Here is a 100,505-nt window from a genome sequence, read left to right as displayed (position 1 = left end):
AGCGGGCGTCCAGGTGGAAGCTGCAGGAAGTGAGCGGGCGTTCCGGGCTACTTTTCGACGAGGGTGAGGACGTCGTAGGTGGCCACGATGTCGTCATTCTGGTTGGTCAGGACGGCGTCCCAGGCCACCTCGCCATATTCGTCCGTTTCGCGCGGGGTGATCTTCTTGGCTGTCAGCGTCACCCGGATTGAATCACCGGCGGCAACGGGGGTGATGAAGCGCAGGTTCTCCAGGCCGTAGTTGGCCAGCACGGGGCCCGGGGCGGGTTCCACGAACAGTCCTGCGGCCCAGCTCAGCAGCAGGTAGCCGTGTGCCACGATGCCCGGGAAGAACGGGTTGGCTTCCGCCGCTTGCTGGTTGGTGTGCGCGTAGAACGTGTCGCCCGTGGACTCCGCAAAAGCGGTAATGTCCGCCAGCGTGACCTGCCGCAGGTCAGAGCGGACGGCATCGCCGATCCGTAGCGTGGCGAGGGATTTCCGGAACGGGTGCGCGCCTTCGGTTTCCACGGTGAAGTTGCGGTCCGCACCGGTATGCCAGACGCCGGTGACGGCGGTGAGCATGTTGGGTGAGCCCTGGATGGCGGTGCGCTGCATGTGGTGCAGCACGGACCGGATGCCACCGAGTTCCTCGCCGCCGCCGGCGCGCCCCGGGCCACCGTGGACGAGGTGCGGCACCGGTGATCCGTGGCCGGTGGACGAGCGGGCGTCCTCCCGGTTCAGCATCAGGACGCGGCCGTGGTGCGCAGCGATTCCGGTGACCAGTTCCCGGGCCACCTCGGGGTCGTTGGTGCAGACCGAGGCCACCAGGGAGCCGCCGCCGCGGGCGGCGAGGCGGACGGCGTCGGCCAGGTCGCGGTAGCCGATCACGGACGATACCGGTCCGAATGCTTCGAGCGAGTGGATTGCGTCCGCTTCGGGGTTGTCCCAGTTCAGGACGACCGGGGCCATGAACGCCCCGCCGTCCACCACGCCGGTGGTTCCGTCGGCCGAGGTGACCGACGGCGAATCGAGGGTTCCGTACGCAAGCTCACCGCCGGCGGCGAGCATGGACTGGACGGCCGCCCGGACGTCCCTTAACTGTTCCACGGACGCCAGTGCGCCCATGGTGACGCCCGCGCCGCGGGGGTCGCCCAGGACGATGCGTTCCGAGATGCGCTTGCCGATCGCGGCGGTGACGGCGGAAACCAGTTCCTGCGGCACGATGGCGCGGCGGACGGCGGTGCACTTCTGCCCGGCCTTGACGGTCATTTCGGTGACTACGGACTTGACGAACGCATCGAATTCCGGTGTGCCCTCCATCGCGTCAGGGCCAAGGATGGCAGCGTTCAGGGAGTCCGTCTCGGACGTGAACCGCACTCCGCCCTCCACCACGTTCGGGTGCGCCTTGAGCGATTTGGCGGTGGACGCCGAGCCGGTGAAGGCGACGAGGTCGCGGTAGTCCAGGACGTCCAGCAGCCCGCGGACGGAACCTGAAATAAGCTGCAGCGACCCTGCCGGCAGGATGTTGGATTCAACGATGGCCTTGACCACGGCCGCAGCAACGTAACCGGTGGTGGTGGCCGGTTTGACGATGGTGGGGACGCCGGCCAGGAAGGCAGGGGCGAACTTCTCCAGCATCCCCCAGACCGGGAAGTTGAAGGCGTTGATCTGGACGGCAACACCGGGAATGCGGGTGTAGATGTGCTCGCCGGCGAAGGAGCCGTCCTTGGACAGCACCTCCATGGGCCCGTCCACCACTACCTGGGAGTTGGGCAGTTCGCGCCGGCCTTTGGAACCGAAGGTGAACAGCACGCCGATGCCGCCGTCGATGTCCACCATGGAGTCGATCTTGGTGGCACCGGTCTGGAACGAGAAGTTGTAGAAGTGCTCGCGGCGGGCGTTCAGGTACTGCGCCAGTTCCTTGAGCTTGAGGGCGCGCTGGTGGAAGGTCAGCTTGCCCAGTTCCGCCTGGCCGGTGGTGCGGCCGTATTCGACGACGGCGGCCAGGTCCAGGCCCTCCGTGCTGACCTTGGCCAGGATTTCCCCTGTGCTCGCATCCCGGACGGGCACCGCGGAAGCCGACGAGCCGGCGTCGGGCGTCCACCAGGCATCCTTGACGAAGCTGGGCACTGTCTCCACGGTGTCGACCGTGGCCTGGGGAGCTGTGGCTGTGGTGGTCATCGTTGACGGGTCCTTCCAACGCTGGGGCAGGCAAACAACAGTCATTACTGACCGTCCGTTCGGTAATATATTCACCATACATGAAGTGCCGTGCCGCACACTAGAAGGCCGGGACTGAAATGGATACCGAAGGAGAACGAATGAGAGCCCCACACGAGGATTCCGGCGACAACCAGCCGTCGCAGCATGAACTCTGGAAAATCACGCTGGGCGAGCTGGACGAAAAGATGGGCGTGAAGATCCTGGAGGAGTCCGTGGAGCGGGTGGTGGCCACCATGCCGGTGGAGGGAAACCGGCAGTCCTTCGGCCTGCTGCACGGCGGCGCTTCCCTGGCCGTCGGCGAGGCCGTGGGCTCCTGGGCCGCCGTGATCCACGCGAGCACCATGGGCAAGACCGCTGTGGGGGTGGACGTATCCGCCACCCACCACCGGTCCGCACGGGAGGGCCAGGTCACCATCACGGCCACGCCTATCCACCTGGGCGGCACACTGACCACGCACGAGGTGCTGATCACCAACGAGGCGGGCCAGCGGCTCTGCACCCTGCGCATTACAAACCTGCTGATGCGGCGCCACAAGTAACGGTGGTTGAGCCCGTCCCCGGTGGTTGAGCCTGTCGGAACCTAGTCCGATCCCCGCTTCCGGCGCCTGACCAGCACCATAAGCACGATCCCGACGGCGACCGCGGCAGCGGCAGCGACGGCTGCGGGCACCAGCGCCGTCGCGCCGGTGTAGGCCAGGCCGCCCGCATCCGCGGAACCGTTGCCGCCTGTGATCGCCAGGCCGGCAGGCGGAGTGCTTGGTGCCGGGGTACTGGGTGCCGGGGTACTGGCCGGGGGTGTAACGACGGCGGCCGGGCTGGCCTGGGTGGGCGACGGGGCCGGGCTGGCCTGGGTGGGTGACGGGGATGCGGTAGCGATGCTGGCGGGAGGACTCGTGGGAGCCGGCGGGGCAGGGCTCGACGGCGGGGCAGGGCTCGTGGGAGCCGGCGGGGTGGCCGCGAACTCGAAGGTGGTGGTGCCCGACCGGCTGTACCCGTTGACGGTCTCGGCCGTGAAGTGGAGCGGATCCCTGCCTTGCGGTGCGGTGAAGCTCCAGTTGCCGGCGGCGTCCACGGGGACCTCGAACGGGCCTTGGCCCTGGAGGGTGATCCGGACCTTGGACCCGGCGGCGATGGCTGACGCCGGAGCCGCGGCAACGGTGCCAGCGATGGTTTGGCCGGAATCATAGGTGCCGCCGGCCGCGGGCGCGGTAACGGAAGGCTTGTTGAGGAACAGTTCCAGCTGGTAGCCGGGAAGTACGGCCAAACTGTTCCGCAAGGTGGCGCCGACGGCGAAGTTTTGGATCACGTTGCCGTTTTGGTCCGGGGTGTCCCCTGCCGAGTGGGTGCCCACGGCGTAGTTGCCGCTGACGTAGGGTCCCCCGGAGTCTCCCCCGCTGGACTGCACCCCGTAAGAAAGGAACCCGTTGAACGCGCGGATGTCTTTCTTGTCCGAGGCGTAGCCCGGGCCCGGCACGATAAAGATGCCGACGGCGTCAACCGTTCCGCAGGACCAGGCGGAGGTCCGTCCCGAGCGGCAAATGGGCATTCCCACAACGGGTTCTTCGGATCCGATGATCTTGACGTCGGGCGCGGGCTGGGACGGGTTCCCCCACGTGCTGGCCGCGGGAAGGGGATCGATGTCCTGCCGCAGCGACTGGATCACCGAGATGTCCGTCCCCACATTGCCAGGGTTGGTTACCGCCGCCTGGTCCGGACCGATGGGAGTGGTGGGGTCGAGCACGCGGGTGTTCCCCGGGCCGCCGAACTGGCTGAAGCCGAACTTCCCCAGCAGGCCCGCCGGCACGCCTTGGAACTCCAGGGTGGCTGTCTTGGCGGCACCATCCGAAGCGCAGTGCCCCGCGGTCAGGACAGTGGGCAGGCCTGTGGGGTCGAAGGCGGAGAAACCGGTGGAACACACATAGCCGATATCGCTCTGGTACCCGATGCCGCCTGCGACGTCCGCCTCGGATTTGAGCGGCGTACCGCCGTCGAGCTCGACGTTGGCATAGCGGGACACGAACTGGGCCGGAGTGATCTTTCCGGCCCCCGGCGAGGCCGACTCCGACGGCGAGGGCGACGGGGCTGCCGACGGCGAGGACGCCGTCGCTGGTTCTGGCGACAACGCCTCCGGCGCATTGATCCCGCCCGTCCTGATCACGAACTTTCCGCCGGCGTACATCACCGCCTGCAGGTCCTGCGGCCCAACGTCGCGGAGATAGGCCTGGAAGAGCTGCTCCGTGCTGACCGCCAGTTCGGACCTGGCGCCAACCGCGGGCGCCTCGAGGGACAAACCGGAGATAGTGCCCGCGAGGGCGGCAACGGCGGTCTTAAGCTCACGTCCTGAACCGCTGACCGTAATGGATCCATGCTCGATCCGGATTCCCACGTAGCCCGGGACCTGGCGCAGCTGGACGGCCGCCTGCGCTGCCTGGGCACCGAGTTGTCCGGCAGCCTCGAACTGCTGGGGGGTGAGCTTGAGGTCCCGCTGCACGGCGTCGTCGAGGGCGGCCTGCGACAGCGCCGGGGACGCCGGGGCTGTGCTTCCCGAAGCCGGGCTGGGGGACGCTGTACCCTGACTCGGCGAGGCCGGCGTGGGAGACGATTCACCGGCGGCAAAAGCGGGAACGGCTGCGTACGCGGAGGATGCCAGCACGCCGGCAGCGGCGCCCAAGGCGAGCACCCGCCGCAGCGTGACAGCACTAAACCCCAGGTCATGCGCCATTGGAGTCTTTTTCCTTGGTGCTGCTGCTGAGCTCATGTCCGTCTCTCTGCCGGTCAACGTGACCGAGGAAACAACAGTATCTCAGGTCACATGCGTCACACTGGTCCCATTGTATCTACGCTGTCCTGGCAACAGGCCAGGACAGCCTCGAGTTCTACTGCGGTGAGGCCGTTGGCCAGAAGGTAGTGGCGGGTATCCAGGTCTCGGACAAACCTGGCCACGGTGAGCCCCCGTTGTTCCAGCAAGGGCTCGAGTTCACCGGCGGCCAGGTAGCGTTCGCGGCTGTGCGGCGGCCCGTGCGTGCGGTACCTCTCGTTGATGCCGCGTGCCGCCCGCCGGTAACCCTCTGCGATCGCTTCGTCGGAATCGCCTGCGAGGTCCTGGACCATGGCGGCCACCATTCCACTGCGGTCCCGGCCGGCGGCGCAGTGCAGCAGGACATCCCCCTTGGGTGCGGCGTGGGCGATGGCCCGGAAGACGCCCACCAGCTTTTCCGGGAAGAGGCGGGCGTTCACGGCGTAATGCCCGGGGTCGTTCAAATACGGCCCGGTGATGGCGGTGAAGCGCGGATCACCGGCCTCTTCCGTGGGCGCCTGGACCACGTCGATGTCCGGCATGGACGTGTCCGGGACCACCGGGTCGGTGTCCCGGCGCCGGCCTTCCGCTGCGTTGCGGAGATCGACGACGGTGCGGACGCCGTCGTCGAACATCTGCCGCCACCCGGACGCCGTCAGCCACTCACGCCGCCCCATGCGGTAGATGCCGCCCGAAATGTGCCAGGCGTTGACAGCTCCATCCCAGTTCATGGGCCTGCCCCGTTTGCTCATCCGCCCAGCTAATCACACGGTGCTGGGAGCCGCATGCCGCACGGGAAGACTTCTGGCGTCATCAGCGGGCAGCCGGGCCGCGGCGGTCCAGCCGGTACTCGAGCCCGGCGCGGACGGCGGGCCATTCGTGGTCCAGGATGGAGAACACCACGGTGTCGCGCAGGTTCCCGTCGCTGGTCCGGGAGTGGCTGCGCAGTACGCCGTCCTGCTTGGCACCGAGCCGGGCGATGGCCTCCCGCGACTGGTGGTTCAGCCAGTGGGTGCGGAACTCCACCGCCGGGCAGCCCACGGCCTCGAAGGCGTGCCCGAGCAGCAGGAGCTTGGAGTCCGGGTTCGTTCCGGTCCCCTGCACGGAGGCCGCGTTCCACGTGGAGCCGATCTCCACGCGGGGCGTGGCGGCGTCGATGTTCATGTAGGTGGTCATGCCGATGATGCGGCCCGGGCCGCCGGTTTCCGCATCGATCAGGCGGGTGGTGAACGGCAGCATTGACCCTTGGTCCTGCAGTGCCAGCCGCCGCCTGATTTCGGCGGCCATCCCATCAGGGGCCGGCACCGAGGTGTACCAGAGCTTCCAGAGCTCACCATCCCTGGCGGCCTCCACCAGGCCGTCGTGATGCTCCTCCGCGAGCGGCTCCAGGATTACGTGCCGGCCGGTCAGGGTAAGGGGTTCAAGGAAAGTCACTGCACCAGCCTAGGCCCACCGGTTCGGTGCCGGTTACGCTTGGGCAAGCACGTGGACGGCGAGCGAGGGAGTCATTGTGTCAGGTACCAATCCGGATCCGGAAGACGACAAGATCACCGGTCTGGAGCCCGGCGGCGGCGTTCCGCCCGGCGAAACCCCGCCGGGCGAAGCATCCACGGTCGGGCCCCATGGCACGGAGGAGCGCGGGCCGGGCAAGGGCACGCAGTTCCTCTGGATTGCCATCATCGGGGTGGTCGTCCTGCTCTGCCTGCTGTATTTCATCGGCTACATCGTGGGCTTCTTCGACTAACGCGGGCGGCCGCTAGCTGGGCCAGTCGAAGAAGCCTTTGCCGGTCTTGCGGCCCAGTTCCCCGCGGGCCACCTTGTCGCGCAGGATCTGCGGGGGTGCGAACCGGTCACCCAGGGTGGACTGCAGGTATTCGGCGATACCCAGGCGGACGTCCAGGCCCACGATGTCCGTGGTCCGGAGCGGCCCGGTGGGGTGTTTGTAGCCCAGCACCATGGCGTTGTCGATGTCCTCGGCCGAGGCTACGCCTTCCTCGACCATGCGCATGGCCTCCAACGCGATGGCAACGCCCAGCCGGGAGGACGCGAACCCCGGCGCGTCATTGACGACGACGGCGGTCTTGCCGAGTGCCTCCACCCACCTCTTCGCCTCCACAGCGAGTCCGGGCGAGGTGTGCTCGCCCAGCACCACCTCGATGAGCGTGGAAGCGGGCACCGGGTTGAAGAAATGCAGCCCCAGGAAATTGCCCGGCCGCCTCAGCTCCTTCGCGAGCCCGTTCACGGACAGCGAGGACGTATTGGATGCCAGGCAGGCGTCTTCCGCCAGCCGCTCCTCGATGCCCCGCAACGCCGTAACTTTCAGGTCCCAGTCTTCCGGGACGGCTTCCACCACCAGTTGGCGGTCCTTGAAGGCGTCATAGTCCACGCCGACGGCCAGGCGGGAGACCATTTCGTCCAGGTTTGCGTCCGTTGCCCCGCGCTCGATGCTCTTTGCCGCCGCGGATTCCACCCGTTCCCGTGCCGCCTCCGCAGCCTGCTCGTCGCGTTCCACCACCAGCACGTCGGCGCCCTTGACCAGGAATGCATGGGCGATCCCGGCGCCCATCCGGCCACCGCCCAGGACACCCACCCGGGCCGGGAGGGCTGAAGTCAGTTGCGATTCGCTCATGGTCTACTTTCTGTCTGCGGGGTTGGCGGGGTTGGCCTTCTTCCGGGCGCTGCGGTCGAGGAACGCCTGCATGCGGTCGAACTTGGCCTGGGATTCGAAGAGGATGCCCTGGGCCAGCTGGTCGATCAGCGGGTGGGCTTCCGCGGGGGCGTGGAACACGGATTTGGTGATGCGGACGGCCAGGGGGTCCTGGCGCCCGATCCTGTCGGCAAGGCTGTGGGCCGCGGCCAGCAGGTCCGCGGGGTCGTGGATCTCGGTAATGAGGTTGGCCGCCCGTGCCTCGTCGGCGCCGAGGACCAGGCCGGCCAGGAGGATCTGCTTTGCCAGCGGTTCACCCACGAGTTCCCTGAGCCGCCAGCTGGCGCCTGCCGCGGCCAGGATGCCCAGGCCCGTTTCGGGATTGCCGATGCGCACGGTGGGGGTGCCGATCCGGAAGTCCGCCGCGTAGGCCAGTTCCGCGCCGCCACCCAGGCAGTAGCCGTCCAGCGCGGCGATGACCGGCATGGGCAGCTTCGCAATCCGGACGAAGATGGTGGAGTTGATCCCCTGCAGGGCGTCATCCCGCCGCCGTTCGCGCAGCTGGGCGATGTCTGCCCCGGAGGCGAACACCCCGTCCACCCCAGCAATGATCAGGATCCTGGGATTCTGTTCCAGCGCTGCGCACACGGTGTGGAGTTCGTCCACCATCTGCTGGTCGATGGCGTTCTTTACCTCGGGCCGGTTGAGCAGCACCACCACACGGTCGTCCCGTTCCTCCACTTTGAGGGCGGAGAACACTTCGGCGGCAAGGTCCACTGCGGCGGCCATCAGATTTTCTCCAGCAGCATGGCGGTGCCTTGGCCGACGCCGACGCACATGGTGGCGAGGCCGATTTTGGCGTCCTCGCGTTCCATCCGCCCCAGCAGGGTGATGGCGATCCGGGACCCGCTCGAGCCGAGCGGGTGACCCAGCGCGATGGCGCCGCCGTCGCGGTTCACGATGTCCGGATCCAGGCCCAGGCGCCGGATGGAGGCCAGTGACTGGGTGGCAAAAGCTTCATTGAGTTCGACGGCGGACAGGTCACCAACGCTTAGGCCGCTGCGCTTGAGCACTTTCTGCGTGGCGGGGACAGGACCGATGCCCATGATCTCGGGTTCGCAGCCGGCGGAAGCGCCGTCGATGATGCGTGCCCGCGGGGTCAGGCCCAGCCGTTCGATGGCTGCCTCCGAGGCCACAATGATGGCCGAGGCGCCGTCGTTGAGCGAGGACGAGTTTCCGGCGGTGACCACGGAGCCGCCCGGTGCTACCGGCCGGAGGGCAGCGAGAACGTCGAGGCTCGTGCCGGGGCGGGGCCCTTCGTCCGTGTCCACCACCGTTTCGGACTTGCGCGTCTTCACCGTGACGGGGACGATCTCGTCCTTGAAGCGCCCGGCGGCGATGGCCTCGAGGGCACGCTGGTGCGAGCGGACGGCAAATGCGTCCGCATCCTCGCGGGAGATGCCATCCGCTCGGGCCACTTCTTCCGCCGTTTCCGGCATCGAGTAGGTCATCTTCCCGTCGCGGGAGAGGCCGCCCTGCTGGAACTGCGGGTTGGTAAAGCGCCAGCCGATGGAGGTGTCGAAGATCTGGCCTGGCTTGGCAAAGGCGGCGGTGGGCTTTTCCTGCACCCAGGGTGCCCGGCTCATGGATTCCACGCCGCCGGCGATGACGATGTCCGCGGCTCCGGCCTTGATCATGTGGCTCGCCTGGATGATGGCGCTCAGTCCGGAGGCGCACAGCCGGTTGACCGTAATGCCCGGGATGTGGAGCGGAAGGCCTGCCAGCAGGGTGGCCATGCGGGCAACGTTCCGGTTCTCCTCCCCTGCGCCGTTGGCGTTGCCCAGGATCACCTCGTCGATGCTTTCCGGGTCCAGGCCGGCGCGTTCCACGGCTTCGCGGACCACCAGGGCGGCGAGGTCGTCCGGCCGCACGGCGGACAAGGCACCCCCGTACCGGCCCACCGGCGTTCGGACCCCGCCAACAAGGAAAGCCTGCGGACCTGCGGTTGCAGCCATGGATACACCCTTCACGCGATAAACAGCACTGTCATCGGCGGCCGGCACAGCGGATGCACCACTTACCGACCGTTCGTTCTGTAAATGGTACACGGCAAGGTTCCGCTCCGCACCCGGCTAAAGGACTGTGACGCCCAGGTGCGCGGCGATCAGCGGCGCCAGGAGGCCCAGCTGGTACTCGTCAACAACCAGGCCGGAGAGGCTGCCCAGCCCGCTGATCTTGCGGAATCCGGTCCCGCGGATGTCGAAATCCTTCAGCTTGGCGCCGGCCAAGTCCAGGGATCCAATGGTGCAGTCCTCGAGCCTTACCCGGACGGCCCCGGCGGCGCCAAGGTCCAGTTCATTGATGATGCACCCGCTGATCAGCACATCCGTGAGCTTGGCACCACGCAGGTTCAGGAAGTCCACCTTGCCGCCGTCGATCCGTACGGACTGCCAGCCGGTTTCGTACAGTTCCGCTGAACCCAGCCGGGGGTTGCGGAGCTCCACGTCCTGCCAGGTGCTGCGGGCACCGCGGAAAACGGGGGCGTACAGCTCGGCCAGGATGCAGTCACGGAAGGATGCTCCCCGGAGCTGCGCGTCGTTGAAGGACACGGCATCGAACCGGCACTCGGAAAAGACAGACCCGCCCAGGTCGAATCCCTCTGCGTCCGCGCGGCTAAACCGGACCCCTTCGTGCCGCTCGCCGCGCCGGAAGGCGGCGTCCGCCTGGTCTTCGAGGTCAGTGAGCTCCACCGGTGAAACCCGGGGTGCCTGCACCCCGGCCGGCCCACGTCCGCGCTTTTTCTCCATCCCCCGAGCCTAGCCCGCCCGCCCCATCCCTTGAATTAGTAAGCAAGCTTCGTTTACGGTGAAAATGTAAACGATCGACGGAAACGGAAGGAGGCCGGCACCATGGGCCTCGGAGACAAGATCAGCAACGAAGCCGAAGAACTTGGCGGCAAAGCAAAGGAAGCTGCCGGCAACGTCACCCACAATGACCGCCTCAAGGCTGAAGGCCAGGCGGACCAGGTCAAGGCGGATGCCAAGAAGGTGGGCGAAAGCGTCAAGGACGAGTTCAAGCGCGACTGACAGCCACGCTGCTGCTGCCGCAGCGAACGGCGTGCTGCATCAGCCCGACGGCGGCGGATCGGACAGATCCGCCGCCGTTCCGCTGTCCACACCCATCGGGCAAAATCACCAGCCGCTGCGGGTGGGAGTGTGGCCCTGGCGGGAATCCTCCGGCATGGTCATTTCCGCCCGCAGCCCGAGCAGCCGGACAGGACGGCCGGGCTCGATCTTCGCGGCAAGCTCCAGGGCGTGTGCGAGCACTTCCGCAGGGACGGACGTTGCGGGGATCTTCCGGCCGTACGTTGTGGTGGTGAACGGCGCGTAGCGCACCTTCAGGGTGAGGCCGACCACCGGCCGCTCTTCCGCGGCGACATCGTCCATGACGTGCGCTGCCAATTCCCTGAGGGCGCCGTCAATGTCCGCTGCCTCCGTCAGGTCGCGCTGAAAGGTGGTTTCCCGGCTGTGTCCCCGGGCCACCCACGGTGTGTCATCAACCACCCGCGACCCTTCGCCCCGTCCCAGCTGGGCGTACCACGGGCCCATCTTGGGACCGAACTCGGGCACCAGGTCCGCAGGGTTGGCCGCCGCGAGCTCGGCAACAGTTTTGATGCCAAGGGTGGCAAGCCGCCGCGACACCGCTTTTCCCACGCCCCACAGATCGATTGTGGGCCTGTCCCCCATCACGTGGAGCCAGTTCCCTTCCGTCAGCCGGAAGATGCCTGCGGGCTTGCCGAACCCCGTGGCCACCTTGGCCCGGACCAGGGTGTCCCCGATGCCGATGCTGCAGTGCAGCCTGGTTTCCGCCAGGACGGCGAGCTGCAGCTGCCTGGCGATATCTTCGGGGACGCCGCCCTCGATCCCCACGAAGGCTTCGTCCCATCCCAGCACCTGGACCGTGGCGCCGGGCTGCGAGCGCAGGACCGCCATCACTTTCTCGGACGCGTCAAGGTATGCCTCATGATCCACGGGCAGGATGACCGCGTCCGGCACCTTCCGCGCGGCGATGCGCAGCGGCATGCCGGAGCCCACGCCGTAGGCCCTGGCTTCGTAGGACGCTGTGGACACCACGGCACGTTCGGTGGGATCGCCGCGGCCTCCCACGATCACGGGCTTGCCCGCGAGCTCCGGCCTGCGGAGCACTTCGACGGCAGCGATGAACTGGTCCAGGTCCACGTGCAGCACCCATGGTTCGTTCACAGCCCCAGTCTGCCCGGGCCAAGCGCCGCGCACCAGCGTCCCGGGGTCCGCGGTTGGATCCGCACAGTAAATGCATACTGCCCGGTTAGCCTTAGCCATGACCTACGTTGACCTCAGCGCCGAAAGCGCCACCGCCGGCGGCTCGCCTTCCTTGGGCGGCTATCTGGCCACGCCGGAGGGCCAAGGCCCTTTCCCCGGCGTCGTAATGATCCACGAGGCCTTTGGCCTGACCGACCAGACCCGCAGGCACGCCGACAGGATGGCCCGGGCCGGCTACCTGACCTTGGCAGTGGATCTGTTCAGCGAGGGCGGGGCGCGCCGCTGCCTGGTCAGCACCATGCGCAGCATGACTGCCGGCACCGGCCGGGCATTCACGGACATCGCCACGGCGCGGAAGTGGCTTGCCGCCTCCCCGCAATCGACCGGAAAAACCGGCGTGATCGGTTTTTGCATGGGCGGCGGCTTCGCGCTGCTGGTGGCCAAGGACGGTTTCGACGCAGCCGCGGTCAATTACGGTCGCCTGCCCGGCAACCTGGACGACGCCCTCCGCGGCGCCTGCCCCATCGTGGCCAACTACGGCGGCGCGGACAGGCCCCTGAAGGGGGCCGCTGCCCGGCTCGAATCAGCCCTGGACAGGCTGGGAATCGAACACAGCGTCAAGGAGTTCCCCGGCGCCGGCCACGCCTTCCTGAACGACACCGACGAAGGACCCGTGGTCCTTCGTCCGCTCATGCGCGTGATGGGCATCGGGCCGGACCCGGACTCCGCCCCGGAGGCCTGGCAGCGGATCGAGGACTACTTTGCCCGCCACCTGAAGGACTCCGCTGCCTGACGCACCGGGCCCGCCCGGACATCAAGGAGGAAACGCCGACGGCGGACCGCCCCACCCAAGGGACGGCCCGCCGTCGAACGTTGCTCAGGAAGATCCGGCGTCAGCTGTAGAGCTCGCTCTTGGGCTGGTTGCCCTTGACCTTCTGCCAGCCAAGCCACAGGACCACCGCGAAGAACGGGATGGTGGCCAGCGTCCAGAGGCCCAGGTAGAACACCTCGCCGTCCTTGCTGGTCATGGTGTCGAAGCCAATGAGCACGGTGATGGCCAGCAGGCCCAGCAGGCCGGCCCAACTGGTCCACGGCGAACCCGGCATCGGCAGGGTGGACGTGATGCCCTTGCGGCGGCGCAACACTATTTGGCTCGCGAAGATGGAGCCCCAGCAGAAGATCACGCCGATCGAGGCGGTGTTCAAGGCGAGGTCGAACGCGTGCGAGCCGCCCAGCCAGATGTTCAGCAGGATGCCCACCAGGTAGAACGCGGCGATCGCAAGGATGGCGGCATACGGGACGTGCCGCTTGGACATGCGGGTGAGCCACTGCGGGGCGTGGCCGTTGTTGGCCATGGTGCGGAAGACGCGGCCGATCGAGTAGAGGCCGGAGTTGCAGGAGGAGAGGGCGGCGGTGATCACGATCATGTTCATCACGTCACCCACCCAGCCCAGGCCCATCTGGCCGAAGACGGTAACGAACGGGGAGGTCCCGGCCTTGTACTGGTCCGAGGGCAGCAGCATCGCCAGCAGCAGGACGGAGCCCACGTAGAACACCACGATGCGCAGTACGACGGCGCGGATCGCCTTGGGCACCTCGCGTTCCGGCTTTTGCATCTCGCCGGCAGTGACGCCGACCAGCTCGATGCCGTTGTAGGCAAAGATGACGGCATTCAGGACCAGGACCATCACCAGCGCACCCTTGGGGAACATGCCGCCCTCGGCCGCGAAGAGGTTGTTGACGGAGGCGTGCCCGTCACCCACTTGGGCGTTGGTGACCACCATGAACGTGCCCACCACCAGGAAGGTCAGGATGGCGCCCACCTTGAGGCAGGATGCCCAGAATTCGAACTCGCCGAACGCCTTGACGCTCAGGAGGTTCACGGCCACGAGGAGCGCCAGCGCGGCGATGGCCGAGGCTTCCACAGGGACATTGGGGAAGAAGAACTGGAAGTACAGGCCGATCGCGATGAGCTCGGCGATGCCGGTCATGCCCCAGTTGATGAAGTACATCCAGCCGGACATGTACGCGCCCTTTTTGCCGAACATCTCGCCGGCGTAGCTCACCAGGGAGCCTGAGGTCTGCCGGTACATGATGAGTTCGCCCAGGGCCCGCATGAGCAGGTAGGCGATGACGCCGGCGATGGCGTAGGAGAAGATCAGGGCCGGGCCGGTGGAGGCGAGCCGGCCGCCGGCTCCCATGAAGAGGCCCACGCCGATGGCGCCGCCCATGGCGATCATGGTGACGTGGCGTCGGCCCAGGGTCTTGCTGTAGCCCTCGGCGCTGAGGGAGGAGTCGACGGCGGCGGTTGCCGCGGCGGTGTTCTTGAGGTCTGTGGGGGTACTTTGAGGCACAACTGTTCCTTGTGGGTTGGGGGTTGGCCGCATCCGGAATCCGTATGATACGGCTCACAAAATTCGGCCTTAATGCCAAGAAACCAGCGATTGTGAGCGTAAATCATCGAGTAGCCGAAGCTTCACGCGGCCTGTCCATCCTACAAGACCGGGCGCCGGGTACGTGACGCGCGCTACACGGCACCCCCGGCGATAGGCTGAAGCATGGCCACAGCCCATCGCATACCACCCGCTCCACAGCCACAGCTGTACCGTTTTTCCCGACTGGACCTGGCGGCGCTCTGCCTCTACGTGGCCATCGCGGGATTCTTCGCTGCGGCCGGCGACCTGGTGGCCCCTTTCCTGCGGCAGATTGCGCCGTCCCCGGCCGCCGCCTCGTATGCGGTGAACCTGCTGTTCTATTCCTCGGTGGGTATCGTGGCGCTGTTGGCCGCCCGGAAAGTAGTGGCGCGCGACCTCAAAGTCCTGGCGACCCGGCCGTGGTTCACCCTGCTAATGGTTCCGTCCGCGGTCATCGCGATGCTGGTCCTGACCGCGGTCCTGGTGGCGCTGAACGGGCAGGTGGAAACGTCCGCCAACCAGGCAGGCCTGCAGGCCCTGATACAGCAGGTGCCGCCCTGGCTCATGGTGCCGCTGTTGGTGGTGGTGGGACCATTCGTGGAGGAATACATCTTCCGCCACCTGCTGATCGGCAAGCTGGGCAGGCGGGTGAACATCTGGATCTGCTGCGTCCTGTCGGCAGTGCTGTTCGCGGCGATGCACATCGTGGGGCAGGAGGCCATCACCCTCACGGCACTGCTTCCCTACCTGGCCATGGGGGCCACGCTGGTGTTCGTCTACGTATGGACCGGGAAGAACGTCATGTTTTCCTATTTCGTCCACGCCGCCAAGAATTTGCTGGCCGTGGTCCTGGTCTACTCCATCCCGCCGGAACTGTTCGAGCAGATGCAGCACGTCCAGGCGTAAGCCGGCGCTCGGTCCCGGCGCTCAGTCCGCCAGGGTGTACCCGCGCACCGTGAAGCGGTGCGTGCCGCTGGTCCGCCCCGTGATGTAGACCTTGGTGCCGCCGGCCGTGTTCGTGCCGCCCAGGTAGCGGTAGCTTTCACCCGGGTTGTAGGTGGCAGGAGTATCCGGATCTGCGGGCAGCCCGGGTCCAAACTCAATCACGTCCGCGCCCACCCGGTACGTGCCGGTACCGCCCACCAGCTGGAAGGTTCCGTGCGCACCTGCCGGCTCCACGCCGTCGAGCACCCCGCCGGGCTGGAAGGTCAGCTCGAGCGCGAAAGCCGTGTGCGTTCCTTCGAACCCAATGTCCAGGCCAACCTCCCCGCTTGCTGCCTTGATCCTGATCTCCGTGGCAAGCCGGTGGACGTCGGCGGCGCGCGAACTGAACTCCATGCCCGCGCTGAAACGGCCTTCATGCTCCAGGGCGTATATGCCATCAGGGTGCTGCCTGGCCGGCGGCAGGGGCTGGTAGAAGTTGGCTTCCAGCTGCTCGGCGAGCACCAGCACGCCGCCCTGCCGCACCGTGTCCTGGCTGCGGAAAGGGCCCAGGTCGAAGAAACTCCTGGACAGCCGCAGATCGGACAGCACGGCCGCGCCGTGCCCGAAGCGGAGGAAGGTGGGGTTGGTGGCAAGCCCGGAGCCGACGCCCGGAACCAGGGGGTCGCAGCCGCCGAACACGGTGGCCACGGACCCTGCTCCGCGGAACCGGTAGGCGCCGCAACTCTCGAGCGCCGCCGCGGCCGGAGCGAGGGGTGCCGGCAGCGCGGCGGCGTGCGACGGCGGATCGGCCGGCAGGGCCGCTGACAGCCAGGGGTCCAGCCGGGTGAGGGCAAGCAGTTTCGCGGGCTCGTGCAGGGGCAGCCGGGCCAGCCAGGTGGCTGCCGCGGCGAAATCGGCCCGGCCGTCCTGGGCCGCCAGCCGGCGGTACAGGTGAAGGAACGGGGCGGCGCCGAATTGCATCCACTGGTCCTGCCGGCGGGAGAAGACGGATTCCACGGTGCCGTCAGCGTTGAGCCAGGGCAGGAAGGCGGCGAGGTTCCGCCGGACGTGGTCCAGGAGGTCCGTCCGGCCCGTGGCGTCCGCGATGCTCAGCAGCGAGGGATTGGTCACGGCAGTGGCGTACAAGGGGCTGCGCTCGGAGTACATGCCGTCGGGGAGCTGGTCGATGCCCTCGGCCAGCCATTGTTCGATCCGGGCGCCGATGTCCTGCCGCGGGTGCAGCGTGTTGATCTGCGCCAGGGCGGCGGAGAGCTCCCAGCGGTGGTTTGGGGTGTGGACGCCGCCTGCCACCATGGCGTCAACGGACGTGGCGATGATGGCCTCGAGCCGCTCGTCCACCTCCGCCAGTAGGTGGTCCGGGGTTTCCGTTGCGCGGACCAGCCGCACCGCCAGGCAGGCGTCGTTCAGGGTGAACGCGGAGTCCGGCGGCGAGGACAGGTTGGTGCCGTCGAACAGGCCGGTGGGCCCTTGGAGGGTCTCCAACCGGTCCAGGCACCGCCGCATCGCCGTGGCAAGGGTTTCCTGCGCGAAGTAGCCGGAGCCGGGCTCGGTGAACACGGCGGCCAGGGCCAGCAGCCTGGCCATGGCCGGCCGGTGCGCCAAGGCCCGCACGTCGTCGTCGTGGGCTGCCAGGAACGCCGCGACCTCCCGGTCCGCTTCTGCCGCCACCCGCGCCAGGAAGGCTGTGTCCGTTGTTGCTGTCTGCACTGTTGCTGCCTTTCACCGGCCCGCAGTGGCGGGACCGTCCTAATCCTTCAGCCCGGCGCTGACGTCCGCGTTGAGCACGTATTTCTGGAAGACGAAGAACACCAGGACCAGCGGCAGGAGCGAGATCACCGAGGCCCCCAGGAGCACCGGCCAGTCGATGTTTTCCGCCCCAACGATGCTCCGCAGCGCCACCTGCAGGGTGTACCACTTGGGGTCGTTGAGCACGATCAGGGGCCAGATGTAGTCGTTCCACCGCCACTGGAACGAAAAGATGGCCAGCGTGAACAGGATGGGCTTGGACAACGGGAGCATGATCCGGAAGAAGATGGCCAGCTCGCCCGCGCCGTCGATCCTGGCGGAGTGCAGCAGGTCATCCGGAACCGTGAGGAAGAACTGCCGGAACATGAACACCCCGGTGGCCGTGAGTACCGACGGGACGATGATGCCGGCCAGCGAGTTGTAGAGGCCCAGGTCCCGGATGACCGAGAACGTGGGGTTCAGGATTACCTCGGTGGGCAGCATGGTGGTGGCCAGGATGCATACGAAGAACAGCCTGGTGCCCTTGTTGTTGTACTTGGCCAGCGCATATCCGGTGCAGGCGCTGAAGAAGACCGTCAGAACCGTGGTGGTGATGGAGACCGTGGCGGTGTTCAGGAAGTACTGCGCAAAGTCCACCCGTTCCCATGCGTCCACGAAGCCTTGGAAGGTCCATTCCCGGGGAATCATGGACAGCGGGTAGCTGAAGAGTTCGCTGCCGGGCTTGAACGAGCTGAGCAGGAACCAGAGCAGGGGTAGCGCGTAGATGGCGGCGATCACCCACATCAGCAGGGTCAGCGGGATGGAGGCCTTGGCCCGGATCTCCCGGTTGCCCGGCTGGGTGCGGCCGTCCCTGCGGCGTGGTGCTGGGTCGTTCCGGGTTGGTTGGGCGTGTTCCTCCGCTACCGCGGGAGGCAGGTTGGCAGCTGTTGCCACGGGTCAGCCCTTCTTCCTGTTGAACCGGAGCTGGATGAGGGCGATGGCCAGCAGGACCACCATCAGCACCATGGAGGCGGCGCTGGCGTAGCCCACCTTTGACTGCTCGAAACCGGTTTTGTAGATGTACTGCACGATCAGGGTGTTCTGCGTTCCGGGGCCGCCGCCGGTCAGAGCCTGGATCATGGCGAATTCCTTCATGGCATGGATGGTGGAGAGCAGGATCACCATGAACGACGTCGGCGCGATGCCCGGCAGGGTGACGTGCCGGAAACGTTGCCAGGCGTTGGCCCCATCGAGCTCCGCGGCCTCCAACAGGGATTCCGGAATGTTCTTCAGCGCGGCGATGAACAGCAGCATGTTGAAGGCGGTGCCGCCCCACGCCGAGGCGAAGATCACCACGGCGAGGGCCAGGTTGCCGTCGCTGGACCATGGCAGCGGATTCCCGCCCAAGCCGGAAATCAGGAAGTTGATGAAGCCGAAGTCTTGGCCGAACAGCCACTTCCAGATGACGCCCACCACGATGGGCGAAATGAGCCAGGGCAGGAAGATCACGGTCTTTGCCGCTGTGCGTCCGCGGACGGCTTTGCTGACGAGCAACGCGGCCACGCCCAGGGAGCAGGCGTAGACCAGCGGGACCGACAGGACCGTGTACACGAAGGTCCGGCCCAGGGCGGCGTAGAACGAGCCGTCAGCGAAGAGCTTCTGGAAGTTGGCCAGGCCGATGAAGTGCAGCTTGCCGATTCCGCGGTAGTCCGTGAAGGAGTACAGCATGCCCAGCGCTCCCGGCCAAACAAAGAACACCAGGAAGAGCACCACGTTGACGCCGATGAGGACCAGCGGCGCGATGACGTAGCGGTTGCGGCGCTTCAGCGCCGACTTGCTGCGGACCGGCCCCGGCTGCGGGGCCGGGGCCGCCGTCGGAGTGATGGTTGGTTGTGCCACGGGATCAGGCCCCGTTGTAGAGCTTCACGATGTTGTCCACCGTGGTCTTGGCGTCCTGGCCGCCGGAGAGCATCTTGACGGTCTCCTCCCGGAGCGGATCGCCGGAGAACGGGGTCTCGGCGTAAGCCTCGATGACCACGCGCTTGATGGCGTTGTCCCCCTTCGCCTGGTTGCCGGCGATTTGCTTTTGGTAAAGCTCGAACGATGCCTGCTGGAACGGATAGTCCACCTTCAGGTCCTTGACCGGCAGGTAGCCGCCGGTCTTGGCGAACTCGGTGTAGTTGGCGTCGTTGTAGAACCAGTCAATGAACTTCCTGGCTTCCTCATCTGCGCCGGTGTCCTTGAAGGCGACCATGAATCCGCCGCCGAGGTTGGTGGCGTTGACGTCCTTCTTGGGCAGCGGAACGGACAGCCATTCGAAGTCCTTGATGTTCTTGTTGAAGTCCGCCACCTGCCAGCTGCCGGAGTAGTAGGCGGCCACCTGGCCGCTCTTGAACATGGCGTTGCCGTCCTCGCCGCTGAGCCAGACGGACTTGGGCATGGTCTGGTCGTCGTTGATCTTCTTGAAGTACTCCAGGGTCTCCACGGCTTTGCTGTCGCCGGTGTACTTGCCGTTTTCCTTGGCGAAGGCGGTGCTGCCGAATTCGTACATCATGGCGCGCAGCCGGTGGCCGGAGCGGTCCATCACCACGCCGTACTTGGCGCCTGCCTTCTCGCGGACCTGGTTCACGGCTGCGATGAACTCATCCCAGGTCCAGGTGGTGTCGATCGATGTCGGGAAGGCGACGCCGGCCTTGGTGAACAAGCTCTTGTTGATGAAGAGCCCCACGGCGGTGAGGTCGGAGGGGATGGCGGGGATAATGCCGTCCGGCGATTGCTGCAGGAAGTTGGGATCGATGTTGTGGGATTTGGCGATGTCCGTGAGGTCCTGGAGCTGGTTGGCCCACAGCGGGTCGAGGCCGGTGACGCGGGCCAGCGCCGGAAGGTCGTTCGCAGTGGCCGCGTTCTTCAGCTTGGTGGTGATGTCCGCGGTGGGGACGTCGACAACCTCGATGGTGATCCCGGTGGCTTCCTTGTACTTCTTGGCGGCGGCGGCGAACGCACCGCCCTGGTTGGTGTCGCCGGACAGGATAAGCTGCAGCGTCTTGGCGCCGCCATCCGAGGAGCTCCCTCCCCCTCCTCCACTGCAGGCGGTGAGGCCGGCAGCCAGGGCCGACAGTCCGAAGGCCGTCAGCCCAAACTGGCGGCGGGTAATGCTGGAGATTCTTGTCGTCTCTGACAATGCTCTGTCCTGTCTCTCGCGATAGCGGGGAAAACCCTTTCCGCTAGAAACTGTGACCTATGTCATGACATATTGTCAAGAATACTTTTGACGGTGTCAGGATAGGCCGCCCACCCGCGTCAGCCCCTTCCCCAACTCCGCCGCCGCCCTTACCGTGGACGGATGGGACTGAATATCCAAATCGTGATCGACTCGTCAAACCCGCATGAGCTCGCCGACTGGTGGGCCGAAACCTTGCAGTGGGCGGTGGAACCACAGGATGCCGGCTTCATCCGTTCCATGATCGAGCAGGGCTACGCCACCGGGGACCAGACCATAACGCACCGCGGAAACCTCGTGTGGAAGGACGGCGCCGCCATCCGGCCGCCTGAGGAAATAGAAGCCAACGCCCCCGCGCGTCGCATGCTCTTCCAGACCGCCCCCGAGCAGAAAACCGTGAAAAACCGCGTGCACTGGGACGTGCGGCTGGACGGCCGGGACAAGGACGAGGTGCGGGGCGAACTCGAGGCGCGAGGCGCCACTTTCCTGTGGACGGCCGGGCAAGGGCCGCATTCCTGGCACACCATGGCGGACCCCGAGGGCAACGAGTTCTGCATCAGCTGACGCCGATTACTAGACTTGGACGGTGAGCAACCAGATCCCCGCCCCGGTGTCCGACGTCTTCGATCCCACGCGCTGGCGGGTGGTTTCCGGCTTCGAGGACTTCCAGGACATGACCTACCACCGGCAGGTGGAGCGGGATTCCGACGGCGGCTGGGTGCGTGACCTGCCCACGGTCCGCATCGCATTCAACCGGCCGGAGGTCCGCAACGCGTTCCGTCCAGGTACCGTGGATGAGCTGTACCGCGCCATGGACCACGCCCGCATGACCCCGGACGTTGCCACCGTGCTGCTCACCGGCAACGGCCCCTCCCCCAAGGACGGCGGCCACTCCTTCTGCTCGGGCGGCGACCAGCGGATCCGGGGCCGGGACGGCTATCGGTACGTAGTACAAAACACAGCCGACGGCGAGACCCAGGAGACCATCGACCCCGCCCGTGCCGGACGGCTCCACATCCTCGAAGTCCAGCGGCTCATGCGGACCATGCCCAAGGTGGTCATCGCCGTCGTCAACGGCTGGGCGGCCGGCGGCGGGCACTCGCTGCACGTCGTCTCAGACCTCACCATCGCGTCCCGGCAGCACGGCAAGTTCAAACAGACCGACGCCACGGTGGGCAGTTTCGACGCCGGCTACGGTTCGGCTCTGCTGGCGCGGCAGGTGGGCCAAAAGGCCGCCCGCGAAATCTTCTTCCTCGCCCGCGAATATTCCGCTGAGGACATGGTTCGGATGGGCGCCGTAAACGAGGCTGTAGACCACGCGCGGCTGGAGGAAGTGGCGCTGGAATACGCGGCGGACATCGCCCGCCAGTCGCCCCAGGCCATCCGCATGCTGAAGTTTGCCTTCAACCTGGCCGACGACGGCCTGGCGGGCCAGCAGGTGTTTGCCGGCGAGGCGACCCGGCTGGCCTACATGACCGACGAGGCCGTGGAAGGAAAGGAAGCCTTCCTGCAAAAACGCGACCCCGACTGGTCACGCTTCCCCCACTATTTCTAAGAAGGGACGGCAATGAACAGCGACGAATCACCGGCCGCCGGCACCGGCGGCCCCCTCAACATCGAACCGGCCCTGAAAGCCCTCGCGGCCGCCCTCCACGGCGAGGGCCCCGCCGTCGAACTCTCCGTCGGGGCAGACGGGACACTGGTAGTGGGGCACGTGGAAACCCCCGGCTGCGACGACGCCGTGGCCGTGGTCCGCACTTCCGGATCCACCGGTACCCCCAAGGCGACGCTGCTGACGGTGGAGTCCCTGGCGGCCTCGTCCATGGCCACGGCGCTGCGGCTCAAGGGAGAGGGGCAATGGTTGCTGGCCCTCCCCGTGCAGTTCGTTGCCGGAATCCAGGTGCTGGTGCGGTCCCTGTTCGCCGGGACCCGTCCCTGGGTCATGGACATGTCCGGCGGCTTCACGCCGGAGGCCTTCACCGCCGCAGCGCTGGAACTGACAGACAAAATCCGTTTCACCTCCCTGGTTCCCACCCAGCTCCAGCGGCTCCTGGATGACCCGTCGCCGGAAACCCTCGCGGTGCTCCGCCGGTTCAACGCCATCCTGCTGGGCGGCGCCCCGGCGCCGCAGTCCCTGCTGGCAGCTGCCCGGGACGCCGGCGTGCGGGTGATCACCACCTACGGTTCCGCCGAAACCTCCGGCGGCTGCATCTACGACGGCTACCCCTTGGAAGGCGTCTCTGTCCGGGTGGCCGCGGACGGCCGGATCCTCCTGGGCGGGGACACGGTGGCGGCCGGCTACATCGAGGCACCGGATGAAGAAACCGGGACGTTCTTCGAGGAGGACGGCGTGCGCTGGTACCGCACCAGCGACCTCGGCTCCATCGACGACGACGGCCGCCTCACTGTGCTGGGCCGGGCCGACGACGTCATCATCACCGGCGGCATCAAGGTTTCCGCCGCGCACGTGCAGGAGCAGTTGGAACAGTCCGACGCCGTCTCCTCGGCGTTCGTTGCCGGCGTTCCCTCCGCGGAATGGGGCCAGGCCGTGGCCGCCTACGTGGCCCTTGCCGGGGACGGCGCTTCCGGGCACGAAGCCGGGGACTCCGCCGTCGTGCTCCAACAACAGTGGCAACAGCAACTGGGGGTCCTGGCACCCAAGACCGTCCTCACCGCACCGGAGCTGCGGATGCTGCCAAACGGCAAACCCGACCGGCTCGCCATGACCGCGGAACTCAGTGCCCTGCACGAGGGAAAGTAGAGTGGACCTGCACCACCGCGGCGGGTGCGCCCGCTCCATCCTGCCGTCATATCGAAACAACACGAGGTACTAACCGTGGCCACAGCCGCCCAATGGATCCAAGGCGCCCGACTCCGGACACTTCCGGCAGCGATCGCGCCGGTGCTGATCGGCACCGCCGCCGCCTACGAAATGGACTCGTTCCTGCTGCCCAACGCCATCCTCGCGGCCCTGGTGGCACTCCTGCTGCAAGTTGGCGTGAACTTCGCCAACGACTACTCGGACGGCATCCGCGGTACCGACGACGACCGCGTCGGGCCGTTGCGGCTGGTGGGCTCGGGCGCCGCCAAGCCTGAGCATGTGAAGTGGGCCGCGTTCGGCACGTTTGCCCTGGCCATGGTGTTCGGACTGGCCCTGGTGGTCCTGACCCAGGCGTGGTGGCTGATCCTGGTGGGGCTGGGCTGCGTCATGGCCGCCTGGGGCTACACGGGCGGCAAGAACCCCTACGGCTACATGGGCCTCGGTGACCTGTTCGTCTTCGTGTTCTTTGGCCTGGTGGCCACCTTGGGTACCACCTACACCCAGGCCGGGCACATCAGCCTGCCGGCAGTCATCGGCGCGATCGGGACCGGGCTGATCGCCACCGCACTGCTGATGGCCAACAACGTCAGGGACATCCCCACGGACATGCAGGCCGGCAAGAAGACCCTCGCCGTGCGGCTCGGAGACAAGCATGCGCGCGAAAGCTACGTCCTGATGCTGGCCGTCGCCATCCTGCTGGTGGTGATCCTGGCCCCTGGCCGGCCATGGATCCTGATTGTGCTGCTGCTCATTCCGGCCTGCCTGATGCCGGCCTGGCTGATGATCAACGGGCGCAAGCGCAAGAGCCTGATCCCGGTCCTTAAGCAGACCGGGCTGATCAACCTCGGCTACAGCATTTTGTTCTCACTGGGGCTGATCCTCAGCCACGGGTTCTAGGCGTTCTTTTTGCCCTTGGCATTGTTGATGGTGATGTCGGGGTTGGCATCGAGGAGGGCGTCCTCGGCGTTCGCGTCCTGGATTTCCCCGGCCGAGCGAAGCGGCTTGGCCTTTCCGGAAAAGCGGTGCTGCAGGGCTGCGGTGGCAGCGTCCCGCTGCTTCTGGAAGAACAGGTAGCTGATGGCGAAGGCTATGACCGCGGCGCAGACCACGGACATCAACACCCCGACCTGCAGGAACGCGAACAGGACGAACAGGGGCACGAAGATCGCGAGCCGGATCAGGGAATATTTCAAAAAGGCCACTATTCAAGTTTAGCCGCCTCCGCCCGCGGCCCCTGCGCGTCCTGACGATAGACTTGATGGCATGCTCTTCCGTGTGGCTTTGGCCGTCGCAGTCCTCGTCATCTTTGTGTATGGCCTGGTGGACGTGATCCGTACCGAGGGCCGCCTGACCCGGGGCATTTCCAAACCGGCGTGGATTATCGTCCAGATCATCCTGCCCGTCCTGGGCGCCATCCTGTGGTTGCTGATCGGCAGGCCGCGCGGCACAGCGCAGCCCCGGCCGAGCTACCCCCACCCCACCGCTCCTGACGACGATCCCGACTTCCTCCGCAACTTGGAGGCCCGGCGCCGTAACCAGGCCGAGGCTGAGCGGCTCAAGAAGCTCAAGGATGAACTGGATGCCAAGGCCAAGGACGACGACCGGAAACCCAGGCACGACACCGACGAACACGATACCGACGGACTGAAATAGGGGCCATGACGTCCCCGCCCGGAGGAGACGAGCAGCGTCTGTCCCATCCTCCACCTCGGCCGGGGATGTCCTGGTCCGCACCGCCGCCCATCCCGGCCACCCCTTCCCTGCCCGGCACGGTCAGGACTGCACGCACCCTCTGGGTCCTCAGCTTCCTCGCCGGGCTTACCGTGCTGGCCGGCTCGTTCGTGGCCCGCGATTCGAACCTGCACCGCCTCCGCGCCGTGGTGGCGGACACAGCGGCCCGCAACGGCATGGCGTCCGCAGGCACCGCGGCGGAGATCGTCTTTTGGGGAAGCATGGGCGCCCTGCTGCTGGCCACGCTCCTGGAGGCGGTGGCCTTGGCTGCTGTGCTGGCCCGCAGGGCCTGGGCACGTTGGGTCCTTCTTACGCTGCTGGCCAGCCACTTGCCCGTGCTGCTGCTGGCGTCCGTTTTCCTGGTCCCCACCGGCGCGGCCGGCAGCTATGTGGTGATGCTGTGGGTGGCCGGAATGGCCCTGGCGTTCGGCGGACTGGTGCTGCTGTTCCTGCCGACGGCCGGCGCCTGGCTGCGGCGAGGACGCTCCCTAGGCTGACCGCGGCTGGCGTTGCCGGCCGGAGCTCCCGGCCACCACGCCCTCGCAGCTGCGGATCACCACCCGGCATGCCTCCGCGGCCGGCCTTCCGGTCAGGGGGCTCTCGGCCACCCCGCGCCAGCGTGCCAGGTACCGACGGGCCTCGGCCGCCAGCACCTCGGGGCTGGACCCGGCGTCCAGGCCCAGCCGCACCCAGGAGGCCGCGCCGTTGCCGCCGACCAGCCGTTCAGCTTCCGCACTCAGTTCCGAAGGCAGGTCCACGCCCGTGGTCCGCAACACCGCGAGCAACTGGAGCTCCCGGAACTCGTGGGCGTTTACCTGGAGCCGTTCCAGGGCGGCCGCCAGGCGCTCCGTCCCCTCGCGGGGGCGGCTGGCCAGGAGGTTCTCCACTGCCGCCAGCGCGGTCCTGGCCTTCAGCGCCTCGGACCGCGCCTGGAACTGGCGGTCCAGCACATCCAGCAGCGGATCCAGTCCGCTGCGCCGGGCAAGCTCGTGGGCGAGGGGTGTGGCTTCGGTAAACCCGTTCCGGATAAGGACCGAAGCCAGCCGGATGCCAAAGAGCCCGTAGCGCTCCAGGAGGCCCGTCCGTGCCCCCTCCGTCAGTCCCGCGGGCTCGGTGGACCGGCGGAACCTGTCGGCGGAAAGCAGCATCCTTTCACGGACGGTCCGGTCAAGGCCTGCCAGCATGCGCAGGGCCTCAAAGTCCGCCTGGCGGAGGGTGCGGGCACTTTGGGCCAGGAGTCCGGCCACGGGGACCACCGCCAGCGCCAGTTTCCGCAGGTTGGGGTCTTGGCTGTACCTCTCCGCGATGCTGCCGGCGGAAATCAGGGAGTCAATCCGGCCGGCCCCGACTTCATCTGCACGGGACAGCACCGCAATGGCATTGACCGTGCCGGAGCGCCCGGCCCGGGTGTCATGGAAGGATTCGAGGAACCGGAGGTCTGACGCGTGCAGGTGGCGCATCAGGTAGATGACGGCGTCAGCTTCCGACGCCGAATCCTCCGGAGTGAGGAACGCCAGGCTCCGTGCGGACACGTCCCGGGACAGGGATGCGATCCCCGGGGTGTCGATCAGGGTCATGCCCTGCAGTGCCGGTGCCGGCCATTCGACCTCGAGCCTTTCCACTTCCTCCGCTTGCATCCCGTCCAGGACGAAGACAAGGCGACCGTCCACGCGTTTCAGCGGCAGGTTCCGCCGCTCCCCATTGACGGGGTGCAGCGTGATGCGCGGCGTGGGTCCGTGCCGGTACCACGTGACGATTTTGGTGCATTCGCCGGTGTCCGTGGGAGCGATTTCTTCACCGATGATGGCGTTCAGGAGGGTGGACTTCCCTGCCTTGACCATGCCCGCCACGGCGATCCTGAGCGGCTCGGCGAGCCGCCGGGCATAGCCCTGCAGCATCCCGGCGGCTTCCCGGTCGTCGCGGTAGGCCTCCAGGGTGTCCCGGATGAGCTTCGCCGCCCCGGCCATGGTGGCCGCTGTCATCCCACCCCCGCGGCGGTGCGGACGCCGGAGGCGCTTACCTCGGCGGCTATGGCTTCGGCGGCCCGGTGCAATGCCTCCACCTTCTTGAGCTCGGTCTTGATGTCCCGGATGCGGCCTTCCTTCTCCTGGGCATAGGAGTTGGCGGCCTTTTGGGCTGCCGCCACGGAGTCAGACAGGGAGCGGTGGTATTCGTCGGCGATTTCAGTGAAGTGGTCCCGCGTGGTCCGCTGGACCAGGCGAAGCCTGTCCTTGAGTTGCTTTCCCACCTGGAACGTCACGTCGTCGAGTTGGCGCCTGACCAGGGTTTTGGCTTCGCCCTGGCGGCGTTTCAGCCGCGCTTCCTTGTCTTCCCGGTAGGCCTTGCGTCCCAGCAGCAGGCCGGCTCCTACGGAGAGCGGATTGATCAGGGCCATCCCGAATATCCCGGTGAGGAGGCCGAACATCAGCACGCCACCGTAGGACCCGCGCATGCCGATCAGGACCTTCTGGACCGGGTTCACCCGGCCGGGATCCAACCCGGGCATCTGGTCCACCGGGTCGAGGGCGTCCCCCGCGTCGGAGACGTGCAGGACGGGCAAGGACACCTCGTCCGCGGCAAAGTGCTCTGCCACCTGGGCCGCGAGCCATTGGGACCGTTCGCTGGTCCAGACGAACGTGTCGGAAACGGCTGCGGCAACGCATTCTTCGAGCCACTGGGAGAACTCGGTCCAGACCGGCCCGGGATCGCCTTGGTCGATCGCGGCCTCGGCTTCGCGTTGGATCCGGCGCAGGCGGTCCCTAAGGTCGTACTCCATGTCAGCAATGAGGTCGTTGATGCCGTCACTGAGGGTCAGCTGCCAGCGCGCGGAGCGTTTCCGCAGTTCGTCGGCTTCGGCTTTGGCCTGTTCCAGCGCCTCGAGCATGTGCGGGGTCCCGTCCGGATTCTCCAGGGCCTCCAGCTCGGATTGGAGGGACAACCGGAGGTTCGCCGTGACCGAGAGCAGGTCCTGGCTGACGGAGCGCCGCTGGAGGCGCTGGGCCTTCGCAACGACCTCATTGCGCAGGTGTGCTACCAGGCCGGGATAGCCGGATTCGGCGTTGAGCTCGTTGTCCTGGAGCCGCGAGGCCTCCAGCCGTAGGTCTGCGGACACGGGGAACAGCGGAATGTCCGGTGCCACGTGGTCAAGGTGGGCCCTGTCCAACTCCTCCACGCGCCGCCAGTCCGGGTAGAGGTCTGTCTTGGAGAGCACCGCTGCCACGCTGGGAGTGATCCGCATGGCCTTTTGCAGGAAGCGGAGTTCGGGTTCGGTGTATTCCTGGGACGCATCCGAGACCAGCAGCACGGCGTCGGCCGTAGGCAGTGCGGTAAGCGTCGTCAGCGTATGGGTCGACCCCATGCCGCCCACCCCCGGGGAGTCGATGATGGTGAGGCCGCCGGTCAGGACCCGCCTGGGCAGGTAAACCTCCGCGGCCGTCAGCTTCCTGCTGTTGCCCGGGTTGCCTTGCTCGGAGACGAGCGCAGGCAGCTCCGCCAGGTCCACTGGACGGCGTTCGAGGCCTTCTTCCCCGCCGTCGGGAGTGCCGGCCGCGGGAACCAGGATGGCGGCAGACGCCGGATCCCCGTACCGGACAGCTGTGGGAACAGACGTGGCAATGTCATCGTCCACCGGACACACGGGGGCGTTCACCAGGGCATTGATGAGCTTGCTCTTGCCCTGTTTGAACTCCCCCACCACAATCACCCTGATGCTTGGATCCTGCAGCCGGCCCACAGCCTGCTCCAGCCTCTTCCGCAGGTCCGGGCGGTCCCCGCTCCCCACCAGCTGCAAGCCCTGCTCAACCAGCTTCATCAGCTGGCCCGCCGTCATGGGGTCAACGGGCCTTGCGGGTCCTGCTTCTGCCACGGCGCGCCCTTCGTTCCAGTACCCAATGTCCCGGGCGGGAGGTGGACGCCTCCTGCCCGCCGGTTTACCTTTCCGGCACCAGCGTGTTACAGCCCGGCTGAGTCGTCAACCACCGGAACGTCGATGATGTGGTGGGCCTCCAGGTCCGCATCAGGGTGGGCCGGGTTATCCTCGGCGAAATCGAGCTGGCTGTCCCCGACCAGGCTGGTGGCCGCGTTGTCCTGGAAGGGGTCGTCCGGGTGTGCATCCAGCGCCATGGCCCCATGTCCGGCGGGATCGCTGTACGGACCGCCGGCAGGGGAGAACAGGCCGGCCTCCAGGGCGTGGCCGGAATGCCCGGGTTCCTCGGCGGATGAATCATCCGGGTCGAGGCCGGGACCGGCGGCCAGGGAGCCGGACAGCCCGCCGTGATCGTCCCAGGGGCCGTTCGCCGCATCGGCGTCCCCGGGACCTGCGTCCCCAATACCTGGAGCCCCAATGGCGGCGTCGCCGAACACGGCTGGGGCATGGGCTGAGGCCGCGGCCGCGTGGTCACCCGGTGCCACCGCAAGCTCGTTGTCGAACCACTGTTCCGCGTCCCCGTGGGCCCAGACGTTCTGTGGCGCGGATTGGCCTGCGATGGTGGCCCGCTCATCGACGATGGTGGCGCCGGCGGTGTGGGAGAAATGGTCCACCACGTGGTGGAGCTGCTGGACTGCGTAGGCGTGGTCGTCAGGGTCGTGGGCAGTACCGCCGTAGCCCGCGCCATGGCCGCCGGGCCCTGCCGCCGGGCCCGCGGGACCGGTCCACGGGCCGTTACCGCCGCTGCTGTAGCTCCGCTCGAACGAGGAAGCGTTGACCGTGATGGGGGCGTAGTCGAGGACAACAGGCATGGCGGCGTCGACATCGGCCGAACATACGTTGCCCAATCCGTGGTCCGCCAACGCCCGTTCCGGGTTGTCCAGGAACGCCTGGACTGCTTCCCGGTCGCCGAAGAGTTTCATGAGGAACTGCACGAGGTCGTTCGCGAGTGTTGGCATCTGCCTGCTCCTCACATCTTCTTCGAGTTTCGGAATCGACGGGTGCAGGACCCGGCCTGGTTCAAACCTAGGTTCGCAGCCGTGCACGGGGCATCGGGCTCATTCCCCCTAACGGCGGGCCTGGATGCGGGGTTCGGGCACCCCCGCCGCTAGGGGCATTAGGGGTTTCATTCCTGCCGCGGATGCAGGTGCTGGGGTTTGGCCGGCGCGGAATTGTCGGTGCCGAGGGCAAGGCGCAGGCGGGCCAGCAGGTCGGAGCGGTTCTCGGCCCCAAGCCGGCGCCTGATGCGGGCGATGTGGTGCTCCGCCGTCCGGGGCGAAATGTAGATGGACTCCCCGATCTCCCGGTACGTTTTGCCTTCCAGCACCAGCCTGGCCACTTCCTTCTCGCGCTCGCTCAGTCCCGAGGCGTCAGGCTGGCCCTTTCCGCCGGTCTCGGCGTTGGTTCCTGCCGATACCTCCGGCGTCCCGGCCGGGCCGCCCTGCGGGTGGAGGTCCCGGGCGCAGGCAAGCAGGCGCATCATGTCCCTGCGGTCCTCAGCCCGCGCGGCAGCGTGCCCGGCGAGGCGTGCCCCCTCCCATGGCATCCCCACCCCGCCCAGCAGCCTGGCAGCACCCTCCACTTCGGCGGGCCGGAACCTCCCGGCCAGCACCGAAACCCAGGCTTTGCCCGCGGCGGCCAGGATGGCGGCGAGGTGGCTGTGGGTCGAGGCCCTGGCCAGCGCCGTCGCGTGTGGGGCGAGGTCGGCGGGGCTCTCGTTCAGCAGCGCAGCCTGTACCGCGGCCCAATGCAGCGGAACGGTCCACAAGGGAGGTTCCCCCAGGCGGCCGAGCAGCTTCCAGGCCTCGTCCACGTAATGCGCCACGCGGCGCGTCTCCCGCAGCCGGGACGCGGCAATGAGGAGTTCGCCCCAGGGCAGCAGGCTGTAGAGGTCCACGGATGTATGCAGCATGGCCTCGCGGGCGCGTTCCCAGGCCCGGAGGAGTTCCGGAACCTCGCCATTCCTGCGGGCCAGCCCCACGTCGAGCGCCGCACTGAGGAATTCGTCACGCGGGACCAGCGGCCAGTGGTTGATCTTGGCGGCCTCCGTGGCTGCCAGCCGCGCCTCGTCGGGTTTGTCCTGCATCATGGCCGCCCAGGCCTGGATGAGCAGGAGCCTGGGCTGGGCGGCGCTTCCTCCTTGGCCCGCCGCCACGGCTGCCCGGCATACTGTCTCGGCCAGGTGCGGCTCCCCGCTGTGCAGGGCCAGCAGTGCGGCCAGTGCACCGGGTGTTTCCGGCAACGGAAGCGCCGTGCCGGCCGAGTTCAGCAGGTCCGAGGCATGGATCAGTACGGCGATTCCCTGTTGCGGTTTCTCCCCCAGGGAGGCGAGGATTCCCTCGCCGGTCTGGAGCAGTGCGGACGCGAGGAGTGTCGGGGAGGCTTGCGGGGCTCCCGGCGGGAAGAAGGCTTCCGCGCCCTTGAGGTCTCCGGTCCCCAGGATGGCGACGGCGGCCAGCGGCGCGGATGCCCCCACGCGCTCGGGGCCCAGCCAGTTGTAGGCGTCGCCGGCGCGGGCCAGCATTCCCCGCTGGGCCCACACGGAGGCGGCCACATCGACGCCGCGGCGGACGTCCGGGGGGTCTGGGCTGACCAGGAGGGTGTCGATGATCCGCGCCGCGGCGTCGAGTTCCCCGTCACCGGCTGCGGCCTGTGCGCGCCGGGCTGCAGTTGCCAGGGGATCGGCTCCGGCGAGGAGGGCCTCCTCGTAGATCTGCGAGGCGAGCCTGGGGTCATGCTGCAGCGCGGCGTCTGCGGCCTGCTCCAGTTCCATGGCTACGCGCGGATCTGCGAGGCCTCCCCGTGCCAGTTCCCGGGCAATGGTTCCGAGCGGTTGCCCTGCGGACGCGAAGACGGTTACGAGTTCCCGCTGGAGGGCATGGATCTTGGCGGTCGGGGTAACGGCCAACAGGGCGTGCCGGGCCGGGCCCACCACCGAGCCGTCCGGCATCAGCAGCCCCGCTGACTCGGCGCGGTCCACCAGGGCGTCAAGGTTGTCCGCTCCCCTGCCAACTTTGTGCTGAAGCTCTGCCGGCAGCGGACCGGGCAATGCGAAACCCACGGAAAGCGCCAGCAGCAGTTCGCGTACTGCACCGTTGGCCCCCCTCAACTGGGTGGCCACTAATTCCGCGGCATGGGGCGGGTGCCCCGGGTGCTGCTGCAGCGCAGCGTGCAGGGATCCGGGCCGTTCCACACGCTGCAGGTTCCCGTCCATATCAGGCCGCCGGGGACGTCGTCGGGGCCGTCGCCACGGCCGCATCAGTGGGCGTGGGCGTAGGGTTTGTTTCCTCGGGCGTCGGGGATGGGGCGGTGGCCGGCACGGGCGTCAGGTCTACCGATGTCGGGGACACGATGGGATCCGTGGCCGGGTCAGAAGCCCCGGTCGTGGTGGGCACCGCCGTCGAGAGCGGTGTGGGCGTGGGTGCTGCCGAGGTGGCCGGGTCGGTGGGGCTCGTGGAACCGGAAACAGGCGTAGGTTCGGTGGTGGTACTCGGCGGCGCGGTCTCCGTCGGTGTCGCGGTGTCCGACGGAGAGGCAGTTCCCGTCCCGGGGCCCGTGCTGCCGGGCGGGGCGGTATCCGGTGGCGGCGCGGGAGCCACGGTCACGGATTCAGGCACCACTCCTGTGCCGGCGGTCCCCGTCCCTGCCGGGGCACCCCCGGCCGTGGCACCATCGGCGGCGCCGGCGCCCGTAGTCGCCGCACCGCCCAGCTCCTGTTGTTTGCTGCTGGGAGAGGCGGAAACGTCCAGGCCCGCCTGCGGCACGAGCGGCTTTTTCGCAACGGCCTCGATTCCGGCCAGCGGCTGCGGGTTCACCGCGACAGCGGCTCCCCCGGTGCCCGGGGCTTCCGTCCCTGCCGGGCCGGTGGCCGCTCCCGGGCCGGAAGCTCCGGTGTCGGCCCCTGCCTGCGGGACGAATATCGACGTCAGGTTCCCCAACCCGGCAGGGCTTTGGGCGGTCGTGGCCGTGAGGACCGTCAGGATGGCGGCCGCGGCGGCGACCGCCGTGACGCGGACCGTCGGTTTCGGGGCGTGCGCACCCCTTCGGCCGCCCCGCACTCCGGGAAGCCGGCCCGTCCCCACCAAGGCCCCCGCCGTCGTCGCATGCTGGCGTGACCAGCTGGGCCTGACCGGGGCACCGGACACGCTTGGTGCTGCGGGAACAGGGACGACGGCGGCCGGGCCCCCGGCTGCCGCGGCAACAGGCCCGGACGCGGCGGCCAGGGCCGGGGCGGCCGCTGCGTGTGCCAGGACGGCCGCCACGGCGGCCCCGAGGCAGATGGAAGATTTCGGATCGGCGTCCACCGCAATGGGCCGTCCCAGTTGTTCGGACACCAGCTGCGCCACCAGGGGAATCCGTGACGAGCCACCGATCAGGAGGACAGCGGACAGGTCCGCGGCTTCAAGGTGGAGCCTGGCCAGTGATTGTTCCAGCGCGTCCACCGTGTCCCGCACGGGGTCCTCGATCAGCGCCTCGAACTCGGCCCGCACCAGCCGCACCTGTTGCTGGACGCCGGGGAGGAGCACTGGAATGGTGGCTTCGCTGTCCGCAGAGAGCGCTTCCTTGGCCTCGACGCATTCGCGCCGGAGCCGGCTCAGGGCGCCCATCACGGCGGGATCGGCGGGGTCGAGGTCCGCCAGGACAGTGCCGGTATGCTGCGCGACGTAGCGGAACACGGCGGCGTCAAAGTCCGCCCCGCCCAGGTCCTCGATGCCATCGGGGCGGCCCAGGAGCTCGAAGCGGCCGCCGGACTTCCTCAGCACGGCGGTGTCGAAGGTCCCGCCGCCGAGGTCGTACACCGCGATGGTGCTTCCGTCCTCCACCCGCACTTGGGAGGCGTAGTGCAGGGCCGCAGCCTCGGGTTCGGGAAGGAGCGTGACGTTGTCCAGGCCGTGGGCGGCCAGCGCGTCGCGGATGGCGGACAGCCGGTGGATTCCCCAGGCTGCCGGGTGGGTCAGGAAGATGGCCGCCGGCAGCGCGCCTTCGCGTTCGGCCGCACGGCTGGCCACCCACCGGGCCACGGTGGCGAACACATCTTCAGGCCGTATCGCCAGGGTGCCCAGGGCGAACGGGACGTCGTCACCGACGCGCCGCTTGAACTCGCGGATGACGCGGCCGGGTGAGTCAAGGCCGCGACGCTCCGCGGCTTCCCCCACCAGGACCGGGCCCTCTTCCGGGTAGTACACAACGGAGGGCACGGACGTGCCTCGGAGGCCTAACGGCAGGCACTCCGGAAGGGGCGAAGCACCTTCGTCGAAACGGACAACGGCGGCCGCTGTGTAACTGGTTCCGACGTCGACGGCGAGAGCATAGCTCATGGGTACCTCGGAAAACTGGTGATCCGCCTGCAAACTTCATCACAGGGAACCTGACCAAAGTAGCATTTCCGAAGGACCGGGGAACAGCCCTGTTGCTACATCGAATGGTTATTCGATGCCGGCGGCTCAGAGCCCGGAGTAGGAATGGAGCCCGTTGAACAACGTGTTCACGATGGTGAAGTTGAAGATCACGCAGCAGTAGCCCACGATCGACAGCCAGGCGGCGCGGGTTCCGGTCCAGCCGCGGGTGGCCCGGGCGTGCAGGTAGCCGGCGTAGACAACCCAGATCACGAACGTCCATACCTCTTTGGTGTCCCAGCCCCAGAACCGGCCCCAGGCCTTCTCTGCCCAGATCGCACCGAACATGAGCGTGAAGGTCCAGCCGATGAAGGCAATGGCGTTGATGCGGTAGGACAGGTTTTCGAGGCTGAGCGCCGAGGGCACCAGGCGCATGAAGCCGAGCTTGTCGGCGCCGCCTGCGGCGACGGCCTTCTGCCGGTGGGACTGGACCAGCTGCAGGGCGGACATGGCGAACGTCAGTGTGAACAAGGCGGACGACAGCACCGCAATGGAAACGTGGATGACCAGCCAGTAGCTCTGCAGCGCGGGCACGAGGTGGCCGACGGGGGTCCAGAAGGCCACGGATGCAGCAACCATCATGATGATGACCAGGCCCACTATGAAGGTGCCCAGGAAGCGGAGGTCGCGGCGGATCAGGGAGAGGAGGAACACAGCCGCCACCAGGAACGCGCCGGTGGTCAGGAATTCGTACATGTTGCCCCACGGCACCCGGCCGGCACCAAGGGCCCTGGTCACCACGCCGGCGCCGTGGATGAGGACGGCGAGGGTGGTCAGGGCCACGGCGACCCGCGCCGGGACCCGGCGCTCCGCGGCATACTTCATGTCGCCGTCGGCCGTGGCGACGCCGCCGGAACCTGCCGCGTTGGCCTTGGCAGTTGACGACGACGGCCGCTCGGCCCGGCCGGCGGGCCCGTCCAGGCGGGCCTCGGCGGAGCCGGCGCCAACGCCGGCTGCTACGGGAACCCTTGCCGGGGCACCCGCCTGCGCCGCCTTGAGGTCCACTGCGCGCAGCGCCTTGCTGCTTTTGGCCAGGTCCCAGGCGAAGGCGATGAAAGCCACCGTGTAGGTACCCGCCGCCAGCAGCATGAAGAGTTCGCTGTACTGGCCCATGGTTTCGTTGATTCCAAATGGCATTACTGGTCCTTTTCGGGCCCGGTGGGGCCTGCTGGGGTGCTGACGGAGCCTGCGACATTATCGCCTGCCCGGCTGGGAGTTTGCTGGGACCCGGCGGTGCCTTCGGCATCAGCGTGGTCGGATGCCGTTTCGTCGGCGGCGTTGTCCTCGGGCAGTTGCCATTCCGTGGTGAAGAGTTTCCGGAGGGCGGCCGCCTCGCCGGCGAGGCGGTGGTCCTCACCGCGGGCCAGGAGCCCGTACTCCACCATGGTCCGGCCGTCCGCCGCGGTGCCGGTGCGCACCCAGACGCGCCGGCGGTTGACGTAGAGCGAGACGATCAGGCCCGCCACCGCGAGGAGCGCGAAGACCAGGGCGTAGACCTGGCCCGGGTTGTGGTGGATGTCCACACCGATGTAGCGCTTCACCCCGTCAAAACTGATGGTGCCCTTGCCATCCGGCAGGGTGTAGGTGGAGCCCGGCGCCAGGGTGATGCCGCCTGCGGCCAGGTTCCGCGCGTTGAGCGGCGTCAGGTTCCTGACGTCGAGTTCGAAGACGTTCTGCGGCGCACCGCTGTTCAGGCCCAGGTCGCCGTAGTAGGAGTTCAGGGTCAGCTGCGGGTTGAACAGCTCGGGGTCGGCGCTGAACGAAACGTTCTTGTCCGTGACGAACGCGGTGGGGAGGAAGAAGCCCACGAAGCCCAGCTGGTCCGGCTTCGCGTCGGGGACCTTGATCACCACGGAGGAGTAGTAGTTGTCCCCCTGCAGCTTGGCCACCACCGGGCCCTGCATGGCGATGTTCCCGGCTCCGTCGCGGACCGTGACCACGGGTGCGTAGCCGTTGCCGGTGAGGTAAATGCTGGTGCCGCCCAGGCTCACGGGATCGTTGACCTTCAGGATTTCCTGTTTGGCGGGAGCGTCCGGGGTTTCCTTGGTGGTGACGGCGGCCGAGAAGTCGATGGGCTGGCCGAACTTGCCCTTCGATTCCCGGTCAAAGGTGATGTTGAACTTGTCCAGCTGCAGCGAGTAGGGCTGGAGCTGGCTGGACTGGAAGTTGGTGCCCGGGTTGAACTGGTCGTAGCCCACCAAGGTGTTCACGAACGTGTCGCCTTCCACCAGGATGCGCTGGCCGCTGTACCCGAACAGGCCGCCGGCGGCGACGGACACCAGCACGCCGATCAGCGAGGTGTGGAAGACCAGGTTGCCCACTTCCTTCAGGAAGCCACGCTCGGCACCCAGGGACGGCAGGGCGCCGTCGGCATCCCTGACCTCCACGCGGTAGCCGCGCTTGCGGAGCAGCCCGGCGGCGCTGCGGATGGCGTCCGACGCCGGGATCCCGGCGTCGGCGGGAACCACCAGGGTGCCGTATTCGGGGAGCCGGGACAAACGCTGCGGGGTACGCGGCGGCTGGGAACGCATGGCCTTGTAGTGGGCAATGGCTCGCGGCACCACGCAACCGATCAGCGAGATGAAGAGCAGCAGGTAGATCGCGGAGAACCAGGCCGAGGAGTAAACGTCGTAGAGCTGCAGGGAGTCCAGCAGCTTGCCGTAGTCCGGGTGGTCCTTGATGTACTGGGTCACCACGGAGGGGTTGGCAGGCCGCTGCGGGAACAGGGAGCCGGGGACGGCGGCGACGGCGAGGAGCAGCAGCAGGAACAGTGCTGTCCGCATGCTGGTCAGCTGGGTCCAAGCCCACCGCAGCATGCCAACCGGGCCCAGCACCGGGAGGGTGGCTTCTGCCTTGGCTTCCGCGACAGGGGTGGCTTGCTTCTTCTTTACGTTCACACGCTCGCTCATCAGATCGGCAACTTCACGTCGGTTTGGAACCAGTACTGCAGCCCGGTCACCCAGGCTCCCCAGACGCCGGTGGCCATCAGCAGGCCCAGCACCACCAGGATGCCGCCGCCGGTCCGCTGGATGGCAAGGCGGTGTTTGCGGAAGAACGCCATGACGCCCATCCCGCGGCGCACCGCCAGCGCGATCAGCAGGAACGGGATGCCCAGTCCCAGGCTGTAGACGAACGCCAGGAATGCGCCCTTGGCGGCGGACGATCCGCCGGAGAGGCTCAGCAGCTGCACGGCGGAGTAGGTAGGCCCGATGCACGGCGCCCAGCCCAACCCGAAGGTCAGGCCCAGCAACGGTGCTCCCCAGAGCCCGGCAGGGGGTTTGGCGTGGATTTTCGCGTCCCGCTGGAGCCAGCTGAAGCCGCCCATGAACACGATGCCCATGACGATCACCAGGATCCCCAGGAGCTGGGTGATCCAGGCATTGCGGCTGCCGCTGATCAGGGTGCCCAGCTGCCCGAAGGCGCCGCCCAGCAGGACAAAGATCACCGAAAAGCCCAGGACGAACAAGCCGATGCCGGCCAGCATCCTGCCGCGCTTTTGCTTCTGCAGGTCAACGCCGCTCAATCCCGTGACGTAGCCGAGGTAGCCCGGAACGAGGGGCAGCACGCACGGCGAGAGGAAGGACACCAGCCCGGCAAGCAGCGCCACCGGGATGGCCAGGAGGAGCGAGCCGCTGAGGATTGCTTCGGCGAAGGGACTGTTCACGGTTCCCGGGCCGCCCTACTCCGCCACGGCGGCGGTGATGAGGGCCTTCAAGGTGCCCTTTTCGATCTCGCCGAGGACCCGGGACGCCACGCGCCCCTGCTTGTCCAGGACCAGGGTGGTGGGAACTGCCCCGGGCGGAACCAGGCCGGACACGGACAGCAGGACGCCGCCGTCCTTGTCATCGAAGCTCGGGTAGGTCAGGTTGAAGGTCTTCTCGAACGCCTCCGCCGTGGGCTTCTCATCCCGGAGGTTGACGCCGAAGAACTGCACGCCCTGGTCCTTGAACTCCTGATGGAGTTCTTCGAGGATGGGCGCCTCCACCCGGCACGGGGCGCAGGCGGCGAACCAGAAGTTCAGGATGCTGACCTTGCCCTGGAAGTCGGCAGGGGTGACCTTGGCGCCACTGAAGAGTGCCCCTTGGATCTGGACGGCTTCCTTGCGGTCGCCGGCGGCGAATTCGGTGACGGAACCGTCGCCTGCCACGTAGTTCTTGTTGTCCCCGGCCTTTGCCTGCTTGGCCAGGGCGTCTTCCTGGGCGCAGCCGGACAAGCCCAGGGTCAGTGCGCCGAGGGCCAGGCCGCCCGCGGCGAGCATGCTCCGGCGCGTAGGGAGGAAATCATTGGTCACAGCTAGGCTCCAGGGGTGCTGGCGGCACCGGGAAGAAGGGACGCGGCGGGTTCGCTGTAGTCGACCCGGACCAGGGAGCCGGCGTCATCGAACACCAGGGACGTGACGGAGGTCAGCGTGCATTCGCGCTTGCGGGGATCGTGCCACAGGGGCCGGCCTTCGGCGCTGAGCCGTGCGGCCCAGATGGGCAGTTGGTGGCTGACGAGGATGGCCTCGGGTCCTGCAGCACCGAAATCGCCGGCGGCCAGTTCAATTGCCCGGAGCCGGGCGTCCTGCGCTGCGGCGGCAACGCGGGCCGCCTGCTGCGTGTAGGGCTCGCCCCAGGACGGGCGCAGCGGATTGACCAGCCGGGGCCAGTGCTTTGGCCGGCGGAGTTCTGCCTTGGTGACCTTCATGCCCTCGAAGTAGTTTTCCGCCTCGATAATCCGCGGCTCCGTGTGGATTTCCAGGTGCAGGGCTTCCGACGTCGGCCGTGCCGTTTCCTGCGCACGGTCCAGCGGCGACGCGGCCAGGTAGGTGATCCGTGCGCCCTGCTCGGCACGCTGCCGGAAGTGCTCGGCGAGGGTCCTGGCCATCTCCTGCCCCAGTTCGGAGAGGTGGAATTCGGGGAGCCGTCCGTAAAGAACGCCGTCGGGATTATGGACCTCGCCGTGGCGGAGCAGATGGACAGTGGCTTGGGGCATGTTTACCAGTTTCTCAAAGATGGCGTGCGATCCGAAATCTTCTACGAACAGTAGAACTTAAGTTTCTGAAGAAATGTTCCGAACGGGGGAACAAAAGATGCAAATGCATGTTTATACTGGATGCAGCAAGTTAGTTGAGGCTTCAACCGATGAAGGTTCAACCGCATGACCACAACAGGCATCAAGAACAAGGAGCATCATCATGGCACTTCCCGCAGACGTCACCACCGGTACCTGGACCCTGGACAACTCCCACAGCGAGATCGGCTTCACCGTCCGTCACGCCGGCATCAGCAAGGTCCGCGGCCAGTTCACCGAAGCCGCCGCGACGCTTGACCTCGTCGAGGATGTGGCCGACTCGAAGATCAACGCCACCATCAAGACCGCCAGCTTCGACTCCGGCGACGCCAACCGCGACGGCCACGTCAAGGGCGAGGATTTCTTCGACGTGGAGAAGTTCCCGGAGATCTCCTTCGTCTCCAACGGCCTGGTGGCAAAGGGCAACAGCTACGAGCTCAGCGGTGACCTCACCATCAAGGGCGTCACCCGCCCGGTAACCCTGGAGACCGAGTTCAACGGCGTGGCCGTTGACCCGTTCGGCAACACCCGCGCAGGCGTCTCCGCGGAGACGACCATCAGCCGCAAGGATTTCGGCCTGACCTGGAACGCCGTCCTGGAGACCGGCGGCGTGCTGGTCAGCGACAAGGTTGCCATCAACCTGGAGCTCGCCTTCATCGCTCCCGCAGCCTGATTCCGCTCCGGCCCACCCCGGCAGCAGGCATTTCGCCTGGTGCCGGGGTGCCGCGTTTAAGGCCCGTCGCACCGTGAACAGCCCTGCGGAATCACGCACAACCAGGGCTGCCGGGGGTACGGTGGACCTAAGCCATGCTGGGGGCGGCACAGGACCGATTCCCGGCAGCCCGCCCGGATCCCGACCTGCAAAAGGAACGCCCATGAGTACTCCTCCCGTCCCGCCTCCCGTGCCGCACGATCCGCCATCCGGAAACGACCAGCCAGGCAACGGCCAGCCGGCCGAGCAGCCCGGCGCCCAGCAGCCCCGCTACGGACAAAACGCCCCGCAGTACGGGCAGAACGCACCGCAATACGGACAGAACGCACCTGGTTCGCAGCCGCCGGCAGCACCGCAGTACGGGCAAAACGCTCCGCAGTATGGCCAGAACCCGCCCCAGTACGGGCAGAACGCCCCGCAGGCCCCCGGCTACGGACAGCAGCAGCCCTATGGACAGCAGCCGTACGGCCAGTCCCCCTACGGCCAGTACCCGTCGGAGCAGCCGCAGCCGGCGGCAAGCACCGGCATCCCCCAACTGGTCAACATTTCATTTTGGATGCTGATCGCAGCCGCCGTGATCTTCGTCATCTCCCTGCTCACCGGGTTGACCCAGCTTGATGATCCGGCATTCCGGCAGGCCTTTGACCAGCAGGTCAAGGCCAGCGACGCGGGCATCACGTACGACGACATCAAGGGCGTCATCGCCGGAACCCTGGTGGTCTTCGCCATCATCGGGGCCGGACTGTACCTGCTGGTGGCCTTCTTCGTCCGCAAGGGCAAGAACTGGGCACGCATCCTGGGGACGGTGCTGGCGGCCCTGTCGGTGCTGGGCCTCTTCGGGGTTCCGTCGTTCGCCACCGTCGGCACGGTCCTGGGCATCGCGGCCATTGTGCTGCTCTACCTTCCCGCCGCCGCCCCGTACTTCCGGAAGCAGCAGTTCGGCAACCCGTATGCCGGCGGCTTCGGAAACCCCTACGGCCGGTAGCAGCCTGCCACACCACGGAAAACGGCCCGGGACGCCTCGCAGCGTCCCGGGCCCTTTTCTTTTATCCGGTGGTCCTTACGCGGTCTGGCCCGGCGCCTGTGCCCGCTGGGCGTGGTATGCCAGAATCTGCAGCTCGGTGGCCATGTCCACCTTGCGGAGGTTCACGCCTTCGGGGACCTGGAGCATCACAGGCGCGAAGCTCAGGACGCTGTGCACGCCTGCGGCCACCACGCGGTCGCAGATGCCTTGAGCCACCGCCGCCGGCAGCGCCAGCACCACCATGTTGGCTCCGGTGCGGTGCAGGACGGTTTCAAGGTCTGCCACGTCGCTGACCCGCAGCCAGCCCACCTCGTTGCCCACCACCATCTGGTCGGCGTCGAAGATCGCCACGACGTCGAACCCACGGGACTCGAAGCCGCCGTACCGGGCCAGGGCCTTGCCCAGGTTCCCGGCGCCGACGATCGCGACTTTCCAGTCGTGCGTGAGGCCAAGGGCCGCTGCGATATGGCGGCTGAGGTACTGCACCTCGTAGCCCACTCCCCTGGTGCCGTACGACCCCACATGGGACAGGTCCTTGCGCAGCGTCGAGGAACTGACGCCGGAGGCCTCCGCCAATGACTCGGACGAGACCCGCTCGACGCCCTCTGCCAGCAAGGTGTTCAAGGCACGGAGGTACAGGGTCAGCCGGGCCACCGCCGCGGGCGGGATCTGCTTGGCCGGCGCACCGGTGGCGCCCGGAATGTCCGGGACAGGCTGGGACGTTGGTTCCAAGGACGTCATTGGCCTCCCCCTACCGGGCCATGGCGCGCTGCAGCACGCGTTCCAGGCGGGCTTCGTCAATCTTCCAAAAGTCGCGCTGGACCCCGTCCACCAGGACCACCGGGATTTCCTCGGCATAGCGTTCGCGCAGCTCGGGCTGGTGGTCCACCGACTCTTCGGCCCAGGTCAGTCCCAACGAGGCGGTAACCCGGCCGACGGCGTCGCGCGCCTCTTCGCAAAGGTGGCAGTCAGCTTTGGTGACCAGGACGACGCGGGGGGTAGCCATGGCTTAACGGTATCGCCGTTCGCGGCATGCGGGCGACGCCGACGGCGGCGGGCCGGCCTATTGACTAGACTCGAGTCCATGCCCGAGGAGAAATACGTCGCCGTAGTCACGCGGCCCGTCACTGCGCCGCAGCCCGGTGAAGCGGCGTTTTTCGACGTGGACAACACCTTGATGCGCGGCGCCAGCCTCTTCCATGTGGCCCGGAAAATGCACCAGCGCGGGGCGTTCACCCTGAGGCAGGCGGCTGGTATGGCCTGGAAACAGTTCAAGTTTGTGGCCCGCGGTGAAAACATGGATGATGTCCACGCCGTCCGGGACTCGGCCCTGACCCTGGCTGTGGGCATCAGCGTTGACGATATCCGGGCGTTGGGCGAAGAGGTCTATGACGAAATGATCGCCTCCCGGATCTGGCCGGGTGCCAAGGCCCTGGCCGAGCAGCACCTGCGCGTGGGCCGCCGGGTGTGGCTGGTCACGGCCACGCCCATCGAAGTTGCCACGGTCATTTCCACCCGCCTGGGCCTGACCGGCGCCCTCGGCACGGTCGGGGAAGTCTCCGACGGAATGTACACCGGCCGTTTGGTGGGCGATATCCTGCATGGCTCGGCCAAGGCCGTGGCTGTCCAGGCCATCGCCGACGAGGAGGACCTGGACCTGAAGCGCTGCTGGGCGTACAGCGACTCCTATAACGACGTCCCGCTGCTTTCCCTGGTAGGCCACCCCGTGGCCATCAACCCCGATGCCAAGCTCCGCCGGCACGCCCGCGACCGTAACTGGCCGGTCTACGATTTCCGTGCCGGCCGCCGCGCCGCCACCTTCGGGCTTAAGGTGGCAACCTTTGGCGGCGCCATCTACGGGCTGTGGAAGGGTTTCGCCCGGATGCGCGGCCCGCGCCTGTAGCTAGCTTTCACGCGCGTCTGGATATCCCGCGAGTCTGCCTTCCCCCGCCTGCAGGTTCCCGCACCGTACCCTCCAGCGCACGAAAAAACGCCCGCCGCCTTTGCAGGCGACGGGCGTTCTCCACGCTGTTCGAAGTATTGCTACTTCTTGTTGCGGCGCTGGTGACGAGTCTTGCGAAGCAGCTTGCGGTGCTTCTTCTTGGCCATACGCTTGCGACGCTTCTTAATAACTGAACCCACGAAAGTTCCTTACAAACTAGATGCAGTATCTGTCTGATGGAAATGGTTCGTGGACAGAGCTACGAACTGGACAACTGACAGATTCTTACAATGACGTAAAACGTTCCTTAACAGGGTACCGCCTATCGGAGGCGGCTTGGGACAAGCTGCCTTAGGCTGTCTCGGAGTGACCGTCCACCACGGCACCCTTGAGGTACTGCTCCACGGCATTCTCAGGTACCCGGTAGGAGCGGCCGAACCGCACTGCCGGCATTTCGCCGGAGTGGACCAGCCGGTAAACAGTCATTTTAGAGACGCGCATGACCTCGGCCACTTCAGCCACGGTCAGGAACTTCGCGTTGGAGAAGTTCTGTTCTGCCGACATTTCCCTATTTTCCTTTGCTGACGGATGGACAACAGTGACCCCAGGTACGTGCCAATGCGGTGTTCCGATGCTGAGCCATCCACCAATCACCTAAATAGATACTCTAGATGTTCATGTGGCAGATGTGAAAGTAGGTAAAGCCACTATTTCGCCTGCCGGCGCTTCCGCGCCGAGGCAGCCAACTGCTCCAGCACGGAGGCGGAAACGTCCCAGTCCATGCAGGCATCGGTGACGCTCTGGCCGTACACGAGTTCGGAGCGGCCGGCCGCATGCTCGGCAACGTCCAGGTTCTGGGCGCCGCCCACCAGGAAGCTTTCCAGCATCACCCCGGCGATCGCCTGCGCCGCGGCGCCCCCGTCCTCAAGCTGGGCACCGATCTCCAGCGCCACCTCGGCCTGGCGGTGATGGCTCTTGCCGCTGTTGGCGTGGCTGGCGTCAACCACCAGGCGCGGGTTCAGGCCCTTTCCGGCCAGCTCCCCGGACGCCCGTTCGACGTCGGCGGCTGAGTAGTTGGGGCCCTTGCGTCCGCCGCGGAGGATGACGTGGGTATCCGGGTTCCCGGCTGTGGCCACCAGTGCCGCCCGGCCGTCGCCGTCGATCCCCAGGAACGCCTGGGCCGCCGCCGCGGCGCCGCACGCGTCGATCGCCACCTGCAGGCCGCCGTCGGTCCCGTTCTTGAAGCCGATGGGCATGGACAGGCCGGAGGCCAGCTGCCGGTGGATCTGGCTTTCGGTAGTGCGGGCGCCGATGGCACCCCAGGAAATCAGGTCCGCCATGTATTGCGGGCTGATCGGCTCCAGGAATTCGGTGGCGGTGGGCAGCCCCAGCGCGGTCACCTGCTGCAGGAACTGCCTGGCGGTGCGCAGCCCGGTGACCATGTCGTGGCTGCCATCCAGCCGGGGGTCGTTGATCAGGCCCTTCCAGCCGACGGTGGTGCGGGGCTTTTCGAAGTAGGTCCGCATGACCACCAGCAGGTCTTCCTTGTGCTTTTCAGCTTGGCTGACCAGCCGGCGGGCGTACTCCAGGCCGGCTTTGGGGTCGTGGATGGAGCATGGGCCCACGATGACCAGCAGGCGGTCGTCCACGCCGTCCATGATGGCCCGGACCTGGTCGCGTCCGCGTTCGACGACGTCAGCCGCCCGGGCGTCAAGGGGCAGTTCGGCGAGGAGCCCGGAAGGGGTGGGCAGCGCGGTGAATTCGCTGACGCGCAGGTTCGAGGTGGATGTGGTGCCGGCGTTGGCGGCTGCTGCTGTTGCGGTGCTCATGTTCGGGTCCTGTTCCAGATGGGAAGCGGGCCCGGATTTCAGAACCCGCCGGAGAAACGGCGAAGGGCAGAGAATGATCTCTGCCCTGTTGGCTCTGAAGGAATGCTGGATGCGTGTCAGTTAGACGCGGGCCCCTCCAGAGCCAACGAAAAATACGCATACCAACGGTTAGTCATGGAAAAGACCATAAGCCCGGCCGTCCGCCGCCGCAAAATCATCGTCCGTCACATTCCCGCGCCGGCCTACCCCAGGAGCTTGCGCAGGTACTGCAACTGCCGGATCCAGTGGTGTTCCTGGCCGCCTTCATGGTTGTTGAACCGGTACACCTCGATCTCCTTGGCCGCCCCGGTGGAGGATGCCCCGGACGTCCCGGAGCCGTAGGCGTTGAAGCTGGCGAAGACGGTGGACGGCGGGCAGATGTCGTCCATCTGGGCCACTGAGTAGAGCGCCGGTGCCGTGGCGTACCGGGCCAGGTTGACGCCGTCGAAGTAGTTCAGGACCCCGAGTGCGTGCTGGTACCGGTCGCGGTGGCGCGCCAGGAACTGGGCGATCTCCGGGTAGGGCCCGCGCGGGGTGATGTCGATGGCGCGGGGGAAGTCCTGCAGGAAGGGGACGTCGGGAAGGGCGGCGATGACGCCGTCGAGCCGTCCCGCAGTGAGGCCCGCCGTGGCCACCACGATGCCGCCGCCCTGGCTGACTCCGGCGAGGACCACTTTGGCTGGATCGACGGCGGGGTGGGCCTGGGCTGCCTCCACGGCGCGGAAGGCGTCCACGTAGACGCGCCGGTAGTAGTAGTCCTCGCGCTTCGCCAGGCCCCGGGTCATCAGGCCCGCGTGCGCTACGTCCCCGGCGGAGGGGTGCGGGTCCGGAGTGTCCCCCAGGGTGCCGCCGTACCCCTGGCCGCGGGTGTCCATGATGAAATGCGCGTAGCCGGCCTGGGCCCAGCGGGTGTCCTGGTTGACCAGGCCCCGGCCGCCCGAATAGCCCACGTAGTGCACCACCACGGGCAGCCTGGTGCCGTCTTCCCGGGCGGCGGGCAGGTGCAGCCAGCCCTTGACCGGCGCCCCGCCGTAGCCGGAAAAGGTGACGTCGAAAGTGTCGATGACCGTCAGGTGGTTCTCCACCGGTTCGAACGCGGCGTTCAAGGGGAAGGCCCTGGCTTCTTCGAGGGTGGCGTCCCAAAACGCGCCCAGGTCCTCCGGCGGCGTGACGTCGGAAGTGTAGCTGCGCAGCTGGGCCAGGGGCAGGTCGAAGAGGGGCATCGTTGTCCGTTCTGTCAGGGGTGGTTGGCGGCCTGGTTGCAGCCTACTTCAGCTTCACCGGATGATGACGACATCCAGCCGCCGGGGCCCGTGGACGCCTTCGACGCGTTCAAGCTCGATGTCCGAGGTTGCGCTCGGTCCGCTGATCATGGTGAGGGGCTTTGTTCCGTCCAGGCGGCGGAGCGCTTCGGGCAGGATCGCGGTGACGTCCCGGCTGCGCACCACGCAGACGTGGTGGTCCGGGATGAGCGAGATGGCGCGGCGGCCCTGGTCCGGGCTGCCGTCCAGGATGATGGTCCCGGATTCCGCCACGGTCACCGCACTGGCGGTCACCACGGCGTCTGTTGCGTCGAGCTCGGTGACGGACCTCGCTCCGTGCGCGCCGCCGTCGTACCTGATCCTGCTGGTGTCTGTCTCCCAGGCCAGCCAGGCCGGGTCCAGGCCGGCGGGAACCACGTAGGAGCCGGCCCCGGCGAGGAGGTCCCGGATGGTGGCGGGGACTGCGTCTTCGTCCACCACGGTGACTCCGGCCTTGTAGTCCTCCAACCGGTCCACCAGGACGTCGATGCGCTGCTGCGCGTCGGCCTCCCCGTCCAGCCGGTACTTCCGGGGGATGTCCGGGACGGCGGGGGCGTCCTTGAGTGCGGTGCGGACGGCCGCAAGGATCTGTTCACGGGTGCTCATGGTCTCTTGTGCTCCTTGGCCCACCAGTCACGGAAGGACTGCGCCGGGGGCGCCGGGATGTCCCGGCTTTGGGTCCAGCCGGCGGCGAGGCCGGGCAGTTTCTTGATCTTCTTGTCCCGTCCGGCGGCGGCCCGGCCCAGGGGCAGGAGCTTTTCGACGGCGGCCAGGCGGCGTCCGTCGGAGAGCGCCCAAGAGGCGGCCTTGAGTCCCACGTCCAGCTGGGACGGCAGGCCGCCGCGGTGGGCGTCCACGTCCTTGCCGCGCAGGTGGACCAGGATGTCCGGGATGTTGATCTTCACCGGACAGGCGTCGTAGCAGGCGCCGCAGAGCGAGGACGCATACGGCAACGAGCCGTTCTCTTCCGCCTCGATGCCGGTCATCAGCGGCGACAGGATGGCGCCGATGGGGCCAGGGTACGTGGAGCCGTAGGCGTGGCCGCCTGCCCGCTCGTAGACCGGGCAGACGTTGATGCAGGCGCTGCAGCGGATGCAGTGGAGCGCTGAGCGTCCCATCTCGTCGGCCAGGGCATTGGTGCGGCCGTTGTCCAGCAGGATCACGTGGAAATTCGACGGACCATCGCCCTCGGTCACGCCGGTCCACAGTGAGGTGTACGGGTTCATCCGCTCGCCGGTGGAGGAGCGCGGCAGCAGCTGGAGGAAGACTTCAAGGTCGGAGAACGTGGGAAGCAGCTTCTCGATGCCCATGACCGTGATCAGGGTTTCAGGGAGGGTCAGGCACATCCGGCCGTTGCCCTCGGACTCCACCACACCCAGCGTGCCGGAGTCGGCGATGCCGAAGTTGGCGCCGGAGACTGCCACCTTCGCGGTGAGGAACTTGGCCCGCAGGTGGGCGCGGGCGGCCATGGCCAGCCGGCGGGGTTCGTCCGTGAGGCCGGGATCGACGCCGGGCATTTCCTGGAGGAAGATGTCGCGGACCTCAGTGCGGTTCTTGTGGATCGCCGGGACCAGGATGTGGCTGGGCTTGTCGTGGCCCAGCTGGACGATGAGCTCGGCAAGGTCGGTCTCGAACGCCGAGATGCCGCGCTCTTCCAGGTACTCGTTCATGCCGATTTCCTGGGTGGCCATGGACTTGACCTTGACCACCTCATCCACGCCTTGGGCGGTGACCAGCCCGTGGATGATCGCGTTGGCCTCGTCGGCGTCGCGGGCCCAGTGGACTGTTCCGCCGCGGGCGGTGACGTTGGCTTCGAAAGCCTCCAGGAGTTCCGGCAGCCGGGCCATGACGGAGGTCTTCAAGGCACTGCCCGCCTCCCGCAGTTCCTCCCAGTCCGGCAGCTCACCGGTCACGGCCAGGCGCTTGGCGCGGATGGTGGACGTGGCGTGCTTCAGGTTCTTCCGCAGCTGGCTGTTGCCGAGCTCGCGGCGGGCAGCGGACGGAAACTTCTCTTCGGCGAACAGGTTGCCGATGCCGGGGCGCAGGCCGGGCATCCCGATCGGGGTGCGGGACATTATTTGGCCACCACCTTGACGGTTCGCCCGGCGGGCCCGGGGACCGCGACCGGTTCCGTTTCGGTGCTGGCAAGGATTTCCGCCAGGTGGAGGGTACCTATGGTGTCTGCCTGCCGCGACAGGCCACCGCCGATGTGCATCAGGCACGAGTAGTCGCCGCCGGCGCACACGGACGCACCGGTGCTGCGGATGTTCGCTGTTTTGTCCGCCAGCATCGCGGATGAGACGTCGGCATTCTTCACGGAGAACGTGCCGCCGAAGCCGCAGCACTGGTCCGCTTCCGGCAGGTCCACCAGTTCCAGGCCCTTGACACCCCGCAGCAGCCCGGCCTGCCGGCCACCCAGCGTGAGCAGCCGCATGCCGTGGCAGGACGGGTGGTACGTCACGGTGTGCGGAAAGTAAGAGCCCAGCTGCGCCGCCGGGTTGGTGACGCCCAGGACGTCCACCAGGAGTTCCGAGAGTTCGTAGGTCTTCTTTCCGACGGCGTCAGCCCGCTCTTCCAGGGCGGCGTCCCCCGCGTGCCGGGCCACCATGGGGTGCTGGTGCTTCACCGAGGCGACGCAGGAACCGGACGGCGCCACGGCGACGTCGTAATCTTCGGATTCGAAGGCCCGCACGTGGTTGGCCACCACGGGAAGGGCTTCCTTGAGGTAGCCGCTGTTGACGTGCATCTGCCCGCAGCAGGCCTGCCCCGAGGGAAAGACCACTTCGTGGCCCAGGCGTTCAAGGACCGCCACCGTTGCTTGGGCGGCGCGTGGATACATGGCGTCCACGATGCAGGTGGCGAAAAGTGCGATCTTCATGGGTTCAATTCCTGGCGGCGTTCACGGGCAGGGGCGCGGGTTCGTAGCGGCGAAGGCTCGTTCCCGTCGCGATGATTTCGCGCAGCTGCGGCAGCCCGCCCGCGGCTGCCCCGGCCGCGCGGGCCTGTACGAGCACGTTGCCCAGGGCAGTGGCTTCCACGGGTCCGGCGATGACGGGACGTCCGGTGGCGTTGGCGGTGAGCTGGCAGAGCAGGGTGTTCTGCGAACCGCCGCCCACCACATGGACCACTTCCACGGCACGGCCGGCAAGGCGTTCGGCAGCGGTGATGGTCCGGGCGTAACCACTGGCGAGGCTGTCCATGATGCAGCGGGTGATCGCCGCAGGATCGTCGGGCAGGACCTCACCGGTGCGCCGGACCGCCGCCCGGATGCGCTCGGGCATGTTGTCGGGAGCGATGAAGTAGGGATCATCGGCGTTCACTTCCGGACCACCGGCAGGAAGGGCCGCGGCCGCCGTGAGCAGGGCGGTCAGTTCCGGCCGGAAGCCCTCCAAGGCCCAGGTCCGCTGGCATTCGCTGAGCAGCCAGAGCCCGCCCATGTTGCGCAGGTACCGGATGGTGCCGTCCACCCCGCGTTCATTGGTGAAGTTGGCTTCCCGGCCGGCCTCGGTCAGGACCGGATGCTTCAGTTCCAGTCCCACCAGCGACCACGTGCCGGAGGAAATGTAGGCGAAGGCATCCTTCTCCGCAGGGACCGCGGCGACGGCGGATGCGGTGTCATGCGAGCCGACGGCCACCACCTTCGTGTCCTGGGTAAGCCCCACCGCGGCGGCAATCTCCGGCAGCAGCGTGCCGACAGTTTCACCGGGCTGGATCAGCGGCGGGAACAGGTCCTTCCGTAAGCCCAGTGGAGCGAAGAACTCGGTAGCCCACTCCCCTGCCACGGCGTCGAACAGCCCGGTGGTGGAGGCATTCGTGGCTTCCGTCCGGCGGATGCCCGTGAGCAGGAAGGCGATCAGGTCCGGGATCAGCAGGGCCTGCAGCCCGTCGAGGTCCTGTTCCGCGGCCAACTGGTAGATGGTGTTGAACTGCAGGAACTGCAACCCCGTGGTGGCATAGAGGCGCGCGGGGTCCAGCTTGGCGTGGACCGGCGCCACTGCGGCCCGGCTGCGGTCGTCGCGGTAACTGAATGGCTGCGCCACCAGCCGGCCGGCCTTGGTCACCAGGCCGTAGTCCACGGCCCAGGTGTCAATACCGATGCTGGCAATGGTTTCCCCCTGTGCCGAGGCCACGGTGGCCGCAGCCCTAAGGCCGGCAAGGACTTCGGCGAACAACGCGTCGAAGTCCCAGCGGAGGCCGCCATCGATCTCCACCACTCCGTTGGGGAAGCGGTGGACGGTCTCCAGCGACACCCCGGCGCCGGGAGTCACGCGGCCCAGCATGACCCGGCCGGACGAGGCACCGATGTCCACGGCGGCGAAGACGCCGGCGCCGGAACCAGCACCGTCAACGCCTGGAACGTGCGTGCTCATCGCAGGAAGGCTGCGGCCACTCCGGCGTCCACGGGGATGTGCAGGCCGGTGGTGTGGGACAGTTCGTTGCTGGTGAGGACGGCGGCCGCGTTGGCTACGTGCTCGGGCAGGACTTCGCGCTTGAGCAGTGTGCGCTGGGCGTAGTATTCGCCCAGCTTCTCCTCGTCGACGCCGTAGACCGCCGCGCGTTTTGCGCCCCAGCCGCCGGCGAAGATGCCGGAGCCGCGGACCACGCCGTCGGGGTTGATGCCGTTGACGCGGATGCCGTGCTCACCCAGTTCGGCCGCGAGGAGCCGGACCTGGTGGGCCTGGTCTGCCTTGGTGGCGGAGTAGGCGATGTTGTTGGGGCCGGCGAACACGGAGTTCTTGGAGGAGATGTAGATGATGTCCCCGCCCAAGCCCTGCGCGATCATGACCTTCGCGGCGGCCTTGGCCACCAGGAAGGAGCCCTTGGCCATGACGTTGTGCTGCAGGTCCCAGTCCTTTTCGGTGGTTTCCAGCAGCGGCTTGGAGATGGACAGTCCGGCGTTGTTGACCACCAGGTCCACGCCGCCGAAGGCCAGGACGGCGGCGTCGATCGCCGCGGCGACCTGGGCCTCATCCGTGACGTCCGCCTGGACGCCGATGGCAACGTCCGGGCCGCCGAGTTCTTCGGCCACATTCTGCGCATTCTCGAGGTTCAGGTCGGCGATGACCACGCACGCGCCTTCCGCGGCGAGGCGGGTGGCGATGGCCTTGCCGATCCCGGATGCCGCGCCGGTCACCAGCGCAATGCGGGTGGCGTGCGACTTGGGCTTTGGCATCCGGGCCAGCTTGGCTTCCTCCAGCGCCCAGTATTCGATCCGGAATTTCTCGGATTCCTCGATGGGTGCGTAGGTGGAGATGGCCTCGGCGCCGCGCATGACGTTGATGGCATTGATGTAGAACTCGCCGGCAACCCGGGCGGTCTGCTTGTTGGCGCCGAAGGAGAACATCCCCACGCCGGGCACCAGCACGATGGCCGGGTCGGCGCCGCGCAGCGCCGGCGAATCGGCATCGGCGTGGCGGTCGTAGTACGCCTGGTAGTCCTCGCGGTAGTCGGCGTGGAGCTCCTGCAGCCGGGCAATCGAATCCTCGATGGAGGCGTCGGCCGGAAGATCCAGGATCAGCGGCTTGACCTTGGTGCGGAGGAAGTGGTCCGGGCAGGAGGTACCCAGGGCGCCCAGGCGCGGGTGCTCGGCGGCTTCGAGGAAGTCCAGGACGACGGCGTCGTCGCTGAAGTGCCCCAGCTGCGGCTTGTCCGTGGAGGCCAGGCCGCGGATCACCGGTGCCAACGCTGCGGCTTTGGCACGGCGTTCGGTTTCCGGCAGAGCGCCGTAACCCGGGAGCTTGGCGCCGAAGGGCTCGGCCGTGCCGTTCTCTGCGATGTACTTTTCGGCCTGGTCGATGATCCACAGGGAATTGGCTTCCGCTTCTTCGCTGGTGGCGCCCCAGGCGGTGATGCCGTGGCCGCCCAGGATGGTGCCGATGGCCTGCGGGTTGGCGTCCTTGATCGCTGCGATGTCCAGGCCCAGCTGGAAACCGGGGCGGCGCCAGGGAACCCAGACCACTTTGTTGCCGAAGATCTTGGTGGTCAGTGCTTCCCCGTCAACGGCGGTGGCAATGGCGATGCCGGAGTCCGGGTGCAGGTGGTCCACATGGGCGGCGTCCACCAAACCATGCATCGCCGTGTCGATCGACGGTGCGGCCCCGCCCTTGCCGTGCAGGCAATAATCGAAAGCCGCCACCATCTCGTCTTCACGCTCAACGCCCGGGTACACGTTCTTCAGGGCGGTCAACCGGTCCAGCCGGAGCACGGCCAGGTTCTGTGGCTTCAGCGTGCCCAGGTCCCCACCGGACCCCTTCACCCACAACAGCTGGACGTCCTCGCCCGTGACCGGGTCCTTCTCGATGCCTTTGGCGGAGGTGTTGCCGCCGGCAAAGTTGGTGTTCCGCTTGTCCGCGCCGAGGCGGTTGGAACGGGAAATCAGGTCTTCAACAGTCTTGGCTGCGTTCTGCATGTTCATGCCCTTTATGCGCCCCATCCGGCTTGCTGGCCGCCTGCGCGGTCCTCGTTGATCTGTTTCTGGTAGCCGCTGGCCTTGTAGGCAGCGATCGGGTCCGCGGGCAGGCCGCGGGATTCACGCCATTCAGCCAGGATGGGCCGGACGTCGGTGTAGAACGCATCGTTGAAGATGCCGTTCGCGGCCAGCACGTCGCCGGTGCGCTGTGCCTCGCCCAGGGCGGTGGTGTCCACCAGCAGGGCGCGGGCCGTCATCTCCTGGACGTTGAGGACCGAGCGGATCTGTCCCGGGATCTTCTCCTCCAGGTTGTGGCACTGGTCCAGCATGAGGGCGACGCCGGCCTCTTTCCCGAAACCGCCGCCACGGATCACCTCGTGCATGATGCGGAAGAGCTGGAACGGATCGGCGGCGCCCACGATCAGGTCGTCGTCGGCGTAGAAGCGCGAGTTGAAGTCGAAGGACCCCAGCTTGCCCAGGCGAAGCAGCTGCATCACGATGAACTCGATGTTGGTGCCGGGGGCATGGTGGCCGGTGTCCAGGCAGACGAACGCCTTCTCCCCAAGTGCCAGGGTCTGCGCGTAGGACGTGCCCCAGTCCGGGACATCGGTGTGGTAGAAAGCCGGTTCGAAGAACTTGTACTCCAGCACCAGCCGCTGTTCATCCCCCAGGGCCGCGTAGATTTCCTGCAGGGATTCGGCCAGCCGGTCCTGCCGGCCGCGGATATCGTCCTGGCCCGGGTAGTTGGTGCCGTCCGCCAACCAGATCTTCAGGTCGCGTGAGCCCGTAGCGTGCATGATCTGGATGCAGTCCAGGTGATGCTCGATGGCGCGGCGGCGCACCGACTCGTTGGAGGAGGTCAGGGAACCGAACTTGTACTCGTCATCCTGGAAGGTATTGGAGTTGATGGTGCCCAGCCCCACCCCCAGGCCGGCGGCGTAATCCTTCAGAGCTGCGTAATCGTCCACCTTGTCCCACGGGATGTGCAGGGCCACGGTGGGGGCCAGCCCGGTCAGTTCGTGGACTTTGGCGGCATCGGCCAGCTTTTCCTGGACCGTGCGCGGCGTGCCGGGCGTACCGAACACCTTGAACCGCGTGCCTGAATTTCCATAGGCCCACGAGGGGACCTCGATGGCAAGCTCCTCGAGCCTGCCCAGCGCCGTTGCTACGTCGTTCATGATGTTCTTTCCGGTGTGTGGTTCGTGTGGTTGTGGTGCCCCGCTGCTGGAGCCCTGTTGCTGTTGGTGCGAAAGTTGTGCGCGCAGGCGGTCAGCCTGCGGATGCGCTGGCCGCCAACTGGCTGTCAAGGTTGAAGACTTCCTCCAGCACGCGGAACCCCTCATCGGGCGACTGGCCGGAGTCTTCAAAGAGTGTTGCCATTTCCGCCTGCCACCTGGCGTTGACCTCCGTCAGGGCCATCCGGGCGCGGACGGCGTCGAAGTCGTCACATTCCACGTACCCCACCAGGAGCCCGTCGTCTCCCAGGAACAGCGAATAGTTGTGCCAGCCGGCTTCTTTGAGGGCGATCAGCATCTCCGGCCATACCGCTGCGTGCCGGCGGCGGTACTCGTCGATGAGCGCCGGCTGGACCGAGGAACGGAAACAGACCCTCATTGGTTCTCCTGTTCAAACTCGCGCTTTTTTGAATCGTTTCATTGTTACGATTCAAAGTACAGTTGAACCTGAGCAGGTGTCAAGCAATGGCAGAGAACTTTTGATCGTCCGCGCGGGACACCCGGCCGCGGACAGACCAGCACGGAGATTCGATGAACCGGACAGCAAGTATCAAGGACGTCGCCACCCACGCAAGCGTGGCCGTGGGAACGGTCTCGAACGTCCTGAACTACCCGGACCGGGTATCGGAGCGGACCAGGGAACGGGTCCTGCGGGCCATCGACGAGCTGGGCTTCGTCCGCAATGATGCCGCCCGCCAGCTCCGGGTTGGCCACAGCCGCACCATCGGCCTCATTGTCCTGGACGTGGGCAACCCCTTCTTCACCTCCGTGGTCCGCTCGGCCGAGGACGCCGCCGCCCTCCAGGGCAGCGCCGTGCTGCTCGGGGACAGCGGACACGACGCCGGCCGCGAAGCGAATTACATCGACCTCTTCCAGGAGCAGCGCGTTCAGGGCCTGCTGATTTCCCCGGTAGGCGATGTCACGGACCGGTTGGACCTCCTCCGCGAGCGCGGCGTCCCCACCGTCCTGGTGGACCGGCTGGCTGACGAATCCAAGTTCAGCTCCGTGGCAGTGGATGACGACGCAGGCGGTTACCTCGCAGCCCGGCACCTGCTGGACACCGGCCGCCGCCGGCTCGCCTTCGTGGGTGGCCCCACCTCCATCCGCCAGGTGGCGGACCGCCTCGAAGGCGCCCGCCGAGCCGTCAAGGAGGAACCGGACGCCACCTTGGAGGTGCTGGACTCGGAGGGCCAGACGGTCCTTGCCGGCCGAAGCGTGGGCGACATGCTGGTGCAGCGGGGCCGCGCGGAGCTGCCGGACGGAATTTTCTGCGCCAACGACCTCCTGGCCCTGGGCGTCATGCAGTCCCTCACCATGACGCACACCTTCCGCATCCCGGAGGATGTGGCATTGATTGGTTATGACGACATCGATTTTGCGGTTTCCGCCGTGGTCCCCCTGTCCTCCATCCGCCAGCCCACCGAGTTGCTGGGGCGGACGGCGATCGAGCTGTTGTCCGAAGAAGTGGAATCCCAAAACCCTGTCCACCGGGCGGTAGTGTTCACGCCCGAGCTGGTGGTACGGCAGAGCACGGCCGCGCCGGCAGCCGGCTGAGCCGCGGGTCCGCTACTTGTCCTGCTGCAGCAGCCATTTCATGGACTCGGACCGGGACGTGAAGAAGCGCGTGGGGCACGGCGGAATGTGGACACCCAGGAAAAAGTTGGCGATGATCCGGTCCACCGGGCTTGCCCCGAGCAGGGCGATGCGGTTGGCCGCGCACGGGATGGAGAAGACCCCGCGGGCTTCCCGGCTGACAGACTCCGTGGTGGCCATGTCCACCAGCATGGGGTAGCTGCCGTCGCCGGCGATGTCGTTGACCGTGGCCATTGCTGCCTGCGCATCGTGGACTTCGATCCGTACCTTGGGCTCCCAGATGAGATGGAGAATGCCGTCCGGGCCCAGCTCCACCGTCCCCTTGCCGCCGTCGACCAATACGGGTTCCATGTCCCGCCTCCCTCCAGTGGGCAGATGTACGCCTCCTATCTTGCCTCAGTGCGGAAGCGACCTAAACCTTCTCCACCAGCAGGTTGCGGTAGGCGGCGCGCAGCGGTGCCATCTGGCGGAATCCGATCCGGCCGCCGCCCAACACTTTGTCCGACGGATCGTGCCACTGAAAGAGCCTCAACCCGTTGATGGCGAACTCCACCCGTGGCCCTTCTTTCACGACGTTGAGGCGGTAGAAGCCGGCGGCGTCTTCCGTGGGCGGCAGCGGATCCGCCCCTTGGGCCACCAGTTCGAAGCCGGCACTCTTTCGGAGGTTGCACGTGCGGAAGGCGCGCTCGGACTGGTGTTTGTGCCGGAAGTAGGAAACGTGCAGTACATCGATGTCCCCCGAGTGGTACTGCGGGTAGTACCCGGTCCGGGGCGCGAGCGAAGGGCTGAAAAGGTCCAGCCCGCCCTGTCCGGCGGCCGCGAAGAACAGCATGGCCAGGCCCGGTTCGGCGAGCGGCAGGAAGTCCCAGCTGATGCGGATGCCGTCCGGAAACTCCTCGGGGCACCAAAAGGTCCAGTGCGCATGGTCGCCGAACTCGCCGTCATCCAGGGTGCCGGACAGCTCCAGGGCGCCGTTGTGTCTGCCGAGGCCCAAGGGCCCTTCCGCCACCCAGCCGGCGACATCGTCCGGGCCTGCCAGCGGGTTGCTGTAGAGGACGCCCGTTTCCAAGCCCGCGGCGTCCACCTAGCCCTGTCCCGACGTCGTACCCAATGCCGGCTCAAGGACTCCGTATCCCAGCCGGCCAAGCTGCCGGGCCACCTCCCCGGCCACCAGCATGGCACCCTGCTGCGAGAAGTGGGTGTTGTCCGCCAGACCACCCGGCCAGCGGGCGTGCTCACCGGGCGCGAAGTGGCAGAAGAGGTTCCGCGATCTGTCGCGCCCCAGCCGCAGGTACAGGTCCCGGGTCCAGGCGTTCAGGTCCACCACCGGCACCCCCAGTTCCAGGCCGAGTTCGCGGACCACCTCGGGGTAGTCCTCCAGGCTTGCCTCCAGGACAGCGCCCGACGCCGGGCCGTCGCCCTGGTGCCTGGCGTCGAGGAAGTGCCGCCGCTCCACCGAGGTGCACAGGAGCGGCGCGGCGCCGGCCCCGTGCACCTCGTCCACCATGGTGCGCAGGTTGGCCGCGTATCCGGTTCGCGCGGCGAGGTGCTGCTTCTTCTGGTCGTTGTGGCCGAACTGGATGAGCACCGCGTCGCCGGGCCCGGCCTCGGCCAGCAGGTCCGCCCAGAGTCCCTCGTCGCGGAAGGATTCCGTGCTTGCCCCGCCTTTGGCGAAGTTGTGCACCGAGCCCCACCGGTAGGTATGCGGCGGAAGTTGCGCTCCCCAACCGCTCATCGGGAACTCTTGGGTGGGGCAGTCGGCAACCGTGGAGTCGCCGGCCAGCAGGATTTTCATGGTGTGCTTCCTCCAGTACGGGGTCAGCCCTTGACGGAGCCGATGAGCATGCCCTTGGCAAAGTGCTTTTGCAGGAACGGATAGAAGATCAGGATGGGCAGGGTGGCCACCACGATCACCGCAAACTTGATGCCCTGTTCCGGCGGGATGTAGTTGGGGTCCACGTTGCCGGTGCCCAGGAGGTCCGAGGCGGCGGTGACCTGCCGCAGGTACATCTGCAGCGTCCACTTGGAGTTGTCGCTCAGGTACAGCAACGGGGACATGAAGTCGTTCCAGATCCCCACGGCGTAAAAGAGCGCGAACGTTGCGAGCACCGGCTTGGACAGCGGCAGCAGGATCCGCCAGAGGATGCCGATCTCGGTGGCGCCGTCCATCTTGGCCGATTCCTCAAGCTCGGCAGGGAGTTCCTGGAAGAAGTTCTTGATGATGATCAGGCTGAAGGGGTTGATGGCCGCCGGCAGGATCAGGGCCCAGTAAGAGTTGAGCAGGCCCAGGTCCTTGACCAGCAGGAAGGTGGGGATCATGCCGCCGGAGAAGACCATGGCGAAGACCACCAGCGACAGGATGACGTTCCTGCCACGCAGGCTTTTCTTGGCCAGCGGGTAGGCCATGGTCACGGTGAAGGCCAGCTGGACCAAGGTGCCCACGGCGGTGACCAGGATGGTGGTGACCAGGGCGCGGGTGAACGCCGGGGTGGCGAAGATGTACTCGTAGGAGCCCAGGGTGAATTTCTCGGGCCAGACGAAGAATGCCCGGCGGGTGATCTCCGCTTCGGTGGCGAAGGACCCGGCGAAGACGTAGACGAACGGCAGCAGGGTGATGATGCCGATCAGGGCAAGGAACACATAGTTGACGGCGTCGAAAACCCGGCCGCCGCGGGTGTTGTGGATTTTCATGGCTAGAACAGTCCGCTCTGGTTGAATCGTTTGGCCAGCCAGTTGGTGCCGAAGATCAGCACGATGCCCACCAGGGATTTGAACAGGCCCACTGCCGTGGAGTAGCTGTAGGCGCCCTGGGTGATGCCCACGAAATAGACGTAGGTGTCAAAGACGTCCGCCACCTCGCGGTTGAGGGCGTTGGTCATCAGGTAGATCTGTTCGAAGCCGGTGTTGAGCATCTGCCCGATGGCCAGGATCAGCATCACGATGATGGTGGACCGGATCGCGGGAAGCGTGATGTGCCAGACCCGGCGGAACCGGCCGGCGCCGTCGATGATGGCGGCCTCGTACTGGTCCTGGTCCACCGTGGCCAGGGCGGCCAGGAAGATGATGGTGCCCCAGCCGGTGTTCTTCCAGATGTCCTGCAGCACGATCAGGGGCCGGAACCACGCGGGATCGGACAGGAAATCGATGTTCGTGCCCATGACGTTGTTCAGGAACTGGAACAGCGGGCCGATGTCCAGGGCGAACAGCAGGAAGCTCAGGGACGCCACGATGGTCCAGGACAGGAAGTGCGGGATGTACACCAGGGTCTGGACCGTGCGCTTGAGGACGGACAGGCGTACCTCATTGAGCAGCAGGGCCAGGACGATGGTCAGCGGGAAGGCGATGCCCAGGTTCAGGAATGCCAGGATCAGGGTGTTGCCCAACAGCCGGGGAAAATCCGGGTTGGCAAAGAAATCCGTGAAGTTCTGCACTCCCACCCAGGGGCTGCCGTTTACCCCCAGGAACGGGACGTAATCCTTGAACGCGATGGATACGCCATACATGGGGGCGTACCGGAACACCGCGAAGTACACCACGCCTGGCAGCAGCAGCAGGTACAACCACTTGTAGTGCGCGAAATGGACGGAAAACCTGCGGTTCTTCCGTTCCCGCACGGGCGGCCGGTTGGCCGCCCGTGCCTCAGCCTCGACAACGGGGGCTGCCATTTACTTGTTGTCCTGCCAGAGCTTGTTGATCTCTTCCTTGACCTTGTCGCCGCCGCTGGTGTTCCACAGCTTGATGGCGTCCTTGAGCCCCTGCTCATCGATCTGGCCCGCCAGGTACTTGATCCGGGCATCGGCCACGATGTTGTCCAGCTGGGCTCCCTTGGCCACATAGGTGGCGGAAACGTAAGGCGCTGCCGGGTTGTAGACGGCGCTCTTGAGGTCCTCCGCCATGACGTCGGTGCGCTTGTCGAAGACCTGCTGCTCGTAGTCGCTGGCCTGCTTGACCGGGTAGAACTGGTTGCCGGCAACGTTCATGCCCAGCTGGGCGTAGCTCTTGATGTCCGTGGTGACGGCCTTGCTGGCGTCCGTTTCCGGCTTGACCGGAGCGGCCTTGCCGTCCACCACCGTGAAGTTGACGCCCTCAATGCCGTTGTTCAGGAGGATGCCGGCGTCCTTGCCGTTGAGGGTGTTCAGGAATTCCAGGACCTTGTCCAGTTCGGCTTCCGTCCGGACACTGGCTTTCGGGACGGCCAGGAAGCCGGAGTAGCCGTCGGTGGGGTGGGCGTGCAGCTTGCCGTCGGGGCCTTCGAGGTTGCCCACGAAGCCCACCTTGTTCTGGAAGTTGTTGGGATCTGCCTGCTTGAACAGGTTGATGAGGACGCTGACCCGGGAATCGACGTCCACGATGATGCCGCCCTTGCCGTTGAAGAATGGTTCATTCCATTTGGTGCTGTCGAACGTGGCGAAGTCGGGGTTGATGAGCTTCTCATCCACCATCTTCTTGATGAAGCGGTCCGCTTGGAGGAACTCGTCGGTCTCGAAGCTGGGTACCAGCTTTCCGTCCCGCTCGGTCCAGCGGTTGCCGGCCCCGAACCATTCCTCGATGACGTCGTAGGGGCTGTTGCTTCCCAGCGCGCCCCATTTGGGAATCGTGATGCCGTAGGTGTCATTCTTGCCGTTGCCGTCCGGGTCCTGCTCGGTGAACGCCTTGGCCACCTTGTAGAGGTCCTCCACGGTCTTGGGCGGCTGCAGGCCCAGCTTGTCCAGCCAGTCCTGCCGGAACATGACCGCGGTCCGCATCGGGGCGCGGCCGCGGAAGATGCCGTAGACCTTGCCGTTGACGCTGGCGTTCTGCTGGATGTCCGGGTAGGTGGTCTTGAGGTTGGGGTACTTGTCCAGCTTGCCGGTGAGGTCCCAGAAGGCACCGGCCTGGGCGTTCTTGACGAACCCGGGGCTCTTGCCCTGGATCACCATGACCTGCGGGATGTCCGATCCTGCCAAGGTGATGTTGGTCTTGTCCTCGTAGGAGGCGTTGGGAGCCCAGTTGATCTTTACCTGCTTGCCGGTGATCTCCTCCAGCTTCTTTTGCACTGCGCCGTCCGCGCCGGGCGGCTGCGCCTCGAGGAAGGGCGCCATGATGGACACCGAGGTGAGGTCGGCGGCCGGGGCGTCACCTCCGCTGCAGGCCGTGAGGGACAGGGCAGCGGCGGTGACGACGGCGGCGGCCAGGGAAAGTTTCCTGCGGATCATATTCTTCCTTTTCCACTTCATTGGGGTTCATTGGGCCTTAGGGCCAGTATTGATACGTTTCATTTAGAAGCCGGGCATGGCCTGGCCGCACCCGGGAGGAGGGCGGTCAGGCGGTGGAGGCTCCCTGCAGGGCGGCCCGGCCGTCCGGTTCCACTGCCAGCGCTTCGGCTACCGATTCGTCATTCGCGGTGAAGAAGCGGTCGCAGAGCCAGCCGGTCAGGAAGAGCCAGGCTCCGATGCTGAAGAACGGAATCAGGCCCGGGAGCGCCGCGCTGGCGTACGCCGCGGCGGCGGTGACGAACAGCAGGATGACGGTTCCCGCAAGATGCCGCACGGCAAAGCGCGACGACGTCAGCAAGTACTGCCGCAGCGGCAGTTCGTAGCGGGCATACAGGGGAAACACGTAGCACGCTGCGCCGGCCAGGAAGATTGCGGCAACAAAGATGCCTGCCGCCATGAGCTGCGCGAAGAGCCCGCGCCCCGCCGAAAAGTAGTTCCAGTTCAGGGCAAGAGCAACGGAGACGGCCATGACCGGCAGTGCAAGGATGTTCGCGCGGCCAAAATTCCTGGTGTATCCGGCAGCAAATCCGCGCACCAGCGGAGCCGCCTCCCCCCGGGCCCGCTTGCGCACCAGGATCTGCGCCGCGGCCGTGGCCGGCCCGGCACCAAGGATGCCGCCACCCATCAGGGTGAACACGATCCACAGCAGGTTCAGGCCCGCAATCCATGCGAGCGTGTCAAAGAATGAATAGGCACGCGCACTGAAGGTCCCAGACAGCATGGCTGGGCTCCCTTCTGTTCTCCATCGTTGCAGAGGCGAAGCGGAAAGTGTCCCGCATCACGCTGGTAATCGGTTTCTCGAAAATCTAGACCCGCACCGGCATCTCGGTCAAGTGAATTTTTGAATCGTTACATAGCTGGACTGGCAATGCCTCCATGCCGCACACTGAACGGTGGAAAGCGCTTGCTGACAGATGGCGGGCGCTACAGGCTGGTGCCCGGACGGGCAGGACGGAGAACCATGGGAACGGCAACGGAAGCGGCCGGCAAGGGCGCCGGAACCGCCCCGGGGACTGCGGCGCGGGTGGCACTGGTGGGCGTGCACGGCTTTGGCACCCATCACCTCCGGAACCTTGAACGCCTGCAGGCGGCAGGCGCCGTCGAGCTGGTGGCGGTTGCCGATCCGCAGCCGCCCGCGCCAGGTGCCGTGCCGCCGTCGGCCGCCATCCACCCCGGGCTCGACGAGCTCCTCCAGGCCGCAGGGGACCTCGACCTGGTCATCGTGGCGACCCCCATCCAGACGCACGCCCCGCTGGCCCTGGCTGCCCTTGCCGCGGACGCGGAGCTGTACTTGGAAAAACCCCCCGTCGCGTCCCTTGCCGATTTCAACCGGCTGTGTGCCGCGGCGGAGGATTCCGGGCGCGGTGTCCAGATCGGGTTCCAAAGCCTCGGTTCGCACGCCCTGCGGGCCATCGAGGAACTGCTCGCGGCCGGCACCATCGGCACCTTGGAGGGCATCTCGGCCACCGGCCGCTGGGTCCGGGACCGGGCCTACTACAAACGCTCGCGCTGGGCCGGGAAACGCAGCATCAACGGCGTGGACGTGGTGGACGGCGTCGCCACCAATCCGTTGGCGCATGCCGTGGCAACCGCCCTCCGGATTGCCGGGGCGCGCACCACCGCTGACATCGCATCCGTGGAGACCGAGCTGTACCGGGCCAACGACATCGAATCGGATGACACCTCCGTGATCCGGATCCGCACCACTCCAGGCCTGCCCATCACCTGCGCGCTGACCATCTGCGCGTCCGAATCCGTTGAGCCCTGCGTGACCCTGCAGGGCTCGGCCGGCACCGCCGTGTTCCACTACACCGAGGACCGGCTCAGCATTGAAACCGCAGCCGGGCGCAGCGAAAAGACGTATGGCCGCGATGACCTCACCGAGAACCTGCTGGCCCACCGCGCCACCGGCGTTCCGCTCACCAGCAGCCTGCTGGACAGCGGGGCCTTCATGCTGGTGCTGGAAGCGGTCCGGACGGCGCCGCTGCCCTCCCCCATCGATCCCGCCCACGTCCGGTGGGAGGGCGACGGCGACTCAGCCCACGCCGTCGTAACAGGTATTGAGGCCGCGCTGGAACGTGCGGGCCGGGAGCACGCCACCTTCAGCGAGCTGGGACTCCCCTGGGCCGTGTCCGCCCCGGCCACCTTTGATATTCCGGCTTCCTGATGGGCGGCCAGTTCCGCGACGCCGGTCACCTGCACGCAGCCAACCTGCTGACGGACGGGCTTTCCGCCTGCCTGGCTGCTTCGCCGGCCCCCGCGTTCAGCTGGCAGCTGGCCCAGGGCGACGGCGACGATCCCGCCCTGGCACAGCAGACCGGCTACGAGGTTGAGGTCCGGGACACCCGGGGCGCGCTGGTGTGGGGCTCGGGTCCGGTAGCTTCCGCATCCCAGCGCGGCGTGCCCTATGGCGGCCCCGCCCTGGCGGACGACTCGGACTTCGCCTGGCGCGTGCGCATCCATGATGCTGCCGGCAGGGCGGGCTCCTGGTCTTCCCCGCACCCCTTCAGCACCGGCCTGACGGACGCGTCCTGGCAAGCCGGCTGGATCAGCCGGGCCCCGGGCGGGCGCGCCCCGCTGGAAATCCACAACCGCGCCCTGCGGGTGGCAGGCTCGCCGTTCCTGCCTGTGCCGTGCCCCGCCGTCCGCAGCGTCCGGATCCAGGCCCGGCTCCGGCCCGTCATGGGCAAAGCCGGCATGATCCTGCGGAGCAGCGGACCCGGGACGGGCGTGCTGCTCGAACTGGGCCCGGCCGGAGAACTGGTACTCCGCCGCACTCCGGACTGGGAAATCCCCTCCCCCGCCGCCCCGGATTCCGAGGTCCTGGGAACCGCCGCACCGGCAGGAGACCGGCAACCTGGTCCCGGATCGTGGCAGGACCTGGATATCAGCGACGACGGGCTGACCATCCGGGTGTCGCTGGGCGGAACGGAACTGCTGGTGGTTGACGTACCGGCATCCGCGGACAGCGGCGAAAGGGCCGCCCTGCACCAGGGACCCCGGAGCCAGGCGGAGTATGCGCGGCTCAAAATCACCGGGGAGGTTCCCGGCCGTTCCGGAACCATCCTGCTGGACCACCGTTTTGACGCCGCCGAGGACGACGCGCTTGCGTCCTTGGCACAATGGGACCGCACCACCGGACACCGGCAGCCCGACGAGTGGACCCTGTTCCGGGGCACCATGGCGCTGGACGGGACGGTCCGGCGGGCCAGGCTCTTCGTGGCGGCACACCACCACGCGCAGGTTTCGGTGGCCGGAACGCCCTGCCTCGGCACCACCTCGTTCGGCTACCCCGGCGAGGGGTATTTCGATGCCGCCGACGTCACCGGGGTCCTGGCGGCACATCCGGCCGGTACGCCCGTGCCGGTGACAGCCCTCCTCCACTGGTACGGTCCGGGCCAGGGCCGCGCCGCAGGTGTTCCCGGCCTGTTGGTCAGGCTGAGTGTTGATTACGACGACGGACGGCGCGGCGTCCTTGTCTCGGGCCCTGGCTGGCGTGCCGGCGAGGCCCCGTACCGCCAGTCGGGCTACCGCAATGACGAGGGCGACCCCGTGGAGCACCTGGATGGCGAGGCCGCAGCGTCCCTGGACATCACCGAAGACCTTCCTGCCGCCATCAGCGCCGGCCGGCACCCGACGTCGGACTTTCCCCGGCTGCACGCCCGCCGGACGTTCCTGGGCGGGGAGTTCGTGGCACCGCGGCGGTTCCTTGCCGCGGAGGACGGCACCTTGGTGGCGGACTTCGGGCGCGTCATCCCGGCCCGGCCCGAGGTGGACTTCCTGGCCGGCGTCCCGGGGCGCACGGTCATGCTCCGGGCCGGCTACGTCCTGCGCCCGGACGGCAGGGTGGATGCCGGAAAGACCCCCAGCCAGAACACGGACATGTCCTTCCCCTACACCCAAACCGCCGGGCCACAGCAGTTCCGGGCCTCCGTCCACCTCGGCTTCCGCTACCTGGAACTGCCGGGCGTGGAGGCGGCGGACGTGTCACGCGTCGGCGCCACCACGGTCTACGGCAGCCACCCCGGCGAGGGCAGCTTCACCAGTTCCGACCCCGTCCTGGACGAGGTCGTCGGGCTGCTGCGCGATTCTGCGCTCTACGGTGTCCAGGAGCAGTTCGTGGATACTCCCACCCGGGAAAAAGGCCAGTTCCTGGCCGACGCCGCCAACATTTCCTACGCCACCATGGCGTTCTTCGGCGAACACGCCTACACGGCGCAGGCACTGCGGGAATTCGCCTGGTCAGCCCGCCGCTACTGGAACACCGGGGCGGACAAGGGCCGGTACAACGCCGTCTATCCCAACGGCGACGGCAAGCGCGACATCCCCGATTTCTCCCTGATGCTGCCGGAGTGGGCGGAGGAGTACCACCTGCGCTCCGGAGACGCCGGCCTGGTCCGCGAACTGCTCCCCCACCTGTGCGACACGGCCGACTACGCCATGCGCTGCATTCCGGCGGAAGGCCCGACGGCGGGACTGGTCACCAGGCTGGGCGGCGGCTCGGGCCCCTACCTGCACGGCATCGTGGACTGGCCCGCACCCGGCCGGTTCGGCTACGACATGGAATGCGCGGCCAAGACCACCGTCAACGCCCAGGCCTACTCGGCGCTGGTGTCAACGGCACGGCTCTGCAACCTGGCCGGCAAGGAAGACGCCGCCGTCCGCTACGCCACGGCAGCCCGTGCGCTGGCCGGCGCCATCCGCGGCCGGCTGCGCGTCGGCGGGGTCATGGTGGACGGGCTCCATGAGGACGGGACACCCAGTTCCCACGCCTCCCAGCACGCCACGTCCTTCCCGCTCTCACTGGGCATCACGGACCCCGGCCACGCGGACGCTGACGCCGCCCGGATCGCCGGAATGGGCATGCGGCAGGGCCCCATGACGGTGCACCGGCTGGTCCGTGCCCTGGTGCGCCAGGGCCGCATGGACGCCGTCCTGGACCTCCTCACCGCCAAAGACCAGCCCGGCTGGGCACGGCTCCTGGACCGCGGAGCCACATTCACCTGGGAAGCCTGGGACCTGGCCGAGGGGACCGACTACAGCCAGTCGCACGCTTGGTCCGCATCCGTGCTCAAGGAGATCCTCGAGCACCTGCTCGGCATCCGGTACGCCGTCCCCGGCGGCACCGCGGTGGTGATTGAACCGCCGCTGTGCCGCTTGGAGCACGCCCGCGGCAGTATCCCGGTGGACAACGGATACGTACAGGCGAGCTGGCGCAGGCGCGGTAGTTCGGTGGAGCTGGAGTGCACGGTTCCACCGGGCACCACTGCCACCGTGAGGCTGCCCGCCGGCACCTACGGGGTCAAAGGGCCCACTGCGGATGCCGCCCCGGTACCTTCCGCCCCGTTGGGCACCGCGGACGGCGCCGCCAGGGAAATCCGCGTGCACACCGGCACCTGGATCTTTACGCCCCGGTAGTTGCCACTGCAGGACGGGTGCGCCGCCCGTGCCGCCAGAGCAAGAGGCCGATGACCATGGCGGACAGCATGCCCAGGCAGCCGGTGGCCACCAGGCCCGCCCGGACTCCGAACTGCTCGGTCAGCCAGCCGGCCAGGAGGCCACCGAGCGCATGTCCGCCCAGCAGGAGCGGAAGGTACAGGGCCATGACGCGGCCGCGGATGGCGGGACCGGCCTCGAGCTGGACGGCGGTGGCGGCGCTGGTGAGGAACAGCAGCGTCATCATGCCCACCACCACCAGCATGGCAGTGAAGAGGCCCACGGTGGGCATGAGCGCTGCCAGCAGCTGGGACAAGCCGAAGAGGCCGGCCGCGGCCACAATGCCTTTCCGGCCCATGGTGCCAAGCCGCGCGGCCAGGAGCGCGCCGGCCAGGGCGCCGACGGCACTGACGGTGTTGAAGAGGCCGAAGCCTTCCACGCCGTTGTGCCACACCCGCTCGGCGAACGCCGCCAGGACCACCGGCCCGTTCATCCCGAAGGCGCCCAGCAGGCCGGCGAGGAGGATGAGGAGCAGGAGCCGCGGCCGCTCCCGTACATAGTGGAGGCCGGCAAGCACCTGGCCCCGGCCGCGTCCGGCGCGCTGGCCCGGATGCAGCTCGTTGGTCCGGATGGCCATGATCAGGCCCAGGACACCCACGCCGATCAGCGCGTTGGCGGCAAAGGCCGCCGCCGGTCCGGCCTGGGCGATGAGCAGCCCGCCCAACGCCGGGCCGGCCATGCCGCCCAGTTGGGACAGCGCATTGTTCAGTCCGATGGCCGGCCGCAGCGCGGCGTCCCCCACCACTTCATTGACGAACACCTGCCTGGTGGGCTGGTCCACCGCCGCAATGATGCCCAAGGCGACGCAGCTGGCGTACACCACCCATACCGTCAGGGTGCCGCTCGCGGCCCACGCCGCGAGGCCAATGCCCAGCAGCACGATGACGGACTGGCATACCATCATGATCCGGCGCTTGGGAAAGAGGTCCACTACCAGCCCGGCCAGCGGGCCCACCACCAGCATGGGCAGGAACTGCAGGGCGACGGCGGCGCCCACCGCTGCGGGGCTTCCGGTCAGCTGCAGCACCAGCCAGTCCTGGGCCAGGCGCTGCATCCACACCCCCAGGCTGCCGGCCAGCTGCATGCCCAGGAACAGCCGGTAGTTGTGCTGCCTCAGCGGGTGGTACCACCGGGGTTGGCCGGGCCCGGGGCGGCCGCGTTGATCGGTTCGGGCGCGTTGATCGGTACGGGCGCGGTGTTCGGTTCGGGCGCGGCGCAACGGCACAGCTAGCGTCGGGGCCGGCCGGACCGCAGTTTTACTGCCGCCGCGGCGAGGATGAGGGTGCCGGGGACCACCACGAAGAGCGCCGCGAGCATCCAGACGAACACCACGGCGCAGAACAGCGCGGCCGCGAGCAGCAGCGAACCGGTCCAGTCGCGCAGGGTCATTGCCTGCCCGGCCTGGAGGGCCGTGCGCCAGGAGTCCCCTGCGGTGGCGCCTTGGCCGGTTGCGTCGGTCCAGGCCGAGGCGGTGCGGAGCAGCACGATCGCCGCTCCGGCCGCCAGGATCAGGGTGGCTGGCAGCACCACTCCACGGCCCGGCAGTTGCCCCACCCAGGCCAGCAGAAGGTTCAGGACAATCACGACGGCGGCTGCCGCCGTCGTCAGGCCCAGCTTCCAGCTGCCGGGCAGGGCCGCCCTGAAGAGGCGCCAGAGTCCGCGGACCGAATCATCCCGGCCGGCCAGGTGCCGTTCCAGGTGGGCGATGCCGGCCGCGTAGGCGGCCGGGAGGGTTACCAGCGGGACGGACAGCACCAGCACCAGCAGGCCTGCCAGGAGGGTTTCGGAGAACAGGGCAAACCGGTTCACCGGGATGGGCTCGTGGCCGGAAACGTGGGTGGTGCTGTCCATGGCGCTCATTTTTCTCTCCGTTGACCGTTAGCCCTTGAGGCCCTGGGTGGAAACGCCCTCGACGATGTACCGCTGGAAGATCAGGAAGAAGATCAGCACGGGGAGCAGGGCCAGGACGGACATGGCGATCATGGCGCCGTAGTCCGAGGACTGGGTTTGGTCCACAAAGAGGCGCAGGGCCAGGGGCAACGGGTACTTGTCGGGGGTGTTCAGGTAGAGCAGCGGGCCCAGGAAGTCGTTCCAGCTCCAGATGAAGGAGAAGATCGAGGTGGAGATCAGGGCCGGTTTCATCAGGGGCAGCATGATGGAGGTGAAGATCCGGACGTGCCCTGCGCCGTCGATGCGGGCTGCTTCGTCGAGTTCGGCGGGCAGGTTACGCATGAACTGCACCATCAGGAACACGAAGAACGCGTCTCCGGCGAGGAACTTGCCGATGAGCAGGGGGACATAGGTGTCCACCAGACCGAGCTGCTGGAAAATGATGTACTGCGGGATGATCACCACGTGGAACGGCAGCAGCAAGGTGGCGATCATCATGCCGAAGAACACGCTGCGGCCCGGGAATTTGATCCGGGCGAAGGCGTAGGCGGACACGCTCGCTGAGAGGATGGTGCCGACGACGGCGCCGATGGCCAGGATCAGCGAGTTGGTGAAGAACTGCAGGGTGGAGACCCCGCCGATGCCGTCCATCGCGGTGGCGAAGTTGTCAAAGCTGAAGTTGCTGGACCACAGCGAGGTGTTCTGGCCGCCGATTTCCGAGTTGGGTTTGAACGCGGAGGCGATCATCCACAGGGCGGGGTAGAGCACCACGCAGGTCAGCAGGAGGGCTGCGGCGTGGAAGATGGTGCTCTTGGCGCGTTTGGCGGTGGTGGATTCGGACTTCGGGTTGTAGGCCGGGGCGGTGGCGCCCGGGGCCGGTTGGACGGGGGTTGCCGTGGTTGTCATTTTGCATCACCGCTGTAGTGGACCCAGGACTTGGAAGTGCGGAAGAAGATCAGCGTGATGATGCCGACCACGATCACCAGCAGCCAGGCCATGGCCGAGGCGTAGCCCATCCGGAAGTCGCTGAAGCCGCGCAGGTACAGGTAAAGGGTGTAGAAGAGGGTGGAGCCGGCGGGGCCGCCGTCACCGTTGGAGATGATGTAGGCCGACGCGAAGATCTGGAACGCGTGGATGGTTTCCATCAGGAGGTTGAAGAAGATCACCGGCGAGAGCATGGGCCAGGTGATGTTGAAGAACTTCCGCACCGGACCGGCACCGTCCATCGATGCCGCCTCGTAGAGTTCGCCCGGGATCTGTTTCAGGCCGGCCAGGAAGATCACCATCGGGGCGCCGAACTGCCACACGGTCAGCAGGATCATCATGGGCATGGTCATGGACGGATTTCCCACCCAGCCGCCGATGTTGATCCCGAAGAAGGACAGGCCCTGGTCCACCGGCCCGGAATCGCCGAACATGGCCTTCCAGACGATCGCGATGGACACCGAGGCCCCGATCAGGGACGGGGCGTAGAACGCCGACCGGTAGAAGCCCTGGCCGCGGCGCTTGCTGTTCAGCAGCATCGCCACCGCCAGGGCCGCGGCGAGCTTGAGCGGGGTGCCGAAGACCACATAGGAGAGGGTCACGCCCACGGACTGCAGGAAGCGCTCGTCCTGGAAGAGGGTGGCGTAGTTGTCGAAGCCGATCCACTTGGGCGGCTCGAACAGGTTGTAGTTGGTGAACGAGAGGTACAGGGAGGAGATCATCGGCCCGACCGTCAGGGCGATGAACCCCAGCAGCCAGGGCAGCAGGAAGGTGTAACCGGCGCGGGCATCCGCCCCGCGCTGCCGCGACTTGCGCGGCAACGCGGTACCGGAGTGCCCCTGGCGCCTGCTCAGGGTTGGGCTTTGAGTCACGAGTTCAATCCGTCAGTCGTGAACACTCGATCAGGCACTGGCCGGATCAGGCGTTCTGCTTGATGAGGTCTTCGGCTTCCTTGAACCACGCGTCGACGGCACCGTCAACGGTGAGCTTGCCGTAGTTGAGGTCGGAGGCAATCCGGCCGAACGATGCTTCCAGCGTGCCGAACCCGACGATCGGCGGCTCGGGTGCGTCCTTGAGGTACTGCTCGATGGACTTCTCGTAATCCACCACCAGCTTGTCGGCGCCATCGAACGTGGTGCCGTCGCGCTGGGTCTTGGAGGCCGGAACGCCGCGGGAGGTCTTGAAGATCTGGCCCACCTCGGGATCGTTGACCATGAAATCGATGAAGCGTGCGGCCGCGTCCTTGAACTTGGTCTTGGCGCTGGCCACCATCAGCATGGACGGCTTCAGGAAAAGGCCCAGGTTGTTCGGGTCATCCGAGGGCACCGGTACCAGCTTGAGTTGCTTGGCGCCGCTGTCAGCCAGGTATCCGGCCATGAAGTTGTCCCAGGTGACCTCGGCGGCACTGACGTTGGAGCCGAACGGGGACTTGGGCTTGAGCTGGGTTACCCTGTCTTCCGGCACGAGGGCCTGGGTTCCGCGCAGCTTCGAGTTGAGGTTCCACCAGGTCTTCAGGTCGTCCTTGCTGAATCCCAGCTTCCCGTCGCTGGTGAAGGCCTGGATGTTCTTCTGGCGGAGCCAGATGTTGAACTGCCACCAGACACCGGTGAAGTCCGTGGAGCCGTAGAGGCTGCCGTTGCCCTTGTCCCCAACTTCCTTCAGGAAGGCCTGGAATTCGGACCAGGTCCATTTGCCGGTGGGTTCGGCGATGCCCAGGGAGGCCAGCTTGGCAGGATCGTAGTAGACCGCGAAGGCGTTGGTGCTGGTGGGGATGCCGTAGGTCTTGCCCTTGATCTGGCCGGACGGCAGGAGTGATTTCTCGAACGCGGAGGTATCGATCTTCACCGTGCCCAGGTCCAGGAGCTGGTTGCGCTGGCCGTAATCGCGCAGGTAGGACAGGTCCCACTGCATCACGTCGGGCAGGCCGCCGCCGGCCGCTTCGGTGGCACGCTTCTGCCAGTAGCCCGCGAAATCCGTGAAGTTGCCGTTGACCTTGATGTCCGGGTTCTTTGACTCGAACAGGGCGATGGCTTTGCGGGTCCGCTCGGCGCGGTCGTCGTTGCCCCACCAGGTGTAGTTGATGGTCACGGGTTTTTCAGCGGATCCGGTCTGGCCGGATGAGCTGCCTCCGTTCCCGCAGGCTGCCAGGGCTGCGGCAGATGCGGTGCCGATGGCCACGGTTGTGAGGAAATGCCTTCTGTTGATCACGGGAGCCTCCTTGCTCTTTGGGTGCCTGCCTTGGCTCGGTCTACAACGTAAGTAGTGAGCTGGCTAACCTGGCGTCTGAAACGATACAATAGCTGCATTCGAATTAATGGGCAAGCGTTTTCCAAGCCGCCAGGCAAGCGTTTTCCAAGAAAGCGTTTCCTCATTGCGAACCCCGCCTCACAGTTGACAAAGGAGTCCCATGACACAGCAGGAAAGCCCCGGCCCGTCCAAAGTGTGGAGCAACATTGGGGGCATCGCTTTCGGAGGCGACTACAACCCCGAGCAATGGCCCGCCAGTGTCCGCCTGGAGGATCTGGACCTCATGCAGGAAGCGGGCGTGAATTTCCTCAGCGTCGGCATTTTCTCCTGGGCCCTGCTGGAACCCGCCGAAGGGCACTACGAGTTCGGCTGGCTGGACGAAGTACTGGACAACCTCGCCGGGATCGGCGTGAAAGTGGCCCTGGCCACCGCCACCGCCGCACCTCCGGCCTGGCTGGTGCGCAAACACCCGGAGATCCTGCCGGTCAGAGCTGACGGGACCGTGCTGGGACCGGGCTCACGGCGGCACTACACGCCGTCGTCGGCCGTGTACCGCCGCTACGCCGCCGGGATCACCCGCGCACTCGCCGAACGCTACAAGGACCACCCCGCGCTGGCACTGTGGCATGTGGACAACGAACTGGGCTGCCACGTCTCGGAGTTCTACGGCGAAGAGGACGCAGCCGCCTTCCGCACCTGGCTTGAACGCCGGTACGGGAGCATCGCTGCCTTGAACGCTTCCTGGGGCACGGCATTCTGGTCCCAGAACTACGGCTCCTTCGAGGAAATCCTGCCGCCCGCCGTCGCACCGTCCACCCTGAACCCGGGCCAGCAACTGGACTTCCAGCGGTTCAGCTCGTGGGCGCTGATGGACTACTACCGGGAGCTGGTGGCCGTCCTTCGCGAGGTGACCCCGGACATCCCCTGCACCACCAACCTGATGGCCTCAAGTGCCACCAAATCCATGGACTACTTCAGCTGGGCCAAAGACCTGGACGTCATCGCCAACGACCACTACCTCGTGGCCGCGGACCCGGAACGCCACCTGGAACTCGCGTTCAGCGCGGACCTCACGCGCGGCATTGCTGGCGGTGACCCGTGGATCCTGATGGAACATTCGACGTCGGCGGTCAACTGGCAGCCGCGCAACCAACCCAAGATGCCCGGCGAGATGCTGCGCAATTCGCTGGCCCACGTGGCCCGCGGGGCGGACGCCGTGATGTTCTTCCAGTGGCGGCAAAGCTTTGCGGGGTCGGAGAAGTTCCACTCCGCCATGGTGCCGCACGGGGGACGGGACACGCGGGTGTGGCGTGAAGTGGTGGAGCTTGGCGCGGCCCTGCAGCGCCTCGAACCCGTGCGCGGTTCGCGGGTCCAGTCGCGTGCCGCCATTGTCTTCGACTACGAGGCCTGGTGGGCCAGCGAGATCGACTCCAAACCGAGCATCGACGTGAAGTACCTGGACCTGCTGAGGGCGTTTCACCGGTCGCTGGTCCTGCGCGGAGTCTCCGTGGACCTGGTGCATCCGTCGGCGTCACTTGACGGCTACGACCTGGTGCTGGCGTGCACCCTGTACGCCGTGTCCGATGAGGACGCCGCCACCATCGCCGCCGCGGCTTCGCGCGGGGCCACGGTCCTGGTCAGCTATTTCAGCGGCATCGTGGACGCTCAGGACCATGTGCTGCTCGGCGGCTACCCGGGCGCGTTCCGCGATCTCGTGGGCGTCCGGGTGGAGGAGTTTTATCCGCTGCTGGCCGGAGCCCAGCTCAAGTTGAGCGACGGGACCACCTCTTCCATCTGGAGCGAGCATGTCCACCCTGCCGGCGCCGAGGTGGTGCAAACCTTTACCGAATACCCGCTGGAGGGGGTTCCCTCCCTGACCCGGCGGCCTGTTGGGCCAGGGGCGGCCTGGTACCTGGCCACCTTCCCGGACGCCAACGGCATCGAAGCCCTGGTTGACAAGCTGCTGGCCGAATCGGGCGTTTCGCCCGTCGCCGCTGCCGATCCCGGGGTGGAACTGGTGCGGCGCCTGTCCGCCGACGGGCGCAGCTTCCTGTTCGCCATCAACCACACGAGGGCGGATGCCGCCGTCTCAGCCACTGGCCAGGACCTACTGACCGGTGGCCCCTTCCCGGGCACCGTTCCTGCCGGCGGCGTCGCGGTGGTGGCGGAGGGCCAGGCAAAGCCCTAAGGACGGCCGACGGCGGCACCGGCTTGGGTGCCGCCGTCCACGGAACGCTCAGTCCCGTTAAAAGTGGACTGCGCCTTAAACACCTCCGCCCCGGAAAGGAACCATCGGTTCCCGCCGGGGCGGAGCTGCCACCCGCCGTCGGACGCCTCGGGCGGGGAGGCGTCCACCCGTGTTGTCCGGAGCCGTATTGGCGGTGTGAAGATCAGCTGCTGATGGCGGACTTCATCTCGTCCGTGGCCTTCTTTCCCGCGTCGGCCGGGGACAAGCGGTCAAACAGGACTTCCGAGGTGTAGCGCTTGATGATTTCCTGGATCGCTCCCGCACCCTTTGGCGGCGGCGCCGGGGCTTCGCCGAGTTCGCCTTTGATCTGATCAATGAAGGTGACCACCTTGACGTCTGCCGGGGTCAGTTTGGGCTGGATGGCTGCCCGGACATCAGCGTTGGGATACACACCACGGTCCGCCAGGAGCGCTTCACCGGCTTTGACGTTGTTGGTCAGGAAGTTGATGAACTTGGCCGTTTCCTGCGGGTGCTTGGTGCGCGAGGAAGCGGACCAGAACTGCGAGGCTTTGTACCAAAGCTCCGCATCGGCTGCCGATCCCGTCTTGGTGGGGAACCGCAGGATCTTGAGGTCTCCGCCGCTGGCCTTCTCCAGGGCAGGCGCCTGGTTGGACCACCAGAACGCCATGGCGTTCTTGCCGGTCGCCAGGCCGCTCTGGTCAAGGGGCGCGGCCTCAGCCTCGACCACCTCCGATGCGGAAGGCACCGCCTTCTTCTGGCTCAGCTCCTTCAGGAATGCCCACCATTCGGCGATGTCACCGGACTCAAAGCCCAGCTTGCCGTCGGATGTGTAGAGGGACTTGCCGTCCTGCCGGAGCCAGACGCCCAAGGAGGCCTCATCCGTTCCGTACGCTGCCGCTCCGTAGGTGCCCTTGGGCGACTTCGCGGTGATCTCGGCGGCGATCCGGCCGAAATCGTCCCAGGTCCATTTGGTGTCATCCGGCAGCGGAACTCCGGCGGCCTGGAAGACTGCGGGATTGGCCAGGATGGTGGCGGCGTTGATGCCGGCCGCGATGCCCGTCAGGCCCTTCTGGCTCTTGCCTGCATTCAGGGCCGCCTCATCCAGCTTGGAGGTGTCGATGTCGTACTTGGACAGATCCAGGAGGGCGCCGCGGCTGGAGTACTCGGTGATGTATTTCTCGTCCATCTGGATGATGTCCGGGGCGTCGTTGGCGGCCACCTGGGTGGCGAGCTTGTCCCAGTAACCGCTCCAGTCGCCGAATTCGGGTTTGATCTTGATTTTGGGGTTTTCGGCTTCGAACTGCTTGATGGCTTCCTGCGTCAGCTGGGCGCGCTTGTCGCCGCCCCACCAGGAGAAGCGAAGCTCAACGGTTCCGTCGGCGCTCTGCGGAGCTGCTCCACCGCCGCAGGCACTGAGGGCCATGACGGCGGCGACTGCGGCTGCGACAGCACCCGCCGTACGGGTTCGGCGCGATGAGCGTGACGGTGGTGCCCCTGCCGGCTGCTTGGCAGCGGATGCAGGACGGGGAAAAAGCGGCACTGTGTAACTCCGATCTTCTTTGATCCAGGTGCGGTGATGTTGGGGGGTGGCCGGGGGCGGAGCCGTCGAGGTTTCGAAGAGGGCCTCAGGCCGTGAAAGCGCTTTCTGCATCTAATACTACAAGTCTAAAACTTGTATTACAAGGTGTTCGGCGAAGTGCATCCGCCCCGTGACGCGCGAACGGCCCGCCGCTGGCGACGGGCCGTTCAAACAGGTGGTGCAGGGGGTGCGTGGCGCGGGGTGCGGCCCGGCGTTACTTGATGCCCGTGGTGGCGATGCCCTTGATCAGGAACCGCTGGCCGAACAGGAACACCAGGAAGACCGGCAGCAGGGACACGATGGACATGGCGAACAAGGATCCCCAGCTGGTGGCGGACTGCGAGTCGACGAACGCGCGCAGTGCCACGGGAACGGTGAACATATCCGGGTCCGTGAGGTAGATCAGGGCGCCGAAGAAGTCGTTCCAGGTCCAGATGAAGGTGAAGATCGTGGTGGTGGCCAGGGCCGGCACCATCAGCGGCAGGATCACGCGAAGGAAGATGCGCGGATGGCCGGCTCCGTCGATCCTCGCGGCCTCGTCAAGCTCCTTGGGGATGCCGCGGATGAACTGCACCATGAGGAAGACGAAGAACGCATCTGTGGCAAGCAGCTTGGGAACGATCAGCGGCCAGAAAGTGTTCACCCAGCCGATCTGCGAGAACAGGATGTATTGCGGCACGATCACCACGTGGAACGGGAGCATGATGGTCAGCAGCATGATGCCGAAGAACAGCTTCTTGGCGGTGAACTGCAGCCGCGCGAACGCGTAGGCAGCCATCGAGCATGAGACCAGGTTGCCCAGGATCGAGCCGATCACCACTATCGCGGAGTTGATCATGTAGTGGCCGAAGGGGTGCGTCAGGGCCGACCATCCGGAGGTGTAGTTGCTCATTTCCAGGCTGTTCAGCCACAGGCCCGGTTCACGGAAGATCAGGTCATTCGGCCGCAGCGAGGAGACCACCATCCACAGGAGCGGATAGATCATCAGCCCGCCGGCCAGGATCAGGATCCCGTGCTTCATCAGCGATTTACCGCGCTGGGCCCTGCTGAAGGCCAGCGTTCCCCGGGACTCGCGGACCCTGGGCTTGCGGTTCGTAGGCTTGCCGGCGCCCCCGGACTTCTTCTCCGGGGTGGGCAGCGTCTCAAGCTTAGTCGTCATAGAAAACCCAATACTTAGAAGCGATGAAGTTGATGGCGGTGAAGACGCCGATGATAAGCAGCAGCACCCACGCCATGGCTGAGGCGTAGCCCATGTCGAACTGGCCGAAGCCCTTTTGGTAGAGGTACAACGTGAAGAACATCGTTGAGTCCGAAGGTCCGCCGTTGCCGCCGGAGACGATGAACGCCTGGGTGAAGGACTGGAACGAACCGATGATCTGCAGGACCAGGTTGAAGAAGATGATCGGGCTGAGCATCGGCATGGTGATCCGCCAGAACTGCTGGAGCGTGGTGGCACCATCCACCCTGGCCGCCTCGTAGTACATGTTGGGGATCTGGCGCAGGCCCGCGAGGAAGATGATCATCGGAGCGCCAAAGGTCCAGACGTGCAGCAGGATGATCGATCCCAGGGCCGTGCTGGGATCCGAGATCCAGCCGGGACCCTGAATGCCGAACATGGCCAAGACCTGGTTCACCAGGCCGGTGGTGCCGAAGATCTGCTTCCACAGGATGGCGACGGCGACCGAACCGCCCAGCAGCGACGGCAAGTAGAACACGGAACGGTAGAACGGAAGGCCGCGGAGCCCCTTGTCCAGGACGAGCGCGATCAGCAGTGCCACGGCCAGCTGCAGTGGAACACCCACCAGGACGTAGGTGAACGTAACCCGCAACGAGTTGTGCAGCCGGGCATCGCTGAGCATCCTGGTGAAGTTGTCCAGCCCCGTCCACTCGGGCGGCTGCAGCAGGTTGTAGTCCGTAAACGAAAGGTAGAGGGACATCAACATGGGGCCGATGGTGATGGCCACCAAACCCACCAGCCACGGGAGCAGGAAAATGTAGGCGGCCTTGTTGTCCCGCCTGTTGGCCTTCTTCTCCTCAGCGGTGGCTTTGCCCTTCCGCCGGCTCAACGAAGACAGTTCGCTGATGGCGCTCACGGTTGCTGCTCCATCACGGACAGCAGGCAAGCGTCGGCCGGCAGCGGGGCCGGACGGCGCGTCCTGGGAATATGCTTTGCGGCCATGTGGTCTCCTTTGGTCATCGTGGCCTCCACGTTTCGGTCATCGCCAGGCGATGGGGTTCGGGACTCCCTTCGCGGGCCCGCTGCATGCCCGTCAGGGCTGGAGCGGTTCCGCCCGCCGGGAGCGTCGTTCTAGAAAGCGGCTCCGTACCAAAGTAAACGGTTTCTTGACTCCTGTACAGCCCTTTGTTAGTTTTTGAGAAAACGTTTTCTGTTGCATCTGCCAAGGGGACGCGACCACCAGAATAAGGGGGACAACAATGAGGTTTGGTCTCAGGAAATCGGTCATGGGAATCACCGGCGCCGCCGCCGCGCTGGCCATGGTCCTTACCGGCTGCGGCAACAGCCCGCAGGCCGGGAAAGTGGGGACCGCGGAGGATCCCGTCACCATCCGGTTCGCCTGGTGGGGCAACGACTCCAGGGCGAAGACCACCATGGAGGTCATCAAAGCATTTGAAGCCGCCAACCCCACCATCAAGGTCCAGGGCGAGAACACCGAATTCAGCTCCTACTGGGACAAAATGGCCACCCAGATCGCCGGCGGAACCACCCCGGACGTCATCGCCATGAGCGGCGCCTATCCCAGCGAATACTCCAGCCGCGGCGTCCTCCTGGACCTCGACAAGGTGAAGGACCAGATCGACACCTCGAAGTTCGCCGACGGGACCGTTGAGCTGGGCAAGATCAACGGAAAGCAGTACACCATTACGGCGGGCGTCAACTCCATGTCCATGGTCCTGGACCCCAAGGTCTTCGAGGCCGCCGGCGTGCCGCTGCCGGACGACGAAACCTGGACCTGGGACGACTACGCACGGATCGCCGCCGAAATCACCAAGAAGTCGCCGGCCGGCACCTTCGGCACGACCCCCATGGCCAACGACTCCTTCCTCGCCGTCTGGGCACGCCAGAATGGCCAGGAGCTCTACACCGACGACGGCAAGAAGATGGGCATCAGCGAGGACACGCTCGCCAAGTGGTTTGAGCTCAACAAGAAGCTGATGGAAACCGGCGGCGCCCCGTCAGCGTCCCAGACCGTCGAGGACGGGTCCGCCCAGCCTGAGATGACACTGATGGGCCAGGGAAAGCAAGGAATGAAGATTTCCTGGAGCAACCAGATGACGTCCTACTCCGGCGCCCCGCTGGTCATGGTGAAACTTCCCGGCGAAAGCAGGACGCCGGGGGCCTGGCTGCGTTCGTCGATGGAATACGCCATCTCGTCCAAATCCGCCCAGCCCAAGGAAGCGGCCCTGTTCATCAACTACCTGGTCAACAACATGGACGCGGCCACCAAGATCAAGAGCGACCGCGGCATGCCCGCCAACACCGAACTGAAGGCGGGCATCACTCCCCTGCTCAAGGAAACCCAGCAGAAGGAAGCCACCTACCTGGACCGGATCGCGGCCATGAAGGTTCCGGCACCCAAGCCCTTCCCGGCAGGATCATCCGCAACCCTGGAAGTTTTGAACCGTTACAACACGGATGTACTCTTCGGAAAGATCGCGCCTCGGGACGCTGCCAAAGGCATGATTTCAGAGGTCAACCAAAACCTCGCCTGACGGTTGCCGCGGCGGACGGATGAACAGACACCAACCATGAAAGGGGGCAGGCACATGATCACGGCAACACGGCCCAGCGCCATCGGCGGCTACGACGATTGGCCTGCCTACGTCCGGGCCCGTCCCCGCCACCGGGCGTCCACCGCGGCGGCGCAGGAACTCTCTGACGCCTTGGGCGTCCCGGCTGTGCCCGCGCCGCCGGACGTACGGGTGCACTGGGAGGAAACGTACGACGACGCCACCACCACCGAACTGAGCTGGCAGTTGGGCTTCGGGCCGCGCACCACGGGCTGGCTGGTCCGGCCGGCAGGACATTCCGGACCGCTGCCAGGCGTCCTGGCCCTGCACTGCCACGGCGGCAACAAGTTTGGCGGTGCGGACCGGCTCGTGGAGCTCCCGACAACCCACCCGTCGGCGGCCGCCGCACGCGCAGGGCACTATGACGGCCGTGCGCTGGCCACCGGCCTGGCCCGCCAGGGTTTCGCTGTCCTTGCCCATGACACGTTTGCCTGGGGAAGCCGCCGGTTTGACCTCTCCACCCCGCCATGGCGGACCGCCGCGGCCGTTGACGCACGGCAGGCGCAGTGGCGGGCGGACGGCATCGCGCCTTCCGAGGCCGACGAATACAACGCCGCGGCCGGCGTCCATGAGGACACCGTGGCCAAGGCGGCGGGGCTGCTCGGCACCAGCCTTGCCGGCATGGTGGCCCACGACGACCTTGCCGCCCTCGACGTCCTGGCCGCACTGCCCGGCGTCGATGCGGACAGCCTGGGATGCATCGGTTTCTCCGGCGGCGGCGGCCGTTCCCTCACCCTGGCCGCCCTTAGCCCGCGCATCAGGGCCGCCGTGGTCACCTGCATGATGACCACGTTTGAATCCCTCTTCCCCGCGTACCTCGACGCACATTCGTGGCTGCTGCAGACTCCCGGGCTGTGGAAGCTGGGTGACTGGCCGGAACTCACAGCCCGCGCAGGGTCCGCCCGGTTCCTGGTGCAGTACGCCCTTGCTGACGAGCTCTTCCCGGAAGCCGGGATGCGCCGGGCCCACCAGTTACTCGAATCCCTGCACGGCGGCACCGACAGGTATGCGGGCAGCTTCTGGCCCGGCGGGCACGTCTTCACGGCGGCCATGCAGGACGAGGCCCTCGACTTCCTGGCGAAAACGCTGACCACCTGCCCCCCCAACCAGCACCGCTCCCAAGGACCCACGTGACCACACAGCATTCGGCGGAATCCACCCATCCGCAGTCCCCGTCCACAGACCTTCCCAGGGTTGCCCTGGTGGGTGTGCACGGCTTCGGCGAACGGCACCTCGCCAACCTGGCCCGGCTCGAACAGGCCGGCGCCCTGGAACTGGTAGCCGTCGCCGATCCCCACCCGCCGCAGCCCGGCAGCCTGGCCGGCTCAGTGGCTGTGTACCCGGACCTGGACGGGCTGCTGGCCGCCAAGCCTGGCGTCGACGTCGTCATTATTGCCACCCCCATCCAGACGCATGCCCCCTTGGCCATCGCGGCGTTGTCCGCCGGGATGGACGTCTATGTCGAAAAGCCGCCGGTGGCATCCCTGGCGCAATTCGAGCAAGTCCTGGCCGCGGCCAGGGACCACGGCCGCCGGGTCCAGGTGGGCTTCCAGAGCCTGGGCTCCCAAGCCCTGCCCGCCATCCGGGGCCTGGTGGAGGCAGGTGAAATAGGCATCGTGCTGGGGCTCAGCGCCACCGGCCAATGGCTGCGGACCAAGGCGTACTTCAACCGCTCGCGCTGGGCCGGGAAGCGCAGCCTCGACGGCACGGACGTAGTGGACGGGGTGGCCACGAACGCCCTGGCCCACGCAGTTGCCACCGGACTGCATCTGGCGGGCGCGCATACCCTCGCGGACGTCCGCTCGGTGGAAACGGACCTGTACCGGGCCAACAGCACCGAAAGCGATGACACGTCCATTCTGCGGATCCGCACCGCAGGCGGAGAGACCCTCCTTTGTGCCTTGACGCTCTGCGCCCCCGAACAGCTCAACCCGGCCGTCACCGTGCACGGAACGCTGGGCGAGATCACCCTTTCCTACACGGAGGACCACGTCGTCATCACCACCCCGGCCGGCGAGCGCCGGGAGTCCTTCGGCCGGACTGACCTGCTCGAAAACCTGCTGGATGCCCGGGCCAACGGAACGCCGCTGCTGTGCGCGCTGGAAGACACCGGAGCCTTCACCGCCGTCCTGGAGGCTATCCGCACCGCGCCCGCACCAGCGCCGATCGGCACCGGCTTCATCACGTGGGAAGGCGAGGGCGACGACGCCCATCCGGTGGTGCAGGACATCTCCGGAACGCTGGAGCGCGCCGTCAAGGCACAGGCAACGTTCGCCGAACTCGGCGTGCCCTGGGCCCGTCCCCTTCCGCCGGTCCGGACGCTGACCGTTGGGGGCCGCCCGGTGGCCGATTACCAGGACGGCAGCCATATCAGGGCAGTATCCTCCCCGCGCCCCTACCTCCACCCGGTGCGCACCCTGAACGGCACCGTGGTGACTGACCACCAGCCCCTTGACCACGTATGGCATCTGGGCGCCGGCGTGGCCCTGCAGGATGTGGACGGGGTGAATTTCTGGGGCGGCCGCACCTACACCAGGGAAGCCGGCCAGTACGTGTGGCGCCCGGACCACGGCAGCATCGCAAGCACCGGCACCGCATCCTTCCAGGCCGACGCCGGCGCGGGACGGCCCGGCGTCCTGCAAGAGACGCTGAGCTGGAACGGGCCGGACGGCTCCCCTGTGCTCCGCGAGGAACGCACCTGGGCGTGGTCCGCCGTCGCACCCTCCGCCTGGCGGCTGTCACTGGATTTTGCGTTGTCACCTGCAGGGAACACGCCGGTCAGCCTGGGCAGTCCGGGCTCCAACGGCCGGTTCGAGGGTGGCTACGGCGGCTTCTTCTGGCGGCTGCCCGAGTGCGCGGACCCTGCCGTCTGGACGCCCGCCGGCTCCGGTGAGTCACAGGCCCACGGCAGCGTCGCGCCATGGCTCGCCTGGTCGGGAACGTTCGACGGCGGCCCGGCCACCTTGGTGTTCGTCGCTGCCGGGGACTCCACGGACCCATGGTTTGTCCGGGTTGACGGCTACCCGGGCGTCGGGCAGTCGCTGGCCTGGGATACGCCCGTCATCGCAGAGCCCGGCGCGCCGGTGCGGCGGCACGTCACCGTCTTCGTGGCCGACGGACTCCTGGCCACCGCCGACATCGAAACACTGATCAACGAACAAGGGGATCCGTCATGACCCAGACCACAGCCGCAGCCGTTCCCCAGCAGGAGGCCCGCCTGGCTCCCGGATCCCCGGGCGACCGGGCCATCAAGCGCCGGCGCGTGCTGGACATCCTGGACGAGGCCGGGCGGGATTCGCTGCTCCTCACCACCAACACGGCCCTGACCTGGTACCTGGACGGCAGCCGGGTGCACATCAGCCTGGCCGGCGACCCCATCGCCGCCCTGCTCGTCGCGCGCGACGGCGACCACCTGGTGACGTTCAACAACGAAGCCGGCCGGATCGCCGCCGAGGAGCTTCCGCTGGGAGTCAACCTGCATACCATTCCCTGGTACGCGAACCTGCACCAGGCCGCGGCCGCCGTGGGCAATGGCGCCCTGCCTCCGCTGTCCGAGGCAGAGGTGGCCGCCGAACTGCGCGCCGCGCGCCAGCAGCTGCTTCCGGCGGAAAGCGCCCGCTATGCCCTGCTCAGCGCCGACGTGGCCGGCATCATGACCGAGGTCCTGTCCGCCGCCCGCCCGGACACCACCGAATTCGCGCTGGTGTCGGCGCTGGCTGCCCGGGTGGTGGCCGCCGGTGCAGAGCCGCTGGTACTCCTGTGCAATGGCAGCTCCCGCAGCACGTTCCGGCACCCCTTGGCCACGCACGCGCCTCTTGGCCGGCGTGCCATGGCGGTGGTTTGCGCCCGCCGCGACGGCCTCGTGGCCAACATCACCCGCTGGATCAGGTTCGACGCCGGCACTCCCGGGGAGCGCGACGCCGAGGCCCGCATCGCGGCAGTGGAGGCGGATATTTTCGATGCCACGGTTCCCGGCACCCGGCTGGACCGGATCTTCACCGAGATCCAGGCCGCTTACGTCCGGCATGGCTTCGGCGCGGACCAGTGGGAACAACACCATCAGGGCGGGCCCGCCGGTTACGCGGGGCGCGATCCCCGGGTCACGTCGGAAGCCACGGATACGGTGGTGCTGGACCAGGCGTTCACGTGGAACCCGTCAGGGCCGGGCGTCAAGATCGAGGACACGGTCCAGCTCACGGAATCCGGGCTCCACATCCTGACTGTTGACCCGCGCTGGCCGGTGGCCACCGTGAACGGGCTGGAACGCCCCGTGACCTTGCAGCTCTAGTCCGGCGCCCGCTCACATACTGCAGCTTTAATCGAAACGCCCGCTCACTTATGGCCATAAGTGAGCGGGCGTTTCGTGTTTAGCTGCAGTATGTGAGCGGGCGTTGTTACGGAAGCCGCAGTTCCCCATCCACACGGCGCGGGATACCCAGCGGATTGTCGTCACGGAGCGCCGGGTGCAGGACGCTTTCCGGGGCGTCCTGGTAGGCGACGGGGCGCTGGAAGCGGCGGACCGCCGTCGCACCCACCGAGGTGAACAGCGAGGTGGTGGCAGGGTAAGGGCCGCCGTGCTGCTGGGCCCAGTTCACGGCGACGCCGGTGGGCCAGCCGTCGAACAGGACCCGGCCGGCCAGGCCGGCGAGCTGCTCCACCAGGGCGGCGATGTCCTCCTCCGGCTCTGCGTGCACGGTGGCCGTCAGGCTGCCGGGAACCTCCGCCAGGACAGCAGACAGTTCCTGCTGGTCCGTGTACTCGATGAGGATGGTGGTGGGCCCGAAGCATTCTTCTAGCGGCTGCCCGGGTCGCTCCAGGACCTTGGCCGCGGTGGTGGCGAACACCACCGGAGCAGCCCCGTTGGCTGCCGCGTCCTGGTCAACGCTGCCGCCCACCACCTGCACGCCCTCCACGGCTGCGAAGCTGCGCAGCCCGTCCGGATAGGCTTCGGCGATGCGGCTGGTCAGCATCCCGGCCGCGGGCTTGTCCTTGCTGGCGTCCGCTACCTCGGCTGCGAAGGAGGTTCCGGCTGGGATGAACACCAGGCCCGGCTTGGTGCAGAACTGGCCGGCCCCAAGGGTGAAGGAGCCTGCCAGGCCGGCGGCGAGTTCCGCGGAGCGGGCCTTCAGTGCTGCCGCGGTGATGACCACCGGGTTGAGGCTGCCCAGCTCTCCGTAGAACGGGATGGGATCCGGGCGGGAGGTGGCGAGGTCGAACAGGGCGCGGCCGCCGGGAATGGACCCGGTGAAGCCCACGGCCTTGATGGCGGGGTCCTGGACCAGCGCCGTTCCCACCTCGCGGCCGCTGACCAGGACGAACAGGCCTTCCGGGGCACCCGCGCCGCGAAGCGCCTCAGCCACAATCCCGGCGGTCCGCTCGGAGAGCCGCAGGTGCCCTGAGTGGGCTTTGACAACCACGGAGCAGCCGACGGCGAGGGCCGAGGCCGTGTCCCCGCCCGCCACGGAGAAGGCAAACGGGAAGTTCGACGCCGAGAAGACCGCCACCGGCCCGATGGGCCGCAGGATGCGGCGCAGGTCCGGCTTGGGCGGGGTGGAGGACGGGTCCGCGTGGTCGATGATGGCTTCAAGGTAGGAGCCCTCGTTGATCACGCGTGCGAACAAGCGCAGCTGGCCTGTGGTGCGGGCCACTTCCCCCGTCAGGCGCGGGACACCCAGGCTGGTCTCGGCATCGGCGATTTCCACCAGTTCGGCCGCGTTGGCGTCCAACGCGTCCGCGACCGCGTGAAGCCACGCGGCGCGCTCGGCATCGGTGGCCGCAGCAGCGGTCCGGGCGGCCTCCGTCGCGGCGGCGGTGAGTTCGGACAGGGAAAGCGTTGCAGTTGTCACGTCAGGTACCTGTTCTGTGGATGTGCGTCGGTGGTTACGGTGCGTCCCGGAAACGGAAGCCCAGTCCGGGCTGGTCCGCCAGGGCCACCCTGCTGTTGGCGAACCTCACCGGCGATGGCCCGGCCAGGATCCCCAACTGTTCGAAGGATGCCTCCTCGACATCCTCCACCATGGTGGGCTCCGCCAAGGTCAGCGCCAGCTGCCCGGACAGTTCCGGCAGCAGGTGCGGCATGACCTTGATGCTGTGGGTCCGTGCCAGCTCCACGATCCGCCGGAACGGGGTGATGCCGCCTACCCGGATGATGTTGGGCTGGATAATGTCCACCGCCTCCGCCTCGATGAAATCGCGGAACCGGTAGATCGTGTGCAGGTTTTCGCCAAGGGCAATGGGCACCGGCGAATGTTTGCGGAGCCTTCGGTAGGCCCAGAGGTCATCCGCGCGGAGAGGTTCTTCCAGCCATTCCAGCCCGAATTCGGCAAGTACGTCGAGGGCCCGGAAGGTGGTGGGCAGGTCCCACCGCTGGTTGGCGTCGATCATGAGCCTGCGGTCCGGGCCCAGGACGGAACGGACGGCGGCAACGCGTTCGCGGTCCTCGCGGAGGTCCGGCTTGCCCACCTTGATCTTCACTGCCTGGTGGCCGGCGGCAACCCAGCGTTCGGCCTGCGCCACCAACTCTTCCAGGGTGTAGTGCAGGTTCACGCCGGAACCGTAAACCTCGGCTGACTCCTGCCGCTGGCCCAGCAGGCCCGTGACGGACATGCCGGCACGGCGGGCCTGCAGGTCCCACAATGCAAGGTCCACACCGGCCATGGCAATGGTGGTGAGCCCTCCGCCGCCGGCCTCGTGCAGCCGCTTCCAGAGCACGTCCCACACACCCTCGGGGGTTGCGGGCAGCCCGGCCACGAAAGGGGCGATGTCGTGGTCAAGCAACGCCTTGACTGCCTGGGGACCGATGGTAGGCGTCCAGGAGAAGCCAAAGCCCGTGCCGCCGTCGTCCGTGGAGATCTCGGTGGCGATCACGTGGTTCTCCGGTGCCTCCGCGCCCCAGCTGCGGCGCAGCGCAACGGTAAGGAGCCTCGTCGACAGGCCGGTGATGCGCGGGACGGTGCGGATGGTTTCGGCCGCCGGTGCGCTCATCAGTGTCCGGCCAGCTCGTAGCCCTTGGCCAGGATGGCCTTGAGCTCCACGAGCTGCTCCTCCGTCGGATCCACCAGCGGCGGCCGCACGGGGCCCACCGGAAGGCCGCCCAGGCGCAGGCCGGCCTTGATCAGGGAGACGCCGAACCCGGGCGTCTGGTCGCGCAGGCGGACCAGCGGCGCGTAAAAGCCCTCCAGCAAGGCATTGCGGCGGTCTTCATCCCCGGATACGTAGGCGTCGTAGTACGCCTTGGCGATCTCCGGCGCCATCGCGAATGCTGCCGACGAATACAGCGGGATCCCCAGGCCCCGGTAGGCGCCCTGCGTCAGTTCCGCCGTGAGCAAGCCGTTGAAGAACGCAAACTCCTCCCGGCCGGCAGCCTTGACGGCGGACACGATTTCCTGGGCAAGGCCGACGTCGCCCAGGCCGTCCTTGAAGCCGATGACCTTGGGATTGGCGGCCAGCTTCGCCATGGACGCGGCGGTGAACTTTGCATTGCCGCGGTGGTAGACAATGACCGGCAGGCTGCTGGCATCGGCGACAGCCTCGATGTAGGCCACCAGGCCGTCGGTGGGTCCGGTCACCAGGTAGGGCGGAAGCACCAGGAGGGCGTCGGCGCCGGCTTCCTCGGCCACCCGGGCGGCAGCGAGGGCGTGGCCCAGCGGCCCACCCGCCCCGGCCACCACGGGGACCTTTCCGGCGACGACCTCGACGGCGGCCGCCACCACGGTGCGGACCTCGTCGATGCTGAGGGCATGGAATTCACCGGTGCCGCAGGCAGGGAAGACGCCGCCCGGGCCATAGGGCAGCCGGGAGGCGATGTGTTCCTTGAGCAGTGCGACGTCAACGGCGCCTTCGGCCGTGAACGGGGTGACGGGAAAAAACAGTACGCCGTCGAATTTCATGGTGTCTCCTTGCTTCCGCCGCCGGCAGTGACCAGCGCGGAAGCCTCGTCGTTGAGGGTGTGGCGGGACGTGAGTTCGGTGCGCCAGCTGCGCCGCGGCTGCCAGCCCAGGAGTTCCTGTGCCTTGGCGATGGAGAACGCGGGGCTGGTCCCGGTCAGGCCCGCACTGATGTCTTCGCTGCCCGGCAGGAAGCGGGGCATGAGCTCGGCCAGCGGCGCGGTTGCCAGGGCGTCCGCGGCGCCGACGAAGAAGGTTTCGCCGTTGGGAATGTCCGTCATTTTCCGGAGCAGCAGGTCAAGGAAGTCCGCCACATCCCGGGCGTCCACGTAGTTGAACAGGGCCGGCGCCGAAAGGGCGGGATCGGCCAGGCGTTCAGCCAGGGTGTGGCCCTGCTGCGTGGGCGCCCCCTCCCATTCCTCCGGTGAGATCACGAAGCATGGGCGGAATGCCGCATACCGGATCCGCTCCCCCTGGGCAGCGGCGAACATCTGCACTGTCTGTTCGGCGATGAGCTTGGACAGCGCATAGGCGTTCCAAGGCTTCGGCGGCGTCCGCTCGTCGAGCGGGAACGACGACGGAAGCCAGCCCGCGGGCGAGCCGTAACCGAGCACGGTGGGGCTGCTGGCGGTGATGATTTTCGGGACGCCCAGCTCGGTGGCCGCGCTGATCACGGCGAAGGCGAGCCTGGTGTTGGTGGCGAAGATGACGTCCTCCGGCGCGCTGAAAGGGACGGCGATCGCTGCAAGGTGGATGACGGCGTCGGGCCTTGACTCCCGGAGGAGGCGCAGCGCCTCCCCCGGCGCCAGGAGGTCCGCGGTTTCCTGCACGACGCCGGGCGGCAGCTGGCCGGCGGGCACGGCGTCCCGGTCCACGGAGACCACCTCGTGGCCCGCCTGGGCGAGCCCTGCGACAACACTGCGTCCCAGGCGGCCGGAGCCGCCGGTAACGAATATCCTGCTCATGGTTCGCCCCTACTTGCCGCGGCGGAGATCGACGCCGAGGTCCAGGTCCTCCACGCGGATGGGCAGCGAGGTCTCGAGCGACTGGTTGCCGGCGATGCCCACGGATACCGAACGCAACCCGTCGAGGTAGCCGGAGGGGCGGCCCAACGGGTCTTCACCCGGGCCGTTGAAGAGGTCCGAGAGCAGGAGCTCATCGCCCCCGCCGTGGCCGCCTTCGCCATTGACGATCGGGACCTCGTACGCGGCCTCCCAGTGGCGTTGGACCACCAGCCGTTCGCCGTTGCGGCGGACGGCGTCCTCTTCCTCCACGGGGGTTGCGCTCGGGTCCACCACTGTCTTCTTGTCTGTGCTGTGCAGGACGGCGGCGCGTTCCACCACTTCAAGCTCAGCCCGGCCTTCCGTGCCGTTGACCGCCACCCGGTACCCTTCCCACGGGCTGTGCGCGTTCAGGGAGTAGCTCAGGCGCGGCCCGCCCTGGTACTCAACCACCAGTGCCAGGTTGTCCTCGATGGTGATGCCGCCGGTGAAGACGTCCTGGTCGCGGCGGTAGCCGTCGTAGTGTTCGTTGTCCAGGAAGAGCGCCTTGAGCCGTTCGTCCTCGCGGAGGTCCAGCGCGAACGGGTCCTTGTCACCGGCGGGCGCACCGGCGTCGGGCGTTCCGCGCTCGGGGCGGGGGCCCAGCCCGCGTTCGGCGGCGTTCTTGTCGCCATAGAATTTCAGGCCGCCGGAGGCGAAGACGCGCTCCGGGACGTCGTCGATCCACCAGTTGACGAGGTCGAAATGGTGGGACGCCTTGTGGATGAGCAGGCCGCCGGAGTTCTTCTTCTCGCGGTGCCAGCGGCGGAAGTAGTCAGCGCCGTGGACCGTGTCCAGGACCCAGCTGAAGTCGATCGAGGTGACCTTGCCGATCACGCCGCTCTGGATGATCTCCTTCAGGGCGCTGTTGCGGGGCGAGTAGCGGTAGTTGAACGTCACCACCACATTGCGGCCGGTTTCCTGGACCGCTTTGGTGATGCGGCGGCAGCCCTCGGCATCGATGGTGAGCGGCTTTTCCACCACTACGTCCGCGCCGGCCCTGAGGGCTTCGACGATGTAGTCGGCGTGGGTGTAGTCCGGAGTGGTCACCACGACGCGGTCAATGTGGTTGGCCTGGATAAAGGCCGTCAGGTCCGCCGGATCGAACGAGGCAATGGGGCCGGGAGCGCCGAGTTCCTGGATGAGGCCCTGGTAGAACTCCACGCGGCCGGGGTTCACGTCCGAGAACGCGACCAGTTCCGCGGTGTCGGCGTGCTTGCCGAACACTGCGCGGATGTACATTTCAGAACGCCCTCCGGTGCCCACCAGGGCAAGGCGCGCCTTGCGGCCGTCGGAGGTGGGGCTGCCGGCAGCCGTGTGGGGAGCAGCTGCGGCCGACGTCGTCTCGGCTGTGTTGACCATGTGGGGGTCCCTTTCGAAAGCTCATTGCCCGGCCGCCGGGGCGGCCGCTGCGGTTCGGCGGTGGCACTCTGCTGCACCTGCCTGAGAAAGCGTTTTCTCAGTTCGCTATAGAAGTTGTATCAACCCGCCCGCCCATCCGTCAACCACTCCGGGCGCTAACAGAAAGCGTTTTCTGAGCAAGCGCGCAGCGCTGGAGCCCTCCCCGGCGGAAAACTGCCGGGAAAAGGATAGAAATCGCTTTCCGGCTGCCGTATATGCTGTCTTCCAAAAGCACCTGCCACCCGGGGCTTGTTGGCCCGGCGCCTAACGCAGCCGGCAGCATCCGTCCGGAGTGGCGCGACAGAAGGGTTCCCCATGGCCAGGAAATCGGCAAGCGGCCGGATCGGCATCGCGGATGTCGCCGTGAAGGCAGGAGTCTCACACGCCACGGTTTCGCGTGTCATGAACGGGAACTTCACCGTGGACCCGGACATCGCCGCCAGGGTCCGCGCAGCCGCCGCCGAACTGAAGTACCAGCCCAACCCGGTGGGCCGCAGCCTCGCACTGGGAAAGACGGACACCATCGGCATCGTGGTGCCGGATCTGGCCAACCCCACGTTCCAGGCGATCCTTCGCGGCCTCAGCCGGGCCGCGGCACAGGACGGCTACCGGGTGCTGATCGCGGATTCGTTCGAGGTTTCCAGCGAGGAGTCCATCCTGGCCGGCGAAGCGCGCCGCCGCTGCGACGGACTGGTCCTCTGCGCCCCCCGCATGTCCGACGCCGAACTAACGGAGATCGCGCCGTCCCTGCACCCGCTGGTGCTGATCAACCGCACCACGGACGCGCCGGACGTGCCCAGCCTGGTGGTGGACTACGGGCAGGGCGTCCAGGACATCGCCGGACACCTGGTGGAGCTGGGGCACACCCGGCTGGCCTTCCTGGCAGGGCCGCCGCGGAGCGCATCCAACGGCATGCGGCTCAAGGGCCTGGAGGCTTTCAAGGCCGCCCACCCGCAGGTGGAGGTAACCATGCTTGAGGGCGGCTCGGACTTCGACACGGGACATGAAGCAGTTGACGCGGTCCTGGCGAGCGGGGCCACCGGCATCCTCGCCTTCAACGACCTCGTGGCCATGGGCCTGATGAGCGGACTGCATGAACGGGGCCTGGACGTGCCCGGCGACATCTCCGTCACCGGATTCGACGACATCCCCTTCGCCAAGTACACGACGCCGGCGCTCACCACAGCGGCCGTCCCCATCACCGAACTGGGCGAGCAGGCCTGGCACCAGCTCCGGGCATTGATCCGCAAGGAAGGGAACGAGGTGCCCGGCAGCCGGTTCCAGCCGCGGCTGGAAGTCCGGGCCAGCAGCGGCCCGGCCAAGGCGCCACGGAGCGCCGTCCACGGCTAGGGTTCCCGGGACCCGGCCCCCAGGCCCGCTTCCCGGTAATACCCCTCGATGTGTGCCGCCACCAGTTCCGCCGCCCGGCCGCCGTCGCCCTTCCGGACCGCAGCAAGGATGGCGTGGTGCTCAGCACGCAAACGGGAGGCGGTGGCGTCCCAGTCGGGCAGGTTTGACGTCAGCTCTGCGGCGTAGCCCTGGATAGCCTCGCGGAGGGATCCCATCATGGCGCTGACCACCGCGTTGCCGGCGGCGTTGGCCAGCGCGAAATGGAAGCGGACATCGAGGGCCAGGAAGTCACCGACCGACAGGCCTTCCGCCTGGTCCATCCCGGCCAGCAGGGCCGCGGCCTCGTCGAGTTCGGGGGCATCCGGCCGTGCCTTGCCCGCAGCCCAGGACTCCAGCAGGACGCGGGTCTCCACAATGTCCGCCACGGGCAGGTGCTGGGTGGCAACGTGCAGGCGGAGGGCGGAGCCGAGCGCCGCGGTGGGATCCGAGATGACCACCGTCCCGGCATCGGGGCCGGACCCAACACCCGCGCGGACCACGCCCATCGCCTCGAGGATCCGGATGGCTTCCCGCACGGACGTCCGGGAAACCGTGAGCTGCTCGGCCAAGGTCCGTTCGGCAGGCAGCCTGCCGCCGACGGCCAGCCGGCCGGCAGAGAGTTGGTCCTCGATCCACGCCAGGACCAGCTGATGGGTTCGCATACGGCCAATGGTAGTTGATGTGGTTGGACCACATGGCCTACAGTGTGGTTGGACCACAGGAGGACGCCATGACCCACATCATCCAGCCCGGCAACCCGGAGGCCGCCCCGGCGCCGGACACCACGGACATCCCGGCAGCGCACGCACCTGCCAAGGCGCCGGCGTCGTCCGCCGTGCCCCCTGCCCTGAAGCGCCGCGTGCCCAAGTACTCGGACCTCGCTCCGCTGATGCAGTTCAAGAAGCCGGAGTTCAGCAAGGATGCCCGGCTCAAGCGGGCCAGCACCATCTGGGAACTCCGGGACATCGCCAAGCGGCGTACTCCGCAAGCTCCCTTCGACTACACGGACGGAGCAGCCGAGGAGGAAATTACCCTCCGCCGGGCCCGCCAGGCCTTCCTGGACATCGAATTCCGGCCCGGGATCCTGCGGAACGTCTCTGCCATCGATCTCAGCACCACCATCCTCGGCAAACCGTCCCGGCTTCCCGTCGGCATCGCCCCCACCGGATTCACCCGGATGATGCAGTCCGAGGGCGAATACGCCGGGTCCCGGGCCGCCGAGTCAGCGGGCATCCCCTACACGCTCTCCACCATGGGCACCGCGTCCATTGAGGACGTGGCAGCAGCCGCACCCAACGGCCGGAACTGGTTCCAGCTGTACCTGTGGACGGACCGCGACCGTTCGCTGGAACTGATCGAGCGCGCCGCCAAGGCCGGCAACGACACCCTCATGGTCACCGTGGACACAGCCGTGGCCGGTGCCCGCCTCCGCGACGTCCGCAACGGCATGACCATCCCGCCGGCACTGACCCTGAAGACTGTCCTGGATGCCTCCTACCGGCCGGCCTGGTGGTTCAACTTCCTCACCCACGAGCCGCTGACCTTCGCCTCGCTCTCGCGCTACACCGGCACCGTGGCGGACCTGATCAACTCCATGTTCGATCCCACGCTCACCTTCGAGGACCTGGACTGGCTGCGCGACACCTGGAAAGGCAACCTGGTGGTCAAGGGCATCCAGACGGTGGAGGACGCCCGCCGCGTCGTGGACCATGGCGCAGACGGCGTGGTGCTCTCCAACCACGGCGGCCGCCAGCTGGACCGGGCCCCCATCCCGTTCCACCTGCTCCCCGAGGTCAAGGAGGCATTCACCAAGGACCACACGGACGCGGCCATCATGCTGGACACCGGCATCATGAGCGGCGCCGACATCGTGGCCGCCCTTGCCCTTGGCGCGGACTTCACCCTGATTGGGCGCGCCTACCTCTACGGCCTGATGGCCGGCGGACGGGCCGGCGTGGACCGCGCCCTGGAGATCCTGGAAAAGGACATGGCACGCACCATGGCGCTGCTGGGCGTCAGTTCCGTTTCGGGGCTCACGCCGGACCACGTGCGGCTGCTGGGCAAGCACTGAGCCGGGGGCCGGTGGCTGGGCGTGCCGAAACCCGGGTTTCGAGGCACCCAGCCGCCGGCGTCCACCCTATTTCTTGCGGCCGAACTTGGGCAGGTTGGGGAGGTTTGCCAGCAGGTCCGCGGCTTTGGTGGCCGCGCGGCCAACACTGCGTCCGATCTGCTGCGGAACGCTGTCATCGCTCAACGGGGCGGCTGTTCCGCCGGGAATGACGACGGCGGGGCTCAGTTCTGCTCCCTCGCGCGCCAGGACGCCCGCCGCGGCATCCTCCTGGCGAGGCGCCACATGCCCCGGCACGACGGCGGCGGGTGCCTCCGCCGGGCCCGCCGCGGCGGCCGCTGCCGGCCGGCCCTTCGCCGCTGATGCGGTGTTGCCTGCATCGCCGTTCTTTGGTGAGGCGCTGGTTGGCGAGGAGGCAGCTTTGGCGGCCGTGCCGACGTCGAATGTCTCCAGCCAGCTTGCGATGCCCTCCAGCGGACCCCGGTTCAAGGCGTAGTACCGCTTCTGGCCCTGCGCGCGCATGCTGACCAGCTGCGCTTCCCGCAGGACCTTCAGGTGCTTGGAAATGGTGGGCTGGCTGGCGTCCAGTTCCTCCACCAGCTCCCCCACTGCTTTGTCCCCCGCCCGGAGGGCCACCAGGATCTCCCGCCGGGTGGATTCCGCTATGACGGCAAATACGTCGTCTGTCACCATGCCTCCCACCCTAGCGACATATACGCCGAAAGGCATCAACTATTTCGGTACCCCAGTGCTCCGGTGCACCACCGGAGCCGCTAGTCGAACCAGGGGTCCAGCCCGTGCAGGGGGAACACCGCCTTGCGGGTCGCCATGACGGTACGGTCCACGGCGTCGTTGGGGTCGAAGCCCACTTCCCAGGACCGCCACCACAGCTCCACGTCATCCCCCATCAGCGCGGGGGCCACGGTCCCGAATTTCTCCGCCACATAGTGCCGCCAGTCTTCCGGGACGGCGGTGCGCAGCGGCACTGGCCGTCCGGCGGCGATCGCAACCAGGTGGCTCCAGGACCGCGGCACCACATCCAGGACGTTGTAGCCGCCGCCGCCGGTGGCGATCCACCGGCCCCCGCAGAACCGTTCGGCCAGGTTTGCGACGGCGTTCGCGGCCTCGCGCTGCCCGTCGACACTGAGGTTGAGGTGGGTGAGGGGGTCGCTGCGGTGTGAATCGCAGCCGTGCTGGCTCACGATGACCTCCGGTTCGAACGCGCCCACCAGTTGCGGCACGATGGCGTAGAACGCCCGGAGCCAGCCGGCGTCCCCGGTGCCGGCGGGCAGGGCAACGTTGACGGCTGTTCCCTCCGCTGCGGGGCCGCCGATCTCGTTGGCGAACCCTGTTCCGGGAAAGAGGGTCAGTCCTGTTTCGTGCAGCGAGAGCGTCAGGACCCGGGGATCGTCCCAGAAGATGTTCTGCGTTCCGTCGCCGTGGTGGGCATCGACATCGATGTAGGCCACTTTTCCCACGCCGCCGTCGAGGAGCCGCTGGACGGCAAGGGCGGCGTCGTTGTAGATGCAGAATCCACTGGCACGGTCCCGGGCGGCGTGGTGCATGCCGCCGCCGAAGTTGACCGCATGCACGGCCCAGCCCTCCAGCACGCCCTGGGCGGCCATCAGGGATCCGCCGGCAAGCCGCGCCGCGGCCTCATGCATTCCCGCGAAAGCCGGGTCATCCTCGGTCCCCAGCCCCCGGGACTCGTCCGGCCGGGAGGGGTCGGCGCTGACCCTGCGCACCGCCGCGACATAATCCACCGAATGAACCGCTTCCAGTTCCGCGTCGGAGGCGGTCTCCGGCGCCTGCACGTCCACATGGTCCAGGTCGAAGAGCCCCAGGCTGCGCGCCAGGCGGGCCGTCAGGTCCATCCGTTCCGGTGCCATGGGGTGGCCCGGACCAAAGTTGTAGGCAGTCATGTCAGGGCTCCACGCCACCATCGTCGGCGGCGCGGGCTGGCTTAGACCGGGCAGATATGTCATCAATCACAGGCTACCCGAGCCCGCCGGACTCCCAGCCAGGCCATGAAGCCGGGCTTTAGTGGTTTACTACTGGGGGAAGCAGTTTCGACCGAGGAAAAGCCACACATGACGCAGAGCCAGTCAAGGCCCCGGACCCCGGCCAGCTGGCACCCCCCAGCGCAGGAGCGGGAGGGCCTCTGGATCTTCACGCGGCTTCGCGACTTCATCGACGACATCGCCAACACCTCCCCTGCCAGGCTTGCCCTGACGGCGTTCGCCGCGGTCTCCATGGTGTTCACGTTCCTGCTGTCCCTGCCCATGGCTTCGGCCAACGGAACCGCCACCCCCATCCACGAGGCCCTGTTCACCGCCGTCTCGGCCGTCTGCGTGACGGGACTAACGGTGGTGTCGACGGCGGTGCACTGGTCCTTCTTCGGCCAGCTGGTGATCCTGGTGGGCATCTTCATCGGCGGTTTGGGTACCTTGACGTTGGCCTCGCTGCTGGCGCTGATGGTGAGCAAGCGGTTGGGGGTGCGCGGGAAGATCATTGCCGCCGAATCCATGAACAACGCCGGCCGCCTCGGTGAGGTGGGCACCCTGCTCCGGATCGTCATCACCACCTCCGTGGTCATCGAGGGCGTCCTGGCCCTGGCGCTCGTTCCCCGGTTCCTGACCCTGGGCGAGCCCTTCTGGCAGTCGGTGTGGCATGGCATCTTCTATGCCATCTCGTCGTTCAACAACGCCGGCTTCACCCCGCACTCGGACGGTATCGTGCCCTACGAGACGGACCTGTGGATCCTTATCCCGCTGATGGTGGGCGTCTTCCTGGGCAGCCTGGGCTTCCCCGTGGTGATGGTCCTCCAACAGAACGGCTTGAACTGGAAAAAGTGGAACCTGCACACCAAGCTCACCATCCAGGTATCGCTGATCCTCCTGGTGGCCGGGGCGTTCCTCTGGGCGCTGATGGAGTGGGACAACGTCCGGACCATCGGCACCATGGATGTGGGCGACAAGATCACCCACGCGCTGTTCGCCTCCGTCATGACGCGTTCCGGCGGCTTCAACCTGGTGGACCAGAACCAGATGGATTCCACCACCATGCTGCTGACGGACGCCCTGATGTTCGCCGGCGGCGGTTCCGCGTCGACGGCGGGCGGCATCAAGGTCACCACCATCGCCGTGATGTTCCTGGCCATCGTCGCGGAGGCCCGCGGTGACGCGGACGTCAAGGTCTACGGCAGGACCATCCCGCAAGGAAGCATGCGGGTGGCCATCTCGGTGATCGTGGCCGGCGCCACCCTGGTGTCAGTGTCCGCTTTCCTGCTCCTGGCCATCAGCGGCCAGTCGCTTGACCGGGTGCTGTTCGAAACCATTTCCGCGTTCGCCACGGTGGGCCTGAGCACCAACCTCAGCGCCGAGGTGCCCCCTGCCGGCGTCTACGTCCTCGCGGCCCTGATGTTCGCGGGCCGCGTGGGAACCGTGACCCTCGCAGCCGCCCTGGCCCTGCGCCAGCGCAGCCAGTTGTACCACTACCCCGAAGAGAGGCCCATCATTGGCTAGTTCCACAGACGCCCCGCGGCGCCCCGCCCACAACGCCCCGGTGCTGGTGATCGGGCTGGGCCGCTTCGGATCATCCACGGCAGAGCAGCTGGTCAAACAGGGCCGGGAAGTACTCGCGATCGAACGCGACCGGAACCTGGTGCAGAAATGGGCCCCGCTCCTGACCCACGTGGTGGAGGCTGACGCCACCAACATCGACGCGTTGCGCCAGCTGGGCGCGCAGGAGTTCAGCTCCGCGGTGGTGGGGGTGGGGACGTCCATCGAGTCCTCCGTGCTGATCACCGTCAACCTGGTGGACCTGGGAATCGAACACCTCTGGGTCAAGGCAATCACCCCCTCGCACGGCAAGATCCTGACGCGGATCGGGGCCAACCACGTGATCTACCCGGAGGCCGACGCCGGCGTCCGGGCAGCGCACCTGGTCTCGGGCAGGATGCTGGACTTCATCGAGTTCGACGACGACTTCGCCATTGTGAAGATGTACCCGCCGCGCGAGACCGTGGGGTTCACGCTGGACGAGTCGAAGGTCCGTTCCAAGTACGGTGTGACGATTGTGGGCGTGAAGTCCCCGGGCGAGGATTTCACCTACGCCCGGCCCGAGACCAAGGTGTCCTCGCGGGACATGCTCATTGTCTCCGGGCACGTCGACCTGCTGGAACGGTTCGCCGCCCGGCCATAAGGTCCCCGGTGGTTGGGCTTGTCGAAACCGGATTTCGACAAGCCCAGCCTCCGTTACCCAAGCTGCTTGGTGATTTCCGCCGCCCGGTCCGCTGCCGCCTTGGCGCCGGCGGCGATGATGGCCGGGATGCCCTGTTCGTCGAACGTGGCAATGGCCCGTTCCGTGGTGCCGTTGGGGCTGGTGACCGCTTTGCGCAGCGCGGAGGGATCCGCCCCCGGTTCGGCGAGCATGAAGCCTGCGCCGGCCACCGTTTCGCGGGCAAGGAGCAGGGACAGCTCGCGGTCCAGGCCCAACTCCTCCCCCGCCGACGCCATGGCCTCGGCCAGGTAGAAGGCGTACGCCGGGCCCGAGCCGCTGATCGCTGACAGCGCATCCACCTGCGCTTCGGGCACTTCGACCACCGTCCCGGCGCCCTGCAGGATGTCCTTGACCTTCCGGAGCTGCTCGGGAGTGCAGTGGGTTCCCGGCGAGACGGACACCACGCCGCGGCCCAGCTTTGCCGGCGTGTTGGGCATGGTCCGGATGACCGGCTGGCCGGCGGGGAGCGCGGCTTCGAGCTGGGCGATGGATACTGCCGCGGCAACGCTGACCACCACGGCATCCGGCGAAAGGGCCGGTCCGATTTCCCGGGCCAGGTCAGCAATTCCCACCGGTTTGACGCCAAGGATGACGACGGCGGATCCCTTGGTGGCCTGTTTGTTGTTGTCTGGTTCTTCCTCGCCGGCGATCGCGGTAATGCCCGGGTACCGTTCGGCGAGTTCCGAGGCGCGCTCCGCGCGGCGGACGGTGGCCACCACATCCCCGGGGTCCGTCCCGGCCTCCAGCAGGCCGGCAAGAATGGCCTCGTTCATGGATCCACAGCCAAGGAATGCAATTCGGTTGCTCATGCCTCCATCATTGCAGTACACATGCATTCACAGGCAACTCCCATGTTCAGCGCAGGCAGCGCACAACTTGGGGTCCTAACGTAGTTATTACCTCATTGAGGGTGCGAGTGATGCGGCAGGCATGGGGATGCCTGCCAGGGCACCGGTGGCTCGGCAACAGGTTTTCCCCCATTTTCCTGTTGCCGGCCCCGGTGCTTCCGCATTTAAGCGCGGCTGGTGTCGCTGCCCGGCCGAACGCTTGGTTGCTAGAGGGCAGGTTCCACCGGGCGGGACGCGGCCACATGGGGCGCCGGTTCCAGCGGCCCGGCGAAGACCAGCTGGTCCAGGCGGCGCAGGATGAGCCCTTCGCGCAAAGCCCAGGGGCAGATGCGCAGCTTCTTGAACTTGAACATCTCCAGGGCGGCTTCGGCCACCAGTGCACCGGCGAGGAGCTGGTGCGCCCGTGCTTCGGATACACCGGGGAGATGCAGCCTGTCCTCGGAGCTCATGGCCGAGATCCGCTGGGTCCAGATCCCCAGGTCCGAGGCGTGCAGTTCGCGCTTGACGTAGGGGCCTTCGGCGCTGGGCGCGGCCCCGGCGATCCGGGCCAGGGAGCGGAACGTTTTTGAGGTGCCTGCCACCACGTTGGCCCGGCCGAGGCCGTCGAATTCCCGGACAGCAGGTTTGAGGGTGGCCCTGATGTAGCGCCGCAGTTCCTTGACGCTTTTGGCCGACGGCGGGTCCTCCGGGAACCAGTCGCGGGTGAGCCTGCTGGCGCCGAGCGGCACGGAGGTGGCCACCTCAGGAAGCTCGTCCTGGCCGAAGGCCATTTCAAAGGAGCCGCCACCGATGTCCAGGTTCAGGATGGGGCCGGCGCCCCACCCGTGCCAGCGCCGCACCGCGAAGAACGTCATGGACGCCTCTTCGCTCCCGGTGAGTTCCTGGAGGGTCACCGTGGTCTCGTGCTTGACCCGGGCCAGGACGGCGGGGCCGTTGGTGGCCTCGCGGATGGCCGAGGTACAGAATGCCAGCAGGTCTTCGGCCTTGTGCCGGGCCGCGAATTCCCAGGCCTCCAGGACGAACTCGGTCAGCTCATGCTGTCCTTCGTCGCTGATGCTGCCGTCCGGTTCAAGGTACTGGACCAGGGACAACGGCCGCTTGTGGGACGCAAACGGGACAGGCTGCGCACCGGGGTGGGCGTCCACCAGGAGCAGGTGGACGGTGTTGGACCCGATGTCGAGGACGCCTAGACGCATGGGGACATTATTGCTCGTCGGCGCGCTTGAAGTCGCGCCGGATGTTCGCCACGCCTTCAGGATCGATCTCGAAGCCGTAAGCGGCGCCGGGGTTGATCACCATGCCCAGTTCGTCGCCAAGGTTGGCGATGATGGCTGCACCCTGCGTGCCCAGCACGTTGGGTGCGGCTTCCAGGTACTGCTGGTCCACCCGGGTGGGGTGCGAGAACACGGCGAGGACGGGGCGGCCGTCGGCGTTGGCAAGGACCAGCGGCTCAACCTGGGAGTCCACGCCTTCCACCGTGTCCGAGCTGATGATGTAGACCTCGCTGTTCAGGAAGGACAGGATGACGTCAACAGGATTGGCGTCTTCCTGCCCACCGGTGGCGAGCTTCTCCTCAAGGTCGTTAAGCGGCTGGAGATCCGTGTGCGCGGGCTGTTCAGTCATACCGTCTACCCGATCACGATCCGGTGGCCGGCGCAAACGCGCCGGCCAGGCACTACTTCTTGGCCGTTGCCTTCTTCTTTGCGGGTGCCTTGCGGGTGGCCGTCCGCTTGACCGGGCCCTTGGCGCGCTTCTCGGCCAACAGTTCCACGGCCTGTTCCCGGGTGAGTTCCTCCAGGGAGGTGGCACGCGGAACCGTGATGTTGGTGATGCCGTCGGTGATGTACGGACCGAACCGGCCTTCCTTCACCACGATGTTCTTCTCCGACACCGGGTCCGGACCGAACTCGGCCAGCGGCGGCACGGCGGCACGGGCGCCGCGCTGCTTGGGCTGTGAATAGATCTCCAGCGCCTGCTCCAGGGTAATGGTGAAGATTTCCTCTTCGGATCCGATCGAGCGCGAATCCGTGCCCTTTTTCAGGTACGGACCGAACCGGCCGTTCTGCACGGTAATGAGGTTGCCTTCGGCGTCCTCGCCCAGCGCGCGAGGCAGGCTCATGAGCTGCAGGGCTTCGTCCAGCGTCACGGACTCCACGGTCATGGACTTGAACAACGAACCCGTGCGCGGCTTGGCCTTGACCGGTTTCTTGGGCGGCTTGGGCTTGCCGTTCTTGTAGTACTCCACCGGCTGCTTGGCCAGGTCTTCGTCGGTCATTTCCGGGATGATCTCGGTGACGTAGGCGCCGTAGCGGCCGTTCTTGGCCACGACAGTGTGTCCCGTGTGCGGGTCTGCACCGAGCACGCGCTCCTCCGGCGCCGCAGTCTCCATCAGCTCAATGGCTTTGGCTGCGGTCAGTTCGTCCGGGGCCAGGTCCTCGGGCACGTTGGCCCGGGCCGACTCCACGATCTCGCCCGTCTTGGGATCAACGACGGCTGCCGAACTTTCCAGGTACGGGCCGAACTTGCCCACCCGCAAGGTGATGTCGTCGGTGATCGGGATGGAGTTGATCTCACGGGCATCGATCTCGCCCAGGTTGTTGACGATGCTCAACAGGCCGGGGTCGGAGTCTTCGCCGAAGTAGAAGTGCCGGAGCCACGAAGCTCCCGCCTCCTGGCCGTTGGCGATCTTGTCCAGGTCGCCTTCCATGTCGGCGGTGAATTCGTAGTCCACGTAGTCGCTGAAGTGCTGCTCCAGCAACCGGATCACCGAGAACGCGATCCAGCTGGGCACCAGCGCGGAGCCCTGCTTCCGGACGTAGCCGCGGTCCTGGATGGTGGAGATCGTGGACGCGTACGTCGACGG

91 protein-coding genes (1 of these 91 only partly in view) are annotated in these 100,505 nt (G+C 67.1%); 26 read left to right on the top strand and 65 right to left on the bottom strand.

What is annotated here, in order from left to right:
• Positions 1-47 precede the first annotated feature (47 nt).
• The gene (gene paaZ, locus DC347_RS09715) at positions 48-2,159 is read right to left on the bottom strand and encodes a phenylacetic acid degradation bifunctional protein PaaZ (protein ID WP_109045224.1); all 2,112 of its coding nucleotides are present in this window, start codon (positions 2,157-2,159) and stop codon (positions 48-50) included.
• Between the two features lie 140 nt (positions 2,160-2,299).
• Between paaZ and DC347_RS09710 the strand changes: the two genes are divergently transcribed.
• Positions 2,300-2,740, top strand: coding sequence for a PaaI family thioesterase (locus DC347_RS09710; protein WP_018761736.1), 441 nt, complete (start codon positions 2,300-2,302; stop codon positions 2,738-2,740).
• Positions 2,741-2,781: 41 nt separating this feature from the next.
• Here DC347_RS09710 and DC347_RS09705 read toward each other — a convergent pair whose 3' ends face one another.
• The 3 genes from DC347_RS09705 to DC347_RS09695 form a co-directional block, all read right to left on the bottom strand.
• On the bottom strand, positions 2,782-4,923 hold the full coding sequence (locus tag DC347_RS09705; protein WP_109045223.1) for a S1 family peptidase: 2,142 nt from the start codon (positions 4,921-4,923) through the stop codon (positions 2,782-2,784).
• Between the two features lie 95 nt (positions 4,924-5,018).
• Positions 5,019-5,729, bottom strand: coding sequence for a tyrosine-protein phosphatase (locus tag DC347_RS09700; protein WP_109045222.1), 711 nt, complete (start codon positions 5,727-5,729; stop codon positions 5,019-5,021).
• Positions 5,730-5,811: 82 nt separating this feature from the next.
• Complete coding sequence (locus DC347_RS09695) at positions 5,812-6,432, bottom strand: GNAT family N-acetyltransferase (RefSeq protein ID WP_018761739.1); 621 nt, start codon at positions 6,430-6,432, stop codon at positions 5,812-5,814.
• 76 nt (positions 6,433-6,508) lie between these two features.
• On the opposite strand from DC347_RS09695, the gene DC347_RS09690 reads away from it, so the two are divergent.
• On the top strand, positions 6,509-6,742 hold the full coding sequence (locus DC347_RS09690; protein ID WP_109045221.1) for a DUF6480 family protein: 234 nt from the start codon (positions 6,509-6,511) through the stop codon (positions 6,740-6,742).
• A gap of 12 nt (positions 6,743-6,754) precedes the next feature.
• On the opposite strand, the gene DC347_RS09685 is transcribed toward DC347_RS09690, so the two are convergent.
• The 4 genes from DC347_RS09685 to DC347_RS09670 form a co-directional block, all read right to left on the bottom strand.
• Positions 6,755-7,627: a 3-hydroxyacyl-CoA dehydrogenase family protein gene (locus tag DC347_RS09685; protein WP_109045220.1), complete on the bottom strand. Its 873-nt coding sequence runs from the start codon at positions 7,625-7,627 to the stop codon at positions 6,755-6,757.
• A 3-nt stretch (positions 7,628-7,630) separates the two neighbouring features.
• Complete coding sequence (locus DC347_RS09680; protein ID WP_018761742.1) at positions 7,631-8,434, bottom strand: enoyl-CoA hydratase/isomerase family protein; 804 nt, start codon at positions 8,432-8,434, stop codon at positions 7,631-7,633.
• Positions 8,434-9,660 carry a thiolase family protein gene (locus DC347_RS09675; protein ID WP_018761743.1) on the bottom strand — a complete coding sequence of 409 codons (1,227 nt, stop codon included), beginning with the start codon at positions 9,658-9,660 and terminating at the stop codon, positions 8,434-8,436. Before DC347_RS09675 ends, DC347_RS09680 begins: the two co-directional genes overlap by 1 nt.
• Positions 9,661-9,777: 117 nt before the next feature.
• Positions 9,778-10,452 carry a pentapeptide repeat-containing protein gene (locus tag DC347_RS09670; protein ID WP_026264582.1) on the bottom strand — a complete coding sequence of 225 codons (675 nt, stop codon included), beginning with the start codon at positions 10,450-10,452 and terminating at the stop codon, positions 9,778-9,780.
• A gap of 102 nt (positions 10,453-10,554) precedes the next feature.
• On the opposite strand from DC347_RS09670, the gene DC347_RS09665 reads away from it, so the two are divergent.
• A complete protein-coding gene (locus DC347_RS09665; RefSeq protein ID WP_109045219.1) occupies positions 10,555-10,731 on the top strand; it encodes a CsbD family protein in 177 nt (58 codons plus the stop codon).
• 105 nt (positions 10,732-10,836) lie between these two features.
• Here DC347_RS09665 and DC347_RS09660 read toward each other — a convergent pair whose 3' ends face one another.
• Positions 10,837-11,892, bottom strand: coding sequence for a DNA polymerase IV (locus DC347_RS09660; RefSeq protein WP_109045218.1), 1,056 nt, complete (start codon positions 11,890-11,892; stop codon positions 10,837-10,839).
• 112 nt (positions 11,893-12,004) lie between these two features.
• Here DC347_RS09660 and DC347_RS09655 point away from each other — a divergent pair, with 112 nt between their 5' ends.
• The gene (locus tag DC347_RS09655) at positions 12,005-12,739 is read left to right on the top strand and encodes a dienelactone hydrolase family protein (RefSeq protein WP_018761747.1); all 735 of its coding nucleotides are present in this window, start codon (positions 12,005-12,007) and stop codon (positions 12,737-12,739) included.
• Positions 12,740-12,839: 100 nt separating this feature from the next.
• On the opposite strand, the gene DC347_RS09650 is transcribed toward DC347_RS09655, so the two are convergent.
• On the bottom strand, positions 12,840-14,300 hold the full coding sequence (locus DC347_RS09650) for an amino acid permease (RefSeq protein WP_018761748.1): 1,461 nt from the start codon (positions 14,298-14,300) through the stop codon (positions 12,840-12,842).
• 204 nt (positions 14,301-14,504) lie between these two features.
• On the opposite strand from DC347_RS09650, the gene DC347_RS09645 reads away from it, so the two are divergent.
• Positions 14,505-15,266, top strand: a complete 762-nt coding sequence (locus DC347_RS09645) for a CPBP family intramembrane glutamic endopeptidase (protein WP_109045217.1) — start codon at positions 14,505-14,507, stop codon at positions 15,264-15,266.
• Between the two features lie 21 nt (positions 15,267-15,287).
• On the opposite strand, the gene DC347_RS09640 is transcribed toward DC347_RS09645, so the two are convergent.
• From DC347_RS09640 to DC347_RS09625, 4 genes are read right to left on the bottom strand one after another with little or no spacing between them, the layout of a single operon-like run.
• Positions 15,288-17,012, bottom strand: a complete 1,725-nt coding sequence (locus DC347_RS09640; RefSeq protein WP_109045216.1) for a hypothetical protein — start codon at positions 17,010-17,012, stop codon at positions 15,288-15,290.
• A 39-nt stretch (positions 17,013-17,051) separates the two neighbouring features.
• Positions 17,052-17,984, bottom strand: coding sequence for a carbohydrate ABC transporter permease (locus tag DC347_RS09635; protein ID WP_018761751.1), 933 nt, complete (start codon positions 17,982-17,984; stop codon positions 17,052-17,054).
• A gap of 3 nt (positions 17,985-17,987) precedes the next feature.
• Positions 17,988-18,929: a carbohydrate ABC transporter permease gene (locus DC347_RS09630; protein ID WP_206073909.1), complete on the bottom strand. Its 942-nt coding sequence runs from the start codon at positions 18,927-18,929 to the stop codon at positions 17,988-17,990.
• Positions 18,930-18,933: 4 nt separating this feature from the next.
• Positions 18,934-20,211 carry an ABC transporter substrate-binding protein gene (locus DC347_RS09625; RefSeq protein WP_109045215.1) on the bottom strand — a complete coding sequence of 426 codons (1,278 nt, stop codon included), beginning with the start codon at positions 20,209-20,211 and terminating at the stop codon, positions 18,934-18,936.
• Positions 20,212-20,373: 162 nt separating this feature from the next.
• Here DC347_RS09625 and DC347_RS09620 point away from each other — a divergent pair, with 162 nt between their 5' ends.
• The 4 genes from DC347_RS09620 (at position 20,374) to DC347_RS09605 (ending at position 23,968) form a co-directional block, all read left to right on the top strand.
• The gene (locus DC347_RS09620) at positions 20,374-20,814 is read left to right on the top strand and encodes a VOC family protein (protein WP_109045214.1); all 441 of its coding nucleotides are present in this window, start codon (positions 20,374-20,376) and stop codon (positions 20,812-20,814) included.
• A gap of 22 nt (positions 20,815-20,836) precedes the next feature.
• Positions 20,837-21,805 (top strand): 1,4-dihydroxy-2-naphthoyl-CoA synthase, encoded by a 969-nt coding sequence (locus DC347_RS09615; protein WP_018761755.1) that lies wholly within the window; start codon positions 20,837-20,839, stop codon positions 21,803-21,805.
• A gap of 12 nt (positions 21,806-21,817) precedes the next feature.
• Positions 21,818-23,011 (top strand): AMP-binding protein, encoded by a 1,194-nt coding sequence (locus DC347_RS09610; RefSeq protein WP_109045213.1) that lies wholly within the window; start codon positions 21,818-21,820, stop codon positions 23,009-23,011.
• Between the two features lie 75 nt (positions 23,012-23,086).
• Positions 23,087-23,968 carry a 1,4-dihydroxy-2-naphthoate polyprenyltransferase gene (locus DC347_RS09605; RefSeq protein WP_018761757.1) on the top strand — a complete coding sequence of 294 codons (882 nt, stop codon included), beginning with the start codon at positions 23,087-23,089 and terminating at the stop codon, positions 23,966-23,968.
• Here DC347_RS09605 and DC347_RS09600 read toward each other — a convergent pair.
• Entirely contained in the window at positions 23,965-24,273 is a 309-nt protein-coding gene (locus tag DC347_RS09600; protein WP_018761758.1) for a DUF4229 domain-containing protein, read from the bottom strand. The two genes, DC347_RS09605 and DC347_RS09600, sit on opposite strands and share 4 nt — an antisense overlap.
• 61 nt (positions 24,274-24,334) lie before the next feature.
• On the opposite strand from DC347_RS09600, the gene DC347_RS09595 reads away from it, so the two are divergent.
• Positions 24,335-24,724 carry a PLD nuclease N-terminal domain-containing protein gene (locus DC347_RS09595; RefSeq protein WP_018761759.1) on the top strand — a complete coding sequence of 130 codons (390 nt, stop codon included), beginning with the start codon at positions 24,335-24,337 and terminating at the stop codon, positions 24,722-24,724.
• Positions 24,725-24,789: 65 nt separating this feature from the next.
• Complete coding sequence (locus DC347_RS09590) at positions 24,790-25,299, top strand: hypothetical protein (RefSeq protein ID WP_109045212.1); 510 nt, start codon at positions 24,790-24,792, stop codon at positions 25,297-25,299.
• Here DC347_RS09590 and DC347_RS09585 read toward each other — a convergent pair.
• The 10 genes from DC347_RS09585 to DC347_RS09540 form a co-directional block, all read right to left on the bottom strand.
• Positions 25,291-26,784: a dynamin family protein gene (locus DC347_RS09585; protein WP_109045211.1), complete on the bottom strand. Its 1,494-nt coding sequence runs from the start codon at positions 26,782-26,784 to the stop codon at positions 25,291-25,293. The two genes, DC347_RS09590 and DC347_RS09585, sit on opposite strands and share 9 nt — an antisense overlap.
• The gene (locus tag DC347_RS09580) at positions 26,781-28,631 is read right to left on the bottom strand and encodes a dynamin family protein (RefSeq protein ID WP_109045210.1); all 1,851 of its coding nucleotides are present in this window, start codon (positions 28,629-28,631) and stop codon (positions 26,781-26,783) included. The genes DC347_RS09585 and DC347_RS09580 overlap by 4 nt, the downstream gene beginning before the upstream one ends.
• 122 nt (positions 28,632-28,753) lie before the next feature.
• The gene (locus DC347_RS09575) at positions 28,754-29,686 is read right to left on the bottom strand and encodes an IniB N-terminal domain-containing protein (RefSeq protein WP_109045209.1); all 933 of its coding nucleotides are present in this window, start codon (positions 29,684-29,686) and stop codon (positions 28,754-28,756) included.
• A gap of 167 nt (positions 29,687-29,853) precedes the next feature.
• Positions 29,854-31,941 carry a LuxR C-terminal-related transcriptional regulator gene (locus DC347_RS09570; protein WP_109045208.1) on the bottom strand — a complete coding sequence of 696 codons (2,088 nt, stop codon included), beginning with the start codon at positions 31,939-31,941 and terminating at the stop codon, positions 29,854-29,856.
• Position 31,942: 1 nt separating this feature from the next.
• Positions 31,943-34,045: an Hsp70 family protein gene (locus DC347_RS09565; protein WP_109045207.1), complete on the bottom strand. Its 2,103-nt coding sequence runs from the start codon at positions 34,043-34,045 to the stop codon at positions 31,943-31,945.
• Between the two features lie 126 nt (positions 34,046-34,171).
• Positions 34,172-35,260, bottom strand: a complete 1,089-nt coding sequence (gene ccsB, locus DC347_RS09560) for a c-type cytochrome biogenesis protein CcsB (protein ID WP_109045206.1) — start codon at positions 35,258-35,260, stop codon at positions 34,172-34,174.
• Positions 35,260-37,032 carry a cytochrome c biogenesis protein ResB gene (locus DC347_RS09555; RefSeq protein WP_109045205.1) on the bottom strand — a complete coding sequence of 591 codons (1,773 nt, stop codon included), beginning with the start codon at positions 37,030-37,032 and terminating at the stop codon, positions 35,260-35,262. Before DC347_RS09555 ends, ccsB begins: the two co-directional genes overlap by 1 nt.
• Positions 37,032-37,787: a cytochrome c biogenesis CcdA family protein gene (locus tag DC347_RS09550; RefSeq protein WP_109045204.1), complete on the bottom strand. Its 756-nt coding sequence runs from the start codon at positions 37,785-37,787 to the stop codon at positions 37,032-37,034. Before DC347_RS09550 ends, DC347_RS09555 begins: the two co-directional genes overlap by 1 nt.
• 15 nt (positions 37,788-37,802) lie before the next feature.
• A complete protein-coding gene (locus DC347_RS09545; protein WP_109045380.1) occupies positions 37,803-38,381 on the bottom strand; it encodes a TlpA disulfide reductase family protein in 579 nt (192 codons plus the stop codon).
• A 35-nt stretch (positions 38,382-38,416) separates the two neighbouring features.
• Positions 38,417-39,097 carry a histidine phosphatase family protein gene (locus DC347_RS09540; protein WP_026264588.1) on the bottom strand — a complete coding sequence of 227 codons (681 nt, stop codon included), beginning with the start codon at positions 39,095-39,097 and terminating at the stop codon, positions 38,417-38,419.
• Positions 39,098-39,299: 202 nt separating this feature from the next.
• Between DC347_RS09540 and DC347_RS09535 the strand changes: the two genes are divergently transcribed.
• Positions 39,300-39,848 carry a YceI family protein gene (locus DC347_RS09535; RefSeq protein ID WP_109045203.1) on the top strand — a complete coding sequence of 183 codons (549 nt, stop codon included), beginning with the start codon at positions 39,300-39,302 and terminating at the stop codon, positions 39,846-39,848.
• A gap of 202 nt (positions 39,849-40,050) precedes the next feature.
• On the top strand, positions 40,051-40,872 hold the full coding sequence (locus DC347_RS09530) for a hypothetical protein (protein WP_109045202.1): 822 nt from the start codon (positions 40,051-40,053) through the stop codon (positions 40,870-40,872).
• Between the two features lie 75 nt (positions 40,873-40,947).
• Here DC347_RS09530 and DC347_RS09525 read toward each other — a convergent pair whose 3' ends face one another.
• Both DC347_RS09525 and DC347_RS09520 read right to left on the bottom strand, forming a co-directional pair.
• Positions 40,948-41,652, bottom strand: coding sequence for a redox-sensing transcriptional repressor Rex (locus DC347_RS09525; protein ID WP_109045201.1), 705 nt, complete (start codon positions 41,650-41,652; stop codon positions 40,948-40,950).
• A 10-nt stretch (positions 41,653-41,662) separates the two neighbouring features.
• Positions 41,663-41,917, bottom strand: a complete 255-nt coding sequence (locus DC347_RS09520; RefSeq protein WP_109045200.1) for a glutaredoxin family protein — start codon at positions 41,915-41,917, stop codon at positions 41,663-41,665.
• A gap of 78 nt (positions 41,918-41,995) precedes the next feature.
• On the opposite strand from DC347_RS09520, the gene DC347_RS09515 reads away from it, so the two are divergent.
• Positions 41,996-42,814, top strand: coding sequence for an HAD family phosphatase (locus DC347_RS09515; RefSeq protein WP_018761776.1), 819 nt, complete (start codon positions 41,996-41,998; stop codon positions 42,812-42,814).
• A 140-nt stretch (positions 42,815-42,954) separates the two neighbouring features.
• Here the strand turns inward: DC347_RS09515 and DC347_RS09510 are convergent, their stop codons facing one another.
• From DC347_RS09510 to DC347_RS09460, 11 genes are all read right to left on the bottom strand, one after another.
• Positions 42,955-43,053 carry an AURKAIP1/COX24 domain-containing protein gene (locus tag DC347_RS09510; protein WP_003792170.1) on the bottom strand — a complete coding sequence of 33 codons (99 nt, stop codon included), beginning with the start codon at positions 43,051-43,053 and terminating at the stop codon, positions 42,955-42,957.
• 151 nt (positions 43,054-43,204) lie between these two features.
• Positions 43,205-43,417 carry a helix-turn-helix domain-containing protein gene (locus DC347_RS09505; RefSeq protein WP_018761777.1) on the bottom strand — a complete coding sequence of 71 codons (213 nt, stop codon included), beginning with the start codon at positions 43,415-43,417 and terminating at the stop codon, positions 43,205-43,207.
• A 143-nt stretch (positions 43,418-43,560) separates the two neighbouring features.
• Positions 43,561-44,682 carry a 3-deoxy-7-phosphoheptulonate synthase gene (locus tag DC347_RS09500; RefSeq protein WP_109045199.1) on the bottom strand — a complete coding sequence of 374 codons (1,122 nt, stop codon included), beginning with the start codon at positions 44,680-44,682 and terminating at the stop codon, positions 43,561-43,563.
• 242 nt (positions 44,683-44,924) lie between these two features.
• Positions 44,925-45,944 carry an acetylxylan esterase gene (locus tag DC347_RS09495; RefSeq protein WP_109045198.1) on the bottom strand — a complete coding sequence of 340 codons (1,020 nt, stop codon included), beginning with the start codon at positions 45,942-45,944 and terminating at the stop codon, positions 44,925-44,927.
• A 54-nt stretch (positions 45,945-45,998) separates the two neighbouring features.
• Positions 45,999-46,628, bottom strand: coding sequence for an LUD domain-containing protein (locus DC347_RS09490; RefSeq protein ID WP_018761780.1), 630 nt, complete (start codon positions 46,626-46,628; stop codon positions 45,999-46,001).
• A complete protein-coding gene (locus DC347_RS09485) occupies positions 46,625-48,097 on the bottom strand; it encodes a LutB/LldF family L-lactate oxidation iron-sulfur protein (protein ID WP_109045197.1) in 1,473 nt (490 codons plus the stop codon). Before DC347_RS09485 ends, DC347_RS09490 begins: the two co-directional genes overlap by 4 nt.
• Positions 48,097-48,900, bottom strand: a complete 804-nt coding sequence (locus DC347_RS09480; RefSeq protein ID WP_109045196.1) for a (Fe-S)-binding protein — start codon at positions 48,898-48,900, stop codon at positions 48,097-48,099. Before DC347_RS09480 ends, DC347_RS09485 begins: the two co-directional genes overlap by 1 nt.
• A gap of 4 nt (positions 48,901-48,904) precedes the next feature.
• Positions 48,905-50,392: a rhamnulokinase family protein gene (locus DC347_RS09475; RefSeq protein ID WP_109045195.1), complete on the bottom strand. Its 1,488-nt coding sequence runs from the start codon at positions 50,390-50,392 to the stop codon at positions 48,905-48,907.
• Positions 50,389-52,431 carry a bifunctional aldolase/short-chain dehydrogenase gene (locus DC347_RS09470; RefSeq protein WP_165838006.1) on the bottom strand — a complete coding sequence of 681 codons (2,043 nt, stop codon included), beginning with the start codon at positions 52,429-52,431 and terminating at the stop codon, positions 50,389-50,391. Before DC347_RS09470 ends, DC347_RS09475 begins: the two co-directional genes overlap by 4 nt.
• 11 nt (positions 52,432-52,442) lie before the next feature.
• Entirely contained in the window at positions 52,443-53,609 is a 1,167-nt protein-coding gene (gene rhaI, locus DC347_RS09465) for an L-rhamnose isomerase (protein WP_109045193.1), read from the bottom strand.
• Between the two features lie 91 nt (positions 53,610-53,700).
• The gene (locus DC347_RS09460) at positions 53,701-54,045 is read right to left on the bottom strand and encodes an L-rhamnose mutarotase (protein ID WP_109045192.1); all 345 of its coding nucleotides are present in this window, start codon (positions 54,043-54,045) and stop codon (positions 53,701-53,703) included.
• A 152-nt stretch (positions 54,046-54,197) separates the two neighbouring features.
• Here DC347_RS09460 and DC347_RS09455 point away from each other — a divergent pair, with 152 nt between their 5' ends.
• A complete protein-coding gene (locus tag DC347_RS09455; protein WP_018761787.1) occupies positions 54,198-55,220 on the top strand; it encodes a LacI family DNA-binding transcriptional regulator in 1,023 nt (340 codons plus the stop codon).
• A 12-nt stretch (positions 55,221-55,232) separates the two neighbouring features.
• Here the strand turns inward: DC347_RS09455 and DC347_RS09450 are convergent, their stop codons facing one another.
• From DC347_RS09450 to DC347_RS09420, 7 genes are all read right to left on the bottom strand, one after another.
• On the bottom strand, positions 55,233-55,610 hold the full coding sequence (locus DC347_RS09450) for an STAS/SEC14 domain-containing protein (protein ID WP_109045191.1): 378 nt from the start codon (positions 55,608-55,610) through the stop codon (positions 55,233-55,235).
• Between the two features lie 61 nt (positions 55,611-55,671).
• Positions 55,672-56,328, bottom strand: coding sequence for a DUF1961 family protein (locus DC347_RS09445; protein WP_240617741.1), 657 nt, complete (start codon positions 56,326-56,328; stop codon positions 55,672-55,674).
• A 15-nt stretch (positions 56,329-56,343) separates the two neighbouring features.
• Complete coding sequence (locus tag DC347_RS09440) at positions 56,344-57,054, bottom strand: rhamnogalacturonan acetylesterase (protein ID WP_018761790.1); 711 nt, start codon at positions 57,052-57,054, stop codon at positions 56,344-56,346.
• Between the two features lie 23 nt (positions 57,055-57,077).
• The gene (locus DC347_RS09435; protein WP_018761791.1) at positions 57,078-57,950 is read right to left on the bottom strand and encodes a carbohydrate ABC transporter permease; all 873 of its coding nucleotides are present in this window, start codon (positions 57,948-57,950) and stop codon (positions 57,078-57,080) included.
• Between the two features lie 2 nt (positions 57,951-57,952).
• The gene (locus DC347_RS09430) at positions 57,953-58,924 is read right to left on the bottom strand and encodes a sugar ABC transporter permease (protein ID WP_109045189.1); all 972 of its coding nucleotides are present in this window, start codon (positions 58,922-58,924) and stop codon (positions 57,953-57,955) included.
• Positions 58,925-60,454, bottom strand: coding sequence for an extracellular solute-binding protein (locus DC347_RS09425; RefSeq protein ID WP_018761793.1), 1,530 nt, complete (start codon positions 60,452-60,454; stop codon positions 58,925-58,927). It lies immediately after the preceding gene.
• Between the two features lie 106 nt (positions 60,455-60,560).
• Complete coding sequence (locus DC347_RS09420) at positions 60,561-61,235, bottom strand: YesL family protein (RefSeq protein ID WP_109045188.1); 675 nt, start codon at positions 61,233-61,235, stop codon at positions 60,561-60,563.
• 240 nt (positions 61,236-61,475) lie between these two features.
• On the opposite strand from DC347_RS09420, the gene DC347_RS09415 reads away from it, so the two are divergent.
• A complete protein-coding gene (locus DC347_RS09415; RefSeq protein WP_109045187.1) occupies positions 61,476-62,681 on the top strand; it encodes a Gfo/Idh/MocA family protein in 1,206 nt (401 codons plus the stop codon).
• Positions 62,681-65,932: a family 78 glycoside hydrolase catalytic domain gene (locus tag DC347_RS09410; RefSeq protein ID WP_109045186.1), complete on the top strand. Its 3,252-nt coding sequence runs from the start codon at positions 62,681-62,683 to the stop codon at positions 65,930-65,932. Before DC347_RS09415 ends, DC347_RS09410 begins: the two co-directional genes overlap by 1 nt.
• Here the strand turns inward: DC347_RS09410 and DC347_RS09405 are convergent.
• From DC347_RS09405 to DC347_RS09385, 5 genes are all read right to left on the bottom strand, one after another.
• Positions 65,919-67,094, bottom strand: coding sequence for an MFS transporter (locus tag DC347_RS09405; protein ID WP_240617754.1), 1,176 nt, complete (start codon positions 67,092-67,094; stop codon positions 65,919-65,921). The genes DC347_RS09410 and DC347_RS09405 overlap by 14 nt on opposite strands.
• Positions 67,095-67,237: 143 nt before the next feature.
• Positions 67,238-67,870, bottom strand: coding sequence for a Poxvirus protein I5 (locus DC347_RS09400; RefSeq protein ID WP_109045185.1), 633 nt, complete (start codon positions 67,868-67,870; stop codon positions 67,238-67,240).
• A gap of 18 nt (positions 67,871-67,888) precedes the next feature.
• The gene (locus DC347_RS09395) at positions 67,889-68,806 is read right to left on the bottom strand and encodes a carbohydrate ABC transporter permease (protein WP_109045184.1); all 918 of its coding nucleotides are present in this window, start codon (positions 68,804-68,806) and stop codon (positions 67,889-67,891) included.
• Positions 68,803-69,756 (bottom strand): carbohydrate ABC transporter permease, encoded by a 954-nt coding sequence (locus tag DC347_RS09390; protein WP_026264595.1) that lies wholly within the window; start codon positions 69,754-69,756, stop codon positions 68,803-68,805. The genes DC347_RS09395 and DC347_RS09390 overlap by 4 nt, the downstream gene beginning before the upstream one ends.
• A gap of 46 nt (positions 69,757-69,802) precedes the next feature.
• Positions 69,803-71,092 (bottom strand): ABC transporter substrate-binding protein, encoded by a 1,290-nt coding sequence (locus DC347_RS09385; protein WP_109045183.1) that lies wholly within the window; start codon positions 71,090-71,092, stop codon positions 69,803-69,805.
• Between the two features lie 199 nt (positions 71,093-71,291).
• Here DC347_RS09385 and DC347_RS09380 point away from each other — a divergent pair, with 199 nt between their 5' ends.
• Complete coding sequence (locus DC347_RS09380; RefSeq protein WP_109045182.1) at positions 71,292-73,319, top strand: beta-galactosidase; 2,028 nt, start codon at positions 71,292-71,294, stop codon at positions 73,317-73,319.
• A gap of 202 nt (positions 73,320-73,521) precedes the next feature.
• Here the strand turns inward: DC347_RS09380 and DC347_RS09375 are convergent, their stop codons facing one another.
• The 3 genes from DC347_RS09375 to DC347_RS09365 all read right to left on the bottom strand — a co-directional run bounded on the left by DC347_RS09375 (position 73,522) and on the right by DC347_RS09365 (position 77,012).
• Entirely contained in the window at positions 73,522-74,880 is a 1,359-nt protein-coding gene (locus DC347_RS09375; protein ID WP_026264596.1) for an ABC transporter substrate-binding protein, read from the bottom strand.
• A gap of 253 nt (positions 74,881-75,133) precedes the next feature.
• The gene (locus DC347_RS09370; RefSeq protein WP_018761805.1) at positions 75,134-76,078 is read right to left on the bottom strand and encodes a carbohydrate ABC transporter permease; all 945 of its coding nucleotides are present in this window, start codon (positions 76,076-76,078) and stop codon (positions 75,134-75,136) included.
• Positions 76,068-77,012, bottom strand: a complete 945-nt coding sequence (locus DC347_RS09365) for a carbohydrate ABC transporter permease (RefSeq protein ID WP_018761806.1) — start codon at positions 77,010-77,012, stop codon at positions 76,068-76,070. The genes DC347_RS09370 and DC347_RS09365 overlap by 11 nt, the downstream gene beginning before the upstream one ends.
• A gap of 370 nt (positions 77,013-77,382) precedes the next feature.
• Here DC347_RS09365 and DC347_RS09360 point away from each other — a divergent pair, with 370 nt between their 5' ends.
• Genes DC347_RS09360 through DC347_RS09345 form a run of 4 tightly spaced genes read left to right on the top strand, consistent with a single transcriptional unit; the run spans position 77,383 to position 83,017 of the window.
• Positions 77,383-78,651, top strand: coding sequence for an ABC transporter substrate-binding protein (locus tag DC347_RS09360; protein ID WP_018761808.1), 1,269 nt, complete (start codon positions 77,383-77,385; stop codon positions 78,649-78,651).
• Positions 78,652-78,705: 54 nt separating this feature from the next.
• Positions 78,706-79,863: a S9 family peptidase gene (locus DC347_RS09355; RefSeq protein WP_018761809.1), complete on the top strand. Its 1,158-nt coding sequence runs from the start codon at positions 78,706-78,708 to the stop codon at positions 79,861-79,863.
• Positions 79,860-81,905, top strand: coding sequence for a DUF6807 family protein (locus tag DC347_RS09350; RefSeq protein ID WP_109045181.1), 2,046 nt, complete (start codon positions 79,860-79,862; stop codon positions 81,903-81,905). The genes DC347_RS09355 and DC347_RS09350 overlap by 4 nt, the downstream gene beginning before the upstream one ends.
• Positions 81,902-83,017: a Xaa-Pro peptidase family protein gene (locus DC347_RS09345; RefSeq protein ID WP_109045180.1), complete on the top strand. Its 1,116-nt coding sequence runs from the start codon at positions 81,902-81,904 to the stop codon at positions 83,015-83,017. The genes DC347_RS09350 and DC347_RS09345 overlap by 4 nt, the downstream gene beginning before the upstream one ends.
• 106 nt (positions 83,018-83,123) lie before the next feature.
• Here the strand turns inward: DC347_RS09345 and DC347_RS09340 are convergent, their stop codons facing one another.
• The 5 genes from DC347_RS09340 to DC347_RS09320 are packed head-to-tail and all read right to left on the bottom strand — an operon-like array spanning position 83,124 to position 89,017.
• On the bottom strand, positions 83,124-84,575 hold the full coding sequence (locus DC347_RS09340) for an aldehyde dehydrogenase (NADP(+)) (RefSeq protein WP_109045179.1): 1,452 nt from the start codon (positions 84,573-84,575) through the stop codon (positions 83,124-83,126).
• Between the two features lie 34 nt (positions 84,576-84,609).
• Positions 84,610-85,713 carry a mandelate racemase/muconate lactonizing enzyme family protein gene (locus tag DC347_RS09335; protein ID WP_018761813.1) on the bottom strand — a complete coding sequence of 368 codons (1,104 nt, stop codon included), beginning with the start codon at positions 85,711-85,713 and terminating at the stop codon, positions 84,610-84,612.
• Complete coding sequence (locus tag DC347_RS09330; RefSeq protein ID WP_018761814.1) at positions 85,713-86,618, bottom strand: 5-dehydro-4-deoxyglucarate dehydratase; 906 nt, start codon at positions 86,616-86,618, stop codon at positions 85,713-85,715. Before DC347_RS09330 ends, DC347_RS09335 begins: the two co-directional genes overlap by 1 nt.
• Positions 86,615-87,580, bottom strand: a complete 966-nt coding sequence (locus tag DC347_RS09325; RefSeq protein WP_018761815.1) for an NAD(P)-dependent oxidoreductase — start codon at positions 87,578-87,580, stop codon at positions 86,615-86,617. The genes DC347_RS09330 and DC347_RS09325 overlap by 4 nt, the downstream gene beginning before the upstream one ends.
• A gap of 9 nt (positions 87,581-87,589) precedes the next feature.
• Positions 87,590-89,017, bottom strand: a complete 1,428-nt coding sequence (locus tag DC347_RS09320; protein WP_018761816.1) for a Gfo/Idh/MocA family protein — start codon at positions 89,015-89,017, stop codon at positions 87,590-87,592.
• A gap of 354 nt (positions 89,018-89,371) precedes the next feature.
• Between DC347_RS09320 and DC347_RS09315 the strand changes: the two genes are divergently transcribed.
• Positions 89,372-90,406 (top strand): LacI family DNA-binding transcriptional regulator, encoded by a 1,035-nt coding sequence (locus DC347_RS09315; protein WP_109045178.1) that lies wholly within the window; start codon positions 89,372-89,374, stop codon positions 90,404-90,406.
• On the opposite strand, the gene DC347_RS09310 is transcribed toward DC347_RS09315, so the two are convergent.
• Positions 90,403-91,107: a FadR/GntR family transcriptional regulator gene (locus DC347_RS09310; protein ID WP_018761818.1), complete on the bottom strand. Its 705-nt coding sequence runs from the start codon at positions 91,105-91,107 to the stop codon at positions 90,403-90,405. The two genes, DC347_RS09315 and DC347_RS09310, sit on opposite strands and share 4 nt — an antisense overlap.
• Positions 91,108-91,175: 68 nt before the next feature.
• Here DC347_RS09310 and DC347_RS09305 point away from each other — a divergent pair, with 68 nt between their 5' ends.
• Positions 91,176-92,516, top strand: coding sequence for an alpha-hydroxy acid oxidase (locus DC347_RS09305; protein ID WP_109045378.1), 1,341 nt, complete (start codon positions 91,176-91,178; stop codon positions 92,514-92,516).
• A 66-nt stretch (positions 92,517-92,582) separates the two neighbouring features.
• Here DC347_RS09305 and DC347_RS09300 read toward each other — a convergent pair whose 3' ends face one another.
• Positions 92,583-93,206, bottom strand: a complete 624-nt coding sequence (locus tag DC347_RS09300; protein ID WP_109045177.1) for a helix-turn-helix transcriptional regulator — start codon at positions 93,204-93,206, stop codon at positions 92,583-92,585.
• 80 nt (positions 93,207-93,286) lie between these two features.
• Positions 93,287-94,498, bottom strand: coding sequence for an acetoin utilization protein AcuC (locus DC347_RS09295; protein ID WP_109045176.1), 1,212 nt, complete (start codon positions 94,496-94,498; stop codon positions 93,287-93,289).
• 105 nt (positions 94,499-94,603) lie between these two features.
• Between DC347_RS09295 and DC347_RS09290 the strand changes: the two genes are divergently transcribed.
• Positions 94,604-96,037: a TrkH family potassium uptake protein gene (locus tag DC347_RS09290; protein ID WP_109045175.1), complete on the top strand. Its 1,434-nt coding sequence runs from the start codon at positions 94,604-94,606 to the stop codon at positions 96,035-96,037.
• Positions 96,038-96,077: 40 nt separating this feature from the next.
• Entirely contained in the window at positions 96,078-96,716 is a 639-nt protein-coding gene (locus tag DC347_RS09285; RefSeq protein WP_018761823.1) for a TrkA family potassium uptake protein, read from the top strand.
• A 53-nt stretch (positions 96,717-96,769) separates the two neighbouring features.
• Here DC347_RS09285 and proC read toward each other — a convergent pair whose 3' ends face one another.
• From proC to topA, 4 genes are all read right to left on the bottom strand, one after another.
• A complete protein-coding gene (gene proC, locus DC347_RS09280; RefSeq protein ID WP_109045174.1) occupies positions 96,770-97,603 on the bottom strand; it encodes a pyrroline-5-carboxylate reductase in 834 nt (277 codons plus the stop codon).
• A 245-nt stretch (positions 97,604-97,848) separates the two neighbouring features.
• The gene (locus DC347_RS09275; protein ID WP_109045173.1) at positions 97,849-98,838 is read right to left on the bottom strand and encodes a Ppx/GppA phosphatase family protein; all 990 of its coding nucleotides are present in this window, start codon (positions 98,836-98,838) and stop codon (positions 97,849-97,851) included.
• A gap of 7 nt (positions 98,839-98,845) precedes the next feature.
• Entirely contained in the window at positions 98,846-99,265 is a 420-nt protein-coding gene (locus DC347_RS09270; protein ID WP_018761826.1) for an SseB family protein, read from the bottom strand.
• Between the two features lie 52 nt (positions 99,266-99,317).
• A protein-coding gene (gene topA / locus DC347_RS09265) for a type I DNA topoisomerase (protein WP_109045172.1) crosses the window boundary here: on the bottom strand, positions 99,318-100,505 show its 3' portion. Its footprint extends 1,539 nt past the window's final position; 1,188 of the gene's 2,727 nt are visible here — the last part of the coding sequence; its start codon lies beyond the right edge, outside the window; the stop codon is at positions 99,318-99,320.

Origin of the sequence: Pseudarthrobacter sp. AG30 (genome assembly GCF_003116525.1) — a bacterium.
GTDB lineage: Bacteria > Actinomycetota > Actinomycetes > Actinomycetales > Micrococcaceae > Arthrobacter.
Note: the sequence above shows the minus strand (reverse complement) of the source record. Positions and strands in the feature narration are given on the sequence as shown.

Coding starts and splice junctions, on each gene's coding strand:
- paaZ (WP_109045224.1), bottom strand. CDS start 2,159: ATGACCACCACAGCCACAGCTCCCCAGGCCACGGTCGACACCGTGGAG.
- DC347_RS09710 (WP_018761736.1), top strand. CDS start 2,300: ATGAGAGCCCCACACGAGGATTCCGGCGACAACCAGCCGTCGCAGCAT.
- DC347_RS09705 (WP_109045223.1), bottom strand. CDS start 4,923: ATGGCGCATGACCTGGGGTTTAGTGCTGTCACGCTGCGGCGGGTGCTC.
- DC347_RS09700 (WP_109045222.1), bottom strand. CDS start 5,729: ATGAACTGGGATGGAGCTGTCAACGCCTGGCACATTTCGGGCGGCATC.
- DC347_RS09685 (WP_109045220.1), bottom strand. CDS start 7,627: ATGAGCGAATCGCAACTGACTTCAGCCCTCCCGGCCCGGGTGGGTGTC.
- DC347_RS09680 (WP_018761742.1), bottom strand. CDS start 8,434: ATGGCCGCCGCAGTGGACCTTGCCGCCGAAGTGTTCTCCGCCCTCAAA.
- DC347_RS09675 (WP_018761743.1), bottom strand. CDS start 9,660: ATGGCTGCAACCGCAGGTCCGCAGGCTTTCCTTGTTGGCGGGGTCCGA.
- DC347_RS09670 (WP_026264582.1), bottom strand. CDS start 10,452: ATGGAGAAAAAGCGCGGACGTGGGCCGGCCGGGGTGCAGGCACCCCGG.
- DC347_RS09665 (WP_109045219.1), top strand. CDS start 10,555: ATGGGCCTCGGAGACAAGATCAGCAACGAAGCCGAAGAACTTGGCGGC.
- DC347_RS09655 (WP_018761747.1), top strand. CDS start 12,005: ATGACCTACGTTGACCTCAGCGCCGAAAGCGCCACCGCCGGCGGCTCG.
- DC347_RS09645 (WP_109045217.1), top strand. CDS start 14,505: ATGGCCACAGCCCATCGCATACCACCCGCTCCACAGCCACAGCTGTAC.
- DC347_RS09620 (WP_109045214.1), top strand. CDS start 20,374: ATGGGACTGAATATCCAAATCGTGATCGACTCGTCAAACCCGCATGAG.
- DC347_RS09610 (WP_109045213.1), top strand. CDS start 21,818: ATGAACAGCGACGAATCACCGGCCGCCGGCACCGGCGGCCCCCTCAAC.
- DC347_RS09595 (WP_018761759.1), top strand. CDS start 24,335: ATGCTCTTCCGTGTGGCTTTGGCCGTCGCAGTCCTCGTCATCTTTGTG.
- DC347_RS09590 (WP_109045212.1), top strand. CDS start 24,790: ATGTCCTGGTCCGCACCGCCGCCCATCCCGGCCACCCCTTCCCTGCCC.
- DC347_RS09585 (WP_109045211.1), bottom strand. CDS start 26,784: ATGACAGCGGCCACCATGGCCGGGGCGGCGAAGCTCATCCGGGACACC.
- DC347_RS09580 (WP_109045210.1), bottom strand. CDS start 28,631: ATGACGGCGGGCCAGCTGATGAAGCTGGTTGAGCAGGGCTTGCAGCTG.
- DC347_RS09575 (WP_109045209.1), bottom strand. CDS start 29,686: ATGCCAACACTCGCGAACGACCTCGTGCAGTTCCTCATGAAACTCTTC.
- DC347_RS09570 (WP_109045208.1), bottom strand. CDS start 31,941: ATGGACGGGAACCTGCAGCGTGTGGAACGGCCCGGATCCCTGCACGCT.
- DC347_RS09565 (WP_109045207.1), bottom strand. CDS start 34,045: ATGAGCTATGCTCTCGCCGTCGACGTCGGAACCAGTTACACAGCGGCC.
- ccsB (WP_109045206.1), bottom strand. CDS start 35,260: ATGCCATTTGGAATCAACGAAACCATGGGCCAGTACAGCGAACTCTTC.
- DC347_RS09555 (WP_109045205.1), bottom strand. CDS start 37,032: ATGAGCGAGCGTGTGAACGTAAAGAAGAAGCAAGCCACCCCTGTCGCG.
- DC347_RS09545 (WP_109045380.1), bottom strand. CDS start 38,381: ATGCTCGCCGCGGGCGGCCTGGCCCTCGGCGCACTGACCCTGGGCTTG.
- DC347_RS09540 (WP_026264588.1), bottom strand. CDS start 39,097: ATGCCCCAAGCCACTGTCCATCTGCTCCGCCACGGCGAGGTCCATAAT.
- DC347_RS09535 (WP_109045203.1), top strand. CDS start 39,300: ATGGCACTTCCCGCAGACGTCACCACCGGTACCTGGACCCTGGACAAC.
- DC347_RS09530 (WP_109045202.1), top strand. CDS start 40,051: ATGAGTACTCCTCCCGTCCCGCCTCCCGTGCCGCACGATCCGCCATCC.
- DC347_RS09525 (WP_109045201.1), bottom strand. CDS start 41,652: ATGACGTCCTTGGAACCAACGTCCCAGCCTGTCCCGGACATTCCGGGC.
- DC347_RS09520 (WP_109045200.1), bottom strand. CDS start 41,917: ATGGCTACCCCCCGCGTCGTCCTGGTCACCAAAGCTGACTGCCACCTT.
- DC347_RS09515 (WP_018761776.1), top strand. CDS start 41,996: ATGCCCGAGGAGAAATACGTCGCCGTAGTCACGCGGCCCGTCACTGCG.
- DC347_RS09505 (WP_018761777.1), bottom strand. CDS start 43,417: ATGTCGGCAGAACAGAACTTCTCCAACGCGAAGTTCCTGACCGTGGCT.
- DC347_RS09500 (WP_109045199.1), bottom strand. CDS start 44,682: ATGAGCACCGCAACAGCAGCAGCCGCCAACGCCGGCACCACATCCACC.
- DC347_RS09495 (WP_109045198.1), bottom strand. CDS start 45,944: ATGCCCCTCTTCGACCTGCCCCTGGCCCAGCTGCGCAGCTACACTTCC.
- DC347_RS09490 (WP_018761780.1), bottom strand. CDS start 46,628: ATGAGCACCCGTGAACAGATCCTTGCGGCCGTCCGCACCGCACTCAAG.
- DC347_RS09485 (WP_109045197.1), bottom strand. CDS start 48,097: ATGTCCCGCACCCCGATCGGGATGCCCGGCCTGCGCCCCGGCATCGGC.
- DC347_RS09480 (WP_109045196.1), bottom strand. CDS start 48,900: ATGAAGATCGCACTTTTCGCCACCTGCATCGTGGACGCCATGTATCCA.
- DC347_RS09475 (WP_109045195.1), bottom strand. CDS start 50,392: ATGAGCACGCACGTTCCAGGCGTTGACGGTGCTGGTTCCGGCGCCGGC.
- DC347_RS09470 (WP_165838006.1), bottom strand. CDS start 52,431: ATGCAGAACGCAGCCAAGACTGTTGAAGACCTGATTTCCCGTTCCAAC.
- rhaI (WP_109045193.1), bottom strand. CDS start 53,609: ATGAACGACGTAGCAACGGCGCTGGGCAGGCTCGAGGAGCTTGCCATC.
- DC347_RS09460 (WP_109045192.1), bottom strand. CDS start 54,045: ATGAGGGTCTGTTTCCGTTCCTCGGTCCAGCCGGCGCTCATCGACGAG.
- DC347_RS09455 (WP_018761787.1), top strand. CDS start 54,198: ATGAACCGGACAGCAAGTATCAAGGACGTCGCCACCCACGCAAGCGTG.
- DC347_RS09450 (WP_109045191.1), bottom strand. CDS start 55,610: ATGGAACCCGTATTGGTCGACGGCGGCAAGGGGACGGTGGAGCTGGGC.
- DC347_RS09440 (WP_018761790.1), bottom strand. CDS start 57,054: ATGAAAATCCTGCTGGCCGGCGACTCCACGGTTGCCGACTGCCCCACC.
- DC347_RS09435 (WP_018761791.1), bottom strand. CDS start 57,950: ATGAAAATCCACAACACCCGCGGCGGCCGGGTTTTCGACGCCGTCAAC.
- DC347_RS09430 (WP_109045189.1), bottom strand. CDS start 58,924: ATGGCAGCCCCCGTTGTCGAGGCTGAGGCACGGGCGGCCAACCGGCCG.
- DC347_RS09425 (WP_018761793.1), bottom strand. CDS start 60,454: ATGATCCGCAGGAAACTTTCCCTGGCCGCCGCCGTCGTCACCGCCGCT.
- DC347_RS09420 (WP_109045188.1), bottom strand. CDS start 61,235: ATGCTGTCTGGGACCTTCAGTGCGCGTGCCTATTCATTCTTTGACACG.
- DC347_RS09415 (WP_109045187.1), top strand. CDS start 61,476: ATGGGAACGGCAACGGAAGCGGCCGGCAAGGGCGCCGGAACCGCCCCG.
- DC347_RS09410 (WP_109045186.1), top strand. CDS start 62,681: ATGGGCGGCCAGTTCCGCGACGCCGGTCACCTGCACGCAGCCAACCTG.
- DC347_RS09405 (WP_240617754.1), bottom strand. CDS start 67,094: ATGCAGCTGGCCGGCAGCCTGGGGGTGTGGATGCAGCGCCTGGCCCAG.
- DC347_RS09400 (WP_109045185.1), bottom strand. CDS start 67,870: ATGAGCGCCATGGACAGCACCACCCACGTTTCCGGCCACGAGCCCATC.
- DC347_RS09395 (WP_109045184.1), bottom strand. CDS start 68,806: ATGACAACCACGGCAACCCCCGTCCAACCGGCCCCGGGCGCCACCGCC.
- DC347_RS09380 (WP_109045182.1), top strand. CDS start 71,292: ATGACACAGCAGGAAAGCCCCGGCCCGTCCAAAGTGTGGAGCAACATT.
- DC347_RS09370 (WP_018761805.1), bottom strand. CDS start 76,078: ATGACGACTAAGCTTGAGACGCTGCCCACCCCGGAGAAGAAGTCCGGG.
- DC347_RS09360 (WP_018761808.1), top strand. CDS start 77,383: ATGGGAATCACCGGCGCCGCCGCCGCGCTGGCCATGGTCCTTACCGGC.
- DC347_RS09355 (WP_018761809.1), top strand. CDS start 78,706: ATGATCACGGCAACACGGCCCAGCGCCATCGGCGGCTACGACGATTGG.
- DC347_RS09345 (WP_109045180.1), top strand. CDS start 81,902: ATGACCCAGACCACAGCCGCAGCCGTTCCCCAGCAGGAGGCCCGCCTG.
- DC347_RS09335 (WP_018761813.1), bottom strand. CDS start 85,713: ATGAGCGCACCGGCGGCCGAAACCATCCGCACCGTCCCGCGCATCACC.
- DC347_RS09330 (WP_018761814.1), bottom strand. CDS start 86,618: ATGAAATTCGACGGCGTACTGTTTTTTCCCGTCACCCCGTTCACGGCC.
- DC347_RS09325 (WP_018761815.1), bottom strand. CDS start 87,580: ATGAGCAGGATATTCGTTACCGGCGGCTCCGGCCGCCTGGGACGCAGT.
- DC347_RS09320 (WP_018761816.1), bottom strand. CDS start 89,017: ATGGTCAACACAGCCGAGACGACGTCGGCCGCAGCTGCTCCCCACACG.
- DC347_RS09315 (WP_109045178.1), top strand. CDS start 89,372: ATGGCCAGGAAATCGGCAAGCGGCCGGATCGGCATCGCGGATGTCGCC.
- DC347_RS09310 (WP_018761818.1), bottom strand. CDS start 91,107: ATGCGAACCCATCAGCTGGTCCTGGCGTGGATCGAGGACCAACTCTCT.
- DC347_RS09305 (WP_109045378.1), top strand. CDS start 91,176: ATGACCCACATCATCCAGCCCGGCAACCCGGAGGCCGCCCCGGCGCCG.
- DC347_RS09300 (WP_109045177.1), bottom strand. CDS start 93,206: ATGGTGACAGACGACGTATTTGCCGTCATAGCGGAATCCACCCGGCGG.
- DC347_RS09295 (WP_109045176.1), bottom strand. CDS start 94,498: ATGACATATCTGCCCGGTCTAAGCCAGCCCGCGCCGCCGACGATGGTG.
- DC347_RS09290 (WP_109045175.1), top strand. CDS start 94,604: ATGACGCAGAGCCAGTCAAGGCCCCGGACCCCGGCCAGCTGGCACCCC.
- proC (WP_109045174.1), bottom strand. CDS start 97,603: ATGAGCAACCGAATTGCATTCCTTGGCTGTGGATCCATGAACGAGGCC.
- DC347_RS09275 (WP_109045173.1), bottom strand. CDS start 98,838: ATGCGTCTAGGCGTCCTCGACATCGGGTCCAACACCGTCCACCTGCTC.
- DC347_RS09270 (WP_018761826.1), bottom strand. CDS start 99,265: ATGACTGAACAGCCCGCGCACACGGATCTCCAGCCGCTTAACGACCTT.